Origin of the sequence: Mesorhizobium sp. M0854 (assembly GCF_040319815.1) — a bacterium.
Classification (GTDB): Bacteria; Pseudomonadota; Alphaproteobacteria; order Rhizobiales; family Rhizobiaceae; genus Mesorhizobium.
Genome location: NZ_JAMYOL010000006.1, coordinates 1 through 114199, shown reverse-complemented (window position 1 = coordinate 114199; position 114199 = coordinate 1). Strand labels below are relative to the sequence as shown.

107 protein-coding genes, 1 pseudogene and 1 riboswitch (1 of these 109 cut by a window edge) are annotated in these 114199 nt (G+C 63.4%); of the genes and pseudogenes, 47 read left to right on the top strand and 61 right to left on the bottom strand.

The window, feature by feature from the left end:
* Together NKH99_RS12690 and NKH99_RS12685 are read right to left on the bottom strand one after the other, a co-directional pair.
* Positions 1-1639 carry the 5' portion of a di-heme oxidoredictase family protein gene (locus tag NKH99_RS12690; protein WP_353014299.1) on the bottom strand. Its footprint begins 449 nt before the window's first position, so only the first 1639 of its 2088 coding nucleotides appear in the window; it begins with the start codon at positions 1637-1639; its stop codon lies beyond the left edge, outside the window.
* Between the two features lie 339 nt (positions 1640-1978).
* Positions 1979-2692, bottom strand: a complete 714-nt coding sequence (locus NKH99_RS12685) for a GntR family transcriptional regulator (RefSeq protein WP_353014297.1) — start codon at positions 2690-2692, stop codon at positions 1979-1981.
* 258 nt (positions 2693-2950) lie between these two features.
* On the opposite strand from NKH99_RS12685, the gene NKH99_RS12680 reads away from it, so the two are divergent.
* From NKH99_RS12680 to NKH99_RS12655, 6 genes are all read left to right on the top strand, one after another.
* The gene (locus NKH99_RS12680; RefSeq protein WP_352472207.1) at positions 2951-4039 is read left to right on the top strand and encodes an ABC transporter ATP-binding protein; all 1089 of its coding nucleotides are present in this window, start codon (positions 2951-2953) and stop codon (positions 4037-4039) included.
* Between the two features lie 36 nt (positions 4040-4075).
* A complete protein-coding gene (locus NKH99_RS12675) occupies positions 4076-5365 on the top strand; it encodes an ABC transporter substrate-binding protein (RefSeq protein ID WP_352472208.1) in 1290 nt (429 codons plus the stop codon).
* A gap of 197 nt (positions 5366-5562) precedes the next feature.
* Complete coding sequence (locus NKH99_RS12670) at positions 5563-6474, top strand: ABC transporter permease (RefSeq protein WP_353014295.1); 912 nt, start codon at positions 5563-5565, stop codon at positions 6472-6474.
* A 4-nt stretch (positions 6475-6478) separates the two neighbouring features.
* Entirely contained in the window at positions 6479-7297 is an 819-nt protein-coding gene (locus NKH99_RS12665) for an ABC transporter permease (RefSeq protein WP_352451583.1), read from the top strand.
* Positions 7298-7299: 2 nt separating this feature from the next.
* A complete protein-coding gene (locus NKH99_RS12660) occupies positions 7300-8040 on the top strand; it encodes an aspartate/glutamate racemase family protein (RefSeq protein WP_353014292.1) in 741 nt (246 codons plus the stop codon).
* Between the two features lie 5 nt (positions 8041-8045).
* Entirely contained in the window at positions 8046-8882 is an 837-nt protein-coding gene (locus NKH99_RS12655; protein WP_353014290.1) for a GNAT family N-acetyltransferase, read from the top strand.
* A 51-nt stretch (positions 8883-8933) separates the two neighbouring features.
* On the opposite strand, the gene NKH99_RS12650 is transcribed toward NKH99_RS12655, so the two are convergent.
* The 6 genes from NKH99_RS12650 to NKH99_RS12625 all read right to left on the bottom strand — a co-directional run bounded on the left by NKH99_RS12650 (position 8934) and on the right by NKH99_RS12625 (position 13868).
* Positions 8934-9080: a hypothetical protein gene (locus NKH99_RS12650; RefSeq protein ID WP_352452379.1), complete on the bottom strand. Its 147-nt coding sequence runs from the start codon at positions 9078-9080 to the stop codon at positions 8934-8936.
* A 76-nt stretch (positions 9081-9156) separates the two neighbouring features.
* Positions 9157-10449, bottom strand: coding sequence for an NAD(P)/FAD-dependent oxidoreductase (locus tag NKH99_RS12645; protein WP_353014288.1), 1293 nt, complete (start codon positions 10447-10449; stop codon positions 9157-9159).
* A complete protein-coding gene (locus NKH99_RS12640) occupies positions 10446-11423 on the bottom strand; it encodes a branched-chain amino acid ABC transporter permease (RefSeq protein WP_023676067.1) in 978 nt (325 codons plus the stop codon). The genes NKH99_RS12645 and NKH99_RS12640 overlap by 4 nt, the downstream gene beginning before the upstream one ends.
* A complete protein-coding gene (locus NKH99_RS12635; RefSeq protein WP_353014286.1) occupies positions 11420-12328 on the bottom strand; it encodes a branched-chain amino acid ABC transporter permease in 909 nt (302 codons plus the stop codon). The genes NKH99_RS12640 and NKH99_RS12635 overlap by 4 nt, the downstream gene beginning before the upstream one ends.
* Positions 12325-13074 carry an ABC transporter ATP-binding protein gene (locus NKH99_RS12630; protein WP_352993994.1) on the bottom strand — a complete coding sequence of 250 codons (750 nt, stop codon included), beginning with the start codon at positions 13072-13074 and terminating at the stop codon, positions 12325-12327. The genes NKH99_RS12635 and NKH99_RS12630 overlap by 4 nt, the downstream gene beginning before the upstream one ends.
* Complete coding sequence (locus NKH99_RS12625; RefSeq protein ID WP_352978638.1) at positions 13071-13868, bottom strand: ABC transporter ATP-binding protein; 798 nt, start codon at positions 13866-13868, stop codon at positions 13071-13073. The genes NKH99_RS12630 and NKH99_RS12625 overlap by 4 nt, the downstream gene beginning before the upstream one ends.
* Positions 13869-13994: 126 nt before the next feature.
* Here NKH99_RS12625 and NKH99_RS12620 point away from each other — a divergent pair, with 126 nt between their 5' ends.
* The 6 genes from NKH99_RS12620 to NKH99_RS12595 are packed head-to-tail and all read left to right on the top strand — an operon-like array spanning position 13995 to position 18374.
* The gene (locus NKH99_RS12620; protein WP_353014283.1) at positions 13995-14732 is read left to right on the top strand and encodes a GntR family transcriptional regulator; all 738 of its coding nucleotides are present in this window, start codon (positions 13995-13997) and stop codon (positions 14730-14732) included.
* Positions 14729-15217, top strand: a complete 489-nt coding sequence (locus tag NKH99_RS12615; RefSeq protein ID WP_353014281.1) for a DUF3830 family protein — start codon at positions 14729-14731, stop codon at positions 15215-15217. Before NKH99_RS12620 ends, NKH99_RS12615 begins: the two co-directional genes overlap by 4 nt.
* Positions 15218-15577, top strand: coding sequence for a TIGR04076 family protein (locus tag NKH99_RS12610; RefSeq protein ID WP_352472221.1), 360 nt, complete (start codon positions 15218-15220; stop codon positions 15575-15577).
* Positions 15574-16629, top strand: a complete 1056-nt coding sequence (locus NKH99_RS12605) for an aldo/keto reductase (RefSeq protein WP_352978634.1) — start codon at positions 15574-15576, stop codon at positions 16627-16629. Before NKH99_RS12610 ends, NKH99_RS12605 begins: the two co-directional genes overlap by 4 nt.
* Before the next feature lie 8 nt (positions 16630-16637).
* Positions 16638-17066 (top strand): DUF4440 domain-containing protein, encoded by a 429-nt coding sequence (locus NKH99_RS12600; protein ID WP_353014279.1) that lies wholly within the window; start codon positions 16638-16640, stop codon positions 17064-17066.
* 48 nt (positions 17067-17114) lie between these two features.
* The gene (locus NKH99_RS12595; RefSeq protein WP_352472226.1) at positions 17115-18374 is read left to right on the top strand and encodes an ABC transporter substrate-binding protein; all 1260 of its coding nucleotides are present in this window, start codon (positions 17115-17117) and stop codon (positions 18372-18374) included.
* Between the two features lie 75 nt (positions 18375-18449).
* Here NKH99_RS12595 and NKH99_RS12590 read toward each other — a convergent pair whose 3' ends face one another.
* The 4 genes and pseudogenes from NKH99_RS12590 to NKH99_RS12575 form a co-directional block, all read right to left on the bottom strand.
* Positions 18450-19091 carry a sigma factor-like helix-turn-helix DNA-binding protein gene (locus tag NKH99_RS12590; protein ID WP_352472227.1) on the bottom strand — a complete coding sequence of 214 codons (642 nt, stop codon included), beginning with the start codon at positions 19089-19091 and terminating at the stop codon, positions 18450-18452.
* 58 nt (positions 19092-19149) lie between these two features.
* Positions 19150-19257: pseudogene (locus NKH99_RS12585) on the bottom strand (sigma factor); the annotation flags it as partial.
* Positions 19258-19378: 121 nt separating this feature from the next.
* On the bottom strand, positions 19379-19918 hold the full coding sequence (locus NKH99_RS12580) for a dihydrofolate reductase family protein (protein WP_352472229.1): 540 nt from the start codon (positions 19916-19918) through the stop codon (positions 19379-19381).
* Positions 19919-20036: 118 nt separating this feature from the next.
* Positions 20037-20576: an Lrp/AsnC family transcriptional regulator gene (locus tag NKH99_RS12575; protein WP_352452390.1), complete on the bottom strand. Its 540-nt coding sequence runs from the start codon at positions 20574-20576 to the stop codon at positions 20037-20039.
* A 48-nt stretch (positions 20577-20624) separates the two neighbouring features.
* Here NKH99_RS12575 and NKH99_RS12570 point away from each other — a divergent pair, with 48 nt between their 5' ends.
* Positions 20625-21806: an MFS transporter gene (locus NKH99_RS12570; RefSeq protein WP_352612215.1), complete on the top strand. Its 1182-nt coding sequence runs from the start codon at positions 20625-20627 to the stop codon at positions 21804-21806.
* Between the two features lie 49 nt (positions 21807-21855).
* Positions 21856-22287 carry a GNAT family N-acetyltransferase gene (locus tag NKH99_RS12565; protein WP_353014276.1) on the top strand — a complete coding sequence of 144 codons (432 nt, stop codon included), beginning with the start codon at positions 21856-21858 and terminating at the stop codon, positions 22285-22287.
* Here the strand turns inward: NKH99_RS12565 and NKH99_RS12560 are convergent.
* The 9 genes from NKH99_RS12560 to murA all read right to left on the bottom strand — a co-directional run bounded on the left by NKH99_RS12560 (position 22284) and on the right by murA (position 32941).
* Complete coding sequence (locus NKH99_RS12560; protein ID WP_353014274.1) at positions 22284-23414, bottom strand: anhydro-N-acetylmuramic acid kinase; 1131 nt, start codon at positions 23412-23414, stop codon at positions 22284-22286. The two genes, NKH99_RS12565 and NKH99_RS12560, sit on opposite strands and share 4 nt — an antisense overlap.
* A gap of 5 nt (positions 23415-23419) precedes the next feature.
* Positions 23420-24421 (bottom strand): serine hydrolase domain-containing protein, encoded by a 1002-nt coding sequence (locus NKH99_RS12555; RefSeq protein WP_353014272.1) that lies wholly within the window; start codon positions 24419-24421, stop codon positions 23420-23422.
* Between the two features lie 69 nt (positions 24422-24490).
* Entirely contained in the window at positions 24491-26239 is a 1749-nt protein-coding gene (locus NKH99_RS12550) for an ABC transporter ATP-binding protein (protein WP_352472237.1), read from the bottom strand.
* Complete coding sequence (locus NKH99_RS12545) at positions 26236-27075, bottom strand: ABC transporter permease (protein ID WP_352472238.1); 840 nt, start codon at positions 27073-27075, stop codon at positions 26236-26238. The genes NKH99_RS12550 and NKH99_RS12545 overlap by 4 nt, the downstream gene beginning before the upstream one ends.
* Positions 27075-28034 carry an ABC transporter permease gene (locus NKH99_RS12540; RefSeq protein WP_352819084.1) on the bottom strand — a complete coding sequence of 320 codons (960 nt, stop codon included), beginning with the start codon at positions 28032-28034 and terminating at the stop codon, positions 27075-27077. The genes NKH99_RS12545 and NKH99_RS12540 overlap by 1 nt, the downstream gene beginning before the upstream one ends.
* A 34-nt stretch (positions 28035-28068) precedes the next feature.
* The gene (locus tag NKH99_RS12535; protein WP_352849900.1) at positions 28069-29589 is read right to left on the bottom strand and encodes an ABC transporter substrate-binding protein; all 1521 of its coding nucleotides are present in this window, start codon (positions 29587-29589) and stop codon (positions 28069-28071) included.
* A gap of 100 nt (positions 29590-29689) precedes the next feature.
* Complete coding sequence (murQ, locus tag NKH99_RS12530) at positions 29690-30613, bottom strand: N-acetylmuramic acid 6-phosphate etherase (protein ID WP_352819165.1); 924 nt, start codon at positions 30611-30613, stop codon at positions 29690-29692.
* Positions 30614-30797: 184 nt separating this feature from the next.
* Entirely contained in the window at positions 30798-31688 is an 891-nt protein-coding gene (locus NKH99_RS12525; RefSeq protein ID WP_352819089.1) for a glucosamine kinase nucleotide-binding domain-containing protein, read from the bottom strand.
* The gene (gene murA / locus NKH99_RS12520) at positions 31685-32941 is read right to left on the bottom strand and encodes a UDP-N-acetylglucosamine 1-carboxyvinyltransferase (RefSeq protein WP_352743532.1); all 1257 of its coding nucleotides are present in this window, start codon (positions 32939-32941) and stop codon (positions 31685-31687) included. The genes NKH99_RS12525 and murA overlap by 4 nt, the downstream gene beginning before the upstream one ends.
* A gap of 187 nt (positions 32942-33128) precedes the next feature.
* Between murA and NKH99_RS12515 the strand changes: the two genes are divergently transcribed.
* From NKH99_RS12515 to NKH99_RS12505, 3 genes are all read left to right on the top strand, one after another.
* Positions 33129-33977, top strand: coding sequence for a MurR/RpiR family transcriptional regulator (locus NKH99_RS12515; protein ID WP_352472245.1), 849 nt, complete (start codon positions 33129-33131; stop codon positions 33975-33977).
* A 211-nt stretch (positions 33978-34188) separates the two neighbouring features.
* The gene (locus NKH99_RS12510; protein ID WP_353014269.1) at positions 34189-35298 is read left to right on the top strand and encodes a carbohydrate kinase; all 1110 of its coding nucleotides are present in this window, start codon (positions 34189-34191) and stop codon (positions 35296-35298) included.
* A 12-nt stretch (positions 35299-35310) separates the two neighbouring features.
* Positions 35311-36240: a pseudouridine-5'-phosphate glycosidase gene (locus tag NKH99_RS12505; RefSeq protein WP_352502990.1), complete on the top strand. Its 930-nt coding sequence runs from the start codon at positions 35311-35313 to the stop codon at positions 36238-36240.
* 35 nt (positions 36241-36275) lie between these two features.
* Here NKH99_RS12505 and NKH99_RS12500 read toward each other — a convergent pair whose 3' ends face one another.
* The 7 genes from NKH99_RS12500 to NKH99_RS12470 form a co-directional block, all read right to left on the bottom strand.
* Positions 36276-37667: an FAD-binding oxidoreductase gene (locus NKH99_RS12500; RefSeq protein ID WP_353014267.1), complete on the bottom strand. Its 1392-nt coding sequence runs from the start codon at positions 37665-37667 to the stop codon at positions 36276-36278.
* 605 nt (positions 37668-38272) lie between these two features.
* The gene (locus NKH99_RS12495) at positions 38273-39553 is read right to left on the bottom strand and encodes an amylo-alpha-1,6-glucosidase (RefSeq protein ID WP_353014265.1); all 1281 of its coding nucleotides are present in this window, start codon (positions 39551-39553) and stop codon (positions 38273-38275) included.
* Between the two features lie 31 nt (positions 39554-39584).
* Complete coding sequence (locus tag NKH99_RS12490) at positions 39585-40625, bottom strand: ABC transporter ATP-binding protein (RefSeq protein ID WP_352455248.1); 1041 nt, start codon at positions 40623-40625, stop codon at positions 39585-39587.
* A gap of 21 nt (positions 40626-40646) precedes the next feature.
* A complete protein-coding gene (locus tag NKH99_RS12485) occupies positions 40647-41489 on the bottom strand; it encodes a carbohydrate ABC transporter permease (protein ID WP_352845045.1) in 843 nt (280 codons plus the stop codon).
* Positions 41486-42331, bottom strand: coding sequence for a carbohydrate ABC transporter permease (locus NKH99_RS12480; RefSeq protein ID WP_352472253.1), 846 nt, complete (start codon positions 42329-42331; stop codon positions 41486-41488). Before NKH99_RS12480 ends, NKH99_RS12485 begins: the two co-directional genes overlap by 4 nt.
* A 75-nt stretch (positions 42332-42406) precedes the next feature.
* Positions 42407-43675 (bottom strand): ABC transporter substrate-binding protein, encoded by a 1269-nt coding sequence (locus NKH99_RS12475; protein ID WP_353014263.1) that lies wholly within the window; start codon positions 43673-43675, stop codon positions 42407-42409.
* A 36-nt stretch (positions 43676-43711) separates the two neighbouring features.
* Positions 43712-44755, bottom strand: a complete 1044-nt coding sequence (locus NKH99_RS12470) for a LacI family DNA-binding transcriptional regulator (RefSeq protein ID WP_353014261.1) — start codon at positions 44753-44755, stop codon at positions 43712-43714.
* A gap of 225 nt (positions 44756-44980) precedes the next feature.
* Here NKH99_RS12470 and NKH99_RS12465 point away from each other — a divergent pair, with 225 nt between their 5' ends.
* The 10 genes from NKH99_RS12465 (at position 44981) to NKH99_RS12420 (ending at position 56717) form a co-directional block, all read left to right on the top strand.
* Entirely contained in the window at positions 44981-45955 is a 975-nt protein-coding gene (locus tag NKH99_RS12465; protein WP_023676028.1) for a sugar-binding transcriptional regulator, read from the top strand.
* A gap of 44 nt (positions 45956-45999) precedes the next feature.
* Positions 46000-47445 (top strand): ABC transporter substrate-binding protein, encoded by a 1446-nt coding sequence (locus NKH99_RS12460; RefSeq protein ID WP_352680411.1) that lies wholly within the window; start codon positions 46000-46002, stop codon positions 47443-47445.
* 152 nt (positions 47446-47597) lie between these two features.
* Positions 47598-48521 carry a carbohydrate ABC transporter permease gene (locus NKH99_RS12455; RefSeq protein ID WP_353014259.1) on the top strand — a complete coding sequence of 308 codons (924 nt, stop codon included), beginning with the start codon at positions 47598-47600 and terminating at the stop codon, positions 48519-48521.
* Between the two features lie 9 nt (positions 48522-48530).
* Entirely contained in the window at positions 48531-49388 is an 858-nt protein-coding gene (locus NKH99_RS12450) for a carbohydrate ABC transporter permease (protein WP_023676025.1), read from the top strand.
* A gap of 4 nt (positions 49389-49392) precedes the next feature.
* Positions 49393-50511 (top strand): ABC transporter ATP-binding protein, encoded by a 1119-nt coding sequence (locus tag NKH99_RS12445; RefSeq protein ID WP_352502996.1) that lies wholly within the window; start codon positions 49393-49395, stop codon positions 50509-50511.
* Positions 50508-51632: an ABC transporter ATP-binding protein gene (locus NKH99_RS12440; protein ID WP_353014256.1), complete on the top strand. Its 1125-nt coding sequence runs from the start codon at positions 50508-50510 to the stop codon at positions 51630-51632. The genes NKH99_RS12445 and NKH99_RS12440 overlap by 4 nt, the downstream gene beginning before the upstream one ends.
* Entirely contained in the window at positions 51632-53194 is a 1563-nt protein-coding gene (locus tag NKH99_RS12435; RefSeq protein ID WP_353014254.1) for an FGGY-family carbohydrate kinase, read from the top strand. Before NKH99_RS12440 ends, NKH99_RS12435 begins: the two co-directional genes overlap by 1 nt.
* Positions 53195-53201: 7 nt before the next feature.
* Positions 53202-54242, top strand: a complete 1041-nt coding sequence (locus tag NKH99_RS12430) for a 2-hydroxyacid dehydrogenase (RefSeq protein WP_353014252.1) — start codon at positions 53202-53204, stop codon at positions 54240-54242.
* 19 nt (positions 54243-54261) lie between these two features.
* A complete protein-coding gene (locus NKH99_RS12425) occupies positions 54262-55779 on the top strand; it encodes a glycerol-3-phosphate dehydrogenase (protein WP_353014250.1) in 1518 nt (505 codons plus the stop codon).
* Positions 55779-56717, top strand: a complete 939-nt coding sequence (locus NKH99_RS12420; protein ID WP_353014381.1) for a sugar phosphate isomerase/epimerase family protein — start codon at positions 55779-55781, stop codon at positions 56715-56717. The genes NKH99_RS12425 and NKH99_RS12420 overlap by 1 nt, the downstream gene beginning before the upstream one ends.
* Before the next feature lie 47 nt (positions 56718-56764).
* On the opposite strand, the gene fba is transcribed toward NKH99_RS12420, so the two are convergent.
* Positions 56765-57829: a class II fructose-bisphosphate aldolase gene (fba, locus tag NKH99_RS12415; RefSeq protein WP_353014248.1), complete on the bottom strand. Its 1065-nt coding sequence runs from the start codon at positions 57827-57829 to the stop codon at positions 56765-56767.
* Between the two features lie 256 nt (positions 57830-58085).
* On the opposite strand from fba, the gene NKH99_RS12410 reads away from it, so the two are divergent.
* From NKH99_RS12410 to derI, 3 genes are read left to right on the top strand one after another with little or no spacing between them, the layout of a single operon-like run.
* Complete coding sequence (locus tag NKH99_RS12410; protein WP_023676017.1) at positions 58086-58850, top strand: DeoR/GlpR family DNA-binding transcription regulator; 765 nt, start codon at positions 58086-58088, stop codon at positions 58848-58850.
* Between the two features lie 10 nt (positions 58851-58860).
* Positions 58861-59619: a triose-phosphate isomerase gene (locus tag NKH99_RS12405; protein ID WP_353014246.1), complete on the top strand. Its 759-nt coding sequence runs from the start codon at positions 58861-58863 to the stop codon at positions 59617-59619.
* Between the two features lie 25 nt (positions 59620-59644).
* Positions 59645-60088 carry a D-erythrulose-4-phosphate isomerase gene (gene derI, locus NKH99_RS12400; RefSeq protein ID WP_023676015.1) on the top strand — a complete coding sequence of 148 codons (444 nt, stop codon included), beginning with the start codon at positions 59645-59647 and terminating at the stop codon, positions 60086-60088.
* On the opposite strand, the gene dhaL is transcribed toward derI, so the two are convergent.
* The 10 genes from dhaL to mtnK all read right to left on the bottom strand — a co-directional run bounded on the left by dhaL (position 60085) and on the right by mtnK (position 70777).
* On the bottom strand, positions 60085-60723 hold the full coding sequence (gene dhaL, locus NKH99_RS12395; RefSeq protein ID WP_353014244.1) for a dihydroxyacetone kinase subunit DhaL: 639 nt from the start codon (positions 60721-60723) through the stop codon (positions 60085-60087). The two genes, derI and dhaL, sit on opposite strands and share 4 nt — an antisense overlap.
* 9 nt (positions 60724-60732) lie before the next feature.
* Positions 60733-61740: a dihydroxyacetone kinase subunit DhaK gene (locus NKH99_RS12390; RefSeq protein WP_353014242.1), complete on the bottom strand. Its 1008-nt coding sequence runs from the start codon at positions 61738-61740 to the stop codon at positions 60733-60735.
* A 66-nt stretch (positions 61741-61806) separates the two neighbouring features.
* Positions 61807-62280, bottom strand: a complete 474-nt coding sequence (locus tag NKH99_RS12385) for a 6,7-dimethyl-8-ribityllumazine synthase (protein ID WP_352472274.1) — start codon at positions 62278-62280, stop codon at positions 61807-61809.
* 77 nt (positions 62281-62357) lie between these two features.
* Positions 62358-62504: riboswitch (FMN riboswitch) on the bottom strand.
* A gap of 116 nt (positions 62505-62620) precedes the next feature.
* Entirely contained in the window at positions 62621-64930 is a 2310-nt protein-coding gene (locus NKH99_RS12380; protein ID WP_352542230.1) for a xanthine dehydrogenase family protein molybdopterin-binding subunit, read from the bottom strand.
* Positions 64931-65027: 97 nt separating this feature from the next.
* The gene (locus NKH99_RS12375) at positions 65028-65498 is read right to left on the bottom strand and encodes a nuclear transport factor 2 family protein (protein WP_352503006.1); all 471 of its coding nucleotides are present in this window, start codon (positions 65496-65498) and stop codon (positions 65028-65030) included.
* A 71-nt stretch (positions 65499-65569) separates the two neighbouring features.
* Complete coding sequence (locus NKH99_RS12370; RefSeq protein WP_353014239.1) at positions 65570-66556, bottom strand: FAD binding domain-containing protein; 987 nt, start codon at positions 66554-66556, stop codon at positions 65570-65572.
* 3 nt (positions 66557-66559) lie between these two features.
* Positions 66560-67219, bottom strand: a complete 660-nt coding sequence (locus NKH99_RS12365) for a 2Fe-2S iron-sulfur cluster-binding protein (RefSeq protein ID WP_353014237.1) — start codon at positions 67217-67219, stop codon at positions 66560-66562.
* A gap of 130 nt (positions 67220-67349) precedes the next feature.
* Positions 67350-68234 carry a helix-turn-helix domain-containing protein gene (locus NKH99_RS12360; RefSeq protein WP_353014380.1) on the bottom strand — a complete coding sequence of 295 codons (885 nt, stop codon included), beginning with the start codon at positions 68232-68234 and terminating at the stop codon, positions 67350-67352.
* A gap of 180 nt (positions 68235-68414) precedes the next feature.
* Positions 68415-69509, bottom strand: coding sequence for an S-methyl-5-thioribose-1-phosphate isomerase (mtnA, locus tag NKH99_RS12355; RefSeq protein WP_353014235.1), 1095 nt, complete (start codon positions 69507-69509; stop codon positions 68415-68417).
* Positions 69506-70777, bottom strand: coding sequence for an S-methyl-5-thioribose kinase (gene mtnK, locus NKH99_RS12350; RefSeq protein WP_352472279.1), 1272 nt, complete (start codon positions 70775-70777; stop codon positions 69506-69508). Before mtnK ends, mtnA begins: the two co-directional genes overlap by 4 nt.
* 135 nt (positions 70778-70912) lie before the next feature.
* Between mtnK and NKH99_RS12345 the strand changes: the two genes are divergently transcribed.
* The 4 genes from NKH99_RS12345 to NKH99_RS12330 all read left to right on the top strand — a co-directional run bounded on the left by NKH99_RS12345 (position 70913) and on the right by NKH99_RS12330 (position 75604).
* Positions 70913-72424, top strand: coding sequence for a sugar ABC transporter ATP-binding protein (locus tag NKH99_RS12345; protein ID WP_353014233.1), 1512 nt, complete (start codon positions 70913-70915; stop codon positions 72422-72424).
* Positions 72425-72507: 83 nt separating this feature from the next.
* On the top strand, positions 72508-73503 hold the full coding sequence (locus NKH99_RS12340) for an ABC transporter permease (protein ID WP_023676003.1): 996 nt from the start codon (positions 72508-72510) through the stop codon (positions 73501-73503).
* 46 nt (positions 73504-73549) lie between these two features.
* Positions 73550-74605, top strand: coding sequence for a substrate-binding domain-containing protein (locus tag NKH99_RS12335; RefSeq protein ID WP_352615090.1), 1056 nt, complete (start codon positions 73550-73552; stop codon positions 74603-74605).
* Between the two features lie 156 nt (positions 74606-74761).
* Positions 74762-75604, top strand: a complete 843-nt coding sequence (locus NKH99_RS12330; RefSeq protein WP_353014230.1) for an acyl-CoA thioester hydrolase/BAAT C-terminal domain-containing protein — start codon at positions 74762-74764, stop codon at positions 75602-75604.
* Between the two features lie 29 nt (positions 75605-75633).
* On the opposite strand, the gene NKH99_RS12325 is transcribed toward NKH99_RS12330, so the two are convergent.
* From NKH99_RS12325 to NKH99_RS12310, 4 genes are all read right to left on the bottom strand, one after another.
* Positions 75634-75936 (bottom strand): type II toxin-antitoxin system YafQ family toxin, encoded by a 303-nt coding sequence (locus NKH99_RS12325; RefSeq protein ID WP_353014228.1) that lies wholly within the window; start codon positions 75934-75936, stop codon positions 75634-75636.
* Positions 75908-76165: a type II toxin-antitoxin system RelB/DinJ family antitoxin gene (locus tag NKH99_RS12320; RefSeq protein ID WP_352970973.1), complete on the bottom strand. Its 258-nt coding sequence runs from the start codon at positions 76163-76165 to the stop codon at positions 75908-75910. Before NKH99_RS12320 ends, NKH99_RS12325 begins: the two co-directional genes overlap by 29 nt.
* A 72-nt stretch (positions 76166-76237) precedes the next feature.
* Entirely contained in the window at positions 76238-78292 is a 2055-nt protein-coding gene (locus NKH99_RS12315; protein WP_353014226.1) for a bifunctional aldolase/short-chain dehydrogenase, read from the bottom strand.
* An 81-nt stretch (positions 78293-78373) separates the two neighbouring features.
* Positions 78374-79339 carry a sugar-binding transcriptional regulator gene (locus tag NKH99_RS12310; protein ID WP_352472287.1) on the bottom strand — a complete coding sequence of 322 codons (966 nt, stop codon included), beginning with the start codon at positions 79337-79339 and terminating at the stop codon, positions 78374-78376.
* 146 nt (positions 79340-79485) lie between these two features.
* On the opposite strand from NKH99_RS12310, the gene NKH99_RS12305 reads away from it, so the two are divergent.
* The 6 genes from NKH99_RS12305 (at position 79486) to NKH99_RS12280 (ending at position 87195) form a co-directional block, all read left to right on the top strand.
* On the top strand, positions 79486-79731 hold the full coding sequence (locus NKH99_RS12305; RefSeq protein ID WP_352453248.1) for a type II toxin-antitoxin system ParD family antitoxin: 246 nt from the start codon (positions 79486-79488) through the stop codon (positions 79729-79731).
* 17 nt (positions 79732-79748) lie between these two features.
* A complete protein-coding gene (locus tag NKH99_RS12300) occupies positions 79749-80063 on the top strand; it encodes a type II toxin-antitoxin system RelE/ParE family toxin (RefSeq protein WP_352970966.1) in 315 nt (104 codons plus the stop codon).
* A 90-nt stretch (positions 80064-80153) separates the two neighbouring features.
* Positions 80154-81794 carry an acyl-CoA synthetase gene (locus tag NKH99_RS12295; protein ID WP_352970962.1) on the top strand — a complete coding sequence of 547 codons (1641 nt, stop codon included), beginning with the start codon at positions 80154-80156 and terminating at the stop codon, positions 81792-81794.
* A gap of 238 nt (positions 81795-82032) precedes the next feature.
* Positions 82033-82641 (top strand): TetR/AcrR family transcriptional regulator, encoded by a 609-nt coding sequence (locus NKH99_RS12290; RefSeq protein ID WP_352612708.1) that lies wholly within the window; start codon positions 82033-82035, stop codon positions 82639-82641.
* 62 nt (positions 82642-82703) lie between these two features.
* Positions 82704-83852 carry an efflux RND transporter periplasmic adaptor subunit gene (locus NKH99_RS12285; RefSeq protein ID WP_352978567.1) on the top strand — a complete coding sequence of 383 codons (1149 nt, stop codon included), beginning with the start codon at positions 82704-82706 and terminating at the stop codon, positions 83850-83852.
* A gap of 208 nt (positions 83853-84060) precedes the next feature.
* Positions 84061-87195, top strand: a complete 3135-nt coding sequence (locus NKH99_RS12280; protein WP_352472294.1) for an efflux RND transporter permease subunit — start codon at positions 84061-84063, stop codon at positions 87193-87195.
* Positions 87196-87253: 58 nt separating this feature from the next.
* Here NKH99_RS12280 and NKH99_RS12275 read toward each other — a convergent pair whose 3' ends face one another.
* Both NKH99_RS12275 and NKH99_RS12270 read right to left on the bottom strand, forming a co-directional pair.
* Entirely contained in the window at positions 87254-87712 is a 459-nt protein-coding gene (locus tag NKH99_RS12275; RefSeq protein ID WP_352455217.1) for a helix-turn-helix domain-containing protein, read from the bottom strand.
* Positions 87705-88076, bottom strand: coding sequence for a DUF4258 domain-containing protein (locus NKH99_RS12270; protein WP_352472295.1), 372 nt, complete (start codon positions 88074-88076; stop codon positions 87705-87707). Before NKH99_RS12270 ends, NKH99_RS12275 begins: the two co-directional genes overlap by 8 nt.
* A 177-nt stretch (positions 88077-88253) precedes the next feature.
* Here NKH99_RS12270 and NKH99_RS12265 point away from each other — a divergent pair, with 177 nt between their 5' ends.
* From NKH99_RS12265 to msuE, 3 genes are all read left to right on the top strand, one after another.
* Positions 88254-89747 (top strand): aldehyde dehydrogenase family protein, encoded by a 1494-nt coding sequence (locus NKH99_RS12265; protein WP_353014223.1) that lies wholly within the window; start codon positions 88254-88256, stop codon positions 89745-89747.
* A gap of 133 nt (positions 89748-89880) precedes the next feature.
* A complete protein-coding gene (locus NKH99_RS12260) occupies positions 89881-91236 on the top strand; it encodes an LLM class flavin-dependent oxidoreductase (protein ID WP_353014221.1) in 1356 nt (451 codons plus the stop codon).
* A 112-nt stretch (positions 91237-91348) separates the two neighbouring features.
* The gene (gene msuE / locus NKH99_RS12255; RefSeq protein ID WP_352472298.1) at positions 91349-91909 is read left to right on the top strand and encodes an FMN reductase; all 561 of its coding nucleotides are present in this window, start codon (positions 91349-91351) and stop codon (positions 91907-91909) included.
* Between the two features lie 147 nt (positions 91910-92056).
* Here the strand turns inward: msuE and NKH99_RS12250 are convergent, their stop codons facing one another.
* The 16 genes from NKH99_RS12250 to NKH99_RS12175 all read right to left on the bottom strand — a co-directional run bounded on the left by NKH99_RS12250 (position 92057) and on the right by NKH99_RS12175 (position 109936).
* Positions 92057-93766, bottom strand: coding sequence for a trimethylamine N-oxide permease (locus tag NKH99_RS12250; protein ID WP_352472299.1), 1710 nt, complete (start codon positions 93764-93766; stop codon positions 92057-92059).
* 398 nt (positions 93767-94164) lie between these two features.
* On the bottom strand, positions 94165-96534 hold the full coding sequence (locus NKH99_RS12245) for a trimethylamine N-oxide demethylase (protein ID WP_353014219.1): 2370 nt from the start codon (positions 96532-96534) through the stop codon (positions 94165-94167).
* A 273-nt stretch (positions 96535-96807) separates the two neighbouring features.
* Positions 96808-97437: a sarcosine oxidase subunit gamma gene (locus tag NKH99_RS12240; RefSeq protein WP_353014217.1), complete on the bottom strand. Its 630-nt coding sequence runs from the start codon at positions 97435-97437 to the stop codon at positions 96808-96810.
* The gene (locus NKH99_RS12235) at positions 97430-100411 is read right to left on the bottom strand and encodes a sarcosine oxidase subunit alpha (RefSeq protein WP_353014215.1); all 2982 of its coding nucleotides are present in this window, start codon (positions 100409-100411) and stop codon (positions 97430-97432) included. Before NKH99_RS12235 ends, NKH99_RS12240 begins: the two co-directional genes overlap by 8 nt.
* Before the next feature lie 223 nt (positions 100412-100634).
* Positions 100635-100910 (bottom strand): sarcosine oxidase subunit delta, encoded by a 276-nt coding sequence (locus NKH99_RS12230; RefSeq protein ID WP_353014213.1) that lies wholly within the window; start codon positions 100908-100910, stop codon positions 100635-100637.
* Between the two features lie 17 nt (positions 100911-100927).
* The gene (locus tag NKH99_RS12225; RefSeq protein ID WP_352569362.1) at positions 100928-102181 is read right to left on the bottom strand and encodes a sarcosine oxidase subunit beta family protein; all 1254 of its coding nucleotides are present in this window, start codon (positions 102179-102181) and stop codon (positions 100928-100930) included.
* 36 nt (positions 102182-102217) lie between these two features.
* Positions 102218-103525 (bottom strand): type III glutamate--ammonia ligase, encoded by a 1308-nt coding sequence (glnT, locus tag NKH99_RS12220; RefSeq protein ID WP_023673983.1) that lies wholly within the window; start codon positions 103523-103525, stop codon positions 102218-102220.
* A gap of 33 nt (positions 103526-103558) precedes the next feature.
* Positions 103559-104887, bottom strand: a complete 1329-nt coding sequence (locus NKH99_RS12215; RefSeq protein ID WP_023673984.1) for an FMN-binding glutamate synthase family protein — start codon at positions 104885-104887, stop codon at positions 103559-103561.
* Between the two features lie 6 nt (positions 104888-104893).
* A complete protein-coding gene (locus tag NKH99_RS12210) occupies positions 104894-105628 on the bottom strand; it encodes a GltB/FmdC/FwdC-like GXGXG domain-containing protein (RefSeq protein WP_353014211.1) in 735 nt (244 codons plus the stop codon).
* Between the two features lie 4 nt (positions 105629-105632).
* Positions 105633-106526 carry a class II glutamine amidotransferase gene (locus NKH99_RS12205; RefSeq protein WP_353014209.1) on the bottom strand — a complete coding sequence of 298 codons (894 nt, stop codon included), beginning with the start codon at positions 106524-106526 and terminating at the stop codon, positions 105633-105635.
* A gap of 84 nt (positions 106527-106610) precedes the next feature.
* Positions 106611-106943, bottom strand: a complete 333-nt coding sequence (locus NKH99_RS12200; RefSeq protein ID WP_353014207.1) for a hypothetical protein — start codon at positions 106941-106943, stop codon at positions 106611-106613.
* Complete coding sequence (locus NKH99_RS12195; protein ID WP_352502041.1) at positions 106940-107620, bottom strand: hypothetical protein; 681 nt, start codon at positions 107618-107620, stop codon at positions 106940-106942. Before NKH99_RS12195 ends, NKH99_RS12200 begins: the two co-directional genes overlap by 4 nt.
* A 46-nt stretch (positions 107621-107666) precedes the next feature.
* The gene (locus NKH99_RS12190) at positions 107667-109067 is read right to left on the bottom strand and encodes an APC family permease (RefSeq protein WP_352755444.1); all 1401 of its coding nucleotides are present in this window, start codon (positions 109065-109067) and stop codon (positions 107667-107669) included.
* A gap of 15 nt (positions 109068-109082) precedes the next feature.
* Positions 109083-109244 carry a hypothetical protein gene (locus NKH99_RS12185; RefSeq protein WP_023673991.1) on the bottom strand — a complete coding sequence of 54 codons (162 nt, stop codon included), beginning with the start codon at positions 109242-109244 and terminating at the stop codon, positions 109083-109085.
* Positions 109245-109259: 15 nt separating this feature from the next.
* Positions 109260-109637 (bottom strand): hypothetical protein, encoded by a 378-nt coding sequence (locus tag NKH99_RS12180; RefSeq protein WP_023673992.1) that lies wholly within the window; start codon positions 109635-109637, stop codon positions 109260-109262.
* An 11-nt stretch (positions 109638-109648) separates the two neighbouring features.
* Positions 109649-109936 carry a hypothetical protein gene (locus tag NKH99_RS12175; RefSeq protein ID WP_352472310.1) on the bottom strand — a complete coding sequence of 96 codons (288 nt, stop codon included), beginning with the start codon at positions 109934-109936 and terminating at the stop codon, positions 109649-109651.
* A 287-nt stretch (positions 109937-110223) separates the two neighbouring features.
* Between NKH99_RS12175 and NKH99_RS12170 the strand changes: the two genes are divergently transcribed.
* From NKH99_RS12170 to NKH99_RS12155, 4 genes are read left to right on the top strand one after another with little or no spacing between them, the layout of a single operon-like run.
* Positions 110224-111357, top strand: a complete 1134-nt coding sequence (locus NKH99_RS12170; protein WP_352542205.1) for an aminomethyl transferase family protein — start codon at positions 110224-110226, stop codon at positions 111355-111357.
* 14 nt (positions 111358-111371) lie between these two features.
* Complete coding sequence (locus tag NKH99_RS12165; RefSeq protein ID WP_023673995.1) at positions 111372-111968, top strand: dimethylamine monooxygenase subunit DmmA family protein; 597 nt, start codon at positions 111372-111374, stop codon at positions 111966-111968.
* Positions 111965-112930 carry a PDR/VanB family oxidoreductase gene (locus NKH99_RS12160; protein ID WP_352502039.1) on the top strand — a complete coding sequence of 322 codons (966 nt, stop codon included), beginning with the start codon at positions 111965-111967 and terminating at the stop codon, positions 112928-112930. Before NKH99_RS12165 ends, NKH99_RS12160 begins: the two co-directional genes overlap by 4 nt.
* Positions 112931-112939: 9 nt before the next feature.
* Positions 112940-113980 (top strand): heme-dependent oxidative N-demethylase family protein, encoded by a 1041-nt coding sequence (locus tag NKH99_RS12155; RefSeq protein WP_353014204.1) that lies wholly within the window; start codon positions 112940-112942, stop codon positions 113978-113980.
* Positions 113981-114199: the final 219 nt, after the last annotated feature.

Below are 114199 nucleotides of genomic sequence, written 5' to 3'. Positions count from 1 at the left end.
TCGGGACCGTGCGCCCGGATCCCGGATCCATATGGGCTATCCTGCGCGCGAAACGGTTCTCATCCGCGCTCGCACCGCCGGGGCCGGGATGACAGGACAGGCAGGACGTCGCATTGAACAATGGTCCAAGACCGGTCCGCGGCGTGAAATCGGTCTGAAACAGCTCCCTTCCGCGAGCGGCGAGATCGGGGTTGGCGGCAGCATTTTGCGTCTGCTGGGCCGTCGCCGACACGCCGTGCTCGTCAAAAGCAGGGACCTCGAGCAGCGCTCCGTCGCGGCCGGGAAATCCGGGAAGCTCGCCGCCTATCGTTATCCAGATCCGCTGCGCGTCCGCCGACATTGCGATGGCTCGCAGGCGATCGCCGCCGAGAGGCCCAAGGCCAGGGATGTCGATCGTCGCTCGGGCGAGAAGCCGGCCGTCCTGGCTTATGCGCAGCAGCGAGCCGTCGCCGCGATTGGCGACGAACAGGTCCGACCCCCCGGCAAGCGTCGTATCGCTCGAAAAGTGCGGATTGGCGATCTCGGGGACAGCGGCGGCAATGTCGACTGGACGATCGAATTCCGGCAGCGAGACCATGCCAGCCCCGGCGACCGTGAAATGCCGCCGGTCGTCTTGCAGTTTCAGCAGCACCAGCCGGTCGCGGCCGGGGTCGGCGATGTAGAGAACACGGTCCGGGTTCCACTTGAAGGCAATGCCGATGACGCCGGGATCGTCGCCGCTGTTGCGGCCCATGCTCACCGTGCCAGGGCCGGCTAGGCCGTCGACACCGTCCTGGACATGGATCTGGACCACGCTGCCGTCCGCAGTGACCGCGCCGAACACGGCAAATCCGCTGCCGTCCGGTGACGGGCCGAGAAACGCCGTTCCGAGCGCACCGGTCTGCAGCCCGCCGGGCGTCAGTTGGCCGCTTGCCCGGTAGTTCAGCCGCTTCGCCAGCCATCCGTTGGCCAGCCAGCCGCTCGCCAGCCATCCAGTGGGTTGAGCGATCTGCGCTTGTTCGCGATCGGTAGACCGGCCGGCGAACACGCCGCCGGCCTCGCGGCTTGGCGCATTGTCGAGCGGGGCTCCGTCGGGGTCGACGACGGTGACGCTGCCTTCGCCGGCCAATCCGTTCGGCGCGTTGGCGATCCAGGGCCTTCCAAAGGCGTTGTTGATCGAGATGTAGCGCGGTCCGGATGCCGCCGCCAGCCGCGCCGTTCGAGCCTGGCCATTGTAGCGCCGGTTGAGGAATGGCTCGCTCTGCGCCGTGTAGAGCTGGACTGGGCTCGCTCCGCCATAGTCGGCTAGATCTTGGTCGGTGAGATCCTGCGGAACCAGGATCGTGCCCGATTTGTCGCCGCGCGGATCGATTGACAGGATCGCGCCAGGTTTGAATACGAGAGCGCCTGGTGTCGCGCCGAAATTGCTGCCTACCGCGACCAGAACCCTAAGCGGATCGAGCACACGTCCTTCGCGCGTGGTCAGCAGGAATTCCGGATTTCCCGGTATCGGTCCGCCATTATGAAAACGCCCCACCTCGCGCACGCCGGCCACGCCCGGCAGCCCGACGGCGACGATACGGGCGCCCAGGCGCCAGGCGGAGATGTGATCGCTGGTGAAGCCCACCGTCGGCAGCAAGATGAAAGACACCGCTGTCATTCCGGAGATAATCCGGCCAAACGAAAGGTCCAGCGAGGCGCAGCTTCCTCGCGACCGACGAGTTTTGACGAAATCCATAAGCACCGCGGCAAGGCCCTTGCGCATTGCGACATCCCCGGCTCGATACCTCGATGCGTCTACATGCGGCCCCGAGCATGTGACGCTTATCTCGACGCAATCATTGAGCGGGTGCACTTACGTATCGTGTACGGCACCTCAACCGCCGGCCGTATCTTGCGCTTTGGGGGAAGGCGTGCGGCCGCGCGCGCTTCGCAAGGCAAGCGCTTGTCGGGCAAAGGTGATTATGGGCATGGCGAGGTTGCCGCGAACGGCAAATTTTCAGAACTCGAGCGCCTGCCTGAGTGCCGGGCCGCTCCTGACGCGCAAATCGAGGTCGGCCTCGATATGGTCGATGTGGTGCAGCATCAGCGCGCTGGCGCGTTCGGCATTGCCATTTTCCAGCGCCTCGAGGATCTGCGTGTGTTCGTTGTGGCCGCAGCTCGAGATGCCCGAGCGGCCATAGAGTGCGATCACCAGCGATGAACGAGCGACCAATTCCTCCATGAAGCGCTGCAGGATGACGTTTCCCGCGACCGACGCCAGAAGCAGGTGAAAATCCCCCGACGCCCTGATCTCCGATCGCCTTGCGTTCGGTCCGCGTTCGGCGATGAAACGGCCTTCTTCGTCGAGCTGGGCCTTGAACGCGGCGACATGCGCCGGCGTCATCCGTCCGGCGGCGGCGATCGCGATGCCTGGTTCGATGAGCCGGCGCGAAGCAAAAACCTGCCGCGCTTCCTCCGGCGACGGATTGGCGACGAAGGCGCCGCGATTGCGCTCGGTGCGCACCAATCCCTCGAAGGAAAGCATCTGCAGTGCGGCACGCGCCACGGTGCGGCTGACATCGAACAGCGTGCCGACTTCGCCTTCGGAAAGCTTTGTTCCCGGCGCCAGCCGGCGATCGACGATCGCGTCGCGCAACTGGTCGCGGATCGCCTGCGCGCGATCCTCGTTGGCGGCCTCGATAGCAGGGAAGGTCTGGTCGGCAATGTTCATGGCAGTGGTCCTGCGTTCTTCTACCCCGAATCGCATCGCTTGGACGAGAGACAAAGTGAATACAGAGATGAAAAAGATTGCATACGATCTTTGCGAAGATCGGCGGCAATCGCCTATAATTTGTGCACTGCACAAGGCCGACGTATCGGCAGCTACATAGAGGCGGCCCTGATTTCTTCGAGGATTCAGTCAGTTGGTGCGGCGGCGCGCAACTGGCACGCATGATGCTTTGGCTAATCCGACCAAAGGGGAAGCTGGATGTCCAAAGCCGCCGAAATCGACATTGTGTCCGTTTCGAAAGTCTATGGCGCGACGACTGCCGTCGAAGGCATCAGCCTGAAAATCCCTGCGGGAACCTATTGCTGCCTGCTCGGTCCGTCCGGCTGTGGCAAGACCTCGACGCTGCGCATGATCGCCGGGCACGAGAGCATATCGAGTGGCGACGTGCGTCTCGGCAACACAGTGGTCACCGACCTGCCGCCGGCCAGGCGCGGCACTGCCATGATGTTCCAGTCCTACGCACTGTTTCCGCATCTCGACCTGATCGACAATGTCGCCTTCAGCCTGAAGATGAAAGGCGTCGGCAAGGAGGAGCGCCGCGCCAAAGCGCTCGACATGCTGAAGCTGATGCAGATGGAGGCCTATGCCAGCCGCCGCCCGGCGCAGCTTTCCGGCGGGCAGCAGCAGCGCGTTGCCCTTGCGCGCGCCTTGATCACCGATCCCGAGGCGCTATTGCTCGACGAACCGCTTTCGGCGCTCGATCCTTTCCTGAAGATCCGCATGCGAGCCGAACTGAAGAAGCTGCAGACGTCGCTCGGCATCACTTTCGTCCACGTCACCCACAGCCAGGAAGAGGCGATGGCGCTGGCCGACCTGATCGTGGTGATGAACGACGGCCGTATCGAGCAGGCGGCGCACCCTCGCACGGTGTTCGAGCGGCCGGCCACGGCATTCGTCGCTCGTTTCATGGGCGACCACAATGTCATCTCCGGGCGCGTCGCCGGCAGTCGCGACGGCATGGTCGTTTTCGATGTGCCCGGCGGCGTCACGCTCGCCGCCAGCGGGCAGGGCAGGGAGACCGGGGAACCCATCGACATCGCCATTCGCACCGACCACGTGCGCATCGGCGAGCCGCCGGCAGCCGGGCTCGGCTTCACCGGCATTATTGCAAACGTCGAGTACCGCGGTTCGACCGTGAAGCTCTCGGTCAATGGCGCCGGCATCGAGGATTTCACGGTGATCGTCGACGACACCAGCTTCTTCGCCAGGCCGGTTGCCGTCGGCGACGCAGTGCCGATCGCCTGGGACGCCGAGGACGCGATCGTCCTTGGCCGTCTCGATTCCTGAAATCCAGCATAACCAACCAAAACAGGGGAACTGAACATGACCAACACCACCGACAAGAAGACTGGAATATCGCGACGTTCGCTGCTCAAGACAGGTGCCGCCGCCGTCGGTTTCGCCGCCGGTTCCGGCGCCATATCAGGCTTTCCGACCATCTGGGCGCAATCGAACATCACGCTGCGCCAGTTCGGCACCGGCGTATCCAACCTCAATGCCATCGCCGACAAGTGCAAGGCCGACCTCGGCATCACGCTGGAGATGACAGCAACCGATTCCGACGCCGCCGCGCAGCGCGCTGTGACGCAGCCCGACAGCTACGACATCGCCGACATCGAATACTGGATCTGCAAGAAGGTGTTCCCGACAGGCGTCCTGCAGCCGATGGATGTCAGCAAGCTGAAATATTACGACGAGCTGGTGCCGCTGTTCAAAACCGGCAAGCTGACGCCGGACAGCGTCATTGCCCAGGGCACCGCGCCGCATACCGTCGGTTACGTCGAGGCGCAGGACAGCAAGGTCTTCGCCAAGGCGCCGACCAACTGGTTCACCATGGTGCCGACGATCTACAATGCCGATACGCTCGGCATCCGCCCCGACCTCGTCGGCCGCGATATCACCACCTGGGCCGACATCATGGATCCGGCCTTCAAGGGCAAGACCGCCATCCTCAACATCCCGTCGATCGGCATCATGGATGCGGCGATGATCATGGAGGCAACGGGCAACATCAAATACGCCGACAAGGGCAACATGACCAAGGAGGAGATCGACAAGACGATCGACTTCCTGATCAAGGCCAAGCAAGCCGGCCAGTTCCGCGCCTTCTGGAAATCCTTCGACGAGAGCGTCAACCTGATGGCTTCAGGCGAAGTCGTAATCCAGTCGATGTGGTCGCCGGCCGTGGCCGCGGTCCGCTCCAAGGGCATCGCGTGCCGGTTCCAGCCGCTCAAGGAAGGCTACCGGTCCTGGGGTGGCGGGCTTGGCCTGGCAGCCCATCTCTCCGGCGCGGAACTCGATGCCGCCTATGAATACATCAACTGGTACACGTCCGGCTGGGTTGGCGGCTATCTCAACCGTCAGGGCTATTACTCGGCCAACATGGTGTCGGCCAAGAAGTTCATGTCCGAGGACGAGTGGGGCTACTGGATCGAAGGCAAGCCGGCAAAGGGCGATATCCTGTCGCCGGACGGCAAGGTCATGGAAAAGGCTGGCGCCGTGCGTGACGGCGGCTCGTTCGAAGAGCGCATGGGCAAGGTCGCCTGCTGGAACTCGGTCATGGACGAGGACCGCTACATGGTGAAGCGCTGGAACGAGTTCATCGCTGCTTGATGCCCTCTGCCTTCTCCCCTTGTGGGAGAAGGTGGATTGGCGCGCAGCGCCAAGACGGTTGAGGGGTGCTGGACGGAGCACTGTTGGTGCCAAGCTGGAACACCCCTCATCCGACCGAGCTTCGCTCGGCCACCCTCTCCCACAGGGGGAGAAGGGAACACCCCTCAGTCGCATCGCCGACTTCGACCGAGATATAGATGGCAGTAGCGCTCGAACAATCCACGCACGTTACGTCTGCAAAGCCTGCCAGACGCAGGCGCTCCTTTGCCGGAGTCGCACCCTATCTCCAGGCGGCACCGCTGGCGCTGATCCTAGGCGCGTTCCTCCTGCTGCCGATCCTGATGATCGCCGTGGTCTCATTCTGGGACTACGATTTCGCAGCGATGTATCCGGATTTCCTGACCACCAATTATTCCGACACGCTCGGCTCCTGGGTCACCTGGAAAACCTACTTGAATACGCTGAAATACGCCGCCATCGTCTGGGCGCTGACGCTGTTCATCGGTTTCTGGGTCGCCTATTTCCTTGCCTTCCATGTCAGGACCACGGCCATGCAGATGGTGCTGTTCCTTGTCTGCACGGTGCCGTTTCTGACCTCCAACATCATCCGCATGATCTCGTGGATTCCGGTGCTTGGCCGCAATGGCCTGGTCAACTCGACGCTGGTGCAAATGGGGCTGATCCCGAAGCCGATCGAATGGCTGCTCTATTCCGAATTCGCCGTGGTGCTGGCTATGGTGCATCTCTATACGCTGTTCATGGTGACGCCGATCTTCAACACGCTGATGCGCATCGACAAGTCGTTGATAGAAGCCGCGCGCGACGCCGGTGCTTCCGGCTGGCAGGTTCTGTGGAACGTCGTCATTCCGCTCGCCAAGCCCGGCATGGCGATCGGCACCATTTTCGTCGTCACCCTGGTGATGGCCGACTTCTCGACGGTGCAGGTGATGTCCGGCGGGCAGAGCGCCTCCGTCGCGCTGATGATGAAGAACCAGATGTCGCTGCTGCAATATCCGGCAGCCGCCGCCAACGCCGTCGTGCTCTTGGTGCTGGTGCTGCTGATGGTCGCGGGCATCCTGCGCATCGTCGACATCCGCAAGGAGCTGTGAGGCGATGAGCCAGGACAAGCGCACCCTCGAATTCTATGTGTTGGCGGCGTTCTTCGGTCTTTTCGTGTTGTTCCTCTACGGCCCGCTTTCGGCGATCCTGATCCTCTCTTTCCAGGGCGAGAACGGCGGTCTGACATTTCCGCTGAACGGCGTGTCGCTGCACTGGTTCGCCAATTTGTTCGAGCGCCAGGCGGTCGGCGACTTCGGCGGCAGCTTCAAACGCTCGCTCGTCCTTGGCCTGATGGTGATGGTCGTCACTGTCGCCGTGTCGCTGCTCGCCGGCCTGGCCTTCCGGCAGAAATTTCGCGGCGCAACCGCACTGTTCTATCTGGCCGTCGCCAGCCTGGTCGTGCCGTCGATCATCATCAGTCTCGGCATCGGCGTCGTCTTCCAGCAGATCGGCTTCCGCCCCGCCTGGTACACCTCCGCTTTCGGCGCCCATCTGACCTGGACCTTGCCTTTCGGCGTGCTGATTATGTTTGCTGTCTTCAACCGGTTCTCGCCAGCCTATGAGGAAGCCGCGCGCGATCTCGGAGCATCGTCGTGGCAGACCTTTGCCCATGTCGTGCTGCCGATGATTGCGCCCAGCCTGATCGGCGTCGGCCTGTTCGGCTTCACTCTGTCATATGACGAGTTCGCCCGCACGCTGATGACCTCGGGCACGTTCAACACGTTGCCGCTCGAAATCTACGGCATGACGACGAATGTCACGACGCCGGTGCTCTATGCGCTGGGCACCGTGACGACCGTGTTTTCCTTCCTGGTGATCCTGCTGACGCTCGGCGCAATCGTCTATGTCGGCCGCCGCCGCGAGCGTGCCTGACAGTGCAGATCCTCGTCGTCAATCCAAACACCACGGCCAGCATGACCGGCACTATCGCAGCGGCGGCCCGATCGGTCGCTGCTCAATCGACGAAGATCGTTGCCGTCACCTCGTCGATGGGACCTGTATCGATCGAAGGCTATTACGATGAAGCACTTGCCGTGCCCGGCCTGCTGGTCGAGATCGCCGCCGGCGAACGCTCGGGCGCGCAAGGCGCGATCATTGCCTGTTTCGACGACACCGGCCTCGATGCCGCGCGCGCCATGGCCAACATTCCGGTCATCGGCATTTGCGAGGCATCGCTCAGCACGGCCTCGTTCATCGCCCAGCGCTTCACCGTCGTCACCACCACCGGACGTTCGCGCGTGCCGGTCGAAGGCCTGGTGCAACGCTATGGCATGGCGGGGCGGGCACGCGTGCGCGCCGCCGACATCCCGGTTCTTGCCCTCGAAGATCCGGCGTCCGACGCACTGCTCAGGCTGCGCAGCGAAATTGCGCGCGCCATCGACGAGGATCGCGCCGAGGCGATCGTGCTCGGCTGTGCCGGCATGGCCGATCTGGCGGCGGCGCTGCAGCGGGAATTCGGCCTTCCGGTCATCGACGGCGTCGGCGCTGCCGTGAAACAGGCCGAGGCATTGATCGCCCTTGGCCTGACGACATCCAAGCGCGGCGCCTATGCAAGCCCGTTGGCAAAGTCTTATCATGGCGCGTTGAAATCCTTCGCGCCTGACGCCGCCGAGTGATCGCAATGCCCCGAACGATCCGAACGCTCGCACGTGAAGAAGTGCAAACCCTTGTCGATTGGGCGGCGGCGGAAGGCTGGAATCCCGGCCTTAACGATGCCGCGCTGTTTCAGGCAGCCGACCCGCAGGGCTTCATCGGCGCCTTTATCGATGGCGAGATGGCGGCCGGCATTTCGGCCGTCGCCTATGGCGACGGTTTCGGCTTCATCGGCCTGTACATCTGCCGGCCGGACAGGCGTGCCCAAGGTCATGGCAAGGCGGTCTGGGATGCCGGCATAGCGCGGCTCGGCAAGCGCACGATCGGCCTCGACGGCGTTGTCGAACAGCAGGCCAACTACCGCAGCATGGGTTTTGCACCGGCCTACCGGACGATCCGGTTCATGGGGTCACCGAATGTCCCGGCAGCCGTCGGCAACGACGTTCGCGCCATAGGGCCGGAACTCGTGCCGGACATACTGGACTATGACCGCCGCTTCTTTCCCGGTCCGAGGCGATCCTTCCTGGAACACTGGCTGCGCCCGCCGCACATGGCGCTTGCGATCCTCAAGCACGGCGCCATTGCGGGATATGGCGTCGCGCGCCAATGCCGGGACGGCTGCAAGATCGGCCCGCTCTTTGCCGACAGCCTGGGCGCGGCAAGCCATCTCTTCGCCGCGCTCGCGCACATGTCCGGTCCCGGAAACGTCCATCTCGACGTTCCCGAAACCAGCCGGCAATTTGCAGACTTGCTGTCGTCCGCAGGCCTTCAACCGGGCTTCGAGACGGCTCGGATGTACAAGGGAAAGGCGCCGCAGCTCGTGCAGTCCGGAGTTTTTGCGATAACGACGTTGGAGTTGGGGTGAGGCGGTACAAGCCGACTTCCAGTGCAAAGTCGGGCAACAGGACTACGCGGTCTATTTTTCCTGAACTGAAATGCCGGAATCGTCGATGCGAAGTTCCACGCCTTTCGGCCTAGTCTCCTCGCGATAAACGTAAATCCCCAACGCAATAACGGCGACGGCCAAAGCGCCGATGATGAGATAAAGATAGTTCTGCTTCATCCGCTGTCGTTAACAACATGGTGTGGGCGAGTCTAGCAGTTCGGGTATCAGGACGGCGGCCGGAGACGCACGTCGATCAGCCATCCAGCCGGTCGCGCAGCATGCTCCAGGGGAGCACCATGTTTGGTGCATGCCGCATTAGGCTATGGAACGGGATCGGCGACGGCGGCGCAAACGGCAGCGGCAAATCCTGAGGCTTTGTTCCATCAGCCCAATCCGCAAGCACCTTGCCCATCGCAGTGGTCATGGCGATGCCGCGTCCGTTGCACGCGAAGCCGGCGATCAGCCCGGGGCCGAGATCGACGAGGTGCGGCAGGAAGTCGGGCTCGACGGCAGCCATCCCCGACCAGCTGTATTCAAGCGGCGGGATGTCCGGGAGATCGAGATATCTGGCAAGCCGCCGCCAGATCGCCCGCGGCACCCGCGTGTCGGCACCGGGGCCAAAAACATGCATGCCGCCGGTGATCAGCCTGTTTCCGCCGTCGAAGCGGAAGGTGAAGAGATTGCGTCTTGTGTCGCCGACGCCTTGCCCGCCAGGAAGCAGGCGAGTGCGTATTTCGCGCGGCAGCGGCGCTGTCGCGATCTGGAAGATTTTCAGCGGGAAATAGGTTCGCCGCAGCGCCCGATCCAGCGGCCCGCCATAGGCGTTGGTGGCGACCAGCACCTTTCCTGCGCGTACCGAACCGGAGGCCGTCTTCAAAGCCCAACCATCGCCTATGTGATCGATCGACGCGACACGCGTATTCTCGAAGATGCGCGCTCCGGCCTTTTCCGCCGCGTCGGCCAATCCGCGCGCATATTCGACCGGATTGAGGACGCCACTCGATCTGTCGATCCAGCCGCCGAGATAACCGCGAACGCCGGTCAGCTCTTCGACCGCCTGTCCGTCCAGCGCAACAGCCGGCCTTCCGCGCCTTGCCCATTGTTCGGCGCGCGATCTGGTCTTTTGCAAAGCGGCCGGTGAATGGGCTGGTTGTATCCAGCCGCTCTGGACAGAATCGCATTCGATGGCATGCCGCCTGATCAGGTCGAAGACGAGGTCGGCGCTGCCGGCGGCGAAATCGACAAGGCGTTCACCGCGTTCGGGGCCGAGCTGGGCAATGATATCGTCGGGGTCTCTTTTCGCGAAATTCGGCACGACGAAGCCGGCATTCCTGCCGGTTGCCCCCCAGGCGATGATTTCCGCCTCGAGGACGGCAACCGCGTTGCCTTTCTCGGCACTGTGCAGCGCGGTGGAAAGGCCTGAAAACCCGCCGCCGACAATTGCCAGATCGACATCGAGTGCGCCTTCGAGGGTGGGCCGGTCGCGGCGACCGCGGCTGACGGCATGCCAAAGGGAAATGCCGTGCGGCCGGGTCACAGCGTTCATGAGCCGCTCTCGCTGGGGGCCACGCGTGCACGCTTGCCGAACCTTGGACGCCGCGGCCTGTCGCCAAACAGGCCGTTCGGCCTGACCAGAAGGATGACGCACAGCATCACGCCGATGGCGACGATCTGCAGCGAAGCGGCGCGGGCCTGCTGTTCCGGCGAGAACAACATACTGGTCAAGGCTCCCGATCCGGCCCATATCGCCCAGACCAGGATGCTGCCGATGACGGCGCCGATGTTGCTGCCCGAGCCACCGACGATCAGCATCACCCAGACCTGGAAAGTCAGCGCCGGCAAATAATTGTCCGGGGCGATGAAGCCGGTGAAATGCGCCTGCAGCGCACCGGCAAGCGCCATGATGGCGCCACCGACGGCAAAGGCCTGGACGCGGTAGAACCGTGCGCTTTTGCCTAGGGATATCGCGGCCCGCTCATCCTCGCGAAGCGCCTTCAACACGCGCCCCCACGGGCTGCGCGACAGATGCTCCAGCGCGAGATAGACGATCAGCGTCACTACCGAGACGATCGCAAGGTTCGAAAGGTTGAACAGCAACGGCGTTTCGGCAAGACCGCCGAACGGACGCGGAATGAAGCCGATGCCGAACGGCCCGCCGGTCAGCTTCTGGGCATTGAGCGCTACCAGTTGCACGACGACGGCGACGCCGAAAGTAGTGATCGCCAGATAGTCCGATCTCAGACGTAGCGTGGCAATGCCGGTGATGGCGGCGGCGACGCCGCCCAACAGCATGGCGCCAAGCCAGCCGATAAGGATCGGCAGGTCGAAGCCGCCCAGGCGCGCGGCATCGTCGGGCGTGGTCAGCAGCGCCGAGGTGTAGGCGCCGATGGCAACGAAGCCGGCGACCCCGACATTGAAAAGCCCGGTCAGCCCCCATTGCAGATTGAGCCCGAGCGTGATGAGCGAAAAGATCAGCGCGGTGGTCAGGAAGAAGGCGCCGTAGCCGAGCAGATCCATCAGCGTTCCCTCACTCCGAAAAGGCCGATGGGCCGCACGAACAGCACCGCCATCAGGATGATGAACGAGACGGCTGCCCGCCATTCGGCGCCGATCAATTGCACGGCAGCCGCTTCGGCCATGCCGATGATCAGGCCGCCGAGAACGGCGCCGGGCACGCTGCCGATGCCGCCGAGGATGGCGGCCGCGAACATCGGCAGCAGCATCTCGAAACCCATGAACGGGCGGATCTGGATGAGAATGCCGATCATCACGCCGGCGACGCAGGCGAGCGCGCCGCCGATGATCCAGGTGACGCGCACCGCCCTGGCGACGTCGATGCCGACGATGCGGGCAAGTGCCGCGTTCTGGCTCAATGCCTGCATCGAGCGGCCGGTCTGGGTCCGCGTCATCAGGAGATGCACGCCGAGCACCAGCACGGCGGTCAGCAGCAGCAGCGCGATCTGGTCCGGGGTGATGCGGATGCCGAAACCTATCGGCATGGCGATCTGGATCGCCCGGCTGAAATAGGTCGGACGCGAGGTGAAGATGAATTCGAGCAGGCTTCTCAGCGCCATCGAGGCGCCGAAGCTCGCCATCACCACGATGATCGCCTGGCCCTTGGCCCGCAGCCGCGCGAACAGCACCATGTCGAGCGCCAGCGCCAGCAGGCCGGTGGCCGCCATGCCGATGATGAGCGCGACGATCAGCGGCCAACCGAAGGAGAGGGGCGCGATCGGCGCGATCTTGCCGAAAATCGCGCCAATGGCGCCAACCACGGCGAGCGTCGCATAGGCGCCCCAGGCCATGAAGTCGCCATGGGCGAAGTTCGAGAAGCGCAGGATCGAATAGGTGAGTGTCACGCCGATGGCGCCGAGGCCGATCATCGACCCTGCCAGCAGTCCGTCGACGACGAATTGCAGGTTCATGCCGCGCTTCCTTGTCCAAGGTCGAGGCGGCGCTGGCCAAGATAGAGTTCAGCGACGACCGGGTCGTTCCAGAGCTCGGAGGCGACGCCCTGGTGCCGCTCCTTGCCCTCGACCAGCACATAGGCGCGGTCTCCAATGGCAAGCGCTGCCTTGGCGTTCTGTTCGACCAGCAGAATGGTGACGCCGGACTTTCGGATGCCGGCCAGCATCTCGAACACCATCGCCACGAATTTCGGCGACAGGCCGGCCGACGGCTCGTCGAGCACCAGCACCTTGGGATGGACGATCAACGCCCGGGCGACGGCCAGCATCTGCCGCTGTCCACCCGACAGATTGCCCGCGGCCGTTCTGCGCTGACGGGCGAGATCGGGAAAGGCCGCATACATTTCCTCGATGCGGGCTGGGACCTCGCGCGGCCTCAGGATGCCGCAGGCGACCCTGAGATTGTCCTCGACCGACATCAGCGGGAAGATGTTCTCTGTCTGTGGCACGAAGGCAAGGCCAAGGCGGACCATGATGTGAGCGGGCGACGCCGTGATATCCTTGCCGTCCAGCAGCACCGTGCCGCCGGTGATCGGGACAAGGCCGGCGATCGCCTTGATAAGGCTCGACTTGCCGGCGCCGTTGGGACCGAGAACGACGACGATCTCGCCCTGGTCGACGGTGATCGAAGCGCCGCGCACGATCGGAACGCCGGGCTCGTAGCCGGCTTCAAGGTCGCGGACATCGAGTACCCTTTGTCTCATGCCGCGCCCCCGAGGTAGGCCTCGATGACGCGCGGGTCGCGCGCCACCTCCTCCGGGGTGCCTTCGCACAGCAGCAGCCCGCTCGCCATGACCAGCACACGGTGGCAAAGCCGCGTCACCATGTCGATATTGTGCTCGATCAGCAGGAAGGTGATGCCGCGCGCATTGATGTCGCGGATGCGGTCGATAATGATCTCGAGCAGGGTTGCGTTGACCCCGGCCGCCGGCTCGTCGAGCAGGATGATCGCCGGGTCGGCCATCATCACGCGGGCCAGTTCGAGCAGCTTGCGCTGGCCGCCTGAAAGCACGCGCGCAGGTTCGTGCGCGAGGTGAGCGATCGTGACGAGCTCGAGCAGTTCGACGGCTCTTGTCTCGGCAGCCCTTTCTTCGGCAGCGACCCGCCGGGGCGTCAGGAAATTGGCGAGCAGTTTTTCTCCGGCCTGCCCTTGCGCGGCCAGCATGACGTTTTCGATCAGCGTCAGGTTAGGCAAGGGCCGGGGGATCTGGAACGTGCGGCCAAGGCCGCGGCCAATGCGGCGATGGGCAGCTTCCCCCGACACCGATACGCCGTTGAGGAGGATTTCGCCACTGGTCGGCAGAATGCTGCCGGCGAGCAGGTCGAACATCGTGGTCTTGCCGGCGCCGTTCGGGCCGATAAGGCCAAGTATTTCGCCCGGCCGGACGTCGAACGAGACATTGTTGACCGCGACCAGGCCGCCGAAGCGTCTGAGGACGTTCCTGGCCGTGAGGACCGGCGTACGGATCTCCTCCTGCCGTTCCGTCGTGTCGCTCATCAATTCCTCTGGCCGAAAAGCGATCTTCGTCGCCTATGATATGATTTGTGATCACGCTTGCTTTGATCACGCTATTCGGCTTTAATTTCTTCCGCAAGCCGAAAACGGCCAAGACCGGGATTGCCTATGCAGAAGGCCGCCATCGAAAAGAACAATGAGATGATCGCAGCCCAGCTTACGCCGGTCGGCCGCGAGACCGTGCAGGATCGCGTCTATTCGGAGCTGCGCCGCGCCTTGATCGGCGGCCTTTTCGAGCCGAGCCAGGTGCTAACCATCCGCGGCCTCGCCGACGCGCTGGTCACAAGCACCATGCCGGTGCGCGAGGCGCTCGGACGGCTGATCACCGAGAAGGCGCTGGAGGCGCTTCCCAACCGTTCGGTGCGCGTGCCGCCGATCACGCTGGAGCGCATCGACGACCTCTTGCGCGCCCGCTCCCTGATCGAGGGCGAAGCGATCGCCCTGGCCGCCACGCGCATGAACGCGCGCCAGATCGCTTCGGTCGAAGCCATGCTGGGGCAATGGGACGAGATGCGCGCGCTCAAGCACAAGAAGGATATCGACCGCGAGGCCACGCTCAATCAGAGCTTCCATTTCGAGATCTACCGTTGCTGCGGTTCCGCCGTGCTGATCCCGATGATCGAGAGCCTCTGGTTGCAATCGGGGCCTTGCATCCGCGTTGCCATCTACGCCTTCTCCGACGCCGGCGAGGTCGATACGGCCCACTACCACCGCAGCATTGTCGCAGCGCTTGCGAGGCAGGATGCGCAAGCGGCGCGCGAGGCGCTGGTGGCCGATATCAGCCGGCCCTTCGCCTTTCTGCGCGACAAGCTCCAATCCACAAGCAAGGAAGGATTGAGGGCATGACGGCGCCTGGCATCAGCATCACCGAGCCACGCTCGAAGCTTTCCGTGACCGCGCTGCTGTTGCCTGAAAAGGCGCCCGACAACGCTGCCTTCCTGCTGGCGTATCTCGAGCAGCCGCGCGTCGTTGCCGGCATCCATGCTATGTGGACGGGGCCGGAAATCTCCTGCCCGGTTCCATCAGCCGAACTTGAGGGCCAAACCTATGCCAGGCCCTTGCCGGCGGAGAACGCAACGCTGACGCCGCAGCCGGGCGACATCGTGTTGTCCTACGTGCCGCCGCGCATGTGGGGCGGCAACCCGAATGCCATCTTTGACGTCGGCCTGTTCTACGGAGCGGGTGCACGCCTGCTGTTCCCGATCGGCTGGCTTGCCGGAAGCGTCGTCGCGCAGGTGGTGCCTGAGGATCGCGATAAATTCGCAGCCGCTTGTGGCGTGATCCGCCGCAACGGTGCCTGCGACATCACCTTCACCCGGGTGGAGATCTGAATGGCTGAGACCGACGACAGTTTTGAGCTCTTCGACCTTCGCGTCGAGGCGGTTATCCCCGAGGGCAAGCCGATCTATTGCGGCGCCAAGCCCGGCGACTATTTCGAGTTGAAGGGCGAGATGCTGTCGATGCCAGCGGGGCAAGGTTTCTCGATCTATTCCATTGCGGCAGTGTTGCCGCTTCTGGCCGCAAAGCAGCGCCCGACCCACAGGAACGACTGGATGACGTCGGACGCCGAGATCGCTTGTCCGGATCCCAATTGTGCCAGCCGGCTGAGGATCGTCAGGACCGGCAAGCGGCGGTTCAGCCATGCCGAAACGACGGCGGTGCCGCTGCCGAAGGAGAATGACCGGAGATGACCGCCAAGGCTTTCGAGCTCAGCCCCGGCTATACGATCTCGCGCGTTATTCGCGGCGGCTGGCAGCTTGCCGGCGGGCACGGCGCGATCGACCGCCAACAGGCGGTAACCGACCTGATCGCCACCTTCGACGCCGGCATCAGGACCTATGATTGCGCCGATATCTATACCGGTGTCGAGGAGCTGATCGGCGCGGCACGCCTGCGCCTTGCCAATGAGCGTGGCCTTGATGCTGCCGCCAAGATGAAGGTGCACACCAAGCTAGTGCCTGACCTCGAACGGCTTTCCACGATCAGCCGCGACTACATCAGCAGCATCGTCGAGCAGTCGCTGCGGCGGCTGAAGACCGAGCGGCTCGATCTCGTGCAGTTCCACTGGTGGGACTATGCGCTGCCCGGCTATGTCGAAGCGATGGGCTGGCTCAACGAAATCCGCGGGGAAGGCAAGGTGCGCAACATCGGCACCACGAACTTCGACACGCCGCGGTTGGCCGAGATCCTGGCCGCCGGTGTGCCGCTGGTCAGCCAGCAATTGCAATACTCGGTGCTCGACCAGCGGCCAGCCAACAGCCTTGCAGCGCTCGCCAGCCGGCACGGCGTCAGTTTCCTCTGCTACGGTTCGGTGGCGGGCGGCTTCCTCAGCGAAAAATGGCTTGGCGCTGCCGAGCCGCAGACGCCGCTCGAAAACCGATCGCTGGTCAAATACAAGCTGATCATTGACGACTTTGGTGGCTGGGAGCTTTTCCAGGAGTTGCTTCGCACACTGAAGGCCGTCGCCGACCGCCACGGCGTCGATATCGCCACCATCGCCAGCGCCTGGGTGCTGGAGCAGCCGCAAGTGGCGGCCGTCATCGTCGGCGCCCGCAACCAGGCGCACGCCCTTGCCAATGCCAGAATCATGGACGTCGCGCTCGATGCCGACGACCGGGCGAGGATCGCTGCCGTGATCGCGCAAAGCCGTGGGCCGCTGGGCGACGTCTACACTTTGGAACGCGACCGTCACGGCCGCCACGGCTCGATCATGCATTACAATTTGAATGCAGGCAGGAAATGAACGCGGCCATGGACGAAAAGCCCTCCTTGCTTTCCCGCGCCAGCGCCGAGGTGGCCGATCTCCACCGCTTCTTCGTCGACTGGTTCAATGCGGCGAGTGCGGACAATGCAGATTTCAGGCGCTTCGAACGCGTCATGGGCGAAGGCTTCTGCATGGTTGTGCCGGATGGCCAGGTCCTCGATCGTGACGCGGTGCTCGACCATGTAAGGGCAAGCCGCGCCACTTGTGACGGCAATTTCACCATCTCGATCGAGGAAATCCGGGCCGGCTGGCAACAAGGCGACACGATCGTCGTCAGCTACATCGAAGCGCAGCAGCGCGCCGGCAAGCATAGCCGCCGCCGCTCAAGTGCCGTTTTCACCACCAGTTCATCGGCGCCCAACGGCGTCGAATGGCGATATCTGCATGAAACCTGGCTGCAGATGCCGGAAGGCTGAACAGGCTCAAGACATCAATGAGAGTCGTGTAACGAAAGGGGAACAGCAATGAAAAAGACCATACTTCAGATCACCACCGCGCTCGCACTGCTGACAGCGGCCGGCGCAGCGCAAGCCGCCGATTGCAAGATCACCGTCGGCCTCGTCATGGAACTGACAGGCCCGGCCGGCGAGTACGGCCAGGCCGGCGCCAAATCGGTCGAGATGGCCTTCCGCGACATCAACGATGCGGGTGGCGTCCGCGGCTGCGATCTCGCAACCGACACGCGCGACAGCCAGAGCCAGGGCAACATTGCGGTCGACGCCGCGACGCAACTCGTGCAGGTCAAGAAGGTGCCAGTGATCATCGGCGGCATCATCTCCTCGGTGTCGATCCCGATCCTGACCTCGGTCACCGCTCCGGCCAAGATAGTCCAGGTGTCGCCTGCTTCCTCGTCGCCGACGCTGACGGCGCTCGGGCGCGACGGCAAGACCAACGGCATCTTCTTCCGCACCATCACATCTGATGCGCTGCAGGGCGTCGCCGCCGCCAAATATGCCATCGACAAAGGCTTCAAGAAGCTGGCGGTCATCCACGTCAACAACGACTTCGGCGTCAACATGGTGGCGGAATTTTCGCGCGCCTATAAGGCACTCGGCGGCACCATCGTCTCCGACACGCCCTACAATGAAAAGCAGTCGAGCTATGCCTCGGAAGTGACGGCGGCGATGGCCGGCGAGCCCGACGGGCTTTATCTCGTCAGCACGCCTGTCGACGGCGCAACCATCGCCCGCACCTGGATTTCGCAGGGCGGTGTCCAGAAATTCCTGCTCAATGACGGCATGAACAGCCCGGACTTCATCGAATCCGTTGGCGCGGATTATCTAAAGGATGCGTACGGCACTTCCTCCGGCACCAGCCCGACCGCATCGACCGAGTATTTCACCAAGAACTACAAGGAATTTTCGGGCATCGAACCGTCGAACCCGGCGGCCGACCGGTCGTATGATGCCGGCGCCATCGTCGGCCTGGCCATCGCCATTGCGGGCTCCGAGGATCCAGCCAAGATCAAGGAGGCGATGTACAAGGCGGTCGACCCGGCCGGCACGCCGATCTATGCCGGCAAGGACGAGTTCGCTAAGGCGCTCGGCCTGATCAAGGATGGCAAGCCGATCCGCTACGAAGGCGTCATCGGCCCGGTCGCCTTCGACAAATACGGCGACATCACCGGCCCGTTCCGCCTCTGGAAGATCGTCGACGGCAAGGTGACGACCGACGGCGAAATGACGACGGATGACGTCAACGCCTTGCAGGCGAAGCTTCAGTAAGCCGCCTATGTCTTGTCCGGCATCGATCCCATTCCATTGAGGTTGATGCCGGACACTTGCATGTCCTGTTGCCGGTCAGGCCGGCCTGGAAACGACCACCGCACCAGCCGCCGGCATGATCCAAGGGCAGGCATAGTAATCGGCGATGCGATTTATGATCCCGCCAACGGCTTCGATCCGAACCGGATGGGCCGGCTTCCAACTATCTTCGCCATGGTGGAGCACGGGCAGCACCGCCTCGCCATCGATCTCGCCAACCGCCATTTTCCATGTCGTCGAAGCTCTTTCGTATTCGACGAAGTAAGGTGATTCCGACAGCCTGCCCTTGAAGCAATCCGCGACCCGCAATTGTGCGTCGGCGCTGGTCAACGCTCGTACCCCATCCCAGTCGCGGCGGTTGAACAGTTCGACATAGCGGCTGAGCAATTCCAAGAGTTCCGGATCGCGTTGGGGCTCCGAACGGACGATCGACTCGCCCGACAAGGCAGCCAATTTAGAGCGGCCTCGGTTCAACGCAGCTTTGACGCCACCCACGGTCGAGCCGACGAGATCGGCAATCTCTTCCAGCGAATAGTCGAAGACGTCCTTGAGCAGGACGCAGGCGCGCTCCTTGGGCGGCAGGTAGATCACCAGCCGCTCGATGGCGCGATCCGCGCCCTGGCCCGCCGGCTCGACCGGCAGGACGATCTCGTCTTCGACGAAAATTGGCCTCCGCATGCCGACGCACCTGCCGGCTTCGCAGGAAATCGATGCAGCGATTATGCGCAATACGAAACAGCCAAGGGCGAAGAGCACTCGCATCGTCCAGCTTCTCGATCTTCCGATAGGCCTCGAACAGCGCCTCTTGCATCACGTCTTCGGCGTCGAGCGTTGAACCGGTCATGCGTGCACAGTAGCGGTGCAGCCGTCCACGCAAATGCGCGACTGTCTCCAGGAAGCCGGCGTAGCGGACGTCGAAAAGCCCGGTCGGGTCAAGTCCTGGCTGCATCTTCATGGCATACGGATCATAGCGGGACATAGGTCAGCGTAATGACCCCGTTCTTGAAACGGTGCGTATCTATAAGCTCCAGCTTGACCAGGGACGGGTCGACATCCTGGAAAGCGCGTTTGCCAAGGCCGACGCGGGTCGGCACGATCGAGAGTTGATACTCGTCGACAAGCCTGTTGGCGAGCAGCGTCTGGTCGAGATTGCTCACTCCATATTTCAATATGTTGCCGCCGGTTTGCTGCTTGATCCTGGCGATTTCGGCAGCGACGTCGCCTTCGATCAGCGATGCGTTCCAGCTCACTGCCTTGAGGCTGCGCGACGCGACGAGCTTCTTCAGCCCGTTCATGCGGTCCATGTACTTGCTGCCTTTGACCTGCGGCCAACGCGCCGAGAACATTTCATAGGTGACGCGGCCGAGCAGGAAAAAATCCGCGTCGCCGGCCTTTTCATATGAGTGCTCCTTCATCTCCTCGTCGAAGAACGGTGACGCCCATTCCATCGGTGCTTCGATGACGCCGTCCAGCGAAATGAAGCTGCCCACAATCAATTTTCTCATCGCGTGTCTCCGGCTGCGCAACAGGCATCCCGTCTGACCCAAGAACCGGCGGGACCACAGGATGCAGTGTCTGAGACGTTTCCGGTTCGACTTTGGATACGCGTGAGAATCGTTTGAGCTAATAAAGCGGCTTGGCCATATGCCGGGGGGTCGGCCATTCCGTCGTTATCCCCGGCTGCACCGGCCGCTCGAGATAGGTCGACAGGACCACATAGCTTCGGGTCGAGGTGACGCCGGGTGTTTCGTAGAGGCGCGACAGCAGGCCCTCGAGCGCCCGCGTGTCCTCGGTGCGGACCTTGATCAGCATGCATGTGTCGCCGGCCACCGAATGGATCTCCTCGACTTCGGGGTGTTCGGAGATTGCCATCAGCTCCGGCGTCTTTCCCCACCCCTTTGTGTCGATATGGACGAAGGCAAGCAGCGGCTTGTGCACCGCCTTGGGATCGATGATGACCGCGGTGTTGCGGATGGCGCCGCTGCGCCGGAGGCGCTTGACGCGTTCATGGGCTGCCGGCGGTGAAAGGCCGACGCGGTCGCCGAGCTCGGCATAGCTGATCGTGGCGTCGTCGACCAGAACGCCTAATATTTTTCGGTCGGTTGCATCGATATCGCGGGCGGCGGGCCTGTTCTGCGGAATGCCATCTGTTTCTTCATCCATATTAAAATTCCCGATTGATGCAGAATTTAATACGGCCATTATTGCCATATCTCGAACACTGATCAAGTCGCCACATTCGCAGCGGCGCCCAGGCCGCCAATCCCGGCACTCGCTTACCTGCTGACGGGGTGCATTGCCGTGATCGGCTCGAACTCGCTGGTGCTCGGTCCGATCGCGCCGGCGGTGGCCGCGTCCTTCGGCACAAGCGTGCCGGCGGTTATGATCGCGTCGGCCGCGTTCGGGCTCGGGACGTCGGCAAGCGCCTTGTTCCTGGCGCGCTATATCGATCGGCTTGGCGCCCGCCGCATGCTGCAAGGGGCGTTGCTGCTGCTGGCGATAGCGCTCGTCGCCAGCGCCGCTGCGCCGACCGTGACGGCGCTGGTCGCGGCCCAGCTTCTCGCCGGCATCGCTGCAGGTGTCGCCATGCCGGCAATCTATGCCAGCTCCGCCGCGATTGCGCCGCCCGGCCGCGAAAGCGGCACCATAGGCGTCGTGCTGACCGGCTGGACGCTGAGCATGGTCGCCGGGGTTTCGCTGTCGGCCGTGCTTGCCGATCTGGTGCATTGGCGCGCCGTATTCGCTGCGGTCGCGGTGCTCTCAGCACTCGCCTTGGCCAGCCTGTCGCTGACCTCGCTCAGCGATGTCAGGAAGAGCGGTCCGGCACCGACGCCGCTGGGTGCGTTGGCCGTTCCGGGCATAGTGCCGCTGCTGGTCGCCTGCGCGGCCTTCATGACCGCGTTCTACGGCATCTACGGCTATCTGGGCGATCACCTTCACAACGGCTTGGGACGGCCGGTCAGTGCCAACGGGCTGGCCGCGCTCGCCTATGGTGTCGGCTTTGGCGCGGCGGCACTTCTTGACGGCGTTATCGACCGCTTAGGCGCGCGGCGTGTCATGCCATTTGCCTATCTGCTTGTCGCGGTCGTCTATGTAGTGATTGCCGCGGCAAGCAGTAGTTTTCATCTGACCATAGTGGTGATAGCCGTCTGGGGCCTTGCCAATCATTTCGGGCTGAACGTCCTGGTGATGCGCCTGTCGGCGCTCGACCCTGCGCGTCGCGGCACGATCATGGGTTTGAACAGCGCGGTGACCTATCTTGCGGTGTTCGTCGGCACCACGGCGTTCGGACCGCTCTATTCCACGTTCGGTTTTGCAGCATCGGCGGTGATTGCAGCTTTGCTCATGCTGATCGCTGCTGCGGCAGCGGCGTGGCGTTCGCCGAAGCTATAGCGCAGCAAGGCTTGCTTCTCGGGCCCGTCCTTCGATAGATGCTTGGCGGATGAACAATACAACGCTTGAGACAACCGCCGACCCCTTGCCGCACGAGCTGGCTTTTCTCGGAGAGCGGCTTGCGGCGTTCAACGACAGTGATGTCGGCGCCTCCTGCAGGAAGGCATTGGCCGTGTTCGTGCGCGATGAGCACGGCGCTATTGTCGCCGGCATCTCGGGATACACCGCCTGGGGCTGGCTCTATGTGCAATGGCTCTGGGTCGATGAAAAACTGCGCGGTCACCGCATGGCCGGCAGGATGCTCGAGGCGGCCGAGAGGGAGGCGATCGCGCGCGACTGTCACGGCGCCTGGATCGACACGTTCAATCCCAAGGCCGCCAAGGCCTATGAGCGCCAGGGCTATCAGCCCTTCGGCGTGCTTGCCGATTTTCCCGTCGGCCGCAGCCGCATCTTCCTGCAGAAGAGGCTGAAGCCTGACTAGCCGGCAAGGCGTCCGCCGCACATCGGCTTTGGCACGCCGGTCGTACTGGGGAAGCTGATCGGCAAGCCCCTGAGCACGCGCACTGCCAGGAACGCAAAACACTCCGCCTCCACCGCATCGCCCTTCCAGCCAAGCGCCTCGGCCGGAACCGCTTCGACGCCAGCGCGGCTGGCAAGCATGGCCATGATCGTTGGGTTGTGTCGACCGCCACCGCTGACCACCAGCCGCTTCGGCCGGCGCGGCAGAAGATCGAGCGCCTTGCCGACGGCGGCCGCGGTGAAGGCCGTCAGCAGGGCTGCGCCATCCTCGGTGTTCATTCCGTCCGCCATCGAGGCGCCGAAATCGAAACGGTCCAGCGATTTCGGGTAGGGTTTGGTCAAATACGGATGCTGCAGGAGCTTGGCCAGCCGCGCTTCGTCGACCGTGCCGGCGCGGGCAAGGGCGCCGTCGCGGTCCATTTCGCCGAGCCCCTTCGATTTGATGAAATCGTTCAGCGGTGCGTTGGCGGGCCCGGTGTCGAAGGCAACAACATTGTCCGTGCCATCCCACCAGGTGATGTTGGCGACGCCGCCGAGATTGAGCACCGCCGTGTCGCCGGTGGTGTCGGCTTCGCGCAGCAGCGCGGCGTGATAGGCGGCCGACAGCGGCGCGCCCTGGCCGCCGGCGCGCATGTCGGCCGAGCGGAAGTCATAGGCGACCCTGGTGCCAAGGATGGCATGCATCAGCTCGCCGTCACCAAGCTGGCGGGTCTGGCCCAGTCGGCCCACTTGCGGGGCACGGTGCAGCACGGTCTGGCCGTGGAAGCCGACGACCCCTATATCGGCCATCGTCAGCCCGTGGCTTTCGACCAGATCCTTGACTGCCGCGGACTGGGCGCGCGTCAGCGCTTCCTCTGCCTCATCGAAGATTGCCGGTTCCGGCCCTGTGAAATTCCAGCTCCTTGCCTGCCGCAGCGTCTCTTCCAGCAAGGTCCGGATCGACTGCGGGTAGGGGGCAAGCGTGTAGATGCCGAAGTCGTCAATCCGTTCGCCGTCGGTCTTGATCAGCGCGACATCGATATTGCCGTCCAGCACGGTGCCGGTCATCAGGCCGACGGCCCACATGGGTTCGCCATTTTTCGGATTCATGGTTGTCAGGCTCCGTTGACGAGATCGCCGACCGCTTGGCGAAGCGCTGCGATCCCGCTGTTGAAATGACGTGTCGGATGGATCCGGTTGGTGAGCAAGGTCCAGGCTCTGCCTTTGTCGAAGTCGACCCACAGCCCGACACCGGTAAAGCCGGTATGCCCGATGGTTTCGGGGCTGCATAACCGGCCGCCGGACCAGCCTTCGTAGGGTCGCTCCCAGCCATGGGTGCGGGTTGCCGACAAGGGCGTGCGCATTAGCGCGATCGAACGCTGCGACGCGCCGGTCCCGTCCAGCAGCCCTTGCGCAAAGTCGAGGACCGAAGCCGCCATTCCGAACAGGCCGGCGTGACCGGCACCTTGCAAGGCCGAGCAATTGTCGTCGTGGACTTCGCCGCAGAGCACGCGATGGCGCCATGTGCAGTCTTCGGTCGCCGCCGCTTGATCCGGTTCGGCGGAGAACGCGAAGCCCGGACCGGGATCTATGTCGCGAATGGTCTTGCCAGACAGGCGCTCCAGGACGAAGCCGAGCAGGATGAAGTTGATATCGGAATAGACCGGCTCGCCAGCCTGCCATTCGCGCTGCAGGATGAAGGCGCGCAGCAGCTCGGGGTCACGCCCATAGGTGTAGATTGGCGCGACGGCGGGAAACGGTGTCTGATGGCCGAGACACTGGCGAAACGTTACGTTCCGTTCCCAGGCTTTTTCGTCATATTGGCGAAGGTCGGACAGGACGGAAATCAGCGGCGCGTCGAGGTCGATGACGCCTTCTTCCGCCAGTGCCAGGATACGCGACGTGGTGAAGATGACTTTGGTCAGGGATGCCAGGTCGAACCATGTCCCGACATGCATCGGCCGTATCTCGGGCACGACTTGGGCTGAGCCGATTGCCCGGACGATGCGTTCGCCGTCCCCGTCAACTATGCCGAGCACGCCGCCCGGAATGCGCGATGCGGCCACGGCCGCTTCGAGCGGGGCGAATGCGCGGGAGAAGAAATCATGGTCAATCAACTACGCCTCCGTTTGGAAGGCAGCGATGGGGCTGTCCCTCCGGCCTTTCGTATCCTTGGGCGACAATCATCACACTTCCACCCGTGCTCTATGATCCGGCCCGAATTGCTGCCAATTAGCCGGCCCCGGCTCAAACCCCAGCGGACGCACGAGCGAGGGGACCTGGCGCGTGTCCAGCTCGAAACGTTCATGCCGCCGGTCTATAGTAGGAACGGCCGCGATAAGCTGTTTGGTATAGGAGTGCTTCGGCTCCGAGAGCACCGATCTGGCATCGCCGATCTCGACGATCTGGCCGGCATAGATGACCGCGATGCGATGGGCGATCCGCTCGACGACAGCCATGTCATGCGAGATGAACAGATAGGCCAGCCCGAATTCACGCTGCAGCTCGATCAAAAGCTCCAACACCCTGGCCTGCACCGACACATCGAGCGCCGAAACCGCTTCGTCGAGGACGACAACCGAAGGATTGAGCATCAGCGCGCGAGCGATGCACAGGCGTTGCCGCTGGCCGCCGGAGAATTCGTGCGGATAGCGCCGCAGGCTGTTTTCCGGAAGGCCGACGCGTCTCAGCAGCGCGGCCATTTTCGCCCGCGTTTCAGCAGTTATCCGTCCGCCGGTAGCGATCACCGGCTCCGCGAGGAGGTTTTCGACGGTGAGTCTGGGATTAAGCGAGCCATAGGGATTCTGGAACACCATCTGCACGGGAAGGGCGCTCTGCCCGGCGGCGGCCTTGCGCGCGCTAGCCGAGATCGTGCCGCGCGTCGAGCGCACCAGCCCCAGAATCGCGCGGGCGGTGGTGGACTTTCCGGAACCGCTCTCGCCGACGACCGCCAATGTCTCGCCCGGCATTAGCTCGAAATCCACACCGTCCACGGCATGGACGGCACCGCTGGTACGGCTGAAAAACCCAGCCTTGACCGGAAACCGCACTACGAGGCCATCGACCTTCAGCGCCGGCTCGGCAGCTTTTTGCGTTTCGCGTTGCACGTCCTTGCGTGCGGCACTGCCGCCGGCGAAATGCGGCACCGCATGAAGCAGATGCCGCGTATAGGGATGCCGCGGATCGTCCAATATCTGGTTCAATGCGCCCTGCTCGACAGCTTCTCCGCCTTGCATCACCATCACCTTGTCGGCGATGCCTGCAACCAGACCGATGTCGTGGGTGATGAAGATCATCGACATCCCGGTTTCCTGCTTTAATTCGGCGAGCAGCGCCATGATCTGCGCCTGCACCGTAACATCCAGCGCCGTCGTTGGCTCGTCGGCAATGAGCAGGCGCGGGTTGCACGCAATCGCCATGGCGATCATCACCCGCTGCAGCATGCCGCCCGAAAGCTGGTTGGGCGTGTATTTCAGCCGCCGTGCAGCGTCGGGAATACGCACGCGGTCGAGCGCGTCCTTGGCCGCCGCCGTCGCTCGCCGGCCGGTCAGGCCGCGATGCAGGCGAAACGATTCCTCGATCTGCCTGCCGATGGTCAGCACCGGATTGAGCGAGGTCATCGGCTCCTGGAAGATCATGCCGATTTCGCCGCCGCGGATCTTCGTCAATTGCGGCTCGGCTGCGGCTGTCAGGTCGAAGGTGCTGCCGTCGGCCCGCCTCAGCTTGATCGACCCGCCGGTGATGCGGCCGCCGCCATAATCGACGAGGCGATTGATCGACAGCGCCGTGACCGACTTGCCCGAGCCGCTTTCGCCGACGATTGCGAGCGTCTCGCCGTCGGCGAGATCGAAACTGACGCCGCGCACGACCTCATTGGCTTGCGGATTGCGGCCGAAGCCGACGCGCAATCCGCTGACGGACAGCAGCGGGATCATGCGATCGATCTCCGCATCTTCGGGTCGAGGACATCACGCAACGCATCGCCGAGCAGGTTGAAACCGAGGATGCCGATCATGATCGCCACGCCCGGGAAGATCATCAGCCAGGGAGCTGTCTCCATCAGATTGCGGCTGTCGCTCAGCATCAGGCCGAGCGACGCGGCGGGCGGCTGCGTGCCGAGCCCGAGGAAGCTTAAGCCGGCTTCGGTCAGCAGTGCCCAGGCCAGCGCCAGCGTCACCTGAACCGTCAGTGGCGCCACCAGATTGAGCAGCAGATGCCGTGTTACGATATAGCCCGCACTGCTGCCGAACGTGCGGGCCGCGTCGACGAACTCGCGCGCCTTGAGCGACAGAGCCGGACCTCGCACGACGCGCGTGAAGATCGGTGTGTAGACGACGGCGATGGCAATGACGCTGGTCGAGGTTCCCGGTCCCGCAACCGCGACGATCAGCAGCGCCAGCAGGATCGCCGGGAACGCCAGCACAACGTCCATGATGCGCATCACCATGCCGTCCCAGCGGCGCCCGAACCAGGCTGCCGCCAGCCCGAGCACGGTGCCGGCCAGTGTCGCAAAGGCGACCGAAAAGAAGGCCACGATGAAGGACTGGCCGATCCCGGTCATCAGCCGACTTGCGACATCGCGGCCGAACAGGTCCGTGCCCATCCAGTAGATGCCGTCAGGCGCATGCAGTCGCTCGACCCGGTGCTGCGTCAGCGGATTGTGCGGCGTCAGCCCCAGCATGCCAAGCACGGCAAGCAGCAGATAAAGCGCAACGATGGCACCGCCGATCCGGCCACTGGGATGCGCAAATATAGCCCGCAATGTCGCCATCAGTGCTCGCTTAACCGGATACGCGGGTCGAGCGCGACATAGGCGAGGTCGACGAGGAGATTGACGATCATGAAGTTGAAGGCGATGAATAGCACGCTTCCCTGCACCAGCGCGTAGTCGCGCTGCAGGATGGCATCCAGCACCATGCGGCCGAGACCGGGCAGCGCATAGATCTGCTCGACGATGACAGCTCCGCCCAGGAGGTAGCCGAACTCTATGCCGCTCAGCGTCACGACCGGGATGAGCGCGTTGGGCAAAGCATGCCGCCAGATGACGCCGCGCGCCGAAACGCCCTTGCTACGCGCCGTCCTGACATAGTCGTCGCTGAGCACATCGAGCATCGCCGAACGCGATATGCGGGTCACCGAAGCCGCGAAGGCAAATCCAAGCGTGACCGCAGGCAGCAACAGCTGGCCGAGATTGCGCAGCGGATCCTGCCACAGCGGCGAAAACTCGCCCATCGCCGGCAAAACGCCAAACCCCGCCGACAGCGTGTAGATGATCAGCAGGGCAAGGACGAAGTTCGGCGTCGACTGCCCGATCATTGCGACAACGCGCACGCCGAGGTCGGATAGCTTTTCGTTATGGGTGGCGGCAAAAATCCCGGCCGGCATGCCGACAAGCAGGGCGATGACCATCGACAGCAGGGCGAGTTCCAACGTTAGCGGGAAACGCTCGAGGATGACGTCGAGCACCGGCCTGCCATAGGTGGACGAAAGGCCGAGATTGCCTTGGAAAAGACCAAGCAGCCAGCGCCAGTACTGGATGAACCAGGGCTGGTCGATGCCGAAATAAGCTGCAAGCGCATCGCGCTGCTGCGGCGTCAGCAGGCCGGCTTCGGTCCCCAGCATTGCCGTGATCGAATCGCCCGGAACCATCCGGATCGCCAGGAACACCACGATGGACACGCCAAGCAGGACGAGAGGGAAGGTCGCCAGTCGCCGCATCAGATAGTTCACGCGAAGAATATCCTCTCGTCCGGCATCAAAGCAGCTACTGGATCGTCACCTTGGCGAGGCTGAACAGCGAACCTGTCGGCACCGGTTCGAATCCTGCGATATTCTTCTGCTGTGCCGTGTAGCTGTAGGACGTGTAGAGCCAGATCCAGGGCGACATCTCAGTGATGTGCTTCTCGAAGTCGGCGAAGATCGCTTTGCGCGCTGCCGGGTCGGTCTCGGTGCGGCCCTTCTGCATAAGACTGTCCAGCGTGTCGTCGATATAGTTCGCCACCTTCTGCAGATTGCCCGTCTTGGTCCAGTAGCGGTTGTACATAGTGTAGGGATCGGCCCTGCCGCCGTTCAGCGCGACGGCCATGTCGAAATCGCCCTTCAGCCAGGCGTCGACATAGACGTTGAGCTCCATCATCTTGATGTCGAGCTTGACGCCGATTTCTGCGAGTTGCGACTGGATCACCTGGGCTTCCGCCGCTGCCGTCGGCGGCTCGCCGGTGGCGCCGATCACGGTCGCCGAAAAGCCGTCGGCATAGCCGGCTTGGACCATCAACTGCTTGGCCTTCCCAATGTCGCGCTTATAGCAGAACAACTGCTTCGGATCGGTCGCCAGTGCCGGGATGGTCAGCGGGCCGGTGACCTTGCCTTCGCCGAGCGAGGCGGTGTCCAGCACTTCCTGCCGGTCGATGGCGCAGGAAATCGCCTGACGCACCTTGAGTTCGGTCATCGGCTTGCGGGAGGGATTGAGCTGCAGCACGTGATAGGCAAGCACCGGCACGCGGTTCAACTGCAGGCTGGCTTCCTTGGGCACCAGCGTGGCGACAAGCGGATCGTTGAGCAGGGCAAAATCGATCTGCTTGGTGCGCATCGCCGCCAGGATTGCCGTCTCGTCCGGCAGCACGCTGATATCGATGCCGTCGACGCCGGTCGCGCCGCCTGCCCAGTCCTTGTTGGCGACAAGCACTTCCTTGGAATTCGGATCCCATTTTTCGAGCTTGAACGGACCCGAGCCGATCGTTGTCGTGCCGATCGAGCCGGCCGCGATTTCGCTTGCCGGGACGATCGCCGCATTGACGTCGCTCATCGCCGTCAGGATCGGCACATCCGGCTGCGAGAGGTGGAACACGACGGTGGCTGGATCGGGCGTGTCGATGCTGGCGATCGAGAGAAAGTTGGCGCGCGCCGCAGCACCCGTCTTCTCGTCGAGTATGCGCTCGAACGATGCCTTGACGTCGGCCGAGGTCACGGCGGCGCCGTTCTGGAATTTTGCTTTCGGATTGAGCTTGAAGCTCAGCTCCTTGCCGTCCGGCGAGAACTGCCATGAATCGGCAATCGCGGGCGTGATTTGCAGGTTTGCGTCGAGCCGCACCAGCGGTTCGTAGATCAGCTCCAGCAGCCGCAGTGAGGAGAATGCGGTCTGCTTGTGCGGATCAAGACCGGTGGCGTCCTGCGACCACGCCATATGCAGCGTCGCCGCACTCGCCTGCACCGGTAGCGCGGCGATGCCAACCATTGCCGCGAGCGTCATGCCGGAAAGCAGTTTCTTGCCAATGTGCCGTACCATTGTCGTTCTCCCATTATTGTTAAACCAGATGCCTTGCAGTTCCCCGGACCGCTTCAAAGGGACACACGCCCCGGAACATCGGCCCAGTATCCATGCGGTCTTACACCGTCTTTTCGCCTATCGCCTTGCGCAGGAAACCTCCCGCGTTGGCAAGCGCCTTACGTGCTTCTTCGACACCCATGCCGGTGATCGTCACCAGGATTGCCAGTTTTACATCATTGCCGGTCTGGTCGAGTGCCTGTCGTGCCTGCTGTGCCGCGCAGCCGGTCGTCTGCATCACGATCCTGACCGCCCTTGCTACAAGCTTCTTGTTGCTTGGATTGAGGTCAACCATCAGGTTCTGATAGCTCTTGCCGATGCGGATCATGCTGGCGGTGGACAGCATATTGAGCACCAGCTTTTGCGCGGTTCCCGATTTCAGCCGGGTCGAGCCGGTGAGGACCTCCGGGCCAACCACCGGAGAGATGCCAATATCGGCAATGCCGGCAATGGTCGATCGAGGATTGCAGGACAACGCCACGGTGGTGGCTCCCACTTCCTTGGCATAGGTCAGGCCGCCGATGACATAAGGTGTGCGTCCGCTGACAGCGATGCCGACCACCACGTCGTCGGCGGTCAGCTTGATGTCCTGCAGCGCCTTTATTCCCTGTTTCGGATCGTCCTCGGCGCCTTCCGCAGAGTGCACCAGCGCGTCGACGCCGCCGGCGATCAGGCCCACCACCATGTCCTCGGGTACGCCAAAGGTCGGCGGACATTCCGAGGCGTCGAGGACGCCGAGCCGGCCGCTGGTGCCAGCCCCCATATAGACAAGGCGTGCACCGTTCTGGAACGCGCTCACGATCCGGTCCACAGCCGCAGCAATGTCGGGGATGACCTTCTCGACGGCTGCCGCAACGCCTTTGTCCTCGTCATTGATCTTGCGCAGCACCTCGAGGGTCGGCAACAGATCGATATCCATGGTTTTCGGGTTCCGGTCCTCGGAAACCAGCCGCTCCAGCTCCGACATCAACCCTTGTTCGACCACTTCGCTTACTTTCAAGTGCGACTGCGAGCAGGACTGTGATGCCCGCAGCAAGCGGCGTCCAGTGCCTGCACCTGGCCGTCGGCTCCGTACCGGCTGCGCCGGTTCTGTTTCGTTAACTTCTTAGAATTCGATATTCCCTGTGTCAACGGAAAGTAGGAATATTATATTCCTTGCGAGCAAGGCATCACTGGCGGCAGAGGGATTTTCTGGCCAGGATTATGGCTCCCGAAACCGCGTCGCCGTCGGCCGGTTTCAGCCGTCGGCGGACGTCGGGAGCGAGCCATGGCTCAAGCGGGCTGGACAACCCTCCGAGCAGCGTAACCCGCGGCGCACCTTTTTCGAACAGCACCCGCACGAAGGTGTCGATCTGCTCGGCAGCGCCTTGCACGATCCGCCGACCGGCCGGATCGCCCTGGTCGGCATGGCGGATCACCATCGGCGCCATGGCGGCATAGTCCGTCGCACTGGCGCGGTCCATCCAGGCCACCGCCTCGAACGGATCGTCCTTGAAGCGCTGCATCACCTCGGCCAGCAGCGCCGTCCGCTCATGCCGGCCGTCATGGGCTCGCAAGGCAAGCTGCACTGCCTTCAGTCCGAGATCGGCGCCGCTGCCCTCGTCGGAAATCGGAAAACCGTAGCCGCCGACGCGCAGGTCGCGCCCTTCGACAAAGCCGAGCCCGATCGAACCGGTCCCGGCTATGACGATGGCGCCGTCTTGACCCGAATGCGCGCCAAGGCAAGCCGCGACGCCGTCGCTGACGAAGTCGATGCTCGCAAAGGGTTGTTCGATGCCATGAAACGCCTCGAGCGCACCCTTACGGCCGATGCCGGCAACACCGATACCCGCGCGGATCCTGGCGATTTCCGCCGCCGCGAACCCTGCCTCTTCGATCGCCGCGCCAAAGGCTTTGGCAATCGAGGCCCAGGCCACCTCTATACCGAGTCGCGTTGTCGCCGGGCCCGACAGGCCTTGCCCGAGCACGGTTCCTGCCTCGTCTTCGATACGCGCCCGGCAGCCGGTTCCGCCGCCATCGACGCCCAGGAAATAATGCGGAGACGCCCCACCGGCACTCATTGCCTTATTCGTTCGATCTGGGCGCCGCACAGCCGGAGCTTGCGGTCCAACTGCTCGTACCCGCGGTCGAGATGATAGACGCGATTGATCGTCGTCTCGCCCTCCGACACCAGCGCTGCCAGCACCAGCGAGACGGAGGCGCGCAAGTCGGTCGCCATCACTTGCGCGCCCTTCAGCTTCTCGCCTCCGCGCACCAGCGCCATGGTGCCTTGCAGCTTGATATTGGCGCCGAGCCGCATCAGTTCAGGCACATGCATGAAGCGGTTCTCGAAGATCGTCTCGCGCAACAGCGAAGCGCCCTCGGCACAGCACATCAACGCCATGAACTGCGCCTGGAGATCGGTCGGAAAGCCCGGATAGGGCTCCGTCGTCACGTCGACCGCCTTGAGCGGCCCGTCTCTCGATACGATCAGCCCGCGGTCGCCCGGCCATATTTTCACACCGGCTGCTTCGAGCAGCTGGACGACGGATGCCATGTGCTCGAGCCGCGCGTGGGTCAGCTCGAGCTGACCGCCGGTGATGGCCGCTGCGACGGCATAGGTGCCGGCCTCTATCCGGTCCGGGATGATGTCGTGCGTGGCGGCGCGCCAGTCTGTGCTGCCCCCGATCAGGATGCGGTGCGTGCCGGCGCCCTCGATCCGCGCGCCCATGTCGTTCAGGCAGGCGGCAAGATCGGCCACCTCCGGCTCGCGGGCCGCGTTGAGGATCTCGGTCTCGCCGTTTGCCGTCGTCGCCGCCATCATCGCCGTTTCGGTCGCGCCGACCGACGGCGAGCTCAAAACGATGCGCGCGCCTTTCAGTCCGCCCGGCGCAGACGCGACGATCAGTCCGTTTTCGATCGCGATATCGGCGCCAAGTGCGGCAAGTGCGGCGACATGCATGTCGACCGGCCGTGCGCCGATCGCGCAGCCGCCAGGCAGCGAGACCCGGGCATGGCCGAAGCGGGCAAGCAGTGGACCGAGAACCAGCACCGTCGCGCGCATGCGCCTGACGGTATCGTAGCTTGTCTCCCTGGAAGCGGCAGCACTGGTATCGATTGTGGCGGCATGCGCCGATCTGGTGACTTCGGCCCCATGAAGGCCGACGACGCCAAGCATGTTGTCGATATCCGTCACCTCAGGCAGGTTGGTCAGCTGCAGCGGATAGGGGCTGAGCAACGCCGCCGCTATTTGCGGCAAGGCCGCGTTCTTGGCGCCGGAGATCGTCACCGCGCCCTCAAGCCTGTGCCCGCCGACGATCCGCAATTTGTCCATGGCTCTGACCTAATCCCGAGCTGTCGGCGAGTCTACGATCTTTTCATGTCCGAATCGTCGACATGCCCGAAGGCTGGGCCGCAACCGCACCAGTCGAGATTTGATGGTTCATTCTTGGCTGTCAATCAGAGGCGGAATAATTTATTCCTTGGCTTGGCGTTGTCTATGACAGGCAATGGGGGAACGCATGTCCGTCCTGAAGAAGATCGAGGCCAAGCTCGAAGTCATGGCGCCCGGCGACCGCGAGATCGGTCAGTATATCGTCGATAATCCCGACCAGATGCTCCGCCTGTCGACGGCGGCGCTTGCCGCCGAGATCGGCCGCAGCCAGTCGAGCGTCGTCAAGTTCAGCCAGAAGCTCGGCTATTCCAGCTATCAGGAGCTTAAGCTCGCCGTCAGCGAGGCCAAGTCGCAGGAATGGCACGTGCCGGCCGGCATGATCCACGGTTCGATCGAGGTCGGCGACAGCTATCTGGTCATCCTGCGCAAGCTGATCGGCAGCAAGCTTTTGTCGATGCAGCAGACCGTCGCGGCCAACACCGAGCAGGAAATCGGCAAGGCCCTCGAAGCATTGAATGGTGCGCGCCGCATTCATTTGGCCGGCGTCGGCGCATCCTCGCTGGTGGCGCGCGATTTTTCCTACAAGCTGATGAAACTCGGCCGCAACGTGCTGCACGACAGCGACAGCCATGTGCAAATGGCCAATGTCTCGACGCTTGGAAGAGGTGACGTGCTGTTCGCGCTCTCCTATTCCGGGGCGAGCATCGAAACCCTGCGGATAGCTGAACTTGCCCGCAAACGTGGCACCACCGTGATCGCCGTCACCGGACTTCGCGACAATCCGCTGAGCCGGGTTGCCGACATTCGCCTCCACACGATCGCCGATGAAGAGCGCGCGCGCTCGTCATCGATAACTGCGCGTGATGCACAACTGACGCTGACCGACCTGCTGTTCATCCTGCTCGTGCAGAAGCAGCCTGACGCCAACGAATACGTCCACAACAGCGAATTGGCCGTCTCGGTGCTGAAGGCTTAGTGGTGTTCGCAGTCTCGCGTTAAGGCTCCCTGTTCTCGGAGAAATGCCCGCGCCGTAGGGCCTTCAGCGCGAGCGCGTCCGATAGGTCGACACAAGTGGCCTGACCAAATGTGGGGACCCGACCGGAAATGCCCAGGTCCAAACAACTGTTGACAACAGCATCTGTTGTTATATCAACATTCAGCCTCGAATTCGACGGCCGGGTGAGACAATGGACGACCTTGGAGCACAGGAACAAGCGGTTCTCGACCTCATTGCCGCGAACCCATTCGCCGGCCAGCAGGACATAGCAACGGTGCTCGGCATCGCCCGCTCGACGGTTGCGGCCCACATCGTGCAACTCGTCAACAAGGGATACATTCTCGGCCGTGGTTACGTCTTGCCGACGTCCAAGCGCATGGTCTGCGTCGGCGGCGCGGTGCTCGACCGCAAATACCACGCCAAGAAGGATCTGATTTTCGAGACGTCGAACCCGGTCGACGGCTATCGCAGCTTCGGCGGGGTTGCCCGCAACGTCGCCGAAAACCTTGCCCGCCTCGGCGTCGACATAAGCTTCGTCTCGATCGTCGGCGACGATGAAACCGGCCGCTCACTGGTGCAGCATCTGCGCGACCTCGGCGCCGATGTCAGCCAGGTCATCACCACCACGGAACGGGCGACGGCGGAATACGCGGCCATCCTCGACCGCAACAACGACCTCGTGCTCGGCATTGCCGACATGGAGATCTTCGATCTGTTTTCGTCGTCCTATCTCGACCGCTTCTGGCCGCATCTGGCTTCGGCGACATGGGTGTTCATCGACTGCAATCTGCCGGCCGCGACCCTCGCAGCACTGATGTCGCGCAAGCAGGGTGCGCGCTTCAAGCTCGCCGTCGACACGGTATCGGCGCCGAAATCAGCGCGCCTGCCGAAGGACCTGACCGGCATCGATCTTCTGTTCACCAATCATGACGAGGCCAATACGATGCTCGGCATGACGGATGCCGACAGGCGGCTGACGCCGGAGCAAGCAGCGGCAGCGCTGCGCGCGGCCGGCGCCGGCGAGGTGATCGTGACCGTGGGCGCGCATGGATTTGCCGTTGCGACTGAGAGCGGTGTGACGACCATGCACTCCGTCCCGGCGCAGCCCGTCGATATCACCGGCGCCGGTGACGCGATGATCGCCGGCACACTGTACAAGGTGCTTTCGGGTGAGCCGGTCGCTCATGCCGTGCGCACCGGCGCGCTGCTTGCCACACTGACCACCGAGAGCGAAGCCAGCGTCCATCCCGATCTGTCGCCGCGCTTCCTTGCCGCCGGCATGTACCGCATTCCTGCCTGAAAGCGAGATGATATGAAACCTTTCCTTGTCCACCTGAACGATGAAGTCGCTGCTGCGCTTGATGAAGGCCGCGCGGTGGTGGCATTGGAATCGACGATTATCACCCACGGCATGCCCTATCCGGCCAATCTGGAAACTGCCCGTGGTGTCGAGACCGTGGTGCGTGAAAACGGCGCCGTGCCCGCCACGATCGCAGTGGTCGCCGGCAAGATCAAGGTTGGCCTCGACGACCGTGAGCTGGAAGAGCTGGCAGCGGCAAAGGGCGTGGTCAAGGCTTCCGGGCGCGATCTCGCCGCCATCATGGTGCGCGGCGGCTCGGCCGGAACCACCGTCTCGGCGACAATGCGGATCGCCGCTTTAGCCGGGATCGGCATTTTTGCGACCGGGGGCGTGGGCGGCGTGCATCGCGGCGCCGAAGCCACTTTCGATATCTCCGCCGACCTGACCGAACTCGGCCAAACCGGCACGACCGTCGTCTGCGCCGGAGTTAAGTCGATCCTCGATATTGCGAAGACGCTGGAATATCTGGAAACTCAGCGCGTGCCGGTGATCGCCTATGGGAGCGATGATTTTCCGGCTTTCTACACCCGCTCCAGCGGGCTCAAGGCCGATCATCGCCTCGACACGCCCGATGAGATCGCGCGAGCCATGCTGCTGCATGACGAGATGGAATCCGGCACCGGCATTCTCGTCGCCAACCCTATTCCCGAAGCGGACGCGCTCGATCCGGCGTTCATCGACGGCACGATCGCAGCGGCCGTGGCTGAGGCCGAGAAGCGCGGCATCGGGCGCAAGGAACTGACGCCGTTTCTGCTTGCACGCATCAATGAGCTTTCGCAAGGCCGCAGCCTGAAGGCCAACATCGCGCTTGTCCGCAACAACGCCGCGCTTGCTGCCCGCATCGCGGTTGCGCATGCGGAATTGAAGGGCGCGACCAGATAGAGACAGCGCCCGGCCAGCGCTACGTACCTTCGATTTCAGCCCGGCGCGAGGTCGAAGATGCGCCCCGCATTGAGGATGTTGTTCGGGTCGAAGGCTGCTTTCAGGCGCCGCATGGCCGCGATCTCGGCGTCGCTGCGCACAAGGTGCAGCCATTCCTTCTTGTCCAGGCCGATGCCATGCTCGGCCGAGACGCCGCCGTCAGCCGCGGCCACACCCTGGTAGATGATCCCGTATGCGGCCGCCGGATCCGCGGTGCGGACCTGGTAATGCAGATTGCCGTCGCCGAGATGGCCGAAGACGTAGATGTCGGCGCCAGGGTCGACGGCCCTGATGCCGGCTTCTGTTTCGCCTAGGAAAGTCGCCATTCTCGCCAGTGGGATGCTGATATCGACGCCGATCAGGCCTGCCATCGAAAACAGGAAACGGTTGGCCTCCTCGCGCACCGCCCAGAGCGCCCGGAATTCGCGCGGCGATTGCGAGACGACCACGTCGTCGATCAGGCCATCTTCAACCGCCTGCATCAGCACCGCGGCAAAGCGTTCGGCGTCGCGGTCCGGCTCGCTGCCCTGTATTTCGGCCAGTACATAGACGGGTGAGCCGACCGGCAGCGGCGCCGGCGCCTCCATGCCGGCGATCATGGCGCCATAGAGCGGTGCGAAATTCACCTCATAGGCCGATAGCAAGGGCCCGAGCTTCCGCCTGAGCCGCGCAAGCAACGTGATCGCCGCGTCCAGCGAAGCAAGCGCGCAGAAGGCGGTGATCTCGGTGGCCGGCTTCGGATGCAGCCGCAGGCATGCGCGCGTGACCACGCCGAGCGTGCCTTCGCTGCCGATGAACAATTGGCTGAGGTCGTAGCCGGAGTTGTCCTTCGCCAAACCCTTGAGCGAGGTCAGAATACTGCCATCGGCAAGCACCGCTTCCAGCCCAAGCACCTGCGCCCGGTACATGCCGTAGCGCAGCACACGGATGCCGCCGGCATTGGTGGCGACATTGCCGCCGACGGTGGCCGTGCCGCGCGCTCCGATGTCGACGCCGAACAGCAAGCCGGCCGCATCGGCGGCTTCCTGCACCGCTTGCAGCGGCGCGCCGGCCTCGGCGATGATGGTCGCCGCCTCGCGGTCGAGAGCCTCAACGGAAGTCATGCGCTCCAGCGACAGCACCGCTTCGCCGCGCTGGATGCGCGCCGCGCCCGCAAGACCGGTGCGGCCACCCTGGACGACGAGCCTCTGCCCGGCCTCGTTGCACAGGCGCAGAATGTCCGACACCTCGCCGGCAGTGCGCGGTCGCAGCACGACCTCCGGCCGCGCACCGGTCTTGCCGTCGGGGTCTTCCCTGTAACGCGGCCCGGCCTCATCTGCCGAGACGATCGCCGGCCGATCCAGCCGCTTTTCCAGCCGCGACAGGAGTTCGGCAATTTTCCGCGACATGTGGCTCAAGGACATGAACGGCCCGGGCGCATCGACGCGGCCGGGAGAGGGAAGGGCGAGGGCTGTGAAAGCGGCCGTGGCTGATTTCTACTGTTCAGCAAATGTGGGGAAAACCCGCCAAGAATACAGCCGGTTGTCTTCACCATGCGTCGCTCCTGTAACAGGTCGACCATAGGCGCGGCCGGCTATTTGTCAAACCTTTGACCGCAAGCGCTTACCTGCGGGCGGCCCAGTATTCTGGACCGAGGCAAACGCTCACTCATGCGTCCCAGGCGCCTCAGCCTCGGCGCGAATGAGCTTGATGTCGCCTCCCGCCGCCCAGGCGCCGATATCCTCCCGCCGCAGTGCCGCCGCCATCATGTCCGGAAACAGATCCGGGGTGCAGGCGATGACCGGAATGCCAAGTGCCGCGAGCCGCGCTTCTCCCCGCCCCGACGCAGTATAGATAGCGGTTTGTGAAGAATTGTTATAGCTCTGGCATGGTGAAGATTGGCACGCCTTGGCCTGTTTTGATGGGGCCAGGACATGCCTCAGACGCAAATGGGGTCGACTGTTATTCGGCAGACAGAACGGGCTTTGGTAGCCGGCGGCCTAGGCGGAAGCGTTCAGGCTCTGCCCTTCAGGAACTCGATCACCATTGCCGCGGTCCAGGTGAAGCGATTGCCGCCGAGCGGCTCGCCGCTGAGGGGGTCGTAATATTCGGCAAAACCGCTCTCGGCGATCAGGTCGAGACTGGATTGCGTGATGCGTTGTGCGATTTGGCTGTGGCCGGCGGCGGCAAGGCCGTCGGCGATCATGTAGTTGACCACCAGCCAGACCGGGCCGCGCCAGTAGCGCTTTGGGTCGAAGCGCCCATCCTCAGGATCATGCGACGGGACGATGTAACGCGCTTTGCCGGCGATGCGCTCGATCGCTGCAGCGATGGTCGCTGCCCGGCTTTCCGGGATGGCCGAAAATACCGACAGAATGCCGCCGACCGACGCGCTGTCAACATGCTTTCCGGCCACTCGGTCGAAACAAATGTACTGGCCATGCGCGTCGCTCCACAGCCGTTCCATTGCCGAAAGCCCCTTTTCGGCACGGGCGCGATTGGCTTCTGCGATTTCGGTTTCGCCAAGTGCCTCGGCGAGATCGGCAAGGTCGGCGGCGGAACGGATCAGGATGGCGTTGAAGCCGGGATCGACGACCTGGAATGGCGAGGCATCGTGCAGCCGGGCATTATCCCAGCCAAGCCCGCGGAAATGCTGCAACAGCCAGACATAGCGGTCATACTGTGCCTTGGTTGGACGATGCGCCGGATCGGCGTGCAGGATGTCGCGGCGGGTGTAGGGCTCGACGCCTTCGGTCGGCACGCGCTCGAACGCCTCGTCCCAGTCGATCGAGTTGTCGCGGCCGGACTCCCATGGGTGGATTATGGCGACCAGCCCTTCGCCGTCCGGGTCGCGATTTTCGTAGAACCAGCGGTGCCAGGCGTCGATTTTCGGCAACAGCGCGCGGGCGCGCTCGGCCGCCAGGGTCTTGTCCTTGGCCTGGTCGAACAAGCGGCGCACGGCAAAGCCGGCGACCGCCGGCTGGGTGATGCCGGAGGTGGCAGTCGGGCGATTGGTTCGCCAGACCTCCGGCCCGGGGAAATAGCCGTCGCTCCAGACATGGAAGACGATGTGCGGCACCATGCCGTCTGGCCATTGGTGGGCGAACAGCGTGTCGATCTCGGTCCAGGCGCGCGCCTCGTCATAGTGGGCAAGGCCGACCGCGGTCAGGCAGGAATCCCAGTTCCACTGAAACGGGTAGAGGCCCTTGGTCGGTATGGTGTAGGTGCCTTGGTCATTTTCCCTGAGCACCTCGACGGCGCGGGCGATGGTTTCGTCGACAGCAAGAGATATCATCGGGCGTTCGTACTTTCAGAATCGAAGGGGATCAAAGGGCGTTGGTGGTTTCGGGATCGAACCAGCGGATGCGATCGGGTTTGGGGGAAAGCCGCAAGTGATCGCCGACGGCGACCGTGGCATTCGATTCGAGGATGGCGCGGAACAGGCCGCCCTCGACGTCGCAGGTGACCAGCGTGTGCGGTCCGAGCGGCTCGACAACGCGCACCGTGGCGTTAATACCTTCGTTGCCGGCGTCTACATCCTCGGGGCGAATGGCGAATTCTATCGTCTGCTTGTCCGATTTGGGGCCGGGCAGCGTCAGCCCGGCGACGGTCCAACTGCCGTCGGCCGTCTTCGTCGCCGGGATGAAATTCATCGGCGGGTTGCCGATGAAGGAGCCGACGAAGCGGGCCGCCGGATTGCGGTAGACCTCTACCGGCGAGGCGGCCTGGACGATACGGCCCTGATGCATGACGGCGATGCGGTCGGCAAGGCTCATCGCCTCGACCTGGTCGTGGGTAACGTAGATGGTGGTGGTCTTGGACGCCGCGAGCACACCTTTGAGCTCGGCGCGCATTTCGAGTCGCAGCAGCGCGTCCAGGTTGGACAGCGGCTCGTCCATCAAGATCACGTCAGGCTCCATCGCCAGGGCGCGGGCCACAGCCACGCGTTGGCGCTGACCGCCGGAAAGCTGGCCCGAATAGCGCTTCAAAAGCTGTTCGATATGCATTAGCTCGGCGGTGCGGTTGACGCGCCCGTCGACCTCCTGCTGCGGCAGCTTCTTCATGCGCAGGCCGAAGGCGATATTCTCGAATACCGTCAGGTGCGGAAACACGGCGTAATTCTGGAACACCATAGCGATGCCGCGTTCGCGCGGCGGCAGATGGTCGACGCGACGGCCGCCGATCCAGACCTCGCCCTGGCTTGGCGTTTCCAGCCCGGCGACGATCCTCAGCAGCGTGGTCTTGCCGCAACCCGAGGCGCCGAGCAGCACCATGAATTCCTGGTCGGCGATGGTCAGGTCGATCGAATGCAGCGCGGTGAAGCCGCCGAAACGTTTTGCCACCTGCTTGATGACGATCTCAGCCATCGGCGTTCTCTTTTGTGCGCGTCATCGATTGGCGATCCCCCACATGGCGAACAGATATTTGCGGACGGCAAAAATGAAGATCAGTGCCGGGATAACCAAGGCAGCACCGCCGGTGAATTTGAGGTAGAGCGGCGATTCGCCAAGGCTCTGCAGCAGGAAGGCGGTCAGCGTCCGGTTCTCGATGGTGAGCACGGCGGCGGCAAACACCTCGTTCCAGGAGATGGTGAAGGCAAACACCGCGGACGCCGCGATGCCCGGCAGCGCCAGCGGCAGAATGACTTTTCGGAATGCCTGCAATCTCGTGCAGCCGAGCGTCCAGGCCGCCTCCTCCAGCTCGACGGGAATGCCGGAGAACAGCGAGAAGGTGATCAGCACCGCAAACGGCAGCGCCAGCGTGGTGTGGACCAGCGCCAGCCCGATCGCGGTGTCGTCGAGGCCGGTGCGGATGAACATCACCGCCAGCGGCAGCGCCAGCAGCGGCAGCGGGAAGGCGCGGGTCATCAGCACAAGGAAACGGAACGTTTCCTTGCCTGGGAAATCGAAGCGCGACAGTGCGTAGCCCGCGGGTGCGCCGAAGCCGATCGAGAGGAGCATCGTCAGCGTGGCGACGAGAACGGAGTTCCACAGCGCCTTGGCGACGCCGGCGAAATTGATGAAGAAAGAAAGGCTGCCGAAATCGAATGACGGGAAGAAGCGCTTGGGAAAGGCGGTCACCTCTTCCGGCGACGACAGCGCGTTGACGATCAACAGATAGATCGGCAGCAGCACCCAGACGCAAAGCAGGATGACCGTTGCGACCAGCAACCAGTTGCCGGCTTTGCGGGCCTCAGGCGCGGCGATCGAGATCTCCGCGACAGTGCTCATATCCGCGCCTCCTTCGGCACACGCAGCACACGCAGGAAGAACAGTGTGAAACCGATCGAGATGGCGAGGATGAACAGCGCCATGGCGGCGGCGACATTGTGGTCCTGCAGCGTGAACTGCCAATTGTAGGTCTCGCCCATCAGCACCGGCAGATTGGTGCCGCCGAGTGCTGCAACCACGGCAAAGACCTCAAAGGCAAGGATGACGCGCAGGATGATCGCCGTCTGCAGGCTTGGGCGCAGCAGAGGCAGCGTGATCTTGATGAAGCGCTTCCACGGGCTAGCGCCAAAAACCTCCGCCGCCTCGTAGTATTCCCGGGGGATCAGCCCCATGCCGGCGACCAGAATGACCATCATGATGGCGGTCGCGCGCCAGATCTCGGCCAGCGCCACGGCGATGAAGATCGTCAGCTTGCTCTGGTAGCCGAGGAACATGACCGGGCTGTCGATGACGCCGAGATTGGAGAGCAAGGTGTTCAGGAAGCCGGACTGGTCGAAGATGGCGAGCCAGATCAGCCCGGCGGCCAGATCGGAGATGCCGAGCGGAATGGCGAAGATATAAAGCGCGGCGCTGCGTCCCGTTTCGAGCCGCGACACCGCGGTTGCCATCAGCAGTGCCATAACCAACTGAATCGGCACGACGACGACGCTCAGCAGTAGCGTATTGCGGACAGTGACCGGAAACTTCCAGCTGCCCGCCATGGTGCGGAAATTGTCGAGCGTAAAGCCGCCGTCGCGGGTGAACGCCTCGAAGGCGACCAACACGAACGGGTAGAGGAAGAAGACGCAGAGGAACAGCGTCGCCGGTGTCAGCAGCAGATAGGGCAGGGCCTTGCTGTGCATGGAGCGCTCTCTATTCGAAGCTTCAAAAGGGGTGGGCGCCCGGCGCGCTGGAAATCCGGACGCCCGGGAGGATTCTTAATCGACCGGGCAGGCGCCTTGCGAGGGCTTGTCGGGCGCCCAGCACGGCGCCTCCGCCTGTTCGATGATCGCTTTCAGCGCCGTCGCCTGTTCGTCGAGCACGCCGTGCACATCCTCGCCGCCGAGCACGATGCGCTCGAAGCTGTCGGTGTAGATCTGATTGAACTTGCCGCCGAGGCCGCCAAGTCCCATCGGCAGCAGCGCCGGCAACGCATCGGGAGCTCCGGTCATGGTGGCGATCACTGGGCTGAAGGCCTTCACCGAGGCCGGCATGTCGTCGGGCAGCTTGACGTCGACGATCGGGAAGAAGCTTGTCGCCTTCAGCGTCGCGATCTGGGTTTCCGGTTTCAGCATATAGGCGACCAGCGCCTTGGCCTTGTCCATGTCAGGCGAGGTCTTCGGGATAGCGACACCGGCCACCACCGGCATGTAGCCGCGGCCTGCCGGGCCAGCCGGCGCCGGGAAGGCGACAAACTCGTCGGGTTTCTGGTTGAAGGCGTCGGCGAGGCGCGCCACGTGATCGAATGCCACCCAGACTTCGCCGGTCAGCAGCGGCTCCTGCATGAAGGCATAGTTGGTCGAATTCGGGTTGGTGTATTGCCACAAGTCCTTGAGCTTATTCCACGCCGTCTCGGCCTCCGCCGAGCGGAACTTCGTCACCATTGAGCCGGTATACGATGGAAGGAGAAAACCCTCGAAGAAACGGTGCTTCAGCCCTTTCGGGCCGGCCGGAAAACCGAATTTGGGCGAACCGGTCTTTTCAGCGATGTTTTTCGCCCACTCGATCAGTTGGTCATAAGTGATGGTGTTGAGATCGGTGCCGGCCGGCAGATATTGCAGCGCCTGTTTGTTGGCCGCCATCAGAAAGGTGGCCTGCATCCATGGCAGGTACTTCTGCTCGCCGGTGCCGAGCATGCCGAGCTTCTTGTAGGTCTCGTTGACCGTGACGCCACCGAGATCGACGCCAGAGAGATCGACAAGGTTCGCGCCGACGGTGGAGAAGTCTCCGTGCAGGCCGCCGAGCACGCCTATGGTGCCGGCGCCGGCCTGCAGTTCGGCCTGAAGGCGGGTGAGCCAGGGCCCGTCCTCGGCGACCTGATAGTCGACCTGGCCGTCAAACCCCTTCAGCACTTCGCTGCGCATCTTCTGCGTCTCTTCCACTGGTCGCGCCTGTGTCGACCAGAACAACACCTGCTGGGCTTGTGCTGCGCCGGCAGCAAGCGACAACGCCAGCACCGCACCTGCCAATGTCCTCAACGCATTCATCGTCGTCTTCCTCCCTGGTTGTGCGCCGCTAAGGCGTCAGTTCCGTCCTGTGGGTGCCGGGCCATGGCTTGCCCGCGAGACAAGTGTCGGCCGGACCAGCCGCGTCAGTGGCGCGTCCGGCCTGTCGCCGATGACGGTCAGCAGCATCTCGCCGATCTCGCGCGCGCACCGGCGGATCGAGGCGTCGAAAGTGGTCAGCCCCGGCGGCGCATAGGCGGAGGCGGCTATGTTGTCGAAGCCGATCACCGAAAGGTCTCGAGGAATGGCAAGTCCGGCGCGCCCCGCCTCTTCCATCACAGTCAGCGCCAGCTCGTCGAACAGTGCGACAATCGCCGTCGGCCGCTCGGTGGCGTGCAGAAGCCGGTTGATTGCCTGGATGCGGGCACCGCGATCGAAACGCGGCGCCGTCGCCACATCGAGGCTGACGGACGGATCGCCCCGGCGGGCGATCGCGGCGGCGAGCCCGTCCTGCCTGAGATGGCGAAATGTCATCGGCTCGGAAATCGTCACCAGGCCGAAATGGCGGTGTCCGAGATCGTAGAGCATGTCGAAGGCCTCGCCGAATGCGTGCGCGCCATCGGTATCGAGCCAATGGTAGGCAAAGTCGCCGTCGAGCAGCCGGCCATGCGCGACGAACGGGAAATTGCGGTGACGCAGATAGGCAAGCCGCTCGTCGACCTCGGCGATGCGGGTGACGACGACGCCGTCGGCGCGCCCGGATTCGACGACATGGCGAAGCACGGAAAGTTCCGACTGGCCTTGCGCTGCTGCGGCCAGGATCAGGTCGGAGCCGTGCGAAACCAGCCCTTCGCCGAGCCCTGTGACGAATTCACCGAGGAAGGAGTCGACCAGATTGGGGCCGCGGATCGGAAGCACCATGCCGACAAAGCCGCTGCGGCCGGAGACCAGCGTGCGGGCTGCGGTGTTCGGCACATAGCCGGCCTGGCGCGCGGCCTCGGTGACACGTTGGCGCGTTTTCAAGGCGATCTGCTCGTGGCCGGCAAGGGCGCGCGAAACGGTCGTGATCGACAGGCCGAGCTGCGCAGCAAGTTCCTTGAGGGTCGTAACGCGGGCCGGCATCGTTCCTCCCGAACGAAGTTTGAAACGTTTGTAATCAGTTCAAGCGAAATTGCAAACGTTTTAAATGGCGCGCGGTCGGTGTTGTTTCTTGCCCGTTGGTTAGCGCGGCCCTATTCGGCCGGCCGGCAAGCTCCTGGCCGGAGATTTAAACGCAGCGGTTGCTTGACTCGGGCGATGCGTTGTGAAAAATTTTGCAGCAACTGATAAAAATATCAAAGGGCGGAAATGGTTGGTTTTGGCAACGGCCTGCTGCGCGATGATGAGACAGGCATGGCAGCCCGTGCCGCCTGGCTTCACTATGCCGGCGGCCTGACCCAGTCGGAAGTCGCCAAGCGGCTCGGCCTGACCAGCCTCAAGGCGCATCGCCTGATCACCAAGGCCAATCAGGAAGGCCTGGTCAAAGTCTACATCGACGGCGAAGTCTCAGAATGCGTGGAGCTTGAGGATGAGTTGTCCGGGCGGTACGGCCTCGACTACTGCGAGGTGGTTCCGGACTTCGATGCCGAAGACCTGCCGCTCAAGGCGCTCGGCATTGCTGGCGCGCAGTTTCTCAAGCGCGAGATCGAACGCGGCGAAGAGGCGCTGATTGGCGTCGGCCACGGCCGCACGCTTGCCGCCTGCGTGGAATATCTGCCGCGCATATCGGCCGGCAGGATCCGTTTCGTCTCGCTGCTTGGCGGCCTGACGCGCAAGTTCTCGGCCAATCCGCATGACGTCATCCACCGCGTCGCCGAGCGGACTGGTGCGGAGGCCTATGTGATGCCCGTACCGATGTTCGCCAACACGGTCGAGGATCGAACAGTGTTGCTCGGGCAGAAAGGCGTCAGCGATGTCTTCGACCTCGCCAAGTCCGCCGACTTGCTCATCGCCGGCATCGGCACCGCCGAACGTGAGGCCTCGCTTGTCGCCACCGGTATGATCGAGAAGGGCGAGATGGAGGAGATCCGCCGCAACGGCGGTGTCGGCGAACTGCTCGGCCATTTCTTCGACGATGCCGGAAAGGCCGTTGCGACGACGCTTTCCGACCGGGCGCTGGCACTGGCGCGCGAAGACATCAGCAACCGCAGGATTGTCGCCGTCGCCGGCGGCAAGGTGAAGGTTCGCGCCATCAAGTCAGTGCTGGAGGGCCGTTATCTCAAAGGCTTGATAACCGACGAGCGGACGGCGCGATCGCTCGTGGAACAGACGCCGGTCGGGTAGCCGGCAACCATTTCGTTGAAACTACCCTGTGGAGGAGAAGAGAAATGCATGAGAAAGAGAAAGACCTCATCGACGCATTCCTGCGTGGACAAGTCGACCGCCGTGGGCTGATCAAGGGCCTCGGTGCAATGGGCCTTGCCGCCAGCACCGCCGGCACACTGCTCAATTTCGGGCAGACCCGCGCCCTGGCGGCTGATTTCGACTGGCAGGCGCATAAGGGCAAAACCATCAAGCTGTTGCTCAACAAGCATCCTTACGCCGATGCGATGATCGCCAACCTCGACAATTTCAAGAAGCTGACCGGCATGGAAGTCGTCTATGACGTGTTCCCCGAAGACGTCTATTTCGACAAGGTTACCGCCGCGCTGTCGGCCAGCTCGCCCGAATACGATGCCTTCATGACCGGCGCCTACATGACCTGGACCTACGGCCCGGCCGGCTGGATCACCGACCTCAATGAATGGATCAAGGATCCGGCCAAGACCAACCCGAAATATGCCTGGGACGACTTCCTGCCCGGCGTCAGGAGTTCCACCGCCTGGAACGGTCAGCCGGGCGGCGCGCTGGGTTCTGAAGACGCCAAGCAATGGTGCATTCCGTGGGGCTTCGAGCAGAACAACATCACCTACAACAAGGGCATGTTCGACAAGGTCGGCGTCAGCGTTCCCGGCAATATGGATGAGATGGTCGCTACGGCCGCGAAGCTCACCAAGGACGTCGGCGGTGGCGTTTACGGCATCGGCGTGCGCGGCTCGCGCTCCTGGGCGACGATCCACCCGGGCTTCCTGTCGGCCTACGCCAATTTCGACCAGAAGGACCTGAACGTCTCGGCTGACGGCAAGCTGTCGGCCGCGATGAACACCGCCGAATCCAAGGCTTTCCACAAGCAGTGGGTCCAGATGATCCAGGAGAGCGGCCCGAAGGACTGGTCGACCTACACCTGGTACCAGGTCGGCACCGATCTCGGTGCAGGTGCTTCGGCGATGATTTACGACGCCGACATCCTTGGCTACTTCATGAATGGCGGCGACAACAAGATGGCCGGCAAGCTCGCATTTTCGGCATTCAAGGCCAATCCTGCCGCCAAGGCGCCCACGCCCAATATCTGGATCTGGTCGCTGTCGATGTCCAACTTCTCCAAGGACAAGGACGCAACCTGGTACTTCATGCAATGGGCATCCGGACCCGAGCATGCATTGTTCGGTGCGACCAAGATGGACTTCGTCAATCCGGTTCGTCAGTCGGTCTGGAACGACGAGATGTTCCGCGAGAAGCTGAACAAGAGCTATCCGGGTTATGTCGAGATGTTCGACGTCTCGGCGCCGGGCGCCAGCATCAAGTTCACCCCGCAGCCGCTGTTCTTCGATCTCACCACCGAATGGGCGGCGACACTGCAGAAGATGGTGGCCAAGGAAGTGCCGGTCGACGAGGGCCTCGACAAGCTGGCCGAGAGCATCAACAGCCAGCTCAAGGAAGCCGGGCTCGGCTAAGCCGCGGCCAAGGCTGGCCCGTCCGCGGGCCAGCCTTTGAGATGTGATACGTTTGCGACGCGGTCCCGAAAGGTGCCGCCTGCTCGCCCGACCGGCCGCCTTGCTCCCTTGGGCGGCCGGGACGGCGAAGCAACAGGATGACGGAGCAGCCGATGACTGCGGCGACAATACAAAGAAACAGGCCGTCGAGCTTCAGGATCAGCAAGCGGGTGCTGCCCTATCTCCTCAGCCTGCCGGCTCTGCTGGTCTGCATCGGCATCCTGATCCCGTTCCTGACGTCGGTGGTCTATTCGTTCCAGCGCTACCGGTTGAGCCAACCCTGGGCGCGGCAGTTCAACTGGGGCGACAACTATATCTCCTTCTTCACCGACCCGAAGTTCTGGAACACGCTGGAGATATCGCTGCTATACGCCGGCATCACCGTTGTGCTTGAACTGCTTCTCGGTCTCGGCATCGCCATGCTGCTGCAAAAGCGCTCGACGCTGAACAACTTCATCTCGATCATGCTGCTGATGCCGCTGATGACGGCGCCGGCGCTCGCCGCGCTGATGTGGAAGCTGATGACCAATCCCGGTTTCGGCGTGCTCAGCTATCTCGCCAGCCTGATCGGGTTGCAGGATTTCCGCTGGGCCTCGTCTCCGTCGACGGCGCTGCTCACCGTCGTGCTCGTCGACATTTGGGTCTACACCCCCTTCATCATGATCCTGCTGCTTGCAGGCCTGCGCAGCCTGCCGACGCAGCCCTTCGAGGCGGCAGCACTCGACGGCGTGCCACGCAGCTTCGTCTTCTTCCGCATCACACTGCCGATGCTGACCCCCTACATCCTGACGGCGACCCTGTTCCGCCTGCTTGATTCCATCCAGCAGTTCGACATCATCTACGCCATGACGCAGGGCGGTCCGGGCGACACGCTGACCGTGTTCCAGGTCGAGGCCTATCTCAATTTCTTCCAGTCGACCAATGTCGGCCGCTCGGCGGCACTGATGATCATCCTGTGGGCGATCACCTATTTCCTCTCGAACATTTTCATCAAGAATTGGCTGCGGCTGCGCGAACGCGCCCGCGGCCAGGCATAGGAGGCTGGCGTGGAACACACCTCGCTTCTCGAACGCATCCTGCGCGGCATTGCCCTGGCGCTGGTCGTGATCTTCTTCATGTTCCCGATCGTCTGGATCCTGATGATGTCGTTCCAGACCAACGAGACAATCCTGCGGATTCCGCCGCAGCTTGTCTTCGAGCCGACGCTCGCCAACTACACTGCCTTGATCACCGGCAAGCTGATGACGGCGGCCGGCACGCTCGACATCGCCTTCATGCGCAACCTCTGGAATTCCGTCTTCCTGTCGGTCACCTCGGTTGCCGTCGCGTTGCTGCTCGGCGTTCCGGCGGCCTACGCCTTTGCGCGGCACAAATTCCGCGGCTCGGAGGACATTGCCTTTACGCTGCTGTCGTTCCGGTTTGCGCCGGCGCTGCTGGTGCTCCTGCCGCTCACCCTCTATTTCCAGAAGCTCGGGCTGGCCAACACCTATATCGGGCTGATCTGGGTCTATCAGTTGATCTGCCTGCCGTTGATCCTGTGGATCGTGCGCGGCTATTTCGAGGACATTCCCGCCGACATCGAATACGCCTACCGCATTGCCGGACATTCCTGGTTTGCCACCTTCCGCAAGATCGCGCTGCCGCTCGCCGGCCCAGGCATTGCCGCTGCCGGTCTGCTCGCCTTCATCTTTGCCTGGAACAATTTCGTTTTTGCGCTGGTGCTCGCCTCGGCCGACAAGCAGCCGGTGACGGTCGGCGCGCTCGCCTTCATCACCTCCTCGGGCATCCAGTATGGCCAGATCTCGGCGGCGATCGTGCTGTCGATCACGCCAACGCTGGCGCTCGCGCTCTATGCGCAACGCTATCTCGTCGAAGGCCTGTCGCTTGGCGCGGTGAAAGGATAGTCCGATGGCAAGCCTCGAACTGCGAAACATCGTCAAGCGCTATAAAAGCCAGACTGTTCTCGACAATCTGTCGCTGACCGTCGCCGACGGCGAAACGCTGGTCCTGTTCGGGCCGTCCGGCGCCGGCAAGACCGTGCTGCTGCGGCTGGTGGCCGGCGTCATCGACCCCGACGAGGGAAAGATACTCATCGGCGGCGAGGACATGACCGATCTCGACGCCGAGTTCCGCGGCGTCGGCATGGCATTTCAGAACTTCGCGTTGTTCCCGCATATGACGGCGTTCGATAACATTGCGACGCCGCTGCAGGCCAAGCACTCATCGCAAGGCACGATAAAGACCGGCGTCGAGAGCGTCGCCAAGCTGTTGAAAATCGGCCATGTGCTCAGCCACAAGCCGCGGGCGCTGTCCAATGGCCAGAAGCAACGCACCGCGCTTGCCCGCGCCCTGGTCGGCTCGCCGCCGCTGCTGCTGCTCGATGATCCCTTGCGCAACGTCGATGCCAAATTGCGCTTCGAAATGCGGCTGGAATTGCCAAGACTGCTGGCGGATCGTGGCGCGACCGTCATCTATGTCACCCAGGACTACAAGGAAGCGATGGCGCTCGGCGACCGCATCGCGGTGATGTCGCAGGGCGTCGTCAAACAGCTCGGCACGCCCGAGCAGATCTATCGCGAGCCGGCCAATGTCGAGATTGCCCGGCTGTTCGGCGACCCGACCATCAACCTTCTGGACGTCAAGCCGGCGCGGGACGCCAAGGGCATCTATGTTGGCTTGTCCAACGTCCAGGTCCATCTTGCCGGCGCTCATGAGGCGGCGGTCGGCCGCGACTGCGTGATCGGTTTGCGGCCGGAGGCGCTGGCGTTTGTCGATGAACGCACACTCGGCGCCATCCCGGTGACGGTCGAGGCTGAGACGCCGCTCAACGAGAAGATCGTCACGCTGGTGCGCACCGTGCGCGGCCGTGAAATCCTGGTTTCGCGTCCTTCCGGGACACCGGGCCAATCCGAGGGCAAGGTCTACATCGCCGTCGACAGTAAAAGCGCCCTTTTGTTCGATCGCACAAGCGGCGAGCGCATCGGCTCGAAAAACGTCGTCAATTTGCGCAGCGGAGAAGCGGCATGAGCCCGACCGCAATCACCATTTCGGGCGTCGACAAGTTCTACGGTCCGATCGACCGTGGCGTACACGCCGTCAAGAACCTGACGATGGAAATCGCCAAGGGCGAGATCGTGGCGCTGCTCGGCTCGTCCGGCTGCGGCAAGACCTCGACATTGCGCATGATCGCAGGCTTCGAAGAGGTCTCGCGCGGTAGCATCTCGGTTGCCGGCCGCAAGGTGCACACGTTGCCGCCGGTCAGGCGCAACGTCGCAATGGCCTTCGAGGGCTATTCGCTCTACCCGCCGCTGACCGTGCGCGAGAACATGGCCTTCGCCCTCAAGGCCGCCAGGCTGGCGAAGAGTGCGGTCGATGCAAAGGTTGCCAACATCGCCAAGCTGCTCGAGATCGGGGACATTCTCGAGCGCTATCCGAGCTCGATCTCCGGCGGCCAGCAGCAGCGCGCCAGCCTCGGCCGGGCGCTGATCCGCGAGGCCGACCTGCATCTGCTGGACGAGCCGATGGGCCAGCTCGAGCCGCAGCTTCGCGCCGTGCTGCGCGGCCGCATCAAGCATTTCATCAAGGAGCGTGGCCTGACCGCGATCCTGGTCACCCACGACCAGACCGAGGCCAATGCGCTGGCCGATCGCATCGCTGTCATGGAGGGCGGCGTGCTGCAGCAGTTCGATACGCCTGACAGGCTCAAGGAGCGGCCGGCAAACCTGTTCACCGGCACCTTCGTTGGCGAGCCGCCGATGAATGTCTTCGAGGCCTATGTCGGCACGGCTGCCGGCAAGATCAGTCTCAAGCTGCCCGACGGGCTTTCGCTCGACTACGACAAGGATGCGTTCAGCGGCCCGGTTCGCGACGAATTGCTCAACCGGCAGCGCGTCGTCATCGGCGTCAGGCCCTATGCGGTCCGCCGCTCGAAGGATGGTGTGCCGGCGACGGTTTCGGCCAATCAATGGCTCGGCGACCAGACCCATATCGCCGCCGATTTCGCCGGCGGTTCGCTGGTCCTGGTCGAACATGACCGAACCCGCTTGGAGCTTGGCGCGCCGATCAAGATCAGCATCGATCCGAAAAACCTTCACGTCTTCGATCAGGCGAGCGGCAATGCCATTTCGCACGGCACGGAGCTGGCTTGATGCAGGATGTGCTGATCGGCATCGACGCCGGCACGTCTGTCATAAAATCCGTCGCCTTTGACACGGCGGGCAGGCAGATCGCGTCCGCCGCGCTGCCCAATAAATACGAGACACTGCCGGGCGGCGGCGCCGAGCAGGACCTGACACGCACCTGGGCCGATACCGCGACGACCTTGCGCGAGCTTGCCGACAGGGTGCCGGATCTCGCCAGCCGGACCATTGCCATCGCCGTGACCGGGCAGGGCGACGGTACCTGGCTGATCGACAAGGATGGCGAGCCGGTTGCCAAGGGCTGGCTGTGGCTCGACGCGCGCGCTGCCGCGGTCGTCGAGGAGATCCGCGCGCGGCCGGAGGACCGGCTGCGCTTCGAAAAGACCGGCAGCGGGCTCGCTGCCTGCCAGCAGGGATCGCAGTTCGTGTTCATGAAGCGCCACATGCCCGCGATGCTTGCCAATGCAGCGACGGCGTTCCACTGCAAGGACTGGCTCTATTTCAAGTTGACCGGCCACCGCGCCACCGACCCGTCCGAGGGCACCTTCACCTTCGGCGACTTCCGCACGCGCGGCTATTGCGATGATGTGCTCGAGGTACTCGGCGTCACCGATCTCCGGCATCTGTTGCCGCCCATCGTCGATGGCACCAGGCAAAGCACCTCGCTGTCGGTGGCAGCAGCCGATGCGACCGGCCTGCTCGCCGGCACACCGGTCGTTCTGGCCTATGTCGATGTCGCCTGCACGGCGCTCGGCGCCGGCCTGTTCGATCGCGAACGCAAGCCGGGATGCTCGATCATCGGCTCCACCGGAATGCATATGCGGCTTGCCGAAACGCCGGACGAGGTTCTGCTCAACGACGCTGCAACCGGCTACACGATGACGATGCCGGCACCCGGCGTCTTTGCGCAGATGCAGTCGAACATGGCGGCAACGCTCAATATCGACTGGGTCCTTGGCCTCGCCTCCGGCATTCTCGCCTCGCAAGGGATTACGCGGACCAATGGCGAGATGATCGCGCTGGTCGACCAGTGGATATCGTCGTCTGAGCCAGGCTCGCTGCTCTACCAGCCCTATGTCTCGGAGGCCGGCGAGCGCGGGCCGTTCGTCGATGCCAATGCCAGGGCCGGCTTCATCGGCATTTCGTCCAGGCACGGCTATGCCGACATGGTCCGCGCGGTGTTCGAGGGGCTGGCTTTCGCGGCACGCGATTGCTACGCCGCCATGGGGCCACTGCCCAAGGAAATCCGCCTGACCGGCGGAGCGGCCAGGAGCCCGGCTCTGCGCAAGATCCTGGGTGCTGCGGTCGGCGCCGACATTCGCACCAGCGAGCGCGAGGAGGCCGGTGCTGCGGGCGCCGCAATGATTGCTGCGGTCTGCGTCGGCCAGTACGCATCGATGGACGATTGCGTCAGTGAATGGGTCACGCCTTTGCTCCGTGCGGCCGAGCCCAGCGACCGGAAACTTGCCGCTGCCTATGAGGCGATGGCCCCGTCCTACACATTGGCGCATGAGGCGCTGCGGCCGGTCTGGCGTTCGATGGCCGCGTCCAGGCAAACCGACGTGAATTGAGAAGAGCATGCCCAAGAAAATTGCGATCATCGGCGACCGCTTCATGCTTCCGGAAGTGTTTCGCGAGAAAATCGAGGCGGCCTGCGGCGACAACCTCGACATCCGCAGCATTGAGACCGCTTGGCCCGACGAGCCGATGCAATTCGGCAATGCCGCGCTTGGTCTGGACAAGGTCAAGGAGTATTTTGGCGATCCCGACGAGGTGGTGGATTTCATCGGCGACGCCGAAATCTTCGTCACCCAGCTTGCGCCGCTCTCCGAAAGCATGATGCAGCGCCTGCCCACGCTCAAGCTGGTTGCGGTCTCGCGCGGCGGACCGATCAACATCGACATGGCCGCCGCCAAGGCCCACGGCATCACCGTGGTCAATGTGCCCGGCCGCAATGCCAGCGCCGTAGCCGAGTTCACCATCGGCGCCATTCTCGCCGAAACGCGGCTGATCCGCGTCGGCCACGAAGCCTTGCGCAAGGGCGAGTGGCGCGGCGATCTCTACCGCGCCGACCGTACCGGCCGCGAGCTCAACGAAATGACCGTCGGCGTCATCGGCTACGGCAATATCGGCACCAGGCTGGTTCGGCTGCTGCGCGCCTTCGGCTGCCGCATCTTGGTTTGCGATCCCTATGTGCAATTGAGCGCCGAGGACCGCAATGCCGGCGTCGAGCTGGTTGCGCTGGACGATCTGCTGTCGCGCTCCGATGTGGTCACGCTGCACTCCCGCGTCACCGAGGAGACGCGCGGTCTGATCGCCAAGGACACCATCGCCCGGATGAAACCCGGCGTGATCTTCGTCAATACCGCGCGCGGACCGCTGGTCGATTACGATGCGCTCTACGAGGCGCTCGTCTCGGGACACATCGGCAGTGCTATGCTGGAGACGTTCGCCGTCGAGCCGGTGCCTGCCGACTGGCCCTTGCTGCAGCTGCCGAACGTGACATTGACGCCGCATATCGCCGGCGCGTCGGTACGCACCGTGACCTACGCGGCCGAGCAGGCGGCCGAGGAAGTGCGCCGCTTCATCGCCGGTCTGCCTCCGGTCAATCCATGCTGACGACAGGGCATAGAGCGAGATGAGCGGTGAAACCGAAATCGTCGACCTCTTCGTCATCGGCGGCGGCGTCAATGGCGCCGGCATCGCGCGCGATGCGGCAGGCCGGGGCCTGTCGGTCATTCTTTGCGAAAAAGACGATCTCGCCGAGGGCACCAGTTCGCGATCGGGAAAGCTCGTTCATGGCGGTTTGCGCTATCTCGAATATTACGAGTTCCGCTTGGTGCGGGAGGCGCTGATCGAGCGCGAGGTGCTGCTCGAATCCGCGCCGCACATCATCTGGCCGATGCGCTTCGTGCTGCCACACAGCCCCGATGATCGGCCGGCCTGGCTGGTGCGGCTCGGCCTGCTCCTCTACGACCATCTTGGCGGCCGCAAGCGACTGCCGGCCACCCGCACGCTCGACCTGCGCACCGCGCCAGAAGGCGCGCCGATCAAGGACAGCTTCAAGCGCGGCTTCGAATATTCCGACTGCTGGGTCGACGACGCCCGCCTGGTCGTCATCAATGCGCTCGACGCCGCGGAGCGTGGGGCCAGGATATTCACCCGCACTGCCTGCACCGCCGCCCGCCGCGAAAACGGCCTGTGGTCGGTGGAGATGCGCGACGGTCGAACCGGCGTCAGGACCACAGTCCGGGCGCGGGCGCTGATCAACGCCGCCGGACCCTGGGTCAACGACGTCATCAACCGCGTCGCCGGCCAGAATTCCAGGCGCAACGTGCGCCTGGTCAAGGGCAGCCACATAGTCGTGCCAAAATTCTGGGAAGGGCGACAGGCCTATCTCGTCCAAAACAGCGACAAGCGCGTGATCTTCATCAATCCCTACCAGAACGATCTGGCGCTGATCGGTACCACCGACATTCCCTATGACGGGCGGCCGGAGGACGTGACCGCCGATGCCAGCGAGATCGATTACCTGATCAAGGCAGTCAATCGCTACTTCAAGCGCCAGCTTGCGCGCAGCGACGTCGTCTACTCGTTTTCCGGCGTCAGGCCGCTCTATGACGACAATGCCGACAATCCGAGCGCGGTGACCCGCGATTACATATTCGAACTCGACGCACCGGCTGGGCAGGCGCCGCTGCTTTCGGTCTTCGGCGGCAAGATCACCACCTTCCGCAAATTGGCCGAGCACGCGCTCGACCGTATCGCCCCGTTCTTTCCGAAAATGGGCAAGCCGTGGACCTCGAAAGGGCACCTGCCGGGCGGCGATATCGCCAATGCCGATTTCGAGCAGTTTCTGGGCGACCTCGGCCATGAATTTCCCTGGATGCCGGCATCGCTGGTCAAGCATTACGGCAGGCTCTACGGCACAAGGACGCGCGATCTGGTCGGCGCGGCCACCTCGCTCGCCGAACTGGGCCGGCGCTTCGGCAAGGATTTTTTCGAGCGCGAAGCCAATTACCTGTTCGAGCATGAATGGGCCGAGACCGCCGCCGATATTCTCGAAAGGCGCACCAAGCACGGCCTGCATCTGTCCGCCGCGGAAAGAACCGCCTTCGAGGACTGGTGCTCGAGCCGGCTGGCAAAGGCCGGCTGATGGCCTTTACGCTTTCGCTCAACACCAATCCGCTGGTCAACCGCTTTGCGGAGCCGGACGACCTGATCGACGCGATCGCCTATCAGATCGGTATCAGGGATGTCCAACTCACCCATGAATTCGTCAATCCCGGCTGGCCGGCGGCGACGATCGCCAAATTCGTCCGCCTGTTCCGCTCCGCGCTCAACCGCACCGGTGTGCGCGTGACCTCCGCGATGACCGGCCCTTACGGCCGGCTCAATCATTTCGGCCATCCCGATGCCGACGTGCGGCGCTACTATGTCGACTGGTTCAAGACCTTTTCAGAAGTTTCGGCCGAGCTCGGCGCCGCGGGCATCGGCACGCAATTCGCGATCTTCACCCACCGGGATTACGACAATCCTGAACGTCGCGCGCGGCTTTTCGACATCGCGCTGGAATGCTGGCGCGAGGTCGCCGAACATGCCAAAGCAGCCGGCTTGACCTACCTGTTCTGGGAGCCGATGTCGGTCGGCCGCGAATTCGGCCATACGATCGAAAGCTGCCGGGCACTGCAGCGCGAGATCGAAGCGGCCGGCATGGCGATCCCGCTCAACATGATGGTCGACATCGACCATGGCGACGTGACCTCGAGCAATCCGGCGGACACCGACCCTTATGCCTGGGCCGAAGCCTTTCCCAGGAAATCGCCGATCATCCACGTCAAGCAGTCGTCGATGAACAAGGGTGGTCACTGGCCGTTCATTGCCGCTCACAACAAGGACGGCCGCATCACGCCGGAAAAGCTGCTGGAGACGGTTCGCCGTGGCGGCGGCGTCGACAACGAGATCTGCCTCGAATTGTCGTTCCGCGAGCGCGAGCCCGTCGACCACGAGGTCATCGCCATGATCCGCGAGTCGGTCGACTACTGGGCACCATTTATAGAGACCGGCAGGGCCGATCTCTTGCCGCGAGCATGATCGGATGAGCAGGAGCTGAGGCAGCTCCTGCTCAGAACCGGAATACGTCAGCCAAATTTCGGATCGAGGCTTCCGGACTTGTAGCGCTTGGCCATTTCCGACAGCGGCAGCGGCTTGATCTTCGGTGCGTTGCCGGCGGTGCCGAATTGCTCGAAGCGCTCCTTGCACAGCTTCCGCATCGCGGCCATTGCCGGCGTCAAATATTTGCGCGGATCGAATTCGGCCGGGTTCTCAGTCAGCACCTTGCGGATTGCGCCGGTCAGCGCCATGCGGTTGTCGGTATCGATATTGATCTTGCGCACCCCGTGCTTGATGCCGCGCTGGATCTCTTCGACCGGCACGCCCCATGTCGGCTTCATCTGGCCGCCATATTTGTTGATGATCTCCTGCAACTCCTCTGGCACCGAGGACGAGCCGTGCATGACGAGATGCATGCTCGGCAGACGGCGGTGGATTTCCTCGATGACGTTCATGGCCAGTACAGCGCCGTCCGGCTTGCGGCTGAACTTGTAGGCGCCGTGGCTGGTGCCCATGGCGACGGCCAGCGCATCGACACGGGTGTCGCGCACGAATTGTTCGGCCTGCACCGGGTCGGTCAGCAGCTGTTCGTGGCTGATGACGCCCTCGACGCCATGGCCGTCCTCCTGCTCGCCGCCGCCCATCTCCAGCGATCCGAGAACGCCGATCTCGCCTTCCACCGAGACGCCGCCCCAATGCGCCATGTCGACGACGCGGCGGGTGATGCCGGAATTATAGGCGTAGTCGGCCGGCGTCTTGCCGTCTTCCTTCAGCGATCCGTCCATCATCACCGAAGTGAAGCCGTGCTGGATCGCGGTGACGCAGGTCGCTTCGTTGTTGCCATGGTCGAGATGCATGCAGACCGGGATATCGGGATGGATTTCGACCAGCGCGTCGATCAGCTTGGCCAGCACCACATCGTTGGCGTAGGCTCGCGCGCCGCGGCTCGCCTGCAGGATAACCGGCGATTTGGTCTCCTCGGCTGCCTCCATGATGGCGAGGCCCTGTTCCATATTGTTCATGTTGAAGGCAGGCACGCCATAGCCGTATTCGGCGGCATGATCGAGCAATTGTCTCAGTGTGATGCGAGCCACTCAGTAGTCTCCCGTATCCGGTTTCGAGCCAGTGTTTGCGGGCCGTTCGGTTGTCGTCGAGCCCCTAATGCTTCTGGCCGGATTTCCGCGGCACCGCAACCGCTGGGCGCTCGGCCGGCAGCAATTCTTGTTACAGGACGCGACCAGAAGCGTCATGATATCCCATAGAGATATAACATTATCACAAAAAATTTGGTGGCTTGTGCGACGTTTGCTGTTATATCTCGGAACCGGATTGCACGAGGAAGCCGCGGAAATGAAGAGCGACGGCCGTCGGCAAGGCATCATGGATTTTCTGATGGACATCGGCACCGCCAGTGTCGACGATCTTGCCTCACGCTTCGGCGTGTCAAAGATGACTGTCCACCGCGACCTCGACGAGCTCGAGGAAAGCGGCTTCCTGCGCAAGGTGCGCGGCGGCGCCTCGATCCAGCCGAGCAGCCTTTTCGAGAGCGATTTCCGCTACCGCCAGCGGCTGGCCGGCGACGAGAAGAAGCGCATCGCCGCCGCTGCCGTGACGATGATCGAACCGGGTCAGACGGTGATCATCGACGACGGCTCAACCGCGGGCGGCGTTGCTCGGCATCTTGCCGATCTGCGTCCGCTGACGGTGATCTCGAACAATCTGGCTGTCATCCAGGATTTGGCGGGCGTTGCCGGCATCAACCTGATTGCGCTCGGCGGCCAATACAACAAGAAGTTTCACGGCTTCTTCGGCCTGCTCGCCGAGGACACGCTGAAATCATTGCGCGCCGATGTCGCGTTCCTGTCGTCATCGGCCATCCATGGTGCCTCTGCCTTTCACCAGGATCAGGAAGTGGTCCAGACCAAACGGTTGATGATGGCCGCAGCAGCGCGCAAATATCTGCTGGTCGATCATGGGAAATTCGGCCGCACTGCCTTGCACTTCCTGACAGATCTCAAGGCCTTTGACACGGTCTTCACCGGCCGCGAGCCGCAGCCGCAGATGCGCGCCGCGCTGGATGGTGCCGGCGTTTCGCTGACAGTGATCGCAGAATAGGAGGGCACGTATGGTTTATTGGGTCGGCACCAGCTGGAAAATGAACAAGACGCTCGCCGAGGCGATGGCTTTCGCCGAGGCGCTGGCGGAGTTCGTCCCCGGTTTCGACGAGCGCATCCAGCCTTTCGTCATCCCGCCCTTCACGGCGATCCGCGAGGTCAAGAAAGCGCTGTCGCCGACGCGCATCAAGGTCGGCGCGCAGAACATGCATTGGGCCGACGCCGGCGCCTGGACCGGCGAGATCTCGCCGGTCATGCTGAAAGACTGCGGCCTCGACATGGTCGAGCTCGGCCACAGCGAACAGCGCGAGCATTTCGGCGAGACCGACAACGCCGTCGGTCTGAAGACTGCGGCGGCGGTGAAGCACGGTCTCGTGCCACTCATCTGCGTCGGCGAGACCCTGGCTCAACGCGACAGCGGGCAGGCCGCTGCGGTGCTGGCCTTGCAGGTGCACGGCGCGCTGCAGTTTCTCGAAGGCGCGGCGAAGGCGGCGACGATCCTGTTTGCCTATGAGCCCGTCTGGGCGATCGGCGACAAGGGCGTGCCGGCCAGTTCGGACTATGCCGACAGGCAGCAGGCGCTAATCAAGAAAATCGCACGCGACCTGCTGCCGGCGGTGCCGCCGGTGCTTTATGGCGGCAGCGTCAATCCGCAAAATGCCGCCGAACTGGTCGGCCAGCCCAACATCGACGGCTTGTTCATCGGCCGCTCGGCCTGGCAGGCGGACGGCTATATCGACATCCTCAAGCGCGCCTCGGCGGCGATCTGAACATCAAACAGGAAGGAAACGGAACATGAAAATTGCCATTGGAGCTGATAGCGCCGGTAAGCCGCTGCTCGACGTCATTGCCGCTCACCTCGCTACCAAGCCCGGCCTCACGGTTAGCGACCTCAGCCAGTCGGGCTACTATGCCGACCTGTCACAGAAGCTCGCGCAGACCATCCTGGACGGCGAAAACGATCGCGGCATCCTGTTTTGCGGCACCGGCATCGGCGTATCCATATCCGCCAACAAGGTGCCCGGCATTCGCGCCGCACTCACCCACGACACCTATTCGGCCGAGCGCGCGGCAAAATCCAACAACGCCCAGATCATCACCATGGGCGCCCGCGTCATCGGCCCGGAACTGGCCAAGTCGATCGTCGATGCATGGCTTGCATCAGAATTCGATGAGAAGGGACCATCGGCCGGCAATGTCCAGGCCATCGACAGGCTCGACGCGGCGAAGCGGGGTTAAGCCAGACTGTTCCACATCGCTCTGATGATCGTCACGGCCGATGCGGCGCCGGGGTCCATATGCCCGAGCGAGCGCTCGCCGAGCCGCGATGAGCGGCCCTTGGCGGCGATCATGTCCTTGGTCGCCTCGGCACCTCGTTCGGCCGCTGCAAGTGCAGCCTCCAGGCTCTCGGACAGGCTCTTGCCGGCTTCCTGCGCGGCACCCGCTGCTTGCGCAGCCGGCAGCCAGGCGTCGACCATGGTCTTTTCGCCGAGCTCGGCCTTGCCGCGATCCTGGATGCCTTGCGCCATCGCCCGGAGCATGGCAATGGTGTCAGCGTCCTCCAGAATTGCCTTGCCTTTGACGGCGGCGGCACCGCGCATGAAGGCGGTCGCATAGAGCGGGCCTGACGAGGCGCCGACCGCGTTGAGGAAGGATTTCGCCGCAGTGTTGAGCAGCGCCGTCGGCTCGGTCGCCGCGAGGTCGAGTTGCGCTAGTGTATCGCGCGCAGCTGTGAAGCCTAGTGCCATGGCGATGCCATGGTCGGCGTCGCCGATGACGCCGTCGAGTTGGCAGAGCCTGTCCTTGTCGGCGTCGATCGCCGCCGCGATCTCATCGAACATTCTTTTCAAGCCGACTGAATCGATCGAGGTCATGATGCTTTCTCAGCCGGCGCGGAACATGGCGCAGTCGCAAGGATGATCGAGCATCGCCTGCAACTCGCCGTCGAGATGCATCAGCGTCACCGAGGCGCCGGCCATTTCGAGCGAGGTGCAGTAATTGCCGACCCAGGTCGCGTGGACGGAAACGCTGATCTCGTCGAGCCTCTGCTTGACGCGTCGGTTCATGATGTAGAGCTCCATCAGCGGCGTCGAGCCGAGCGAATTGACCAGCACCGCGACCTTATCGCCGCGCGCCAGCGCCATCTCGTCGAGGACCTTGTCCAGCATTTCGTCGGTGATCTCGTCGGCCGTTTTCAACTTTCCGCGCGCGATGCCTGGCTCGCCATGGATGCCCATGCCGATCTCCATCTCGTCCGGTCCGATCTCGAAATTGGGCCGGCGGGTCTGCGGCAGCGAGCAGGGCGACAGCGCCACGCCCATGGTGAAGGTGTGATCGTTGGCCTTCCTGGCGATACGCTCGCATTCATCGAATGACAGCATCTGGTCGCATGCGGCACCGGCGGCCTTGAAGATGAAGAAATTGCCGGCGACGCCGCGCCGCTTCTGCCTCTGGTCGCGCGGCGCCGAGGCGACATCGTCGGTGGTCAGCACGGTGCGCACCTCGATGTCGTCCATTGCCGCCATTTCGGCGGCCATGTCGAAGTTCATCACGTCGCCGGCATAGTTGCCGTACATGAACAGCACGCCGGCGCCACCGCTGGCCGCCTTGGCGCATTCGAGGATCGGGTCCGGCGGCGGCGAGGCGAAGACATTGCCGATCGCGGCGGCGTCGGCCAGCCCCTTGCCGACGAAACCGAGGAAGGTCGGCTCGTGGCCCGAGCCGCCACCGATGACGAGACCGACCTTGCCTGGGCGTGGGCCGTCGCGGGCGATGATGGAGCGCCGGCTGCCGTCCGCACTTCTGAGATGGCGCGGATGCGCGGCCAGGATGCCCTCCAGCATCTCGTCGACGGAGCGATTGCCGTCATTGATGATCTTCTTGGTCTGCACCGGCATCCTCCTGCTTCGTGAGATACTACAGCGCCTTACCGGGATTTCCACCCGGCGGTGGAGGTTTCACGCCGCGATGTGTTCGCGTGCTGCCAGCAGTTGCACGCAGGCACTGGCCGCCTCTTTGCCCTTGACCTTGAAATGCTCGAAGAAGAAGCGGTGATGGTCCGCGCTGTCATGGTAGTTGTGCGGCGTCAGCACCGCCGAAAGCACCGGCACGCCAGTCGACAATTGCACATTCATCATGCCGTCGATGACCGCGCTTGCAACAAACTCGTGCCGGTAGATGCCGCCATTGACGACGAACGCGGCGCCGAGGATAGCGGCATAGCGGCCGGTCACGGCAAGCGTCTTTGCATGCAGGGGAATCTCATAAGCGCCAGGCACATCGAAGACATCGACGGCAACGCGTTTCTCTCCGAGAACCGCCAGTTCCGCCTCGAATGCTTCAACGCATTGGTCGACGATATCGGCATGCCAACGCGCGCGAATGACGGCAACGCGGATCGTTTCATAGTCGTTGTGGGAATGCTGATTCATGGGTCCATCCTTCCGTTTCGAACCAGAATCAGGACGCACGATATGGAGTCCGAACCGCGAAAGCGGACCGTCTTCCATTTCGTTCTCTTCCATCCGGACTGTGACCGTCGGCTCCGGAATCACACCGGATCTGCTGACCCCTCCGGCTAACCGGAAAGCGCTCGCGGGCTTGGGCCGAGACCCTTACCGCCGGTGGGGACTTTCGCCCCGCCCTGAGAACATTGACGGCGTTTGTATGGAAGGACCGGAAAGCGCTGTCAACCACCGGCATCGTCATCGATGGCGCAGAAATAGCGATCCGTTTCGACCTGGTCACCGTTGAGGGCGAGGGAGGAGAGCGTCAAATGGCGATCACAGGTAAGGCAGGCAGCACCTTGTCCAAGGTGATGGGAAATTCACGCACTCGCACGCCGGCCGCGTTGTAAACGGCGTTGGCGACAGCAGCCCCCGCACCGCACACGCCGAGCTCGCCGAGACCCTTTGCGCCAAGCGGGTTGGCCTTGTCGTCGTCTTCCTCGAGGAAGGCGACCTCCATATCGGGGACATCGCCATTGACCGGCACATGATACTCGGCAAGATCGTGATTGACGAAGTGGCCGTAGCGCGGGTCGAGCACCGTCTGCTCCATCAGCGCTGCACCGATCCCCCAGGTCATGCCGCCGATGATTTGCGAGCGCGCGGTCTTGGCGTTGAGGATACGGCCCGCGCCGATCACAGCCAGCATCCGGCGCATGCGGATTTCACCGGTATCGCAATCGACAGCGACCTCTGCGAAATGCGCGCCATAGGAATGCTGCGAATAGGTCTTGTATGACTGGGTGGTGGCGCCCGCGGCTACGGAGCCTTCGGCTTCGAGCCCGTCGGGAGAGATCCCTCGGATAAGATCGGCCAGGCTCGCCGATCGCTGGCCGACCCTGACCTCGCCGTCGGCAAAGCTTGCCTCGGTGGCGTTCGCGCCGCGCAACGGCGAGGCTTCGTTCGACTGCGCCGCCTCCAGGATCTGTTTCTTGAGGATGTTGCACGCATCATGCAAGGCCGAACCCGCGCTTGCTGCGCCCCAGGATCCGCCGGAGCCGGCGGTACGCGGGAAGCGGCTGTCGCCGAGCTCCACCTTGACGGACGAGATCGGCAGGCCGAGGCTCTCGGCGGCAATCTGAGTCAGGATCGTATAGGTGCCGGTCCCAATATCGGTCATGTCGAGCCGCGCCGTCACCCGACCGTCCCGGTCGATCGCAACCCGCGCCGTCGCCGCGCCGATATAGTTCGGACGGATCGCCGCCGCCATGCCGTGGCCGATAAGCTTGCGGCCCTCCCGAGTTCGGCCCGGTGTCGGGTTTCTCCGCTCCCAGCCGAAACGGCGGGCGCCTTCCTCCATGCAGGCGACGAGATTGCGGGTGGAGAACGGCACGCCGCGCTCGGGATCCTGTGCCGGTTCGTTGCGGATCCTGAGTTCGATCGGGTCCAGACCGGCGCGCTCGGCGAGCTCATCCATGGCGCATTCGAAAGCCAGCATGCCGGGCGCTTCGCCGGGCGAGCGCATCCATTCGCCGCGGTTGATGTCCAGCGGAACCAGGCGATGGCGGGTGAGACGGTTCGGCGCCGCGTAGAGCGAGCGCGCAAAAACTGCCGTTTGTTCGCAGTACTCCTCGAAGCTGGACGTTGCCGACCAGACATCGTGCGCGATCCCGGTGAGCCGCCCGTCAGTGTCCGCGCCGAGACGTACCTGTTGGACCATCTCTGCGCGATGACCGGCATTGGCGAACATCTGTTGTCGCGTCAGCGCGATCTTCACGGGGCGCTGCAGCACCTGCGCTGCAAGTGCGGCCAGGATCGTGTCGGCATGGGCAATCAGCTTGGAGCCGAAGCCTCCGCCGATGAAGGGGCTGACGATGCGCACTCGCTCGAGCGGGATGCGAAGCGTGCTGGCGACCCCGGCCCGGAAGTTCGCGAGGGTCTGCGCCGATGTTCGGATCGTCAGCTCGTTGCCTGACCAGGCAGCAAGCGTCGCATGCGGCTCCATCGGATTGTGATGTTCGAAGGGGGTCCCGTAAGTGGAATCGATCTTGATCGGCGCCGTCGCAAAGGCGCGCTCGAAGTCGCCGACCACGCTGTCGGTCTCGAAGCCGGCATTGGTCCGCTTTGGCGCGTAGGCGTCGGCGATATGTCCCGGTAGATCGTAGAGGCCCGGCTCCTCGTCGTAGCGTACTCTGATGAGGCCCGCAGCAGCGCGCGCCGCCTCGAACGTCTCCGCAACGACCAGCGCGACCGGCTCGTCGTAATACCGTACCTGATCGCTGTTGAGCGCGGGCCGGGGGCGCGCGAAGACCTCCGGCACCGTTGGCGTGACCGTTGGGCCGAAATCCGGCTGGGCCGGCGCATTCCGGTGCGTCATGACGAGCAGCACTGCCGGCGCCCGTTCGGCTTCGGCCGTGTCGATCTCGGCGATGCGGCCCTTGGCGACGGAGGCGCCGAGAATGTAGCCATAGGCTGTACCATCCAGCTCATTCTCGTAAGCGTATGTGGCGCCGCCCGTCACTTTGAGCGGACCGTCGATGCGGTCGATCGGCCGCCCGATGATGCCAGCATCGGCACGAGGTTTCACCCTTGAATGGGTGGCGGAGCCGGGCAGTCCGGGTATGGTCTCGTTCATAAGTCACCTAAAGATTTTTCATCTGGAGTTCGGAGGCATCGAGGCCGCGACGACGCGCTTCCTCGCACCTTCATGTTCGTCGCGCGGCGGCCGGAGCTCACGCGGCGATCTCGCCGAAATACTCGCGAAACTCGACCAGCCTCCCTGTTGGGCCGGCTCGCATGAAGATCGCATGCAGGCCAGTGTAGGGCGCGCCACCGATTGTCCCGCTCCCGCGATCGCAGACGATGACCCAGTCGGCGGCGAAGAGCTTGAGATCGACGGTCGATTTCGTGATCCTGTTCCCCTGCGCTTGATGCGCGGCGGTCCAGGCTGCGAGTGCCCGTTTGCCCTCTGGCGGTCCGTGTCGGCCTCGTTGCTCGCCGACAGGGAATTGGAAGGTCATCGTCTCATCGCAACAGTCAAGGAATGCCGTCCAGTCGCCAGAGGCCCAGCCGGCAAAGAAGGCGTCTACCGCGGCCTCGAGCCCGTGACGAGCTCCCGGATCGGATGTGGCGCCCCAGGCTGTGGCGGCAGAGACGAGAAGGCCGCCACCCGCGGCGGCAACGGCGCGTCGCGTGAGTTTCATATCGATCTCCTGCTCGGCGCCGGCATCTGGGAACAGCGGTTCGGGGTCGTCGTCACTGTCATCGCATCGCCTCATGCAGTCTCGGCGGCAGCAGCCAGCGTGTGCCGTATCGTCCGTTTCGCCAGCGGGATCTTGAAACCATTGGCGCCATGACCGACGGCTCCGGCGAGCGCGGCTTCGGCCGCGTCGCTAAAGGCACCGTCGGATGCCGCCGCGCCTGCCAGCGCGCGCTCCGCCTCCGTCGCGCGCCAGGGTTTCGCTGCCACGCCGCCCATGGCGATCCGAGTGCTTCGGATACGGTCGCCGCTTTTCTCGACGATTGCTGCCACCGACACCAGCGCGAAGGCGTAGGAAGCACGGTCGCGCACCTTGCGGTAAACCTGTCGGCCGGGTGGCGGCGGCGGCAGGGCAACCGCGACGACTATTTCGCCGTGGCCGAGCACGGTCTCCACCTGGGGCGTCGCCTCGGGCAACCGATGGAAATCGCCGATCGGGATCGTGCGGGTCTCGCCGCCGGGCGAGACGGTCTCAATCCTGGCGTCGAGCCCGGACATGGCGACCGCCATGTCGGAGGGATGGACCGCAATGCAGGCTTCGCTCGCGCCGAGTACGGCGTGCATGCGATTGAAGCCCTGAAGTGCCGCGCAGCCCGAACCCGGCTGGCGCTTGTTGCAGGGCATGTTGCGGTCGTAGAAATAGGGACAGCGCGTGCGCTGCAGGAGATTGCCGCTGGTCGAGGCCTTGTTGCGTATCTGTCCGGACGCTCCCGCCAGCAGCGCTTGCGTGAGCATCGGATAGCGCGACCTTACCCGCGGGTCGGCGGCAAGATCGCTATTGCGGACCTGGGCACCGATCCGAAGTCCGCCTTCCGCCGTCTCCTCGATCCGATCAAGCGGCAGCCGGCTGATGTCGACGAGATGCGCTGGGCGCTCGATCTCGAGCTTCATCAGGTCGAGCAGGTTGGTGCCGCCGCTGATGAACTTGGCGTCCGGCCGGGCCGCAACCGCGGCCGCCGCCTGCTCAGCACTCGCCGCACGTTCATAAGTGAAGGACTGCATTGCTCATGCCTCCTCTGCCGCGTCGCGGATTGCAGCGACAATGTTCGGATAGGCGGCGCAACGGCAGATGTTGCCGCTCATCCGCTCGCGGATCTCGGCATCGGTGAGAGCGACGGAAGCCGCTGCCACGTCGGCGCTCGCATGGCTTGGCCAGCCGGCCCGCGCCTCGCCCAGCATGCCAACCGTCGAGCAGATCTGGCCTGGCGTACAGTAGCCGCACTGGAAACCGTCGCGGGCGACGAAGGCGGCCTGGACCGGATGCAGCCGGTCACCCTCGGCAAGGCCCTCGATAGTGGTGATCTCGTCGCCTTCATGCATTGCGGCAAGCGTCAGGCAGGAATTGATCCGGCGCCCATCGACGAGCACCGTGCATGCGCCGCACTGGCCGTGGTCGCAGCCCTTCTTCGAGCCGGTGAGGCCGAGATGGTTGCGCAGGGCGTCGAGCAGCGTCGTCCGCGGGTCGAGCTCGACGGCAAGATCCTTCGCGTTGATCCGTAACGACATCGTCATCGTCGGTAGCGGCGAGGACGATTCAGCCGCCGTGACGGTCTCGGCCGGCTCGGCGTCAACCGGTAGTCCGGTAGCCAGCAGCACCCCAGTCGCAACACCGCCTTCCAATACCATCCGACGCGTCGGCCCGCTCCTGTTGTCCGTTTTGGCCATGCATGATCTCCCAGCCGCAATGAGGCGCAGACGGCAACTTGACCCGAGCGAACCCTCGGGTTCTGTCACCCAACGACACTGGAGGTGGGAGTGCGGGCGGCGGCTTTCTTTCAAGAAACCGGCGGCACTATCAGGATTCTGGAGAAGAATTCACCCGATAGGCACGAGGCGTCATGCCCCTCAGACGTCGGAAGGTCGTGGTGAAGTGGCTCTGGCTTGAGAAGCCGAGCCGAAAGGCAATGACACCGATCGACAAACCCGTTTCGCGCAGCAGCGCCTCCGCTCGCCGCACCCGTTCCTCGATCACATAGGCGTAGGGTGCAAGGCCGGTCGTCGCCTTGAAGCGACGCGCAAAACTGTCGACGGCCATGCCCGCGGCGGCTGCCAGCTCGCTTAGCGAAATGTCGGAATTCATATGCGCATCGATGTAATCCCGAACGCGACCAAGCGCCCGGCGGCTGAGACAGCCGTGACGTACAAACCGCGGTTGCTCCCCGCTCAGGTTGGCCACGCGGAGACTGACGAGGGCGACCAGATGCTCGACATAGGCAGTGTCTGGCTTGTGGCCGAGTGCCATCTCGTCACGAAGCGAACTCAGCAGCGTGGCGACGACCGCGTCTTTCTTGTTTACCAGTATAGGCAAGTTCCTCAGGCGTTCGCATCCGGGAAGCCCGATATCGGGATCGATCCACAGGGCTGAATAGGAGAGGTTTACATCGCGATAGAAGCCCTGTCGTTCCGCGCCTGCCGGGACGAAGGTGAGGGCTCCGGGACGGTCCATTCCGTCGTAAAGGGATCGTGCCTCGTGCCGGATGGATGTATGGGACGTGCCGCCTTCTTCGGTCAGCACGATCAGATGATGAGGGGCTGTCCAGCGGAGCTCCGCCTCCCGGCACGCCCACCGCCGGTTGTCGAAGACGATCGAGGAGCTGACCCATGACGCGGTTTGCAGGGGCTCCGACTTCTCGTCCTGGCTCCGAACCCGTCCGTCACCAAGCAACGGTCTGAATGACATCGCGGTATCCCGCTGGTTCACTCGCCGAGCCGTGGGCAACCCCGGCTCCGAGCGTTGGGCGCCGCCCCGCCGCTACGCGTACGGCCGTCCATATGGGACAGGCAACGGGCGTTTTTAACCGTGCCGTGTTCAAGAAATCGTGAGATCAGGCAAATCCGGAGCGCCTCCCGGAAAAGCCGATCATCCGCGCTCGGGAAACATCGCCTTCAGGCCTTCGCGCGAGGCCGTAGCGACGCCGCGTTCGGTGATCAAACCGGTGACCAGCCGCGCCGGCGTCACGTCGAAGGCCGGATTGGCCGCCGGCGTGGCTTCCGGCGACACGCGGACCTGGGCGATCTCGCCGGAAGCGGTCTTGCCCCAGACCAGCGAGACCTCGTCGGGCGAGCGCTGTTCGATCGGGATGTCGGCCAGCCCGTCGCCCACGGTCCAGTCGATCGTCGGCGACGGCAGCGCGACATAGAACGGCACATCGTTGTCGGCGGCGGCCAGCGCCTTGAGATAGGTACCGATCTTGTTGCAGACATCGCCGTCGGCGGTGGTCCTGTCGGTGCCGACGACGACCATGTCGATCTGGCCGCGCTGCATCAGATGGCCGCCGGCATTGTCGACGATCAGCGTATGCGGCACGCCGTGGCCGGCCATCTCCCAGGCGGTCAATTGGGCACCCTGGTTGCGGGGTCGCGTTTCGTCGACATAGACATGGACTGGAATGCCGGCTTCCGTCGCCAGATAGATCGGCGCGGTGGCGGTGCCGTAGTCGACGGTGGCCAGCCAGCCGGCGTTGCAGTGGGTCAGGATATTGACCGGCTCGCCCGGCTGCTTGCGCGCCGCGATCGTCTTGATGATTTCGAGCCCATGGGCGCCGATGGCGCGGTTGAGGCCGACATCCTCGTCGGCGATCTCGCCGGCACGCCGATAGGCAGCCGCGGCACGTTCTGCCAGGGGAAGCGTCAGCAGGAAGCGCTGCATTTCGTTCAGCGCCCAGCGCAAATTGATCGCCGTCGGGCGCGTTTCGTGCAAGGTTGCCCAGACGGCGTCGAGTGCTGCATCCGACGGATCGTCGGCCATCTGCATGGCGACGCCATAGGCCGCGGTGACGCCGATCAGCGGCGCCCCGCGAACCCACATGTCGCGGATTGCCGTGGCGATGCCGGCGACGGTATCGATCTTCTCGATACGGAAATCATGCGGCAGCCAGCGCTGGTCGATGATCTCCACCGAACGCCCGTCGTCACTCGGCCAGATGGTGCGGTAGTGGCGGTCGCCGACGTTCAAATCCTGCTCTCCCGTTCGATCAGCGCGGCCAACCGGTTGACCTCGTCGATGCTGTGGATCTGGCGCCGGTTGACGGCGAGATGACGGCCGAATTTCAGCGCCTTTGCCTCACATCTGGCGCGCAGATCCGGATCGGCAATGGTCTCGAAATCGGCATTGTGGGCAAGGCCGAGAATTCGCCGGTGAACCTCGACGCCGGCAAAGCCGAGCAGATCGGTCCAGATCGAATGCAGCATGTGGTCTAGCGCCTGCTCGGCGCCAAGCCTGTCGCCCTGATCTTCGAACAGGCTCTTCTGGTAGAGCATGCCGGTACGCTCGGTTCGCCACAGATGCGAGAACTCGGCGCGAAACACCGACCATGTCTCGACCGTAACGCCGATCAGATAGTCACGCATGGCGTCGCGGCTTCCGTCCTGTTCATGGCCGCGCTGCGAGAAGAACGCCATCCAGAAGTTGGCGAGCAGCATGCCGACGTCGAAGGCGATCGGCCCGTAGAAGGCGAATTCGGGGTCGATCATCCTCGTTTCGGTGTCGGTGACCATGATCGAGCCGGAATGCAGGTCGCCATGCAGCAGCGTCTCGGCATTGGCAGCGAAGATGTGCTTCATGCGCTGCGCCTCGACCTTGAGGTCGCGGTCGGCGCGTAGCTCGGCGACAATGCCGTCGAGCTGCGGGCTGGTGTGCCGGTTCATCTTGGCGTCGAAGTACGGATCCGAGAAAACCAGGTTCTCGGTGATGTCGCAGAGTTCGACATTGTCGGCGAACAGCGCCAGATCGGCCTTGCGGTCCTTGGTCGCCATATGCAGGTCGGAGCCGCGAAACAACGTGCGGGCCATGAACAAGCCGATGTCTGTCGCGATGTTGGGCAATTGCCGGCCTTCGATCAGCGCCCGCCGCAGGATAATGTGCGGCGACAGATACTCCATGATGATCAGCGCCTGGCCTTCGTCGAAGTGATAGATATAGGGCACCGAACCCGGCGCCCGCGCCTGTTGCCGCGTCAGCGCATGGTATTCGAAGAAGGAGCGTTTTAGCGGCAGCGGCCAGCTGTCGCCGACCAGCCGGACGTAGGGCAGGGCCTGCTTGACGACGGCCGCACCCTCAGCACCCTCGACGATGAACACCAGGTTCAGATTGCCGTCGCCGACTTCACGAACCTTCCACTGGCTCGTATCCTTGCCGATCTGCGAACACAGGGCCTCGTTGGCACCGAGACGGCCCGCCAGTGTCTCGACCGACAGTGCTTCGAACGGCGATTTCCCAGTCATCCTCACCTCCCGCTCATGTGCTCCGATGATAGCGGAGCCAACGCGGTCGGGCCAAGCTAGGAAGCCTGCTGGCAATTGTCAATCGTGTTGACAATTGCCGATATAGCCCATAGCGTCATGGTCAGGGAGGAACGAATGGGCAATGATGCCGTGTTCCGCGTCGACGGCCTGAGGAAATCCTTTGGGCATATCGAGGTGCTTGGCGGCGTCTCGCTCGAATTGCATGCCGGCGAAGTGACCGTGCTGATGGGCGCCAACGGCGCCGGCAAATCCACCCTCGTCAAGATCATCAGTGGCGTCTACGACCATGGCGGCGGCTCGATGTCGCTTGCCGGTCATGAGTTCGACCCGAAAACGCCGGCGGAGGCGATCCGCGCCGGCGTCGTTACCGTCCACCAGAACATCAATGACGGTGTCGTCGCCGACCTCGACGTCGCCACCAACCTTACCCTCGACAGGCTGAGCGGCAGCGGCGTGCCGACGCTGTTCAATCCGGGCCGGGTGCGTCGCGAGGCAAAGGCGGTGGCCGACCGCATGGGACTGGCCATCGACCTCAAGGCCCGGATCAGCGATCTCTCTCTGGCCGACCGCCAGATGGTGGCGATCGCCCGCGCCATGGCGCACCGGCCGAAAGTGCTGATCCTCGACGAGCCGACCTCCTCGCTGTCCAGCGCCGAAGCCGACCGGCTGTTCGCGCTGCTCGACCGGCTTCGCCAGCAACGCGTGGCCATCCTCTACATCTCGCACCGTATGTCGGATATCAGACGGCTTGCCGATCGCATCATTTCGATGCGCGATGGGGTTATCTCAGGTATCTTCGACAAGAAGCCGCTGGATTACGAAGGTGCGGTCAACGCCATGCTCGGCCGCAAGATCCAGCTCGAGCGGATCGTCGCCAGGAATTCGGCCAAAGCAATTTTCACTGCCGACGCGCTGCGGATTGCTGAAGGCGCCAGGCCGATCTCGCTGACCCTCGGCGATGGCGAGGTCGTTGCCATCACCGGCCTTGTCGGTGTCGGCAAGACCGTGCTCGCCGAGACGCTGTTCGGCCTGCGCCAGCCGCTGGCCGGGACCATGGTGCTGAACGGGAAACCTTATGCTCCGGCATCGACCGGCGAAGCGATTGCCGCCGGTGTGTTTCTCGTCGCCAAGGACCGAGGCGAAAACGGCATCGTCGGCGACTTCAACATCCAGGAGAATATCAGCCTGCCGTTCCACAGCCGCATGTCGCGTCTCGGTGTTCTCAAACGCCGTATCGAACGCGCCATTGCCCGCCAGCAGATCCAGGAGCTCGGCATCGTCTGCCGCTCGGAGAGGGACGAGATGGCGTCGCTTTCCGGCGGCAATCAGCAAAAGGTGATGGTCGCCCGCTGGATGTCGCAGGCGGCAAGGCTTTTCATCCTCGACGAGCCCTTTCAGGGCGTCGACATTTCGGCTAGGCGCGACATCGCCGCCAAGCTGCGGGCCAGCGCCCACGGCCGCGCGACGCTGCTGTTCGTCACCGAACTCGACGAAGCCCTGGAGACGGCCGATCGCATCCTGGTGATGTCGGAGCAGACGATCGTCGGCGAGCACCGCAATACCGATGTCGATCTCGAGCGTCTGCTGGCCGAAGTGGCGGGCGGGCCGCTGCACAGCGCAGCCTGACGGCGGGATGACGATGAGAATTGGAATGGAGAGGGCATGAATTCGGGTTGGATAAAGACGGTGCCGGCGTGCGGGAGCGCTGAATGATCCTGCGCGACAATGCTATTCGCTACGGCTTCATCGTTCTGTTGTTCGGGCTGATCGCCTATTTCGCCGTCGCTGCCGATGGTTTCGTCTCGCCGCAAAGTGCTGTCTTCATCTTCCAGTCGGTCGCCATCACCGGCGTTCTGGCGCTCGGTGTCACCGCCACGCTGGTCGTCGGCGGCTTCGACCTGTCGATCGGCTCTGTCGCCACCAGCGCCATGATGGCGGCTGCCTATGTCATGGTGGTGCTGGGGCAGAACGCCGTCGTGGCGGTCGTCGTCTGTCTTGTGATCGGCGCCGTCGTCGGCCTGATCAATGGCTGGCTGATCGTCTATATGCGGGTTCCGGACCTTTTGGCGACGCTCGGCATGATGTTCCTGCTTGTCGGCCTGCAGCGCATCCCGACCGAAGGCCGTTCGATCGCCACCGGCATGACCATGCCCGACGGCTCGGTCGCCAACGGCAGCTTCGGCGCCGCGTTCCTGGCGCTTGGCCGCCATCGCTTCGATTTCTTCATCCCGAACCTCATTCCGGTGTCGGTCGTCGTTCTGCTCGTGCTGGCGGTGCTGATCTGGTTCTTTCTCGAATACACGCGTTTCGGGCGCATGATGTATGCGGTCGGCAGCAACGAACGCGCCGCAGAACTCGCCGGCGCGCCTGTCAAGGCATACAAAATCTGGGCCTACGTTATTTCGGGAGTTTTTGCCTCGATCGGCGGCATTTTGCTCGCTGCCCGGCTTGGACGCGGCGACATCGCCTCGGGTAATAATCTGTTGCTCGACGCGGTGGCTGCGGCACTCATCGGTTACGCGGTTCTCGGCGCCGCCAAGCCGAACGCCTTCGGCACGGCTGTCGGCGCGGTGTTTGTCGGCGTGCTGCTGCAGGGCCTGACGATGATGAACGCGCCTTACTACACGCAGGATTTCGTCAAGGGCGTGGTTCTCGTGGTCGCCCTTGTCTTTACCTTCGCCCTTTCCGGCAGGGGCAGGAGATAGGGTTCGACCGGGTCACATTTTGGGTTCAACAAGTGGAGGAAACGACGTGAACATCACAAGAAGGCTTTTGGGGAAGGCAGCGCTCGGGCTTGCCGGCGCAACATTGCTGATGCAGTTGCCGGCGATGGCGCAGGACAGGCCGGCGCCGTTCGACAAGCCGGGTGCCGTCAAGATAGCGCTGGTCCGCTATCTCTCGACCGGCGACTTCTTCCAGGCCTATCTTTCCGGCGTCGAGGCGCAGGCCAAGGCGCTCGGCGTCGACCTGCGCGTGCTCGACAGCCGCCAGGACGCAGCCCTTCAGGCGGACATGGTCGACCAGGCCATCGCGCTCGGCGTCCAAGGCATCATCATCCAGCACGGCCTGACGGAATCGATGAAGGACGCCGCCCAGCGCGCGGTCGACGCCGGCATCAAGGTCGTCGCCTTCGACGTCAATGTCGAAAACCCCAAGATCCCGCAGATCGAACAGTCCGACCGCGACCTCGCCCGCCTGGCGCTCGAACAGGCGGTCAAGGACAATGGCGAGAGCTGGAAGGCCGGCTATGTCTATGTCGCCGGCATCGCCCCACTCGACCGCCGCAACGAGACCTGGGTCGAATTCAAGAAGAAATATTCGGGCATCGATGAAGTTGCCATGTTCGGCACGCTCGACAACCCGATCGCCAATTCGGTCGCCAACCAGGCCCGTTCGGTGCTATCGGCCCATCCCGACATCAAGGTGATGTTCGCGCCCTATGACGAATTCGCCAAAGGTGTGAAGATCGCCGTCGACGAGGCCGGGCTGAACAAGGACATCAAGATCTATTCCGCCGACATCTCGACCTCGGATATCGCCGCGATGCGCGAGCCGGACAGCGCCTGGGCGGCAACCGCCGCCACCAACCCGGCCGTCGTCGGCCAGGTCTCGGTGCGTGCGCTGGCGCAGCTCTTGGCCGGCGAGGATCCCGGCCACAACGTCATCGTGCCGCCGACGCTGATCACCCAGAAGGACCTGCTCGACAAGGACATCAAGAACATGGAGGACCTCTCGGCCAAGCTGCCGCAATTCGCCCATGCCGATGTCGCGATGCCGACCTGGATGCCGAACCCGAACGCGAAGTGACTTTCGGCACGAGCAAAACAATAGCCGTCTGCAGCAGCTTGTTGCAGGCGGCCTTTTGTCGAAGATGTCTGGCGTGCCGGACCGCCGAATTGCAATTGTCGCAGCCGCCGGCTTTGCGGGCCGATTGGACAATCGAAACCCAGGATTGACGGGTACATGGAGATGCGGGCGGTAGAGGAAAGTCTTACCGGCGCCGTCGCCGGAACATGTTTTCGATGCTTGAAGGCCACCACGGGCGTTGTGGTGTTGGGTGGATCGAGCGGCCGTGTTGACGTCGGTCGCGCGCGGCTCTTTGCAAATGCGGGTGCATCGGCCTTGGCTCTGCAGTGGTTTGGCGGTGAAGGCCAGGTTCCCGGAATATGTGAGCTTCCCCTGGAAACGTTCTTTGCGGCAACCGATTATCTCATTGAAACAGGATGCCGTCGTATCGTCTATGTGGGCACGTCTAAGGGTGCCGAGGCGTCATTGCTTGCCGCCGTCCATGACCAGCGAATTGATGCGGTGGTCGCGATTAGCCCGTCATCCGTAGTTTGGGGAAATGTCGGTGCGGGCCGCGATGGTGTCAGCTGGCCTGAACGATCCTCATGGTCGCTCGACGGCATCGCGCTGCCGTTTGTGCCGACAGATCCAGATTGGACACCAGAGTATGTCGATGGCCAGGTGTCCTACAGGGGGCTTTTCGAAAGTTGTTTGAAAACGTTCAAGCGGGAAGCGAATGCGGCGACCATCCCTGTTGAGACCGCATCGGCCGAGCTTCTGCTCGTCGCCGGTGGCGGCGATGCACTGTGGCCTTCCCTATCGTTCGCCCGAGATATTGTTGGGCGGCGCGGCGAAGCAGGCAAGGTCACGCATCTCATTTCGTCGCCGGATGCCGGTCACCGCATTCTCTTGCCAGGCGAGAACACACCACGCTCGACTTTGCATGCACACGGAGGCAATGACGAGGCCGATTCAAAGCTGGGCCGAAAGGCTTGGGAAGGCATCCGAGAACTACTTTAGCAAAATTCTCAAATGCGCACCTGTCTCGGCTACTCGTTGAACAGATCGGAATGTGAGCCGGTGCGAGCAAGCTGTAGCTCGTCACCGGCAACACGATAGATCAAGAGCCAGTCCGGTTCTATGTGAGCGTCACGAAAGCCTTTCCAATCGCCTTTCAGCGAGTGGCCCTTATAGCTCGCCGGTAGCTCATCTCCGGCGAGCAGAAGGCCTAGCAGTTCGCGCAATTTACCAAGGTCTTTGCCGCGCTTCTCCGCACGTTTCACGTCCCGGCGGAATTGCCCGGAGCGAACGGGCGTCAGCACGTCAGATGCCCAGATCCTTGAACAACTCATCGGCCGAGGCGAAGCGCTTGCCCTTGCCACGCTCCAATTCCGTCATCGCCTTCCGAGTGGTTGCGTTCGGCACTTTCACCGGAAAGGGAAACTCCTTGTCGGCGGCGACGCGGACCAGCAGCAGGCGGATGGCGTCGGAAACGGACAATCCCATTGCCGCCAAGGCCTCCGTTGCCTGATCCTTTGTCGCCGTATCGATCCGAGCGCGGACCACGGTATCCGTTGCCATGTTGTGACTCCTTAAGAGAGCCACAATGTAGCTACAAAATACCAATTACGCAAGTGTGATCCCCGATCGCGCCTACCTCAACGCCGCCGCGATGTTGCCGCCATCGACCGTCGTCACATCGGCGGTGGTCCGCTCGGCCAGCGCCTGATGCAGGAAGGCCTGGGCGACGTCTTCTGCCGTCACTTCCTGCCCGAGCAGGTTGCCCGACATGTACTCCTTCTCCGACACGCCGCGCGCGCCCGAGCGGCTGGCGATCATGGCGTCGGTCAACAGCCCCGAACGGATGCGGTCGGCGTTGACGGCATTGGAGCGGATGCCATGCGCGCCGTAGTCGAGGGCATATTGCCTGGACAAAAACAGCGTTGCCGCCTTGGGAATGCCATAGGCGCCGAACTTCGGCCCCGGATTGACCGCCTGCTTGGAGGTATTGAACAACAGCGCGCCGCCGGTGCCCTGTTCCAGCATGATGCGCACGGCATTCTGCGCCGCCGACTGGTGGGCGAAGAAATTGAGTTCGAAGCTTTTGCGCAAGGTGGCGTCGTCGAGCTCGCCGATCCGGCCCTCCCAGGCAGCACCGGCATTGGACACGAGAATGTCGAGGCCGCCGTAGACGTCGACCGCCTTGTCGAAGGCGGCGCGCATCTGCACCGGATCGGTGATGTCGGCGCCAATGCCGATCGAACCGTTGCCGGCCTTTTTTGCCGCCTCGGCAGCCCTTGACCCATCGAGATCGACGACGACGGCATGGGCACCGTTGTCGGCGAACAGCTTTGCCGTGGCAGCACCGATCGCGCCGGCGCCGCCGGTGACCAGCATCACTTGGCCGGTCAGCGGTTTCGGCTTGTTGGCGGCAAGCTTGGCCTGTTCGAGCGACCAGTATTCGAGCGGGAACAGGTCGGCTTTGGAGAGCGGGCGGAAATCGCCTACGGCTTCGGCGCCGCGTACCGCCTCGATCCACATTTCGCCGACGTCGGAGGCGATCTTCGCATCCTTCAGCGTGCGGCCGTGGCCGAACATGCCGAGGCCGGGCACCAGCGTCAGCCGCGGCATCGGGTCGAGCATGGTGCGCTTCACGTCGTCGAGCGCATCATTGGTTTCGAAATAGGCGCGATAGTCCTTGGCGAATTTCTCGACATGCTGGCGGATGACGGATTTGTAGTCGCCGACCTTGTCCGCGTCCGGCGCCGGCAGTGCCATCGGTCCGGTCTTGATGCGGATCGACAGGTCGGGTGTCGACACGCCGCGTCCGGCATAGTCGGCAATTTTTGCCGAATTGATGAAATCGACGATCGCATCCGAGGTACGGAAATCGCTGATCATCCGGTCGAAGCGGCCTTCGCCGCGTGCCACCGCCACCGCGCCGCGCAGCATCGGCGCAATCTCCGCGGGCTTGGCCAGCCTGGCCGGCAGTGCCACTTTTTCGGTGCGCGGCTTGCCGTTCCCAGCGATGAAATCCTCGGCGACGTTCACATAATGGATCATCCGGTCATAGGCCTGCCTGGCATCGTCGCCGAAGGTGAAGATGCCGTGCTTGTCTAGGATCAGACCTTCGACCGTCGGATCGGCGTCGAATACATCGGCGGCCGCCTTGGCCAGATCGAAGCCCGGCATGATGTAAGGCACGAATCCCATTTTCTCGCCGAACACCTTCCGGCTCAGCGCTTCACTGTCCTCCTGGTCGACGATGGCCAGGATCGCCGTCGAATGGGTGTGGTCGACGAATTTGTGCGGCAGGAAGGCGTGCAGCAGCGTCTCGACCGAAGGGTTGGGCGAGGACGGATCGATGAGGTTCGCCCGCTGCAGCGCGACCATGTCCTCGTCGGAGAGCTTCTTGAGCGACCGCGCCGTCAACAGCGCGCCGAGCTTGACCGCCGGCAGGCCCTGCGGCTCGATGACGCCCATGTCCCAGCCGCTGCCCTTGACGCAGAGCACGTCCCATTCGTCGCCGACAAGGTCGGTGGCCTTGATCTTGCACGATGTGTTGCCGCCGCCATGCAGGACGAGCCGCGGCTCGCCGCCCAGCAGCCTGGTCGTATAGACGCGCAGCGCCAGGTCGCGGGCCACACCCTTCTTTGCATAGTCGGCGACCAGCTTCTCCGCCTCGCCGTCATTCCACAGGTTCTTCATGTCAGCTTCGTCCGATTTCTCTTTTGTTGTGAACAGGAATACCGCGACGCCTTAATGACAATGCGTCGGCGGCTCTAGGTATCAGGCGACCTCTTTTGCTGCTGCTCCGGCATGGTCGAGCAGCCGTCGCGCCATGCGCGCGCCGACGACCAGATGGGTGCAGAGCCCGCCGGCGATCGCCGCGACGAGCGGTTCGAACTTGCTGTCCTCCTGCACCACCACAAGGCGCTTTTCGATGCTGCGCAGCGATGACAGCTCTGCCGAAATCAGCCGGCGGTTGTAGCTGCAGTCGAGCGCCTGGCCTCGGGCGTCGATGATCTGCCCGGCAATGACGCCGGCCGCACCCGCCTTGCGCAATGCAGCCATTTCGCTCTCGGTCAGCGCGCCGCATTTGACCAGATGGCTGTCGGTGTCCACCGAGCCGACCGAATACAGCGCCAGGTCGCATTCGCCGATGCCCGACAATTGCTCGCGGATCACCGGCTCGGCGCGCAGGCCGCGTGCCAGTTCTTCCGTCGTCAGCACCAGCGGCGCGTAGAAATTCAGCCCCTTGGCGTTGAGCCGGCGCGCGATTTCCATCGTGCATTGGTCCGGCCGGTACGAATAGGGGGCGCCCAGATTGCCGCAGAGCTGCACCACAGTGACGTCCTGCAGATCGGCATAGGACATGATGTCGGCGATGGTGTAGATGGTCCGCCCCCAGGCGACGCCGATGCGGTCGCCCTTTCTGACCAGTTCGAGAAAGACGCTCGCCGCCAGCACCGCGATGTCAGTGGACGGGTCGGCGACATAGCCGTTTTCCGGCGCTATCCAGACGGCGTCGAGTTGCAGTGCGTCTTCGAGCTTGCGCGCCAGCACGTCGTCGGTGAAAAGCTGGGTCGAGGTCGAGATGTTGACGATGCCGGTCTCGCGCGCCTTGCGCAGATACATCGCCACCGAGGCACGGGAAATCTTGAGCTGGCTGGCCACCTGGTCCTGGCGCAGGCCGTGTGCATAGTAAAGCCAGGCGGCCTTGTGGATAAGCTGTTCTGCCGGTCGGATCGCCATGCCATCTCCTCGCTGACATTATTCACGGCTCTCGACAAAAGTCAAACCTTAGGCTGCGCACCTGATCCGACACTTGGCATCCCGGATGTCAGTAATTGCGCATTTATTGTTATCTCGGTACAATAAACCGATCAGGAGGTCCGACAATGAACGTATCACTGGGAGAGCGTTGGGAAACCTTTGTTTCCAACATCGTCAAGCGCGGCCGCTACGGTTCTGCCAGCGAAGTCGTGCGCGAGGGCCTGCGCCTTGTCGAAGAGCGCGAGGAAAAGCTGAAGGCGCTCCGTGCCATGGTGGACAAGTCGTTTGCTGAAGGCGGCGAAGCCACCGAGCAGGATATTGACGCCGCCTTGGAAGCCAAGGCCAAGCAACTCGCAAGGGAAGGCTTTTAGGAGTGCCACGGCTGCGCATGCTGCCGTCGGCACAAGCAGATTTGGTCAATATCCTTGAATACCTCACTCGTGAAAGCGGCAGCCTGTTGATTGGCGGGCGTTTTGTGGATGCTCTGCGCCAGAAATGCCGTGATCTGGCGAGCTTGCCGGCGACGATTGGTCGTGCTCGTCCCGAACTCCGGCCGGACGTCCGAAGTTTCGCTTTCAGGGGATACGTGATTTTCTTCCGCTATAATGGCGACTTTTTCGAAGTGGCGAATATCGTGGAAGGGCATCGGGACATCGACGCTTTGTGGCCGGAGGGTGAGGGCGGGGAGGGGCGTCCCAAGTAATGGGCGAAGGGTCTGATGGCGGTGCACGAATCCAGTACGCGCTCAGGATCTGGTGGTAAGAAGGCTCGACCAGACATTGCGGAGGACGGGATGGGCAATCCCTACGAACAGGATCTCGACAGGAATCCGGCCAACCACCAGCCGCTGACGCCGCTCACCTATTTTGAGCGGGCGGCAAAAACCTTTCCCGACCAGACCGCCATCATCCATGGCCGCCAACGCACGACCTATCGCGATTTCTGGAAGCGCTCGCTGAGGCTTGCCTCGGCGCTGGCGAAGCGCGGTATCGGCAAGGGCGACACCGTCACCGTCATGCTGTCCAACACACCGCCGATGCTGGAAGCGCATTTCGGCGTGCCGATGACCAGGGCGGTGCTGCATTCGCTCAACACCCGCCTCGACGCCGCCGTCATTGCCTTCCAGCTCGATCACGCCGAAAGCAAGGTGCTGATCGTCGACCGCGAATTCGCCGGCGTGGTTCGGCAAGCGCTGACGCTGGCCAAGGTCAGGCCGCTGCTGATCGATTACGACGATCCCGACTATGCCGCCGATGCGCCCTATGCCAAGGGCGAGCGGATCGGCACGCTGGACTACGAGGCGTTTGTCGCCGACGGCGACGAGGATTTCGCCTGGTCGATGCCGGACGATGAATGGGATGCCATTTCGCTCAACTACACCTCCGGCACGACAGGCAATCCGAAGGGCGTCGTCTGTCACCACCGCGGCGCGGCACTGATGGCCTATGCCAACACCATCCATGCCGGGATGGGCAAGCACCCGGTCTATCTGTGGACGCTGCCGATGTTCCACTGCAACGGCTGGTGCTTTCCCTGGACGCTTGCCGTGCAGGCCGGCACGCATGTCTGCCTGCGCTGGGTGCGGCCGAAGCCGATCTACGACGCCATCGCCGATCACGGCGTCACCCATCTGTGCGGTGCACCCATCGTCATGTCGGTGCTGATCAACGCCTTGGACGAGGACAAGCGGCAATTCCCGCAGACCGTCACCTTCAACACCGCCGCGGCGCCGCCGCCTGAGGCGGTGCTGTCGGGCATGGCCGATGCGGGCTTTGCCGTCACCCATCTCTACGGCCTGACCGAAACCTATGGCCCGGCCGTCGTCAACGAATGGCATGGCGAGTGGGACCTGCTGGAGAAAGGGGCGAGGGCGGCGAAGAAGGCCAGGCAAGGCGTACGCTATGCCGCGCTCGAAGGCCTGACGGTGATGGACCCGCAGACGATGCAAGAGACGCCGGCCGACGGCGAGACGATCGGCGAGGTGATGTTCCGCGGCAACATCGTCATGAAGGGCTATCTCAGGAACCGCAAGGCGAGCGATGAGGCCTTTGCCGGCGGCTGGTTCCATTCGGGCGACCTCGGCGTCATGCACCCGGACGGCTACATCCAGCTCAAGGACCGTTCCAAGGACATCATCATCTCCGGCGGCGAAAACATCTCCTCGATCGAGGTCGAGGAGGCGCTGTACAAGCATCCCGCCGTCGCTTCTTGCGGCGTTGTCGCCCGATCCGACGACAAATGGGGCGAGGTGCCGGTCGCTTATGTCGAGCTGAAGCCGGGCAAGGCGGCGACCGAGGCGGAGGTAATCGAGCACTGCCGCGCGCTGCTCGCCCGCTTCAAGGTGCCGAAAGCGGTGATCTTCGCGGAAATCCCGAAGACTTCGACGGGCAAGATCCAGAAGTTCCGGCTGCGGGAGATGGCAAAGCAGCCTTAGGGCCTGATCCGAAAACGGAACCGATTTCGGAAAGCATCTTTTCAAGATCCTTCGCAAAAAAACACGGGGCGGCGTTGCAGGCGCGCCCGGCGGAAACCACATGCGTTTCGTGGGCCAACTCCGTCCGGGGATGTCACCATCTGTCACTAGTAGCCAAAATCGTGCCTTGACAGGTGATGGTTTTCAATTTACGAGTGACGAAATTCTAAATTCGTCAGTCGTAAATTTGGCCAACGAGATGCTTGAAACCCTGGACACCACCGCCGATTCCGCCCGCCAGGAAAATGTCACGCGCATCCTGGATTGCGCGGAGCGATTGTTCCGCCACTACGGCTACGGCAAGACCAACGTCGCCGACATTGCGCGCGAACTCGGCATGTCGACTGCCAACATCTACCGCTTCTTCGCCTCCAAGGTGGAAATCCATCAGGCGGTTTGCGGCCGTATGCTCGAGACCTGCTACCGGTTGAGCTACGAAGCCTGCCATGGTTCCGGCACCGCCAGCGAAAAGCTCCGCCGCTACGTGCATACGCACTATCAGTGGACGCTGGATACCATGATCGACCAGGAGAAGGTGCACGAGATGGTCATCGTCGCCATCGAGCGCGACTGGCATGTCATCGAAAAGCACATCGACCGCATCCACGACCTGGTCGCTGACGTGATCCGCGAGGGCATCGCCACCGGCGAGTTCGTCGATCAGGATCCGGTAGTCGCTTCCCGGTGTTTCGGTGCTGCCATTATCAGCCTCTCTCATCCACAGATGATGGCCCAGTGCCTCGCCAAGAAGAACCGGGCGACGCCGGACGAGCTTACCGAGTTTGCCATCAGAGCCTTGAAGAAATGACCATTGCCGCCCGTCGGGCGGTGATGTCGGCAATTCATCTCCACAATTCGGGAGTACGAAAAGTGTCTTTGTCCAAGTCCATCACCTACAGGCGACCGGCCGCCGGCCTGGCACTGATTGTCGTTGCCGCTCTCGGCCTCGCCGGCTGCTCGCAGGAGAAAGCCGAGGTCACCGAGATCATCCGCCCGGTCAAGGTGGTCGAGATCGCCAAGGCGAGCGATACCCGTCAGCTTTCCTATTCCGGATCGGTGCGTGCCCGCACCGAGATGAATCTCGGCTTTCGCATCAACGGCAAGATCACCGAGCGCCTTGTCGACATCGGTGACCGCGTCAAGCCGGGTGACGTTCTCGCCCGCGTCGATCCCACCGACTACGAGCTCTCGGTGAGAAGCTCTCAGGCCAGCCTCGATGCTGCCGACCGTCAGGTCGAGACAGTCGAGCTTACGCGCAAGCGGGCCGAACAGCTCTACGCCAAGAATTTCGCGCCGAAGTCGCAGCTCGAGCAGGCGACGCTCGCCTATAATCAGGCGGTCGCCACGCGAGACTCCGCCCGCTCGCAGCTTGCCCAGGCACAGAACCAGGTCCGCTATACCGATCTCAAGGCGGACAAGAACGGCATCGTCACCGCCGTTGCCGCCGATGTCGGCCAGGTTGTCGGCTCCGGCACGCCGGTAGTGACCGTTGCCATCGACGGCGAGAAGGAAGTCCTGATCGCTGTTCCGGAAACCGATATTGCCGAATTCAAGCCGGGCAAGACCGTCAAGGCTGGCTTCTGGTCCGATGAGGCGCTGACGCTCGACGGCAAGGTCCGCGAAGTCGCCGGCAGCGCCGATCCGCAGTCGCGCACCTTTGCCGTTCGCGTCAGCCTGCCCAACGATCCTCGCGTGCTGCTAGGCATGACCGCCTCCATCGAAGCCGCGGTGGACAACCGGCAGCAGCTGGTGTCGATCCCGCTGGCCGCGTTGGCGCAGAAGGACAGCCAATCGATCGTCTGGACAGTCGACCGCAACGGCGGGACCGTCCATGCGCATCCGGTCAAGGTCGCCGCCTTCACCCCCGACGGCGTCAGCGTCGCCGATGGGCTGAAGCCGGGCGACGTCGTCGTCGCCGCCGGCACGCAGTTCATGACCGAGAATCTGAAAGTCAAGCTGACCGGTGATGCAGCGCAACAGTCGGCGTCGGCCGATGACGCTGCAAGGCGCTTGCGCTGACGGCCAGGCAATTCACGGTTTCCGGGCGGCAGGCGCTCCCGATTTTCGAGATCTCAGGTCGATGTAACCCCCACGTCGATCCTCGCGTCCCACCGCGATGCAGATCTCTCAACTCGGAAAGCCACGCCGCCCGGAAGCCCACATCGGAAGTTCCTTGGGCATGCGAAAGCGCGTGCTCTGTTGATCAAATTGAAACGGACTGACGCCGATGACCATCGACACCAATGAAAAGCGGTCTTTCAATCTTTCGCGCTGGGCAATCGGCCATCCGAGCATTGCCCGCTTCCTGTTCGGGCTGATCATCGTCGCCGGTGCACTCGGCCTGATGCGCATGGGCCAGAAGGAAGACCCCGATTTCACCTTCCGCGTCATGGTCGTCCAGGCGATCTGGCCAGGCTCCTCGATCAAGGAGATGGAGGACCAGGTGGTCAACAAGATCGAGCGCAAGCTGCAGGAAACGCCGCACCTCGATTTCGTCCGCTCCTACACCCGCGCCGGCAGCGCCATCATCACCTTGCAGGTCAAGGGCGACACCAATCCGGCGCAGGTCGCCGATGCTTTCTATCAGGTGCGCAAGAAGGTCGGCGATATCGCCAATGAGCTGCCGCAAGGGCTGCTCGGGCCCTACTTCAATGACGAATTCGGCGACACGTTCATCACCCTGCATTCGATCAGCGGCGACGGCTACAGCTATCCCGAGCTGAAGAAATTCGCCATCCAGGCGCGTGACATGCTGCTGACGACGCCCGGTGTCGAGAAGGCCGTGATCATCGGCGACCAGCCGGAAAAGCTCTACATCGACGTTTCTTCCAAGGTGCTTGCCGAACGCGGCCTGACGTTGACCGACCTGCAGAATGCGATCCAAGGCCAGAACAATGTCGACCCGGCAGGTTCGGTCGACACCGGCCAGCGTTCGGTGCGCATTTCGGTCGAGGGCGATGTCACCAGGGCGGCCGACATCCGCGAGCTTCGCCTGCGCGCCGGCAACCAGGTGACGCGCCTCGGCGACATCGCCACCGTGACCTCCGGCCTTGAGGATCCGTACCAGCGCAAATACCGTTTCAACGGTCACGACAGCGTCCAGCTCGGCGTCGTAATGGCCAAGGGCTTCAACGTCACCGACGTCGGCAAGGACGTCGAAGCGACCTATAAGCGCTTCGAAGAGGCGCTGCCCTATGGCGTTTCGGTCGATCAGATTTCCGACCAGCCGCATGTCGTGAAGGAGGCTGTGAGCGAGTTCATGGAAGCGCTCGGCGAAGCGCTGCTGATCGTGCTTTTCGTATCGTTCCTGTCGATCGGCTGGCGCTCGGGCCTGGTGATCGCGATCGTCATTCCGCTGGTCCTGGCCGCCACGTTCGCCATCATGTACGAGCTCGGCATCGACCTGCAGCGCATTTCGCTCGGCGCGCTGATCATCGCCCTTGGCCTCCTGGTCGACGACGCGATGATCGTCGTCGAAATGATGGAGCGAAAGCTCGAGGAAGGCTTGGTCAAGGTCGAGGCGGCGAGCTTCGCCTATTCCTCGACCGCCTTCCCGATGCTGACCGGCACGCTGATCACCACGGCCGGCTTCATCCCCGTCGGTTTCGCGGCCTCGACCGCCGGCGAATATGTGCGCACCCTGTTTTACGTCGTCGGCATCGCGCTGGTCGTGTCCTGGTTCGCGGCGGTCTATTTCACGCCGTGGCTCGGCCACATGATCCTGAAGCAGCGCAAGCACGCCGGCAACCATCACGATGTCTTCGACACGCGCTTCTACCGCCGTCTTCGCTCGACCGTTGCATGGGCGGTGCGCCACCGCATCATCGTCCTGGTGATGACGCTGATGACGTTTGCCACCAGCCTGTGGGCGTTCCAGTTCATCCCGCAGAATTTCTTCCCGCAATCGTCGCGCCCGGAAATCCTTGTCGACCTCTGGCTGCCGGAAGGCACCAGCATCAAGGAAGTCGAGACCCAGGCCAAGGCGCTCGAAGCCAGGATGATGGACGACAAGGACAAGCGCTTCATCGCCACCTATGTCGGCGAAGGCGCGCCGCGCTTCTTCCTGCCGCTCGACCAGCAGCTTCGCAACCCGAATTTCGCCCAGCTTCTGGTGATGGCCAATGACGAACCGGCCCGCGAGCGGCTGATTGTCAAGCTGCGCACCATCCTGGCCAATGATTTCCCATCGATCCGCGCCAAGGTCGACCGCCTGTTCCTTGGTCCGCCGACCGGCTGGCCGGTGCAGATGCGCGTCATGGGTCCGGATCGCCAGGAGGTGCGCCGCATCGCCGACGAGGTGAAGGCGAAGTTCCAGGCAAATCCGCTGCTCGGCGCCATCCACGACGACTGGCTGGAGCCGGTGCCGACGATGAAGCTGGTGATCGACCAGGATCGCGCCCGTGCGCTCGGCGTCACCTCGCAGCGCATCCGCCAGACGCTGCAGGCGGCCATGTCGGGAGCGCCGCTCGATGACTTCCGCGACGGCGAGGAGACGGTTTCGATCGTCGCCCGTGAGCCGGAGGCAAGCCGTCACCTGCTGTCGGCGGTCGACTCCGTCTACATCCCGACCGATTTCGGCGGCTCCGTGCCGCTGTCGCAGGTCGCCAAGGTGGTCCCGGTGCTGGAGCAAGGCGTCGAATGGCGGCGCGACCGCTTGCCGACCATCAGCGTACGCGCCACGCTTCCGGACGGCGTGCAGCCGAACGATGTCGCCATGAAGATGTACAGCGACATGCAGGGCCTGCGCGCCAGCCTCGCCCCCGGCTACAAGATCGAGATCCAGGGCGGCGCCGAGGATGCGGCCGAAAGCCAGGCCTCGATTGCGGCGAAAGCGCCGATCATGCTGGCCGTCATCGTCGTGCTGCTGATGATCCAGCTGCAGCATTTCGGCAAGGCCATGCTGGTGCTGGCGACCGGTCCGCTCGGCATCATCGGCGCGGCGGCGGCACTTTTGATCAGCGGCGCGCCGTTCGGCTTCGTCGCCATCCTCGGTGTCATCGCCCTGCTCGGCATCATCATGCGCAACTCGATCATCCTGGTCGATCAGATCGACCAGGACATCGCCGCCGGCGTGGAGCGTTCCGAGGCCATCATCGGCTCGGCGGTGCGCCGGTTCCGGCCGATCGTGCTGACGGCGCTGACGGCGGTGCTGGCGCTGATCCCGATCTCGCGTGGCGTCTTCTGGGGGCCGCTCGCCTACGCCATGATGGGCGGCATTCTCGTCGCCACGGTGCTGACCATCCTTGTCCTGCCGGCAGCCTATGCGCTGTTCTTCGGCAGGGAGCCCAAGAAGGTGGTGGAGCAGCCGGCCGAGACGGAAGAAAAGAACGAAAGGCCGCAACTGGCCCTGGCGGCCGAATAGCGGTCGAGCGAACGTCTTCCATAGATAACCCCGCCGAGGCGGGGTTATCAGGGTCGGGTCAGGCCGCAATCAGTTCGTACGGCCGAGCATCGTTATTCATTTTCTGTATTTTGATCGGTTGCTCGTCCGCGGTAGGAACGCTCCGACGCGACAACTCATCGATTCCCGCGTCAACAGGCAGCCCCAGCTTTTCGATTGCCAAACGACGCACCAGGGCCTCAGCCGAGCTGTCAATGTCGATTTCGTTGCGCTCCCATCGGCCAATCGACTGCTTGTCACGGTGGACCATGGCGGCCAATTCAGCTTGGGTCAGACCCATTTCGGAGCGCAGGAAACGAAGCTCGTCCCCGCTCATGCCCTTGGCATGGCTTACGATCCCAAGCGCGATTACTTGATGCAGTTCATTCACAGCAGGAATCGTGATGATGTCGTCGCCATCGTCATCCACCTCAACGGCGATGCCTTCGATGTAAACGTTGAGCAGACCGCTTTCTGTGTAGTGGTGTGCGTTATTCATCAGCTTCAACTCCAATTATCGAGCCCGCTTTTCGCTCGAACTCATCGATCCACATGACCGAAATAACTTTGACGAGACATCCGTTCTTGGAAGGGATGATAACGACCCCGATGGATCGACTCCCGCTGTTCGGTGTCTTGCACTCCACGCGATAACGGAAATGACCCGGCCGGGTTGCGGGCACAGGTGGTTGGTACACATTTCCAAACTTGAGCGCATGCAGCACATCAGACATGATCAAGCCGCGTTCGGAAAGCCGATCCTGCGCATGCAGCTTGTACGAGATGTTTAGTTTCAGATTTCTCGCGATAGATCTTATTTCAATCGTCGCACGGCCGGCATCCCAAGGTTGCGTGATCGTCACAAATCCCCCTTCTATGGCATTCCTTCCGGTGCTTCATCTATCATGGTGATACCTACATAAGTGCTGAACGTCAATAAACAAGCGGCATGCCATTGACGCCCGTTGGGTGGTGACAAATTCGCTACCGAACACAGGACGACACCGCTATTAAGACTAGCGCGTGGTTGGAGGACAGTCATGACCATAGCTCAGACAAAGGCACCGCTACGGCTGCCGATCGACGGGCGCCATCGCCGGATGTTCATCGGCGGCGGCTGGGTCGATGCCCGCTCCGGTCGGACCACGGAGAGCCGCAATCCCGCCACCGGCGCGGTCATCGCCACGGTGCCGCGCGCCGACCGCCAGGACATCGACTTGGCGGTGACTGCTGCGCGCAAGGCGTTCGAGGGCCCGTGGAGCCGGTTCAAGCCTTACGAGCGGCAGGTGCTGCTGCTGAGGATCGCCGACCTCTTCGAAAAGCACTGGGAAGAGATCAGCCGCTCCGACACCACCGACATGGGCATGCCGATCATACGCACCCGCGCCAATCGCAACCGGGTCATCGGCATGCTGCGCTACTATGCCGGCATGGCGACGGCGCTGCACGGCGAGACGATCGACAACTCGCTGCCCGGCGAAATCGTCTCTTTCACCCACAAGGAGCCGGTCGGCGTCGTCGGCGCCATCATTCCCTGGAACGCGCCAACGGCGGCGTCGATCTGGAAGATCGGCCCGGCGCTGGCGACCGGCTGCACCATCGTGCTGAAACCATCGGAAGAGGCGCCGCTGACGCCGCTTTTGATCGCCGACATCATGAACGAGGCCGGCGTTCCGGAAGGCGTCGTCAACATCGTCACCGGCACCGGCACCGAGGCAGGTGCCGCACTCGCCGAGCATATGGGCGTCGACAAGATCGTCTTCACCGGCTCGACGGCGACCGGCCAGTCGATCGTGCGGGCCTCGGCCGGCAACCTCAAGCGCGTCTCGCTGGAGCTCGGCGGCAAGTCGCCGGTCATCGTCTGCGCCGATGCCGATCTCGACAAGGCGGTGCCGGTGGCGGCGATGTCGGTGTTCGCCAATTCCGGCCAGATCTGCATCGCCGGTTCGCGCCTTTTCGTCGAACGGCCCGTCCATGACGAGTTCGTCGAGCGGCTCGCGGCATACGCCAAGGGTCTCAGGGTCGGCGACGGCATCGACCCGGCGACCGAGATCGGTCCGCTCGTCTCCGAAAAGCAGCTGCAACGGGTCACCGGTTACCTCGAGGCCGGCACCGCGGAAGGGGCGAAACTCGTCACCGGAGGCACCCGGCTTGTGGAAGGCGCGCTTGCCGCCGGCAATTTCGTCGCGCCGACCGTCTTTGCCGGCGTCTCGGACGACATGAAGATCGCCCGTGAGGAGATCTTCGGGCCGGTGATTTCAGCCTTGCCGTTCGATACGCTGGACGAGGCGGTCGAGCGGGCCAACAACACGCCTTACGGCCTGGCTGCAGGGGTCTTCACCCAAAATCTCGCCACCGCCCACCAGCTGTCGCGCAAGATCCGCGCCGGCTCGGTCTGGGTCAATACCTATCACGCCATCGATCCGGCCGTGCCCTTCGGCGGCTACAAGATGAGCGGCTACGGCCGCGAGGGCGGCGCCGAGCACCTCGCCGAGTATCTCAACACCAAGGGCGTGTTCATCAAGATCGATTGATCGGTCCGCCGCCCGCACAAAAAATGCTCCCCGACGACGGTTTTGCAAAACAGAATTCCTTCCCATGGCCGCAAAGCCATCCCATGCTCGAGCAATTGGAGCGTTACGCTCGTCGTCATCGGTGCGTTTTTCCATGGCAGAAAATCGACAATTGCGGCTTGGCGCTTTCATGCGGCCCGTCAGCCTTCATACCGGCGCCTGGCGCTACCCGGGCGCCTATCCCGACGCCAACTTCAATTTCGCGCATCTCAAGCACTTCGCGCAAAGGCTGGAAGCGGCGAAGTTCGACGCCTTCTTCATGGCCGACCACCTGGCCGTGCTCAACATGCCGATCGAGGCGCTGCGGCGCAGCCACACGGTCACGTCCTTCGAGCCGTTCACGCTGTTGTCGGCGCTTGCCGCCGTCACCGATCGTATCGGGCTGATCGCAACCGCCTCGACGACGTTCGACGCGCCGTACCACATCGCCCGTCGTTTCGCCTCTCTCGACCATATCAGCGGCGGGCGCGCCGGCTGGAATATCGTCACCACATCCAATCCCGACGCCGCGCTGAATTTCGGCCTCGATGAGCATGTCGAGCACGACGAGCGTTATCGCCGGGCGCGGGAGTTTTACGATGTCGTCACCGGCCTGTGGGACAGTTTTGCCGACGATGCCTTCATCCGCGACGCCGAAAGCGGGCTCTATTTCGATCCGGCGAAGCTGCATGTGCTCGACCACAAGGGCGAATATCTTTCGGTGCGGGGACCGCTCAATATCGCGCGGCCGGTGCAGGGCTGGCCGGTCATCGTGCAGGCCGGCGCGTCGGAGGCCGGACGGCAGCTCGCGGCGGAAACGGCCGAGGTGATCTTCGCCGCCCATGCCGATCTCGCCTCGGGGCAGCGCTTCTTTGCCGACGTCAAGGGACGTGCGCAAAAACTTGGCCGGTCGCGCGACGACATCAAGATCCTGCCCGGCGCCTTCGTCATTGTCGGCGAGACTGCCGAGGAGGCGCAGACGAAGCGGGCCAAGCTCGACAGCCTCGTCTACTACGAGAGCGGCGTCGCCTCGCTGTCGATCGCGCTCGGCCACGACGCGTCGCGGTTCGATCCGGATTCAGTCTTGCCCGAAATCCCGGAAAGCAACGCCAGCAAGAGCGGCCGCGAGCGCGTCATCGAACTGGCGCGCAAGGAAAACCTGACCGTCAGGCAGCTTGCGCAGCGGCTGGGCGGCTATTCCGGTCTTGCCTTCGTCGGCACTTCGAAAACCATCGCCGACGAGATGGAGGAATGGCTGGTCACCGAAGGCTCGGACGGGTTCAACGTCATGTTCCCCTATCTTCCCGCCGGATTGGATGATTTCGTCGAGAAAATCGTGCCCGAATTGCAGCGGCGCGGCATTTTCAGGAGCGAATACGAAGGATCGACCCTGCGCGAAAATCTTGGCCTGAAGCGGCCGCCAAACCGGTTCTTCCAACCTGAGACGGCAGCGATCCGCAAAGCTGGCTAGAACCGGTAATGATTTTAGACCGCGGCAAGCATCCGTTCTTTTCGTTCGGCCCGAATGTCCATAGGGTCAGCAGCGGGCTGGCAGCCCGAAATCATCGCGAGGGCTTTGCATCATGACCAATCCGGCCGTTGTCGGTTTCTCAGGCAATTTCACCCGGCCGTCCAAGACGCGCGGCTTCGTCGATCGTATCGTGAACGAGGTAGCCGGCAGATATGGCCTGGCCGCCAGCACGCATGACGTCGTCGACCTCGGCCCCAGCCTCGGTGGCGCCAAATGGGCGCGTGAACTGGATGCGCAAGCGGGCGATATCCTCAAGCGCGTCGTCACGGCGGACGTGCTCGTCGTTGGCTCGCCCACCTACAAGGGCAGCTATACCGGCCTGTTCAAACACTTCTTCGATCTTGTCGACCCGACGGCGCTCAGGGGCAAGCCGGTGGTGCTGCTGGCGACCGGCGGCGGCGACCGGCATGCGCTGATCATCGAGCACCAGCTGAGGCCGCTGTTCGGCTTCTTCGAGGCCTTTACGCTGCCGACCGCGATCTACGCTTCGGACAGGGATTTCATCGACGGCGTGCTTGCGTCCGAGACGATCCAGGCGCGCGTCGGACAGGTGCTCGAGGATATCGGTGCAGCGCTTGGCGGTCGCTCCCGCGCCGGCACCGCTGCCGAATAGCCCCTAAAAAGAAAAACCCGCCTCGGCGGCGGGTCTCGGGGCGAATCAGCACCATACCGAAATTAGTAGCATAGCTGCCGGCACAAAGCAAGAACAAAATGCAGGGACCGAGCGCGCCTTGCGCGCCCGATCCCTCAAGGCAAGCCGTCAGATGACGAACAGCCAGTTGGCGAGCAGCATCACCACGACGCCGGCGACGAGCGTCAGATAGGGCAGCATCCCCGCCTTTTTCACCGCAAGGTCGGACGAGCTCATGCCGAGATCGGCCAGCATGTGGTCGGGGAATTTGCCCTTGTCCTGGATGTAATGCCGGAAGCAGAACACCGGGATGATCAAGGCTGCCGTGATCAGCCCGGCCCACAATGCCATCGGGTTCCAGACCTTGGCTCCGGCGCCCATGAAGACCGCGTTGACGTAGGCAAAGATCGCGCCGAGGCCGAGCACCCAGCTCGGCGCCTTCCATGGCCGCGCGATGTGGCCATTGTCGATGCGGTGGATCCAGCCGGCATTGAGGTTAAGGAAGTTGAAGATGATGTAGCCGCAATTCGACACGGCGAGGATGAAGAAGAAGCTCGTTGCGTCGGCCGAGGCGATGGCCAGCACGATCAGGTTGAAGATCAGGTCGGTCCACATCGCCCGCGTCGGTGCGCCGTGCTCGTTGACATGGCTGAGATAGCGCGGCAGCCAGCCGTCGACCGAACCTTGATAGAGCGTGCGCGAGGAGCCGGCCATCGCCGTCATGATGCAGAGCACCAGCGCCAGGATCATCAGCATCACCAGCAGGCTGTGGATCAGCTGTCCGCCGCCGACCATACCGGCCAGCGCATCGGCAACGCCGGAGCCGTCGACGATCGGCGTCGCCAGCATGCCGTTCAAGCCGAGCACGCCCTGGAAGGTGAACGGCACCAGGATGAACAGCAGCATGCACAACAGGCCGGAATAGAAGATCGCCTTGAAGGTATCGGTGCCCGGGTTTTTGAACTCGGAGGTGTAGCAGACCGCGGTCTCGAAGCCGTAGGTCGACCACGCCGCGATGAACATGCCGCCGAGCACCAGCGTCCAGCCGGCGATGTTCCACGCGCCGGGCTCCGGCGCATAGGCTGCCGCGAGCGGCACCAGCGGCGAGAAGTTTGCCCAGTTGATCTGGCCGGTGACGATCGGCACCACGCCGACGATCAGCATCGGGATGATGACCAGCAGGCCGATATATTTCTGCACGTTGGCCGTGCCCAGGATGCCGCGATGCTGGATCGAGAAGATGATCAGCATCAGCACCGCGCCGATGAAGAAGGTGGCGTTGAAGGTGAAGGAAACCGGGCCAAGCGTGTGACCGTAGAGCGTCCAGTTACGGATCGCCGGCGTCGCCGCCGCGGTGACCGCGGTGATGGCGTCGGCGGCGCTGGTTCCGGCATGGGCCGCAATATAGGCGGCGACTTCCGGCGAAGTGTCGGTGAACAGCGGCACCGGCGCCAGTGCGTTGAGGATATAGGCGGCGGCGATCGAGCAGCCGAGTGACAGCACCGGCGACCAGGCGAACCAGTTGCACCACACCGAAAGCGGCGCGATGAATTTCGAATAGCGCAGCCACGCGGTGGCGCCGTAGACCGAGGCGCCGCCGGATTTGTTCGGGAACAGCCCGGCGATCTCCGCATAGGTGAAGGACTGCAGGAAGCCCATGACCATGGATACGGCCCAGATCAGGAAGGCCAGTGTTCCGGTGGTGCCGGCGATGCCGCCGATCGAAAACAGGACAAGGGCCGGAACGCCGCTTGCCACCCAGAAGGCGCCGCGCCAGTCGATGTTCCGGTGCAGCTGCCCTTCGGCAGGCGGCACCAAGGTGGTGACTATCGTGCTCATTTACGTGGATTCCCCATTTTTGATGTTCCCCATCGGCAACAGCCGCAATCTCGCGAGGCGTCATCGACGCTCACGTTGAACGGCCCCAGGCGTTTTCCGCTCAGTAGTATTTTTTTCTTAGCAGTGAAGATTGACCCAAGGCGCTTTGACGTCAAGTGGTTTGTGACGCTGTGCACATTGCGTTTGTGAAACAGTCGAGCTTCGCTGGCGCTGCCAACGGGTGCGGTCTTTCCTTCTCCCCTTCTTGTGGGAGAAGGTGGCCGAGCGAAGCTCGGTCGGATGAGGGGTGTTCCAGATTGGCAAACCCGCACTTCGTCCCAGCACCCTCAACCGTCTTGGCGCTGCGTGCCAATCCACCTTCTCCCACAAGGGAGAAGGGAAGAACCAGGCAGCGTCGGTCAGGAGCGCGGCCTGGTCTTTTGCGGGTCGTAATGGGCGAAGGCGACGACGCGCGCCGGCAGCCGCTTGCTGTGACCATCGAGCTTGCCTATCTCGACCTCGGTGCCGATCGCCGAATGCGTGACGTCGAGCCTGGCCAACGCGATGGTCTTGTTCAGCACCGGCGAACGCATGCCGGAGGTGACGACGCCGATCTGCGCCCGGCCGATATGCACGCAATCGCCGTGGCCGACGGCGACATTGGCGTCGACGTCGAGGCCGACCAGCTTCTTCTGCGGGTTTTCCTTGCGCCGGATCAGTGCCTCGCGGCCGATGAAATCGTCGCTCTTGGTCTTCAGCGGTACGGTGAAGCCGATGCCGGCCTCGAACGGATCCGTCTGGTCGGAAAACTCGTGAGCAGCAAAGATCAGCCCGGCCTCGATGCGCACCATATCGAGCGCCTGCAGCCCCATCGGCTTCAGGCCGTGCGTCTGGCCGGCCTGCCAGATCGCGTCGAACACCTTTTCGGCGTCGCGCGGATGGCACCAGATCTCGTAGCCGAGCTCGCCGGTGTAACCGGTGCGCGAGACAACGACCGGAATGCCGTTGCCGCCGCCGATGCGGGCGACGGCGAAACGGAACCATTCGAGTTCGTCGATCGACGGCTGCAGCGGCGAGGTCCAGATGATCTGCCGCAGGACGTCGCGGCTTTTCGGTCCCTGCACGGCAACATTGTGCATCTGGTCGGTCGAGGAGCGCACCAGCACGGTGAGGCCGAGTTTTTGCGCCGTTTCCCGCAGCCATTGGCCGGATAGATCGTCGCCGCCGACCCAGCGGAAATTATCCTTGCCGAGCCTGAGCAGCGTGCCGTCGTCGATCATGCCGCCATGCTCGTAGCACATGGCGGAATAGACGACCTGGCCGACGCCGAGCTTCTTGATGTCGCGGGTCAGCGTGTATTGCAGCAGCGCCTCGGAGTCCGGCCCGGTGACCTCGAACTTGCGCAGCGGCGACAGGTCCATGATCACGGCGTCCTGCCGGCAGGCCCAGTATTCATCGATCGGGCCTTGCCTGGCGAAGGAATTGGCGAGCCAATAGCCCTTGTACTCGACGAAGTTGCGGGTGTGCTTGGCAAAGCTCGAATGAAAGGCGGTCTCGCGGGTCATTTTCGGTTCCGAATCGGGCGTCATGCGTCTGGCGATCGCTCGCGAGAATTTGTGCTGGCCGGGATAGGTTCGCACATGGATGTCGGTCAGGTTCCAGCCATTGGCCGGCGTCGTATCGTCGGGGCAGGCGGACGAGACGCAGACGATGTCCGTGAGCGCCTTGAGTAGCACATAGTCGCCCGGCCGCGACCACGGCTCGTCCGATACCACGACGCCATGCGCGTCGATGGCCGTGTTGAAGAAGAAGTTGATCGCCATCCAGCCGGCGCGAGGCGTGACACCCTTGTCGGCCAGCGCGCGGTTGAAATTCTCCGAGCAGTTGGGATGGCCGGGATAACCGATGTCGTCGTAATATTTGGCCGCGCAGGCGAGCGCGAATGCATCGTGGCGGCCGCAAGTGTCCTGCACAACCTCGACCAGCGGCTCCATGTCCTGGTCGTAGTATTTTGAGTGCAGACCGGGCATCGGATAGCTCGAACCCATCAGCGTGCGCGTCGTCGTCACGTCGAGCGGATGATCGCGGCCCTTGTCCAGCTTGCGCGCCGAAAAGCACTGGAAGTCGGTGCATTGGCGCCCGTCGACATCGATGATCTGCAGATAGTCGCCCGCCTTGACGAAGTAGGCCTCCGCCGTCGCCGAATGGACGCGTAGGTCGAGCACGGGATCGGCCAGCGGGTCGGCAAGCCTGGATTTCGCTGCCGGGCGGATGGTGGCGCGGCGGATGATGACGCTAAGTGGCGTCGCCGTATCGTGGCCGTCGACCAGCATCGGCCCGCCGGGCGCGGCAATCAGCATCGACCCATCGCGGGCGACGGTAAAAGCCTGTTCGGTACCGGCAGGGGTGGCGCCGCCGAAAACGCGAACCGCCTTCGCCTGGTCGAGCTGCACCTGGCGCCGCTCGAGCCCCCGGCGCAAGGATGCGAGGCTGTCGTCGCCTTCGGCCAGCAGCGCCTTGATGCCGGCGGCATTGCTGTTCGATTTCTCGCCGAGAATGCCGGGATCGGTCGCGTCGCTGCTGTCCCATGCCAGCAGCTCGCAGGCCTGCCCGCCCTCGACATCGCGCACGGTGACAATGTCGCCGGCCTCGACCTCGATCAGCACCGCGCCATTGCCCTGAACCGAGTAGCGCTCCATCGCGGCCGGCAGCGTAATCTGGCCTGGCCGCAGGATCAGGCTCGGCCGGGGCGGTCCGGCGACGACGGCGGGGTAGGGCGACTGGCTCATCTCAACCTTGGTTTCGAGAAACAAGTTTGCCTGTGTGTGAAATTATTTTAGCGGGAAGAATAGGATAGAAGAGCCGGAGTTGGCAAGTGAAGGCGAGGCGCGCGCCTCTTCCTTCTCCCCTTGTGGGAGAAGGTGGATCGGCGCGCAGCGCCGAGACGGTTGAGGGGTGTTGGACGGAGTGCCGTCATAGCCAAGCTGGAGCACCCCTCATCCGACCGAGCTTCGCTCGGCCACCTTCTCCCACAAGGGGAGAAGGGAAGGTGGCGCACAATCCTACCCCAATTCCTCGGAATGCCCGATCTCGACGCCATACTCGGCGGCAGCGTCCAGTATCGTATGCCACAGGCTTTCCGCGAAGGTGGCGAACACCAGAAGATTGAACACCGCCTGTCCGTCCGGCCGGTCATTGCCGCGCCAGAGATTGATGCTGGTGTGATCGACCGAGGTCGCCGCAGCGGTGCCGGCCGGGAACACCGCGGGGTGCAGGTCTAGCGACGACAGGTTGGCCAGCATCGCGCGCGCCTTTTCTCCGGAAACGCTGATCAGCGCGCGGGCATGCGACTGGTCGGACAACGAGGCGGATTGCGCAAACGCCTGGCTCAGCGGTTCGCTTGCGTGCTTGCCGCCATTGGACAGGACCAGGAACTGATCCGGTCCCGACCAGATCAGCGTAGCGTCGGGAGTTCGGGTCGCCTTGGGCGTTTCCGGGGCGGCAACGCCGAAGCGGGTTTCGGCGGCCTTCGCCAGTTCTGCCGCTTTGCCGCGCCGCGCCATCACCTGGATCAGGTCAAAATTGCGGATCTCGGTGAGCGATACGCCGGCCGCCGTGCCGCGCGCGCCATACGCGCCGACAACAAGCGCTTTCTCCAGCGGACTGCGGGCAATCCAGGAAAACTCAGCCACGCTGGCGCCCTCCATCCGGATCGTAGAAGACCGGGCTGCACAGCTCGACGTCGTAGTCTTCGCCGCGGAGCGGGTCATGCGCATGGACGATCTCGCCAATGCGCTCGCGGCCACGCTCAACAAGCGCCAGCCCGATCCACTGGTCGAGCATGGGCGAGAAGCAGACCGAAGTGACATAGCCCTGGTCGTTGCCGGGACCGGGCGTCTCGCCTTTCGGAATGATATGCGCGGCGGAGCGCAGGCGGCGCGTCTTGTCGACCGGCTTGATGCCGACTACGACCTGCCGGTCTGGGGCAATCAGCGCCTCGCGCCCGGCCATGACGCGGCCGATGAAATCTTTTTTGGTCGACATCATCTTGCCGAGGCCGAGGTCGGCGGCGGTCGTCGTGCCGTTCAGCTCCGGGCCGGCGACATGGCCCTTTTCGATGCGCATGACGCCGAGCGCCTCGGTACCGTAGGGCGTAACGCCGAACGGCTTGCCGGCCAGCATCAAATTGCGCACCAGCGCCTCGCCATAGCGGGCGGGAACCGAAATTTCGAACGCCATTTCGCCCGAAAACGAGATGCGGAACAGCCGCGCCTTGTTGCCACCGCGAAGCGCGACTTCCCGCGCCCCCATGAAGGGAAAGCCCTCGTTCGACAAATCCTCCGCCGGATCGACGATTTCCCGAAGCAGGTCCCGGGTCTTCGGCCCGGCGATCGAGAACTGCGCCCATTGATCGGAGACGGATGTCAGCTGCACGTCGAATTCGGGGAACAGCACCTGCCGGCAGAATTCGAGATGCTGCATCACCAGCCCGGCCTTGGCGGTGGTGGTGGTCAGGAAATAGTGGTCCTCGGCCAGCCGCGACGTCGTGCCGTCGTCATAGACGATGCCGTCCTCGCGCAGCATCAGCCCGTAGCGGGCTTTGCCGACGGCGAGACTGGAGAAGGTGTTGATGTAGACGCGGTCGAGAAAGGCGCCGGCATCCGGGCCGTGCACGTCGATCTTGCCGAGCGTCGAGACATCGCAGAAGCCGACGCCGGAGCGCACCGCCTTGACCTCGCGGGTGACCGATTCCAGCCAGTCCTTTTCGCCGGCGCGCGGATACCATTGCGCGCGCTTCCACAGGCCGGTGTCGACGAACACCGCGCCCTGTTCGGCTGCCCAGTGATGCGACGGCGTCAGCCTCGTCGCATGGAAGTCTTCGTCGCGATGATGGCCGGCGAAGGCGCCGATGGCGACCGGCACATAGGGCGGGCGGTAGATCGTCGTGCCGGTTTCGGGGATCGATTTGCCGCTGATTGCCGCCATGATGGCGAGACCGGCGACGTTCGAGGTCTTGCCCTGGTCGGTGGCCATGCCGAGCGTCGTATAGCGCTTGAGATGCTCGACCGATTCGAAACCTTCGCGCTGCGCCAGCTCGATGTCGGACGCGGTCACGTCATGCTGGTAATCGACGAAGGCTTTCCCTTTGCCGGCCACATACCAAAGCGGCGTCAGCGAAAACGCCTCGCTGTCGGCGACCGGCGATGTGCCGGCATTGCCGCCGCGTCCAGCACTCTGCGCTGCCGCAGCACCCGCGGCAAAGCCCTGGCGCAGGCAGTCGCCCAGCCCGAAGGCGCCGTTGGCGGCGCCGACGGCCATCATGCCGGGCGGCGCACCATCCGGCACGAAGGCTGCGATATCGTCCTGCCATTTCGGCCGGCCGCGATGATAGGAGGTCAGCCCGACCGCCGGATTCCAGCCGCCGGACACGGCAAGCCCGTCGGCTTCGACTTCCGCCCGTGCGCCGCCGGTCAGCGCCACCACGATTTTCCGGACCCCGTCCTTGCCGCCTTCGACCCCGCTGACCGAGCCGTTGAGCACGGCAAAGCCGCCCTTGGCGGCAAGCGCGCGATGCGCGGCGGAGACGTCCGGGCGCGCGTCGACGACCGCCGCGATCTGCAAACCGGCGCCAAGCACGGTCTCGACCGTGCGCCAGCCATCCTCATTGTTGGTGAACAGCGCGATCCTCCTGGCAGGGGTAACCGCGTAGCGCGCGACATAGGTCCGCATCGCCGAAGCCATCATCACGCCCGGCGTGTCGTTACCGGCAAAGACGATCGGCCGCTCGATGGCGCCGGCGGCGACGACGCAGCGCTTGGCCACGATCCGCCACAGCCGCTGGCGCACCTGGTGCTCGGGCGGCGAGGGCAGGTGGTCGTTGACCCGCTCGATGGCGCCATAGATGCCGCCATCATAGACGCCGAACAATGTCGTGCGGGTCATGATGCGGACATCGGGCAGTGCGGCGAGTTCGGCCAGCGTGCGCGTAATCCATTCGGCCGCCGGCGCGCCGTCGATCATGCCGCCGTCGGCGAGCAGACGGCCGCCAAGCGCAAAATCTTCCTCGCACAGGATGACGCGGGCGCCGCCGCGCCCGGCCGCCAGTGCCGCAGCCAGCCCGGCCGGGCCGGACCCGGCAATCAGCACGTCGCAATGCGCCCACGCCTTGTCGTAATGGTCGGGATCGGCGACGCCAGCAGCGCGGCCGAGCCCGGCGGCGCGGCGAATCGTTGGCTCGTAGATCGTTTCCCAGAATTTCGCCGGCCACATGAAGGTCTTGTAGTAGAAGCCGGCGACGAAGATCGGCGCGAACAGCTGATTGACTGCCATCAGATCGTGGCGCAGCGACGGCCAGCGGTTCTGGCTGGCGGCTTCGAGCCCGTCATAGAGTTCGGCTGTGGTCGCCTTGGTGTTCGGCTCGCGCCGCGCTCCGCTGCGCAGTTCGAGCAGCGCGTTGGGCTCCTCCGAACCAGCGGTCAGGATGCCGCGCGGCCGATGGTATTTGAACGAGCGGCCGACCAGCTTGACGCCATTGGCGATCAGCGCCGAGGCCAGCGTGTCGCCTTGGAAGCCGGCAAAGCTCTTGCCGTCGAAGCGGAAGGCCAGCGGCGCGGCGCGATCGATGAGACCGCCTGATACGAGACGATGGGGCTGGCTGGAGGTCACGTTTGCTGGCCCTTAAGCAGGAGCGCCGCGCTGCCCCTCATCGCCCTGCCGGGCACTTCTCCCCGTATAGGGACGGGGAGAAGGGGGCTGGCCGCAACCTCGGCGCCTTTCAGGGAACGTCGATGATTGGCGAAACAATCGATGGCGGCGCCCCTCTCCCCGTCTCTATACGGGGAGAGGAGGCCGGCAGGCAGGTGAGGGGCGGCGCTAACCTGGACAGAATTCATCTTGCAGCCTGCCTCGCACCAACGCCGGCCGCCGGCTCGACGGAGGAAATCTCATGCGTCAGCGTGTTGCGGGCGACCTTCAGCCAGGCCCGGCAGCCGCCGCCATGGTACCAGTATTCGCTCATCGGCCCGGCGACATTGTCGCGCAGATAGACGTAGTCGAAGACCTCGTCTTCGGTGGCGCCGGCCGCCGGACGCACCGGGTTGGCGTCGCCCAGATAGGTGAACTCCCCGAGTTCGCGTTCGCCGCAGAAGGGACAGACAATGCGCATGCTTCTTCAGCCAGTCTTCAATGCAGGTTCGGTTGGGCGCCCTGGCCCTTTTCGTCGATCATCGCACCTCGCCGGAAGCGGTCGAGGCGAAAGCGGGCAGCCTCCTTGTGCGGCTCGTCGCGCGCCAGCAGATGGGCAAAGACCAGGCCGGAGCCGGGCGTCGCCTTGAAGCCGCCATAGCACCAGCCGGCGTTGAGATAGAGCCCGTCGACCGGTGTTTTGTCGATGATCGGCGAGCCGTCCATCGACATGTCCATGATGCCGCCCCACTGACGCAGCAGCCGTATCCGGCCGATCATCGGCATCAGCGCCATTCCGCCCTCGCAGACGTCTTCCATGACAGGCAGATTGCCGCGCTGGGCGTAGGAATTGTAGCCGTCTATGTCGCCGCCGAAGACCAGGCCGCCCTTGTCGGACTGGCTGACGTAGAAATGCCCGGCGCCGAACGTCATGACGTTGGGGATCAGCGGCTTGATCGCCTCCGAGACGAAGGCCTGCAGCACATGGCTTTCGATCGGCAGCCGCATGCCGGCCATCGCCGCGACGCGCGACGAGGAGCCGGCGACCGCCATGCCGACCTTGGCCGCGCCGATCCTGCCGCGGCTCGTCTCGACGCCGGTCACCTTGCCACTGCCATCGCGGACAAAACCGGTCACCTCGCAGTTCTGGATGATGTCGACGCCGAGCGCGCTCGCCGCATGCGCATAGCCCCAGACCACGGCGTCGTGCCGCGCCGTGCCGCCGCGCCGCTGCAAAAGCCCGCCCTGCACCGGGAAACGTGCGTTGTCGAAGTTCAGGAACGGCATCATCTTCCTGACCGCCGTCAGATCGAGCAGTTCGGCATCGATGCCGTTGATGCGCATGGTGTTGCCGCGCCGCGCATAGGCATCGCGCTGCGCGTCGGAATGGTAGAGGTTGATGACACCGCGCTGGCTGACCATGGTGTTGTAGTTGAGGTCCTGCTCCATCCGCTCCCACAGCTTCATCGACAGCTCGTAGAAGCCGGTATTGCCGGGCAGCCCGTAATTGGAGCGGATGATGGTTGTGTTGCGGCCGGCATTGCCGGAGCCGATCCAGCCTTTTTCCAGCACGGCGACATTCCTGATGCCGTATTCGCTGGCGAGGAACCATGCCGTCGCCAGGCCATGGCCGCCGCCGCCGATGATCACCACGTCGTAGTGGCTCTTCGGGCTGGCGTCGCGCCAGGTGCGCTGCCAGTTCTTATGGCCGGAAAATGCCGCCCGGGCGAGGGAGAAGATCGAGTATTTCATGAACCTGTTTCGCGCCGGGCGTGCAACAATTCCGGATCAGATGTCGAGCGTGTGGTCGCGCTCCCACTGGGTGAAGTGGGAAGCATAGGAATTCCATTCCTGCTGCTTCAGCTTTAGATAGGCCGACGAGAATTCCTCACCCAGCGCCGCCTTGAGCGATTTGTCGTTGTCAAACTCGCGCAACGCGTCGAGCAGGTTGAGCGGCAGCTTCGGCGCGCCCTCGACCGTATGGCCGAACTGGTACATGTCGATATCGTAGCGCCTGCCGGGGTCGGCCTTCGAGCGGACGCCGTCAAGGCCGGCGGCGATGATCACCGCCTGCAGCAGATACGGGTTTGCCGCGCCGTCCGGCAGGCGCAGCTCGAAGCGGCCGGGGCCGGGCACGCGCACCATGTGGGTGCGGTTGTTGCCGGTCCAGGTCACCGTGTTCGGCGCCCAGGTGGCGCCGGAGATGGTGCGCGGTGCGTTGATGCGCTTGTAGGAATTGACCGTCGGGTTGGTGATGGCGGCAAGCGCGGACGCATGTTTCATGATGCCGCCGAGGAAATTCCTGCCCTTGGCCGACAGGCCGAGCTCCATCGCATTGTCGGCAAAGACATTGGTCTTGCCGTCTTTGTCCCACACCGAGATATGCGCATGGCAGCCATTGCCGGTCAGGCCCTGGAAGGGTTTAGGCATGAAGGTTGCGCGCAAGCCGTGCTTTTCGGCGACCGATTTCACCATGAATTTGAAGAAGGAATGCTTGTCGGCGGTCGCCAGCGCATCGTCGAAGGCCCAGTTCATCTCGAACTGGCCGTTGGCGTCCTCGTGGTCGTTCTGGTAGGCGCCCCAGCCGAGCGCCAGCATGTGGTCGCAGATCTCGGCGATCACGTCGTAGCGGCGCATCACCGCCTGCTGGTCGTAGCAGGGCTTCGACGCCGTGTCATATTCGTCGGAAATCGTCTTGCCATCCGGCGAGATCAGGAAGAATTCGGCCTCGACGCCGGTCTTGATGTGCATGCCGTCGCCAGCAGCCTCCGCGATCAACCGCTTCAGCGTGTTGCGCGGCGCCTGCTCGACCGATTTGTCGTCCATGATGCAGTTGGCGGCGACCCAGGCGACCTCCGGCTTCCAAGGCAACTGGATCACCGAGGCCGGATCCGGCACCGCCAGCATGTCGGGATGCGCCGGCGTCAGATCGAGCCAGGTGGCAAAGCCGGCAAAGCCGGCACCGTCCCGCTGCATGTCGGCGATCGCCTGCGCCGGCACCAGCTTGGCGCGTTGTCCACCGAACAGGTCGGTGTAGGATATCATGAAATATTTGACGCCCTTTTCCTTGGCGAAGGCGGCGAGATCGTTCCCCATTATAGTTCCTCGCTTACTGGCATTTGGTTTGTCTTAGAAGCCGTTCTTGCCCGGTATCCAGTTGGTGCCGGCCAGCGGCACGCCGGCCATGGCGGCGGCTTCGATCGTCAAGGCCACAAGATCCTCGGGCTCGAGATTGTGCAGGCTGTTCTTGCCGCAGGCGCGGGCGATTGTCTGAGCCTCAAGTGTCATCACCTTAAGATAATTCGCCAGCCGTCGGCCGGCCGCGATCGGATCGACCCGTTTCATTAGCTCGGGATCCTGCGTGGTGATGCCGGCCGGGTCGCGACCCTCATGCCAGTCGTCATAGGCGCCGGCGGTGGTGCCGAGCTCGTTGTATTCCGCCTCCCAGCGCGGGTCGTTGTCGCCGAGCGCGACAAGCGCTGCCGTGCCGATCGACACCGCATCGACGCCGAGCGCCAGCGCCTTGGCGACGTCGGCGCCGTTGCGGATACCGCCGGAGACGATCAGCTGCACCTTGCGGTGCATGCCGAGATCCTGCAGCGCCTGCACGGCCGGCCTGATGCAGGCAAGCGTAGGCTGGCCGACATTTTCAATGAACACTTCCTGGGTCGCCGCCGTGCCGCCCTGCATGCCGTCGACGACGACGACATCGGCGCCCGATTTCACCGCAAGCGCGGTGTCGTAATACGGCCGCGCGCCGCCGACCTTGACGTAGATCGGCTTTTCCCAGTCGGTGATCTCGCGCAGTTCGAGGATCTTGATCTCGAGGTCGTCCGGCCCGGTCCAGTCGGGGTGGCGCGAGGCCGAGCGCTGGTCGATGCCTTTCGGCAGCGTGCGCATTTCGGCGACGCGGTCGGAGATCTTCTGGCCGAGCAGCATGCCGCCGCCGCCTGGCTTGGCGCCCTGGCCGACTACAACCTCGATCGCGTCGGCACGGCGCAGGTCGCGCGGGTTCATGCCGTAGCGCGACGGCAGATACTGGTAGACCAGCGTCTTCGAATGGCCGCGCTCTTCCTCGGTCATGCCGCCGTCGCCGGTGGTCGTCGAGGTGCCGGACAGCGTCGCGCCGCGGCCAAGCGCTTCCTTCGCCGGGCCGGACAGCGAGCCGAAGCTCATGCCGGCAATGGTGATCGGGATTTTCAATTCGATCGGTTTTTTCGCATAGCGCGAGCCGAGCACGACGCTGGTGTCGCAGCGCTCGCGATAGCCTTCGAGCGGATAGCGCGAGATCGAGGCGCCGAGGAACAGAAGGTCGTCGAAATGCGGCAGCTTGCGCTTGGCGCCGGCGCCGCGGATGTCATAGATGCCTGTCGCCGCGGCGCGGCGGATCTCGGAAAGCGTGTAGTCGTCGAAGGTCGCGGATTTGCGCGGCGTCGTCGGCGGGTTGCGATAGGTCATTGAGCCTCAATACGCGTCGGCGTTGTCGATATTGAAATTGTAGAGGGTACGAGCCGAGCCATAACGCTTGAACTCCGCCGCCTTGACGCCGGTCACGCCGGCGCGGTCGAGCAAGCCTTGCAGCAATTCGAGATGCTCGGGCCGCATCTCCTTGGCGATGCAGTCGGCGCCGAGGCTTTCGACCTTGCCGCGCACGAAAAGCCGCGCCTCGTAGATGGAATCGCCGAGCGCATCGCCGGCGTCGCCCAGCACCACGAGGTTGCCGGACTGCGCCATGAAGGCCGACATGTGGCCGATATTGCCATGGACGACGATGTCGATGCCTTTCATCGAGATGCCGCAGCGCGACGACGCGTTGCCTTCGATGACGAGCAACCCGCCCCGGCCGGTGGCGCCGGCATACTGGCTGGCATCGCCTTTGACGACGATCTGGCCGGACATCATGTTCTCGCCGACGCCGGGCCCGGCCGAGCCATGCACGGTGATGGTGCCGCCGTCGTTCATGCCGCCGCAATAATAGCCGACGCTGCCGCGCACATCGATGGCGAGCGGCTGGTCGACGCCGACGGCGACCGAATGGCTGCCTCGCGGGTGGAGCACCTCCCAGGCGGTCTCGTTCGAACCGGGCGCCAGATCGTGCAGCGCCTGGTTGAGCTCGCGCAGCGACATTTCGGCCAGATCGAAGACCCGTGACGCATGGCCCGGCTCGCGAGCCGCCTTGGAGAGGTTAATTGCCGGCATTGGTTCAATGCTCCCAGAAATAGACGGTTGCGGGCTCGGGTTCCCAGACCTTCGCATTGTCTATGCCGGGCAGTTTGGTGAGCGCACGATATTCCGAGCCGAAGGCGACATACTGGTCGGTTTCGGCCATTACTGCGGGCTTGCAGGCGATCGGGTCGCGCACCACGCCGAAGCCGTTCTTGGTGCCGACGACGAAGGTGAAAAACCCGTCGAGATCGCTCAGCGTGCCTTCCAGCGCCTCGCCGAGGTTCTTGCCATGCGCCATCTGCGAGGAGAGATAGGCGGCAGCGACCTCGGTGTCGTTCTCGGTCTCGAATGTCATGCCTTCGCGGATCAGCTCGCGGCGGACATTGTTGTGGTTGGACAGCGAGCCATTATGCACCAGGCACTGGTCGGCGCCGGTCGAGAACGGATGCGCGCCCATCGTCGTCACCGCCGATTCGGTCGCCATGCGGGTATGGCCGATGCCGTGCGTGCCGGTCATCTCGCGGACGCCGAAACGGTCGACGACCGCTTCGGGCAGCCCGACTTCCTTGTAGATTTCGACGACGTCGCCGGCGCCCATGATGCGGATGTCGGGGCGCAGCGTCTGGATCGCCTCGCGCGCTTCGTCGATCTTGGCAGGCATCGTCCGGACCACGGCATGCGTCGACTTCGCAGCAATGCTCACCGGCGCGCCGATTGCCGTGGCAAGTTCGGCGTCGAGGCCGCGGAAATCGCGCTCCGGCTTGGCCGACTGGATGGTGATCTTGGCTTCATTGGAGGACGCGCCATAGATGGCGATGCCGGCGCTGTCGGGACCGCGATCGCTGAGCGAGATCAGCATCTCCGACAGCATCGCGCCAAGCTGGGGCTCGAGCGACTTGTCCTTCAAAAACAGTCCGACGATTCCGCACATGTCAGCCTCCGCGAGTTTGTTCCCTCCGAGATGTATCGAATGAGTCCCGGGAATTCAATTGGTATGAAAAAAATTTTCCTGTCGTTATATATCGGCTGAGGCGCCGCCGGCCGCACTATCGCTGCGCTGGCCGCCATTGTGAACCCATTTGGCATAGCGGATGCGAGCGACCTTGTAGGCATCCAGGATCGACAGGGCATAGATCAGGAAGCCGCCGGCATGGCGTCCGACGAAGCTGGCGTCGGGCGGCGCGATCTTGGCGGTGACCCAGGCAAGGATCACCATGAAGAACAGGAATTGCAGGCCGCGCACCGGCACGCCGAGCACGACATGCCCGCTCGCCGGCAAAACGATCGCAGCGCCCAGAACCAGATAGGGGCTCGGTGGTGCGGGGGAGGTGGTGATCTGGCTGATCATGCCGCTTGCCGTTCGCTTTGATTGATGGCATCGCGCAGCGCCGAAGCCGACGACAGCAGCCTCTCGATCAGCACCGGATCGAGCCTGACCGCGCCGAATTCGGCCTGCCGGAATACGCCGTAGCGCGCCCGCTCGGCCTCGGCCAGCAGCCAGACGATGCGCACGCCGTTCGGCGTGATCAGCAATTCCTTGGCGCGCTCCTCGGCAAAGACATCGAGGTGGCCGGCGATGATGGCTTCGGGGAAGCGCACGCCCTTGCGGTCGCTCCGCAGCACCGCCTCGGCCGGAAACCCCGCCGCCTTCGGCAGCGGATGGACGAGATGATCGAAATTGGAAAAAGTCGTCGGCGATCCGGGCCGCATCATCATATCGAAAGTGCCTGGTATCGCGACCTTTTCGGTGATCGAAACACTCAGCCAGCGCGCCGGCAGCTTCCTTATCGCCAGCGTGTCGACGATGGTCCGTACCTGCACCCGCCGACCGTTCCACGAGCCGGCGAAGGTGACGACGCCGGCGGTGCCGTCCGAGACGTTGGCCGCGTCGGGGATGACGGCGCGGACGCCGGCTTCGTCGGCGGCAAGCCCGGTCGAGGCCTTGGCGCGGCTGGCCCGCGCGAGCCAGGCTATATGGAGGAAGAGAGCCAGGGCAACCGCCCCGGCGAGCAATGCTGAGATCACCTAACGCACCTCGTCACACAAATGCCCGCCCAGACCGGGCGCGCCGTCAGTAGCCCTGCGGCTTCGGCCACGGCATGGTGAACTGGGCGCCACGGCGCACGAATTTGTAGCGGTAGAAGTGGAACCACAGCGAGATCAGGAAGTAGAAGGCGACCATGGCGATCAGCTGCGAGCCGAAGCCGAGGAAGATCGCAAAGAAGGTGACCACGCAAAGGCAGAACAAGACGATCGCCGGCAGCGGGTGGAACGGATGGGTGTAGCCGCGGCGGATCGAGCCGAGCGGCCACTTTTTCCTGAACATAATGATGTTGATGCTCATGAAGGTGTATTGCAGCACGCCCGACAGGATCGAGAAGGTGATCGCCTGGTTGAGGTCGGCGATGAAGGCGAAGGCGAGCGCGATCGGCAGCAGAAACAGGATCGAGCGATAGGGCGTGCGGTATTTCGGATGCACCGCCGAGAACCAGGTCGGCAGATAGCGGTCGCGGCCGAGCGAAAACCAGGCGCGCGCGGCGTCGTTGATGCAGCCATTGGCGGAGGCGAGCGCGGCAAGCAGCGTCGCGATGAACAACAGGTTTTCCAGCAGCGCACTGCCGGTCAGTTTGCCCGCGTCCCACAGCGGATAATAGGTGATGCCGAGATATTCCCAGGGCATCAGCGAGGCGCAGACATACCAGGTCATGGCGGCGGCGATCAAAAGCGTGATCATGCCGGCCATCGTGCCATAGGGCAGCGAGCGCGCCGGCGAGCGCACTTCCTCGGCGGCCTGCGTGGTGCCCTCGATGCCGAGATAGTACCAGATGCCGAACTGGAAGGCGGCGATGACGCCGATCCAGCCATAGGGCAGGGCGTTGCCCGGGGTCACCAACTCGTTGAGCTTGAGCACGGCGCCTTGCGTCCACGGGCTGACCGAGAAGAACAGGATGACGATCGAGACATAGGCGATGGCAGTGATGACGAAGTTGACGTTAAGCGTCATCAGCACGCCGCGATAGTTCAGCCATGCCAGCACGACGATTGTCGCGGCGATGAAGGAATTATGGGTGAGGCCCTCGACGCCGGCTTTGGCGACGATGGTGTCGCCGAGCAGGATCGCGTCCGACACTTCGAGCATGGTGTAGGCAAAGACCAGGAACAGCGCGACGTTGAAGGCCATCAGCGGCCCGACAATGTGCTTGGCCTGCGCATATTGGCCGCCGGCGGCGGCAACCGTCGAGGTCACTTCGGAATCGATCATCGCGACCGAGGTGTAGAGCAGCCCGACGATCCAGCAGACGATCAGCGCCGCCAGCGCGCCGCCCTTGTCCGCCGCGAAATTCCAGCCGGTGAATTCGCCGACCAGAACGATGCCGACACCGAGCGCCCAGACATGGGCGGGGCCGAGCACCCTGAGCAGTGAAACCCTGTCGCCCTGCACTTGCACCGCTGGTTCAGCCGTGATCGTCATCGTTCAATCCCCCACTCAGATCCGGTGTTTTTCGGACACGGCTTCAAGTTCGCCTTCCCTGGACGAGGTCAGCATCTCTTCGGAATAGGTCGTGTCGATCTTGAACCAGTCGTAGAGCATCCACAGCGCGAGCACGATCGAGATGCCCCAGCATGCGTAAGAGAGTGCCACCCACATGACGATGCTTCCTATCTATTTGTCGCCGAACTTTTCGTCGATGACGTCGCGGTATTCGCGGTCCGATGCGCGGAACAGAAAGATGAAATAGCCGATCAGCACCGCCGCCATGATGATCAGCGTCGGCCAGTCGATGATGTAGTGGAACCGGTTCTGGATGATGTCGTGCGCGGTTTCCGGCGTGTAGCCGAGCTTTTCCCAGATCGAGGCCATGGTCGGGTTCTGGCCGAGCGCTTCCCACGTCTTGGCGTCGAGCGCGTCGATGGATTTTGCCGCCCCTGCCAGACCTAGTTTCAGCGGCAGCCACAGCGCGACGAAAATCGCGACCACGACGACGGCGATATCGAAAACCTGTCCGGCCTTGCTCTGTTCGGGCGGTGTATAGCGGGCCATGCGTCTCCCCCTCAGGACTTGCGGTTGCGGTAGGCGTCGGCGTTCTTGATGTCGAGGCCGTAGATGAAGTCCTTGTCTTCCTTGTAGTGGTTGACCATCGCCAGAATGGCGGCCGTGTTGAAGATCAGCACCGCGGCGGCGGCGACCGCGACGACGAGCTTGATGCCGGCGTCGGGGACGTATGGCCATGTCATGAACAGGACAAAGAGGATCGTCGCCCACAGGCAGACGATCAGGAGCACGGATCCACGCACGTCGGAACGGTACAACGCTTCCACGCGCTGTTGCAGGTCGGACATCGGCTTTCCCCTTTTTCAACGCCGGTCCGGATTGGCCGGTCATTGCCCTCTTTCAAGAGAGTGAAATTTTTTTCATAAAATCCGGCCGAATTCTGGAATTGTCAAGACGATTTTACGCGACGTTAACCGTTTGTTTGAGCTCGCCGGATTTGCCTGACAATGAAATTATTTGCTTACGGGTATTGCAGGCTCCCGGCGTTTGCGATCAATATTCAAGGCAACGCTCCCGCCTGTGTGCAGGGAGCAGGGGAAAGCAAAAAAGTTTCTTTCGAACGGAGGACCAGCGGATGACGGCATCCTGGAGATTTTCGACGCTTGCGGACCGCCATCGCGCGCTCGGCTCGAAGCTCGAGGACTGGAGCGGCATGGGCACCGCCTGGACCTACGACAAGGACGCCGACGAAGAGTATATCGCCATCCGCACCAAGGCCGGCCTGATGGACGTGTCCGGCTTGAAGAAGGTCCACATCACCGGGCCGCACGCCTCGCACCTGATCGATCTGGCGACGACGCGCGACGTCGAAAAGATCTATCCCGGCAAGTCGGCCTATGCCTGCATGCTCAACGAGGCCGGCAAGTTCACCGACGACTGCATCCTCTACCGCACCGGCCCGAATTCCTGGATGGTCGTGCATGGCTCGGGCACCGGGCATGAAGAACTGCAGCGCGCTTCCGTCGGTCGCGACGTGTCGCTGCGCTTCGACGACAATCTGCACGATCTTTCGCTGCAAGGCCCGACCGCCGTCGATTATCTGGCAAAGCATGTGCCCGGCATTCGCGACCTCAACTATTTCCATCACATGCAGACGCAGTTGTTCGGCTTCCCGGTGATGATCTCGCGCACCGGCTACACCGGCGAGCGCGGCTACGAGATCTTCTGCCGTGGCCAGGACGCCGGAACGATCTGGGACAGGATCCTCGACGAAGGCAAGAGCGCCGGCATCATCCCGTGCCGCTTCACCACGCTCGACATGCTGCGCGTCGAGAGCTACCTGCTGTTTTACCCCTACGACAATTCGCAGAAATACCCGTTCGAGAACGAAGGCCCCGGCGACACGCTGTGGGAGCTTGGTCTCGACTTCACCGTCAGCCCCGGCAAGACGGGCTTTCGCGGCGCCGAGGAGCATTATCGCCTCAAGGGCAAGGAGCGCTTCAAGATCTTCGGCGTGCTGCTCGAAGGCAAGGAGCCGGCCGACGAGGGCGCGCCGGTCTATCGCGACGGCAAAAAGGTCGGCGTGGTGACCTGCGCCATGTATTCGCCGCTGGTCAAAAAATCGATGGGCATTGCCCGGCTCGACGTCGACTGCGCGGTGCAGGGCACCAGGCTCGAGATCCGCAACAAGAGCGGCACCATCAGCGCAACCGCCGAGCCGCTTCCTTTCGATGATCCGAAGAAGACCAAGCGCACGGCGAAAGGCTGAGGCATACTGCGGGTATGGCAGCGAAAAGCATCATCAGCCGCCCGGTCTATGGGACCCTGTCTCCGCAGCCTGGCAAGCATCATCTTTTCATAGCGGATGCAGAGGGAGCGCTGGCGATTGCCGATCTGGCCGCCAAGGCACCGGCGGATTTCTTCGGTGGCGCCCACATCATCTTCATTCCCGGCCGCGACGGCAAATACGCCGATGCGCTCGAAGCCCTGAAGCCGGCACAGTTCTACCTCGGCCATTCCTTTGCCAGCGCCCTGCCGCGGCTGAAGCAGACGCTGGCCAACGCGCATATGGGACTCAGGCTCTATCTTGCCGGCACCGAGGGGCTGATCGGCCAGGCCATGCAGGCGGCGCTCGAAGCCGGCATCGACCACACCTCGATCCAGACCGAGCATCGCGGCTCGCTGGCGCGCCGCATGCAGTGCGTCCACTGCAAGGGCATCACCGAGAACGTGACGACGCAGCCGGCAACCTGTTCGCATTGCGGCCTCTTGCTTCTGGTGCGCGACCACTATTCGCGGCGGCTCGCCGCCTTCCAGGGCGTCTGCATCAACGCCGAGGACCGCAGCGAAATTCCTCCGATCGAGGAGGTCTTTCGATGAGCACCGGCACCACCAAGCTCGATGTCGTCGTCAGCGATGTCGTCCCGGTCAACGAACTGGTGACGCGCTTTCATTTCCGCCGGCGCGACGGCGAGCTTTTGCCGACCTTCTCCGGCGGCGCTCATGTCGTCGTCGAGATGCGCGATGGCGAGCGGACAAGGCTCAATCCTTATTCGCTGATGGGCTCGCCGCTCGACACTCGCGAATACACTATCTCGGTGCGCCGCGACGACGCCGGCCGCGGCGGCTCGCTGTTCATGCACAGGCATGTCAGGCCGGGCACGGAGATGGTGGTGAGCTACCCCGTCAACCTGTTCTCGCTCGATCTTCGGGCCAGGAAGCATCTGATGCTGGCCGGTGGCATCGGCATCACCCCGTTCATGGCGCAGACCGCGCAGCTGGCGGCGGAAGGCGGCAATTTCGAATTGCATTACACCTGCCGCACCGCCTCGCTAGGCACCTATGCCAACCTGCTCAGGGAGCGCTACGACCGCCGGGTCAGGCTCTATCACGACGACCGCGACGAGCGCGTCGATCTCGACCGGCTGCTGTCGTCGCAGCCGCTCGGCACGCATCTCTATGTCTGCGGCCCGTCCGGCATGATCGGCTGGGTGCGCGAGCGTGCCGCGGCCCTCGGCTGGCCTCCGGAGACCGTGCATTTCGAGCATTTCGCCGCACCCCAGCCCGGCGCGCCCTTCGACGTGACGCTGGCGCTCAGCGGCAAGACAATCCGTGTCGACGAGCAGCAGAGCCTGCTCGAGGCGATCGAGGCGGCCGGCGTCGATCCGCCCTATCTCTGCCGCGGTGGCGTCTGCGGCCAGTGCGAGACCAACGTCATTTCGCATGACGGCAAATTCATCCACAACGACCACTGGCTGAGCGAGGAAGACCACCATTCGGGCTGCAAGATCATGCCCTGCGTCTCGCGCTTCGAGGGCAGGTCGCTGGTGCTGGAAAGATAGGAGGCGAGCTTGGGCATCACCTTTCGCAAGGAAACCTTCCGCGACGACTTCACGTTCAGGAACAGCCCCGAGCACATCAGGCGGTTCCCGTTCCCGTTCCATGAAGACAGCTACATGTATGCCGTCAACATCGAGCCGCATGTCGTCGGGCCGAAGGGCAGCGTGCTGGAGAATTTGATCGACGTCGACGAGCACTATGTCGCCGAGATGCAGGACCGCGCCTTGGTGCTGGCCGAGGATCCGCTGCGCTGCCAGTCGCTACCGCACATGACGCTGGCCGGCTGGGATCTGCTCGAGCTTTTGATGGAGCAGCAGGCGCTGGGCTATCCCGAGCATTTCACTCTGACGCGCCATGGCGACCGCTGGCGCTGGATCAACCGGCCGCTCGGCATCGACGACAGCTTCACCTTCGGCGACGTCTCGACGCTCCCCTATGGGCCGATGGAATACATCACCCGCCAGAGCCAGGGCGATTTCTGCATCCTCGACCAGCGCGACGGCAATCTGTGGATGGATGCCGGCATGGTCACCACCCAGGCCGACTGGTCGCTCGATTTCGACATCGGCATGAACTTCTTCGAATGGCACGCGCCGGTGCCGCTGGCGCATGAGAAGGGCATCTTCGTCCGGGCGCTGAAATTCCTCTCCAATATCCAGCAGGGCAAGCCGGCGCGCCGGCTGAACTGGACGATGACCATCAATCCGCGCCTCGATACCAGCCCGGAAAATTATCACAAATGGGGTCCGGACCGGACCACGGTGACGCCCAAGAACGTCGGCGACAAGGTCCATCTGCGCGTCGAGCTGCAGAGCTTCTGGCGGCTGCCGCGCTCGAATGCGATCGTCTTCCCGATCCGCTGCTACCTGATCAAGATGGACGAGCTGGTGACGCAGCCGAAATGGGCAAGGCGCCTGCACCGCGTCATCCGCGACCTGCCCGAGGAACTCGCCAACTACAAAGGCCTGACGCGCTACCGCGCGACGCTGGTCGAATGGCTGTCGAAGCTGGATGACGGCAGTGCGACATCGCCGGGGTTCGGGCCGGATTGAGGTTCTGTTTGCGAGGTTCGCGCTGCCCGTCAAGCTGCCAATCTCCCCCCAAGAGGGGGAGATGCCCGGCAGGGCAGAGGGGGGCGCCGTAGAGCGCCGGCCTTTAGCCCCCTTGCGACCAATCGAGGACGAGCTTGCCCTGCAGTTCAACGTAGCAGCGCGTGGAGGTTACGGCATGGATCCTAGGGTCTCCGCAACGCCCGTAGCGGAGACCCTAGG

Excerpts from the sequence above, each read along its gene's own strand:
- NKH99_RS12595 (WP_352472226.1), top strand. The coding sequence starts at position 17,115 with ATGAAAAAGACCATACTTCAGATCACCACCGCGCTCGCACTGCTGACA.
- NKH99_RS12165 (WP_023673995.1), top strand. The coding sequence starts at position 111,372 with ATGGCAGCGAAAAGCATCATCAGCCGCCCGGTCTATGGGACCCTGTCT.
- NKH99_RS12345 (WP_353014233.1), top strand. The coding sequence starts at position 70,913 with ATGGGCAATGATGCCGTGTTCCGCGTCGACGGCCTGAGGAAATCCTTT.
- NKH99_RS12620 (WP_353014283.1), top strand. The coding sequence starts at position 13,995 with ATGCAGAAGGCCGCCATCGAAAAGAACAATGAGATGATCGCAGCCCAG.
- NKH99_RS12490 (WP_352455248.1), bottom strand. The coding sequence starts at position 40,625 with ATGGCTGAGATCGTCATCAAGCAGGTGGCAAAACGTTTCGGCGGCTTC.
- NKH99_RS12575 (WP_352452390.1), bottom strand. The coding sequence starts at position 20,576 with ATGGATGAAGAAACAGATGGCATTCCGCAGAACAGGCCCGCCGCCCGC.
- NKH99_RS12590 (WP_352472227.1), bottom strand. The coding sequence starts at position 19,091 with ATGCGGAGGCCAATTTTCGTCGAAGACGAGATCGTCCTGCCGGTCGAG.
- NKH99_RS12665 (WP_352451583.1), top strand. The coding sequence starts at position 6,479 with ATGAGCCAGGACAAGCGCACCCTCGAATTCTATGTGTTGGCGGCGTTC.
- NKH99_RS12630 (WP_352993994.1), bottom strand. The coding sequence starts at position 13,074 with ATGAGACAAAGGGTACTCGATGTCCGCGACCTTGAAGCCGGCTACGAG.
- NKH99_RS12605 (WP_352978634.1), top strand. The coding sequence starts at position 15,574 with ATGACCGCCAAGGCTTTCGAGCTCAGCCCCGGCTATACGATCTCGCGC.
- NKH99_RS12445 (WP_352502996.1), top strand. The coding sequence starts at position 49,393 with ATGGCAAGCCTCGAACTGCGAAACATCGTCAAGCGCTATAAAAGCCAG.
- NKH99_RS12340 (WP_023676003.1), top strand. The coding sequence starts at position 72,508 with ATGATCCTGCGCGACAATGCTATTCGCTACGGCTTCATCGTTCTGTTG.
- NKH99_RS12480 (WP_352472253.1), bottom strand. The coding sequence starts at position 42,331 with ATGCACAGCAAGGCCCTGCCCTATCTGCTGCTGACACCGGCGACGCTG.
- NKH99_RS12645 (WP_353014288.1), bottom strand. The coding sequence starts at position 10,449 with ATGAACGCTGTGACCCGGCCGCACGGCATTTCCCTTTGGCATGCCGTC.
- NKH99_RS12465 (WP_023676028.1), top strand. The coding sequence starts at position 44,981 with ATGGTTGGTTTTGGCAACGGCCTGCTGCGCGATGATGAGACAGGCATG.
- NKH99_RS12675 (WP_352472208.1), top strand. The coding sequence starts at position 4,076 with ATGACCAACACCACCGACAAGAAGACTGGAATATCGCGACGTTCGCTG.
- NKH99_RS12565 (WP_353014276.1), top strand. The coding sequence starts at position 21,856 with ATGAACAATACAACGCTTGAGACAACCGCCGACCCCTTGCCGCACGAG.
- NKH99_RS12685 (WP_353014297.1), bottom strand. The coding sequence starts at position 2,692 with ATGAACATTGCCGACCAGACCTTCCCTGCTATCGAGGCCGCCAACGAG.
- derI (WP_023676015.1), top strand. The coding sequence starts at position 59,645 with ATGAAAATTGCCATTGGAGCTGATAGCGCCGGTAAGCCGCTGCTCGAC.
- NKH99_RS12560 (WP_353014274.1), bottom strand. The coding sequence starts at position 23,414 with ATGAATCCGAAAAATGGCGAACCCATGTGGGCCGTCGGCCTGATGACC.
- NKH99_RS12325 (WP_353014228.1), bottom strand. The coding sequence starts at position 75,936 with ATGAGTTGTTCAAGGATCTGGGCATCTGACGTGCTGACGCCCGTTCGC.
- NKH99_RS12360 (WP_353014380.1), bottom strand. The coding sequence starts at position 68,234 with ATGTCATTCAGACCGTTGCTTGGTGACGGACGGGTTCGGAGCCAGGAC.
- NKH99_RS12225 (WP_352569362.1), bottom strand. The coding sequence starts at position 102,181 with ATGAAATACTCGATCTTCTCCCTCGCCCGGGCGGCATTTTCCGGCCAT.
- NKH99_RS12245 (WP_353014219.1), bottom strand. The coding sequence starts at position 96,534 with ATGAGCCAGTCGCCCTACCCCGCCGTCGTCGCCGGACCGCCCCGGCCG.
- NKH99_RS12475 (WP_353014263.1), bottom strand. The coding sequence starts at position 43,675 with ATGAATGCGTTGAGGACATTGGCAGGTGCGGTGCTGGCGTTGTCGCTT.
- NKH99_RS12380 (WP_352542230.1), bottom strand. The coding sequence starts at position 64,930 with ATGAACGAGACCATACCCGGACTGCCCGGCTCCGCCACCCATTCAAGG.
- NKH99_RS12550 (WP_352472237.1), bottom strand. The coding sequence starts at position 26,239 with ATGATCCCGCTGCTGTCCGTCAGCGGATTGCGCGTCGGCTTCGGCCGC.
- NKH99_RS12430 (WP_353014252.1), top strand. The coding sequence starts at position 53,202 with ATGCCCAAGAAAATTGCGATCATCGGCGACCGCTTCATGCTTCCGGAA.
- NKH99_RS12290 (WP_352612708.1), top strand. The coding sequence starts at position 82,033 with ATGCTTGAAACCCTGGACACCACCGCCGATTCCGCCCGCCAGGAAAAT.
- murA (WP_352743532.1), bottom strand. The coding sequence starts at position 32,941 with ATGGACAAATTGCGGATCGTCGGCGGGCACAGGCTTGAGGGCGCGGTG.
- NKH99_RS12185 (WP_023673991.1), bottom strand. The coding sequence starts at position 109,244 with ATGTGGGTGGCACTCTCTTACGCATGCTGGGGCATCTCGATCGTGCTC.
- NKH99_RS12375 (WP_352503006.1), bottom strand. The coding sequence starts at position 65,498 with ATGAAACTCACGCGACGCGCCGTTGCCGCCGCGGGTGGCGGCCTTCTC.
- NKH99_RS12210 (WP_353014211.1), bottom strand. The coding sequence starts at position 105,628 with ATGCCGGCAATTAACCTCTCCAAGGCGGCTCGCGAGCCGGGCCATGCG.
- NKH99_RS12365 (WP_353014237.1), bottom strand. The coding sequence starts at position 67,219 with ATGGCCAAAACGGACAACAGGAGCGGGCCGACGCGTCGGATGGTATTG.
- NKH99_RS12680 (WP_352472207.1), top strand. The coding sequence starts at position 2,951 with ATGTCCAAAGCCGCCGAAATCGACATTGTGTCCGTTTCGAAAGTCTAT.
- NKH99_RS12440 (WP_353014256.1), top strand. The coding sequence starts at position 50,508 with ATGAGCCCGACCGCAATCACCATTTCGGGCGTCGACAAGTTCTACGGT.
- NKH99_RS12510 (WP_353014269.1), top strand. The coding sequence starts at position 34,189 with ATGGACGACCTTGGAGCACAGGAACAAGCGGTTCTCGACCTCATTGCC.
- NKH99_RS12300 (WP_352970966.1), top strand. The coding sequence starts at position 79,749 with ATGCTGCCGTCGGCACAAGCAGATTTGGTCAATATCCTTGAATACCTC.
- NKH99_RS12230 (WP_353014213.1), bottom strand. The coding sequence starts at position 100,910 with ATGCGCATTGTCTGTCCCTTCTGCGGCGAACGCGAACTCGGGGAGTTC.
- NKH99_RS12515 (WP_352472245.1), top strand. The coding sequence starts at position 33,129 with ATGTCCGTCCTGAAGAAGATCGAGGCCAAGCTCGAAGTCATGGCGCCC.
- NKH99_RS12260 (WP_353014221.1), top strand. The coding sequence starts at position 89,881 with ATGGCAGAAAATCGACAATTGCGGCTTGGCGCTTTCATGCGGCCCGTC.
- NKH99_RS12275 (WP_352455217.1), bottom strand. The coding sequence starts at position 87,712 with ATGAATAACGCACACCACTACACAGAAAGCGGTCTGCTCAACGTTTAC.
- NKH99_RS12615 (WP_353014281.1), top strand. The coding sequence starts at position 14,729 with ATGACGGCGCCTGGCATCAGCATCACCGAGCCACGCTCGAAGCTTTCC.
- NKH99_RS12160 (WP_352502039.1), top strand. The coding sequence starts at position 111,965 with ATGAGCACCGGCACCACCAAGCTCGATGTCGTCGTCAGCGATGTCGTC.
- NKH99_RS12600 (WP_353014279.1), top strand. The coding sequence starts at position 16,638 with ATGGACGAAAAGCCCTCCTTGCTTTCCCGCGCCAGCGCCGAGGTGGCC.
- msuE (WP_352472298.1), top strand. The coding sequence starts at position 91,349 with ATGACCAATCCGGCCGTTGTCGGTTTCTCAGGCAATTTCACCCGGCCG.
- NKH99_RS12650 (WP_352452379.1), bottom strand. The coding sequence starts at position 9,080 with ATGAAGCAGAACTATCTTTATCTCATCATCGGCGCTTTGGCCGTCGCC.
- NKH99_RS12410 (WP_023676017.1), top strand. The coding sequence starts at position 58,086 with ATGAAGAGCGACGGCCGTCGGCAAGGCATCATGGATTTTCTGATGGAC.
- NKH99_RS12535 (WP_352849900.1), bottom strand. The coding sequence starts at position 29,589 with ATGGTACGGCACATTGGCAAGAAACTGCTTTCCGGCATGACGCTCGCG.
- NKH99_RS12250 (WP_352472299.1), bottom strand. The coding sequence starts at position 93,766 with ATGAGCACGATAGTCACCACCTTGGTGCCGCCTGCCGAAGGGCAGCTG.
- NKH99_RS12495 (WP_353014265.1), bottom strand. The coding sequence starts at position 39,553 with ATGATATCTCTTGCTGTCGACGAAACCATCGCCCGCGCCGTCGAGGTG.
- NKH99_RS12330 (WP_353014230.1), top strand. The coding sequence starts at position 74,762 with ATGGAGATGCGGGCGGTAGAGGAAAGTCTTACCGGCGCCGTCGCCGGA.
- NKH99_RS12190 (WP_352755444.1), bottom strand. The coding sequence starts at position 109,067 with ATGACGATCACGGCTGAACCAGCGGTGCAAGTGCAGGGCGACAGGGTT.
- NKH99_RS12310 (WP_352472287.1), bottom strand. The coding sequence starts at position 79,339 with ATGGCGATCCGACCGGCAGAACAGCTTATCCACAAGGCCGCCTGGCTT.
- NKH99_RS12305 (WP_352453248.1), top strand. The coding sequence starts at position 79,486 with ATGAACGTATCACTGGGAGAGCGTTGGGAAACCTTTGTTTCCAACATC.
- NKH99_RS12670 (WP_353014295.1), top strand. The coding sequence starts at position 5,563 with ATGGCAGTAGCGCTCGAACAATCCACGCACGTTACGTCTGCAAAGCCT.
- NKH99_RS12385 (WP_352472274.1), bottom strand. The coding sequence starts at position 62,280 with ATGAATCAGCATTCCCACAACGACTATGAAACGATCCGCGTTGCCGTC.
- NKH99_RS12525 (WP_352819089.1), bottom strand. The coding sequence starts at position 31,688 with ATGAGTGCCGGTGGGGCGTCTCCGCATTATTTCCTGGGCGTCGATGGC.
- NKH99_RS12610 (WP_352472221.1), top strand. The coding sequence starts at position 15,218 with ATGGCTGAGACCGACGACAGTTTTGAGCTCTTCGACCTTCGCGTCGAG.
- mtnK (WP_352472279.1), bottom strand. The coding sequence starts at position 70,777 with ATGACTGGGAAATCGCCGTTCGAAGCACTGTCGGTCGAGACACTGGCG.
- NKH99_RS12470 (WP_353014261.1), bottom strand. The coding sequence starts at position 44,755 with ATGCCGGCCCGCGTTACGACCCTCAAGGAACTTGCTGCGCAGCTCGGC.
- NKH99_RS12200 (WP_353014207.1), bottom strand. The coding sequence starts at position 106,943 with ATGATCAGCCAGATCACCACCTCCCCCGCACCACCGAGCCCCTATCTG.
- NKH99_RS12175 (WP_352472310.1), bottom strand. The coding sequence starts at position 109,936 with ATGTCCGACCTGCAACAGCGCGTGGAAGCGTTGTACCGTTCCGACGTG.
- NKH99_RS12320 (WP_352970973.1), bottom strand. The coding sequence starts at position 76,165 with ATGGCAACGGATACCGTGGTCCGCGCTCGGATCGATACGGCGACAAAG.
- NKH99_RS12280 (WP_352472294.1), top strand. The coding sequence starts at position 84,061 with ATGACCATCGACACCAATGAAAAGCGGTCTTTCAATCTTTCGCGCTGG.
- NKH99_RS12205 (WP_353014209.1), bottom strand. The coding sequence starts at position 106,526 with ATGTGCGGAATCGTCGGACTGTTTTTGAAGGACAAGTCGCTCGAGCCC.
- NKH99_RS12655 (WP_353014290.1), top strand. The coding sequence starts at position 8,046 with ATGCCCCGAACGATCCGAACGCTCGCACGTGAAGAAGTGCAAACCCTT.
- NKH99_RS12370 (WP_353014239.1), bottom strand. The coding sequence starts at position 66,556 with ATGCAGTCCTTCACTTATGAACGTGCGGCGAGTGCTGAGCAGGCGGCG.
- NKH99_RS12265 (WP_353014223.1), top strand. The coding sequence starts at position 88,254 with ATGACCATAGCTCAGACAAAGGCACCGCTACGGCTGCCGATCGACGGG.
- NKH99_RS12315 (WP_353014226.1), bottom strand. The coding sequence starts at position 78,292 with ATGAAGAACCTGTGGAATGACGGCGAGGCGGAGAAGCTGGTCGCCGAC.
- NKH99_RS12405 (WP_353014246.1), top strand. The coding sequence starts at position 58,861 with ATGGTTTATTGGGTCGGCACCAGCTGGAAAATGAACAAGACGCTCGCC.
- NKH99_RS12425 (WP_353014250.1), top strand. The coding sequence starts at position 54,262 with ATGAGCGGTGAAACCGAAATCGTCGACCTCTTCGTCATCGGCGGCGGC.
- NKH99_RS12455 (WP_353014259.1), top strand. The coding sequence starts at position 47,598 with ATGACTGCGGCGACAATACAAAGAAACAGGCCGTCGAGCTTCAGGATC.
- NKH99_RS12505 (WP_352502990.1), top strand. The coding sequence starts at position 35,311 with ATGAAACCTTTCCTTGTCCACCTGAACGATGAAGTCGCTGCTGCGCTT.
- NKH99_RS12170 (WP_352542205.1), top strand. The coding sequence starts at position 110,224 with ATGACGGCATCCTGGAGATTTTCGACGCTTGCGGACCGCCATCGCGCG.
- glnT (WP_023673983.1), bottom strand. The coding sequence starts at position 103,525 with ATGGGGAACGATCTCGCCGCCTTCGCCAAGGAAAAGGGCGTCAAATAT.
- NKH99_RS12295 (WP_352970962.1), top strand. The coding sequence starts at position 80,154 with ATGGGCAATCCCTACGAACAGGATCTCGACAGGAATCCGGCCAACCAC.
- NKH99_RS12485 (WP_352845045.1), bottom strand. The coding sequence starts at position 41,489 with ATGAGCACTGTCGCGGAGATCTCGATCGCCGCGCCTGAGGCCCGCAAA.
- NKH99_RS12435 (WP_353014254.1), top strand. The coding sequence starts at position 51,632 with ATGCAGGATGTGCTGATCGGCATCGACGCCGGCACGTCTGTCATAAAA.
- NKH99_RS12180 (WP_023673992.1), bottom strand. The coding sequence starts at position 109,637 with ATGGCCCGCTATACACCGCCCGAACAGAGCAAGGCCGGACAGGTTTTC.
- NKH99_RS12460 (WP_352680411.1), top strand. The coding sequence starts at position 46,000 with ATGCATGAGAAAGAGAAAGACCTCATCGACGCATTCCTGCGTGGACAA.
- NKH99_RS12580 (WP_352472229.1), bottom strand. The coding sequence starts at position 19,918 with ATGAGAAAATTGATTGTGGGCAGCTTCATTTCGCTGGACGGCGTCATC.
- NKH99_RS12215 (WP_023673984.1), bottom strand. The coding sequence starts at position 104,887 with ATGACCTATCGCAACCCGCCGACGACGCCGCGCAAATCCGCGACCTTC.
- NKH99_RS12420 (WP_353014381.1), top strand. The coding sequence starts at position 55,779 with ATGGCCTTTACGCTTTCGCTCAACACCAATCCGCTGGTCAACCGCTTT.
- NKH99_RS12500 (WP_353014267.1), bottom strand. The coding sequence starts at position 37,667 with ATGTCGCGGAAAATTGCCGAACTCCTGTCGCGGCTGGAAAAGCGGCTG.
- dhaL (WP_353014244.1), bottom strand. The coding sequence starts at position 60,723 with ATGACCTCGATCGATTCAGTCGGCTTGAAAAGAATGTTCGATGAGATC.
- NKH99_RS12625 (WP_352978638.1), bottom strand. The coding sequence starts at position 13,868 with ATGAGCGACACGACGGAACGGCAGGAGGAGATCCGTACGCCGGTCCTC.
- NKH99_RS12635 (WP_353014286.1), bottom strand. The coding sequence starts at position 12,328 with ATGAACCTGCAATTCGTCGTCGACGGACTGCTGGCAGGGTCGATGATC.
- NKH99_RS12545 (WP_352472238.1), bottom strand. The coding sequence starts at position 27,075 with ATGGCGACATTGCGGGCTATATTTGCGCATCCCAGTGGCCGGATCGGC.